The sequence below is a fragment of the Gilliamella sp. B3801 genome, from assembly GCF_026536645.1.
GTDB classification, from domain to species: Bacteria; Pseudomonadota; Gammaproteobacteria; order Enterobacterales; family Orbaceae; genus Gilliamella; species Gilliamella apicola_I.
The window spans coordinates 172,199-265,019 of the sequence record NZ_JAFNNR010000004.1 but is presented as its reverse complement, the minus strand read 5'-3'; the positions used below and the strand labels follow the sequence as shown (position 1 = coordinate 265,019).

80 protein-coding genes and 2 tRNA genes (1 of these 82 only partly in view) are annotated in these 92,821 nt (G+C 36.7%); 36 read left to right on the top strand and 46 right to left on the bottom strand.

All coding sequences use genetic code 11. The annotated features are described in order from the left end of the window. The 10 genes from J3U14_RS05350 to ispC form a co-directional block, all read left to right on the top strand. The coding region (locus J3U14_RS05350; protein WP_267369583.1) for a DUF2345 domain-containing protein at positions 1 to 1,142 on the top strand (1,142 nt) is incomplete at its 5' end. 11 nt (positions 1,143 to 1,153) lie between these two features. Then, entirely contained in the window at positions 1,154 to 3,682 is a 2,529-nt protein-coding gene (locus J3U14_RS05345; protein ID WP_267350171.1) for a YwqJ-related putative deaminase, read from the top strand. A 2-nt stretch (positions 3,683 to 3,684) separates the two neighbouring features. After that, positions 3,685 to 5,043 (top strand): hypothetical protein, encoded by a 1,359-nt coding sequence (locus J3U14_RS05340; protein ID WP_267350173.1) that lies wholly within the window; start codon positions 3,685 to 3,687, stop codon positions 5,041 to 5,043. Between the two features lie 487 nt (positions 5,044 to 5,530). After that, a complete protein-coding gene (gene rpsB, locus J3U14_RS05335) occupies positions 5,531 to 6,268 on the top strand; it encodes a 30S ribosomal protein S2 (protein ID WP_267350174.1) in 738 nt (245 codons plus the stop codon). 88 nt (positions 6,269 to 6,356) lie between these two features. Further along, positions 6,357 to 7,217 carry a translation elongation factor Ts gene (tsf, locus tag J3U14_RS05330; protein ID WP_267350175.1) on the top strand — a complete coding sequence of 287 codons (861 nt, stop codon included), beginning with the start codon at positions 6,357 to 6,359 and terminating at the stop codon, positions 7,215 to 7,217. Positions 7,218 to 7,337: 120 nt separating this feature from the next. Beyond that, positions 7,338 to 8,072, top strand: coding sequence for a UMP kinase (pyrH, locus tag J3U14_RS05325; RefSeq protein ID WP_065633747.1), 735 nt, complete (start codon positions 7,338 to 7,340; stop codon positions 8,070 to 8,072). A 29-nt stretch (positions 8,073 to 8,101) separates the two neighbouring features. Beyond that, positions 8,102 to 8,659, top strand: coding sequence for a ribosome recycling factor (frr, locus tag J3U14_RS05320; RefSeq protein WP_065558475.1), 558 nt, complete (start codon positions 8,102 to 8,104; stop codon positions 8,657 to 8,659). A gap of 651 nt (positions 8,660 to 9,310) precedes the next feature. Then, a complete protein-coding gene (gene deoC, locus J3U14_RS05315) occupies positions 9,311 to 9,976 on the top strand; it encodes a deoxyribose-phosphate aldolase (protein WP_220216240.1) in 666 nt (221 codons plus the stop codon). Between the two features lie 54 nt (positions 9,977 to 10,030). Further along, positions 10,031 to 10,792: a DNA-binding transcriptional repressor DeoR gene (gene deoR / locus J3U14_RS05310; RefSeq protein WP_267350177.1), complete on the top strand. Its 762-nt coding sequence runs from the start codon at positions 10,031 to 10,033 to the stop codon at positions 10,790 to 10,792. Between the two features lie 2 nt (positions 10,793 to 10,794). Continuing rightward, positions 10,795 to 11,976: a 1-deoxy-D-xylulose-5-phosphate reductoisomerase gene (ispC, locus tag J3U14_RS05305; protein ID WP_267350179.1), complete on the top strand. Its 1,182-nt coding sequence runs from the start codon at positions 10,795 to 10,797 to the stop codon at positions 11,974 to 11,976. Here the strand turns inward: ispC and J3U14_RS05300 are convergent. Both J3U14_RS05300 and J3U14_RS05295 read right to left on the bottom strand, forming a co-directional pair. Next, positions 11,973 to 12,524, bottom strand: coding sequence for a sugar O-acetyltransferase (locus J3U14_RS05300; protein WP_267350180.1), 552 nt, complete (start codon positions 12,522 to 12,524; stop codon positions 11,973 to 11,975). The two genes, ispC and J3U14_RS05300, sit on opposite strands and share 4 nt — an antisense overlap. Before the next feature lie 4 nt (positions 12,525 to 12,528). Continuing rightward, positions 12,529 to 13,488 carry an aminoimidazole riboside kinase gene (locus tag J3U14_RS05295; RefSeq protein WP_267350181.1) on the bottom strand — a complete coding sequence of 320 codons (960 nt, stop codon included), beginning with the start codon at positions 13,486 to 13,488 and terminating at the stop codon, positions 12,529 to 12,531. 284 nt (positions 13,489 to 13,772) lie between these two features. Here J3U14_RS05295 and J3U14_RS05290 point away from each other — a divergent pair, with 284 nt between their 5' ends. Further along, positions 13,773 to 15,245 carry a glycoside hydrolase family 32 protein gene (locus tag J3U14_RS05290; RefSeq protein ID WP_267350183.1) on the top strand — a complete coding sequence of 491 codons (1,473 nt, stop codon included), beginning with the start codon at positions 13,773 to 13,775 and terminating at the stop codon, positions 15,243 to 15,245. A 42-nt stretch (positions 15,246 to 15,287) separates the two neighbouring features. On the opposite strand, the gene J3U14_RS05285 is transcribed toward J3U14_RS05290, so the two are convergent. Continuing rightward, entirely contained in the window at positions 15,288 to 16,292 is a 1,005-nt protein-coding gene (locus J3U14_RS05285) for a LacI family DNA-binding transcriptional regulator (RefSeq protein WP_267350185.1), read from the bottom strand. A 200-nt stretch (positions 16,293 to 16,492) separates the two neighbouring features. On the opposite strand from J3U14_RS05285, the gene J3U14_RS05280 reads away from it, so the two are divergent. After that, entirely contained in the window at positions 16,493 to 17,761 is a 1,269-nt protein-coding gene (locus J3U14_RS05280) for an oligosaccharide MFS transporter (RefSeq protein WP_267350187.1), read from the top strand. Positions 17,762 to 17,929: 168 nt separating this feature from the next. Continuing rightward, on the top strand, positions 17,930 to 18,742 hold the full coding sequence (gene cysE / locus J3U14_RS05275) for a serine O-acetyltransferase (protein ID WP_416380132.1): 813 nt from the start codon (positions 17,930 to 17,932) through the stop codon (positions 18,740 to 18,742). Between the two features lie 18 nt (positions 18,743 to 18,760). Here cysE and J3U14_RS05270 read toward each other — a convergent pair whose 3' ends face one another. The 5 genes from J3U14_RS05270 to recN are packed head-to-tail and all read right to left on the bottom strand — an operon-like array spanning position 18,761 to position 23,624. Beyond that, positions 18,761 to 19,597, bottom strand: coding sequence for a mechanosensitive ion channel domain-containing protein (locus J3U14_RS05270; protein WP_267350191.1), 837 nt, complete (start codon positions 19,595 to 19,597; stop codon positions 18,761 to 18,763). Between the two features lie 54 nt (positions 19,598 to 19,651). Continuing rightward, entirely contained in the window at positions 19,652 to 20,245 is a 594-nt protein-coding gene (gene slmA / locus J3U14_RS05265) for a nucleoid occlusion factor SlmA (RefSeq protein WP_065558483.1), read from the bottom strand. Continuing rightward, positions 20,242 to 20,700, bottom strand: a complete 459-nt coding sequence (gene dut / locus J3U14_RS05260) for a dUTP diphosphatase (protein WP_065558484.1) — start codon at positions 20,698 to 20,700, stop codon at positions 20,242 to 20,244. Before dut ends, slmA begins: the two co-directional genes overlap by 4 nt. Beyond that, positions 20,684 to 21,913 carry a bifunctional phosphopantothenoylcysteine decarboxylase/phosphopantothenate--cysteine ligase CoaBC gene (coaBC, locus tag J3U14_RS05255; protein ID WP_416380133.1) on the bottom strand — a complete coding sequence of 410 codons (1,230 nt, stop codon included), beginning with the start codon at positions 21,911 to 21,913 and terminating at the stop codon, positions 20,684 to 20,686. The genes dut and coaBC overlap by 17 nt, the downstream gene beginning before the upstream one ends. A 49-nt stretch (positions 21,914 to 21,962) precedes the next feature. Further along, positions 21,963 to 23,624 carry a DNA repair protein RecN gene (gene recN / locus J3U14_RS05250; protein WP_267350196.1) on the bottom strand — a complete coding sequence of 554 codons (1,662 nt, stop codon included), beginning with the start codon at positions 23,622 to 23,624 and terminating at the stop codon, positions 21,963 to 21,965. A 345-nt stretch (positions 23,625 to 23,969) separates the two neighbouring features. Here recN and J3U14_RS05245 point away from each other — a divergent pair, with 345 nt between their 5' ends. The 3 genes from J3U14_RS05245 (at position 23,970) to metF (ending at position 27,962) form a co-directional block, all read left to right on the top strand. Further along, on the top strand, positions 23,970 to 24,521 hold the full coding sequence (locus J3U14_RS05245; protein ID WP_065558486.1) for a YagU family protein: 552 nt from the start codon (positions 23,970 to 23,972) through the stop codon (positions 24,519 to 24,521). A gap of 180 nt (positions 24,522 to 24,701) precedes the next feature. Next, a complete protein-coding gene (gene metE, locus J3U14_RS05240; RefSeq protein ID WP_220216252.1) occupies positions 24,702 to 26,975 on the top strand; it encodes a 5-methyltetrahydropteroyltriglutamate--homocysteine S-methyltransferase in 2,274 nt (757 codons plus the stop codon). A gap of 111 nt (positions 26,976 to 27,086) precedes the next feature. Then, the gene (metF, locus tag J3U14_RS05235; RefSeq protein ID WP_267350199.1) at positions 27,087 to 27,962 is read left to right on the top strand and encodes a methylenetetrahydrofolate reductase [NAD(P)H]; all 876 of its coding nucleotides are present in this window, start codon (positions 27,087 to 27,089) and stop codon (positions 27,960 to 27,962) included. 37 nt (positions 27,963 to 27,999) lie between these two features. Here the strand turns inward: metF and J3U14_RS05230 are convergent. The 3 genes from J3U14_RS05230 to carA form a co-directional block, all read right to left on the bottom strand. Continuing rightward, positions 28,000 to 28,076: transfer RNA gene (locus J3U14_RS05230), tRNA-Met, on the bottom strand. Between the two features lie 386 nt (positions 28,077 to 28,462). Continuing rightward, positions 28,463 to 31,678: a carbamoyl-phosphate synthase large subunit gene (gene carB, locus J3U14_RS05225; protein WP_267350201.1), complete on the bottom strand. Its 3,216-nt coding sequence runs from the start codon at positions 31,676 to 31,678 to the stop codon at positions 28,463 to 28,465. 1 nt (position 31,679) lies between these two features. Next, positions 31,680 to 32,840, bottom strand: coding sequence for a glutamine-hydrolyzing carbamoyl-phosphate synthase small subunit (gene carA / locus J3U14_RS05220; protein ID WP_267350203.1), 1,161 nt, complete (start codon positions 32,838 to 32,840; stop codon positions 31,680 to 31,682). A gap of 268 nt (positions 32,841 to 33,108) precedes the next feature. On the opposite strand from carA, the gene argF reads away from it, so the two are divergent. Both argF and J3U14_RS05210 read left to right on the top strand, forming a co-directional pair. Continuing rightward, the gene (argF, locus tag J3U14_RS05215) at positions 33,109 to 34,119 is read left to right on the top strand and encodes an ornithine carbamoyltransferase (protein ID WP_267350205.1); all 1,011 of its coding nucleotides are present in this window, start codon (positions 33,109 to 33,111) and stop codon (positions 34,117 to 34,119) included. Positions 34,120 to 34,216: 97 nt separating this feature from the next. Continuing rightward, positions 34,217 to 34,720: a phosphatidylglycerophosphatase A gene (locus J3U14_RS05210; protein WP_267350207.1), complete on the top strand. Its 504-nt coding sequence runs from the start codon at positions 34,217 to 34,219 to the stop codon at positions 34,718 to 34,720. 109 nt (positions 34,721 to 34,829) lie between these two features. Here J3U14_RS05210 and nadK read toward each other — a convergent pair whose 3' ends face one another. Then, positions 34,830 to 35,708, bottom strand: a complete 879-nt coding sequence (nadK, locus tag J3U14_RS05205) for an NAD(+) kinase (RefSeq protein ID WP_267350209.1) — start codon at positions 35,706 to 35,708, stop codon at positions 34,830 to 34,832. Positions 35,709 to 35,865: 157 nt separating this feature from the next. On the opposite strand from nadK, the gene grpE reads away from it, so the two are divergent. After that, positions 35,866 to 36,450, top strand: a complete 585-nt coding sequence (gene grpE / locus J3U14_RS05200) for a nucleotide exchange factor GrpE (RefSeq protein WP_267350211.1) — start codon at positions 35,866 to 35,868, stop codon at positions 36,448 to 36,450. Between the two features lie 93 nt (positions 36,451 to 36,543). Here the strand turns inward: grpE and mobB are convergent, their stop codons facing one another. Continuing rightward, complete coding sequence (gene mobB, locus J3U14_RS05195) at positions 36,544 to 37,050, bottom strand: molybdopterin-guanine dinucleotide biosynthesis protein B (RefSeq protein ID WP_267350213.1); 507 nt, start codon at positions 37,048 to 37,050, stop codon at positions 36,544 to 36,546. An 85-nt stretch (positions 37,051 to 37,135) separates the two neighbouring features. On the opposite strand from mobB, the gene J3U14_RS05190 reads away from it, so the two are divergent. Beyond that, positions 37,136 to 38,164 (top strand): threonine aldolase family protein, encoded by a 1,029-nt coding sequence (locus J3U14_RS05190; RefSeq protein ID WP_267350214.1) that lies wholly within the window; start codon positions 37,136 to 37,138, stop codon positions 38,162 to 38,164. Positions 38,165 to 38,188: 24 nt separating this feature from the next. Here the strand turns inward: J3U14_RS05190 and mobA are convergent, their stop codons facing one another. Beyond that, the gene (gene mobA, locus J3U14_RS05185; RefSeq protein ID WP_267350215.1) at positions 38,189 to 38,773 is read right to left on the bottom strand and encodes a molybdenum cofactor guanylyltransferase MobA; all 585 of its coding nucleotides are present in this window, start codon (positions 38,771 to 38,773) and stop codon (positions 38,189 to 38,191) included. 286 nt (positions 38,774 to 39,059) lie between these two features. Between mobA and J3U14_RS05180 the strand changes: the two genes are divergently transcribed. Beyond that, the gene (locus tag J3U14_RS05180) at positions 39,060 to 39,326 is read left to right on the top strand and encodes a YihD family protein (RefSeq protein ID WP_065558498.1); all 267 of its coding nucleotides are present in this window, start codon (positions 39,060 to 39,062) and stop codon (positions 39,324 to 39,326) included. Positions 39,327 to 39,342: 16 nt separating this feature from the next. After that, positions 39,343 to 40,044: a DsbA family protein gene (locus J3U14_RS05175; RefSeq protein ID WP_267350218.1), complete on the top strand. Its 702-nt coding sequence runs from the start codon at positions 39,343 to 39,345 to the stop codon at positions 40,042 to 40,044. Between the two features lie 156 nt (positions 40,045 to 40,200). On the opposite strand, the gene J3U14_RS05170 is transcribed toward J3U14_RS05175, so the two are convergent. Beyond that, the gene (locus J3U14_RS05170; protein ID WP_267350220.1) at positions 40,201 to 42,171 is read right to left on the bottom strand and encodes a MacB family efflux pump subunit; all 1,971 of its coding nucleotides are present in this window, start codon (positions 42,169 to 42,171) and stop codon (positions 40,201 to 40,203) included. A 1-nt stretch (position 42,172) separates the two neighbouring features. Next, a complete protein-coding gene (locus J3U14_RS05165) occupies positions 42,173 to 43,369 on the bottom strand; it encodes an efflux RND transporter periplasmic adaptor subunit (protein WP_220216263.1) in 1,197 nt (398 codons plus the stop codon). A 265-nt stretch (positions 43,370 to 43,634) separates the two neighbouring features. Here J3U14_RS05165 and J3U14_RS05160 point away from each other — a divergent pair, with 265 nt between their 5' ends. After that, positions 43,635 to 43,889, top strand: a complete 255-nt coding sequence (locus J3U14_RS05160) for a YfhL family 4Fe-4S dicluster ferredoxin (protein ID WP_220216264.1) — start codon at positions 43,635 to 43,637, stop codon at positions 43,887 to 43,889. A 4-nt stretch (positions 43,890 to 43,893) separates the two neighbouring features. On the opposite strand, the gene ispH is transcribed toward J3U14_RS05160, so the two are convergent. The 6 genes from ispH to folE all read right to left on the bottom strand — a co-directional run bounded on the left by ispH (position 43,894) and on the right by folE (position 50,589). Next, positions 43,894 to 44,841 carry a 4-hydroxy-3-methylbut-2-enyl diphosphate reductase gene (gene ispH / locus J3U14_RS05155; protein ID WP_065558502.1) on the bottom strand — a complete coding sequence of 316 codons (948 nt, stop codon included), beginning with the start codon at positions 44,839 to 44,841 and terminating at the stop codon, positions 43,894 to 43,896. A gap of 1 nt (position 44,842) precedes the next feature. Then, positions 44,843 to 45,313, bottom strand: coding sequence for a signal peptidase II (gene lspA, locus J3U14_RS05150; RefSeq protein WP_267350223.1), 471 nt, complete (start codon positions 45,311 to 45,313; stop codon positions 44,843 to 44,845). A 105-nt stretch (positions 45,314 to 45,418) separates the two neighbouring features. After that, a complete protein-coding gene (gene ileS, locus J3U14_RS05145; RefSeq protein ID WP_267350225.1) occupies positions 45,419 to 48,226 on the bottom strand; it encodes an isoleucine--tRNA ligase in 2,808 nt (935 codons plus the stop codon). A 38-nt stretch (positions 48,227 to 48,264) separates the two neighbouring features. Then, positions 48,265 to 49,203: a bifunctional riboflavin kinase/FAD synthetase gene (gene ribF, locus J3U14_RS05140; protein ID WP_267350226.1), complete on the bottom strand. Its 939-nt coding sequence runs from the start codon at positions 49,201 to 49,203 to the stop codon at positions 48,265 to 48,267. Positions 49,204 to 49,402: 199 nt separating this feature from the next. Further along, on the bottom strand, positions 49,403 to 49,915 hold the full coding sequence (locus J3U14_RS05135) for a hypothetical protein (RefSeq protein ID WP_267350228.1): 513 nt from the start codon (positions 49,913 to 49,915) through the stop codon (positions 49,403 to 49,405). Between the two features lie 14 nt (positions 49,916 to 49,929). Further along, a complete protein-coding gene (folE, locus tag J3U14_RS05130; protein WP_220216270.1) occupies positions 49,930 to 50,589 on the bottom strand; it encodes a GTP cyclohydrolase I FolE in 660 nt (219 codons plus the stop codon). 203 nt (positions 50,590 to 50,792) lie between these two features. Between folE and polA the strand changes: the two genes are divergently transcribed. From polA to asnB, 6 genes are all read left to right on the top strand, one after another. After that, the gene (gene polA, locus J3U14_RS05125; RefSeq protein ID WP_267350230.1) at positions 50,793 to 53,567 is read left to right on the top strand and encodes a DNA polymerase I; all 2,775 of its coding nucleotides are present in this window, start codon (positions 50,793 to 50,795) and stop codon (positions 53,565 to 53,567) included. 269 nt (positions 53,568 to 53,836) lie between these two features. Next, the gene (gltX, locus tag J3U14_RS05120) at positions 53,837 to 55,267 is read left to right on the top strand and encodes a glutamate--tRNA ligase (RefSeq protein WP_267350231.1); all 1,431 of its coding nucleotides are present in this window, start codon (positions 53,837 to 53,839) and stop codon (positions 55,265 to 55,267) included. A 59-nt stretch (positions 55,268 to 55,326) separates the two neighbouring features. Continuing rightward, complete coding sequence (locus J3U14_RS05115; RefSeq protein ID WP_267350233.1) at positions 55,327 to 56,937, top strand: intermembrane phospholipid transport protein YdbH family protein; 1,611 nt, start codon at positions 55,327 to 55,329, stop codon at positions 56,935 to 56,937. A gap of 14 nt (positions 56,938 to 56,951) precedes the next feature. Then, positions 56,952 to 57,137 (top strand): YnbE family lipoprotein, encoded by a 186-nt coding sequence (locus J3U14_RS05110; RefSeq protein ID WP_267369580.1) that lies wholly within the window; start codon positions 56,952 to 56,954, stop codon positions 57,135 to 57,137. A gap of 112 nt (positions 57,138 to 57,249) precedes the next feature. Further along, positions 57,250 to 57,594, top strand: a complete 345-nt coding sequence (locus tag J3U14_RS05105) for a YdbL family protein (protein ID WP_220216274.1) — start codon at positions 57,250 to 57,252, stop codon at positions 57,592 to 57,594. 233 nt (positions 57,595 to 57,827) lie between these two features. Next, complete coding sequence (gene asnB / locus J3U14_RS05100) at positions 57,828 to 59,501, top strand: asparagine synthase B (protein WP_220216275.1); 1,674 nt, start codon at positions 57,828 to 57,830, stop codon at positions 59,499 to 59,501. 91 nt (positions 59,502 to 59,592) lie between these two features. On the opposite strand, the gene satP is transcribed toward asnB, so the two are convergent. Beyond that, a complete protein-coding gene (gene satP / locus J3U14_RS05095) occupies positions 59,593 to 60,171 on the bottom strand; it encodes an acetate uptake transporter (RefSeq protein WP_065558513.1) in 579 nt (192 codons plus the stop codon). Between the two features lie 233 nt (positions 60,172 to 60,404). On the opposite strand from satP, the gene dnaK reads away from it, so the two are divergent. Together dnaK and dnaJ are read left to right on the top strand one after the other, a co-directional pair. Continuing rightward, on the top strand, positions 60,405 to 62,324 hold the full coding sequence (gene dnaK, locus J3U14_RS05090) for a molecular chaperone DnaK (protein ID WP_065558514.1): 1,920 nt from the start codon (positions 60,405 to 60,407) through the stop codon (positions 62,322 to 62,324). A gap of 123 nt (positions 62,325 to 62,447) precedes the next feature. Next, complete coding sequence (dnaJ, locus tag J3U14_RS05085) at positions 62,448 to 63,584, top strand: molecular chaperone DnaJ (RefSeq protein WP_220216276.1); 1,137 nt, start codon at positions 62,448 to 62,450, stop codon at positions 63,582 to 63,584. A gap of 521 nt (positions 63,585 to 64,105) precedes the next feature. Here the strand turns inward: dnaJ and grcA are convergent. Next, positions 64,106 to 64,489 carry an autonomous glycyl radical cofactor GrcA gene (gene grcA / locus J3U14_RS05080; RefSeq protein ID WP_220216278.1) on the bottom strand — a complete coding sequence of 128 codons (384 nt, stop codon included), beginning with the start codon at positions 64,487 to 64,489 and terminating at the stop codon, positions 64,106 to 64,108. A 203-nt stretch (positions 64,490 to 64,692) separates the two neighbouring features. Here grcA and ung point away from each other — a divergent pair, with 203 nt between their 5' ends. Continuing rightward, entirely contained in the window at positions 64,693 to 65,370 is a 678-nt protein-coding gene (gene ung / locus J3U14_RS05075; protein ID WP_267350237.1) for a uracil-DNA glycosylase, read from the top strand. A gap of 130 nt (positions 65,371 to 65,500) precedes the next feature. Here the strand turns inward: ung and J3U14_RS05070 are convergent, their stop codons facing one another. Then, complete coding sequence (locus tag J3U14_RS05070; RefSeq protein WP_267350239.1) at positions 65,501 to 65,860, bottom strand: DUF805 domain-containing protein; 360 nt, start codon at positions 65,858 to 65,860, stop codon at positions 65,501 to 65,503. Between the two features lie 260 nt (positions 65,861 to 66,120). Here J3U14_RS05070 and upp point away from each other — a divergent pair, with 260 nt between their 5' ends. Together upp and J3U14_RS05060 are read left to right on the top strand one after the other, a co-directional pair. After that, the gene (gene upp / locus J3U14_RS05065) at positions 66,121 to 66,747 is read left to right on the top strand and encodes a uracil phosphoribosyltransferase (RefSeq protein WP_065558519.1); all 627 of its coding nucleotides are present in this window, start codon (positions 66,121 to 66,123) and stop codon (positions 66,745 to 66,747) included. Positions 66,748 to 66,834: 87 nt separating this feature from the next. Continuing rightward, positions 66,835 to 68,103, top strand: a complete 1,269-nt coding sequence (locus tag J3U14_RS05060; RefSeq protein WP_267350241.1) for a uracil-xanthine permease family protein — start codon at positions 66,835 to 66,837, stop codon at positions 68,101 to 68,103. A gap of 621 nt (positions 68,104 to 68,724) precedes the next feature. On the opposite strand, the gene lysS is transcribed toward J3U14_RS05060, so the two are convergent. The 21 genes from lysS to tyrA all read right to left on the bottom strand — a co-directional run bounded on the left by lysS (position 68,725) and on the right by tyrA (position 90,976). After that, the gene (lysS, locus tag J3U14_RS05055) at positions 68,725 to 70,239 is read right to left on the bottom strand and encodes a lysine--tRNA ligase (RefSeq protein WP_267350243.1); all 1,515 of its coding nucleotides are present in this window, start codon (positions 70,237 to 70,239) and stop codon (positions 68,725 to 68,727) included. A 30-nt stretch (positions 70,240 to 70,269) separates the two neighbouring features. Further along, positions 70,270 to 71,368 (bottom strand): peptide chain release factor 2 gene (gene prfB / locus J3U14_RS05050; RefSeq protein WP_324169805.1). Its coding sequence is split into 2 segments (ribosomal slippage): positions 70,270 to 71,292 and positions 71,294 to 71,368, totalling 1,098 coding nucleotides; the frame shifts between segments, so codons are not numbered across the junction. A 168-nt stretch (positions 71,369 to 71,536) separates the two neighbouring features. Beyond that, a complete protein-coding gene (locus tag J3U14_RS05045; RefSeq protein WP_220216282.1) occupies positions 71,537 to 72,163 on the bottom strand; it encodes a Fe-Mn family superoxide dismutase in 627 nt (208 codons plus the stop codon). 355 nt (positions 72,164 to 72,518) lie between these two features. Beyond that, entirely contained in the window at positions 72,519 to 73,247 is a 729-nt protein-coding gene (locus J3U14_RS05040) for a type 1 glutamine amidotransferase (RefSeq protein WP_267350244.1), read from the bottom strand. A gap of 209 nt (positions 73,248 to 73,456) precedes the next feature. Continuing rightward, positions 73,457 to 73,532 (bottom strand) — tRNA-Asn (locus J3U14_RS05035). 95 nt (positions 73,533 to 73,627) lie between these two features. Continuing rightward, entirely contained in the window at positions 73,628 to 74,203 is a 576-nt protein-coding gene (locus J3U14_RS05030; RefSeq protein ID WP_267350246.1) for a YiiX/YebB-like N1pC/P60 family cysteine hydrolase, read from the bottom strand. Beyond that, positions 74,187 to 74,774 carry a biotin transporter BioY gene (locus J3U14_RS05025; protein ID WP_267350247.1) on the bottom strand — a complete coding sequence of 196 codons (588 nt, stop codon included), beginning with the start codon at positions 74,772 to 74,774 and terminating at the stop codon, positions 74,187 to 74,189. Before J3U14_RS05025 ends, J3U14_RS05030 begins: the two co-directional genes overlap by 17 nt. A 151-nt stretch (positions 74,775 to 74,925) precedes the next feature. Further along, the gene (locus J3U14_RS05020; RefSeq protein ID WP_267350248.1) at positions 74,926 to 75,558 is read right to left on the bottom strand and encodes an MBL fold metallo-hydrolase; all 633 of its coding nucleotides are present in this window, start codon (positions 75,556 to 75,558) and stop codon (positions 74,926 to 74,928) included. Positions 75,559 to 75,562: 4 nt separating this feature from the next. Further along, positions 75,563 to 76,966 carry an MFS transporter gene (locus J3U14_RS05015; protein WP_267350250.1) on the bottom strand — a complete coding sequence of 468 codons (1,404 nt, stop codon included), beginning with the start codon at positions 76,964 to 76,966 and terminating at the stop codon, positions 75,563 to 75,565. A gap of 371 nt (positions 76,967 to 77,337) precedes the next feature. Then, positions 77,338 to 78,123 carry a TatD family hydrolase gene (locus J3U14_RS05010; RefSeq protein WP_267350252.1) on the bottom strand — a complete coding sequence of 262 codons (786 nt, stop codon included), beginning with the start codon at positions 78,121 to 78,123 and terminating at the stop codon, positions 77,338 to 77,340. Positions 78,124 to 78,131: 8 nt separating this feature from the next. Further along, entirely contained in the window at positions 78,132 to 81,356 is a 3,225-nt protein-coding gene (gene recC, locus J3U14_RS05005) for an exodeoxyribonuclease V subunit gamma (protein WP_267369578.1), read from the bottom strand. 382 nt (positions 81,357 to 81,738) lie between these two features. Further along, complete coding sequence (locus J3U14_RS05000; protein ID WP_220216301.1) at positions 81,739 to 82,164, bottom strand: F0F1 ATP synthase subunit epsilon; 426 nt, start codon at positions 82,162 to 82,164, stop codon at positions 81,739 to 81,741. A gap of 26 nt (positions 82,165 to 82,190) precedes the next feature. Further along, the gene (gene atpD, locus J3U14_RS04995) at positions 82,191 to 83,573 is read right to left on the bottom strand and encodes a F0F1 ATP synthase subunit beta (protein WP_065558531.1); all 1,383 of its coding nucleotides are present in this window, start codon (positions 83,571 to 83,573) and stop codon (positions 82,191 to 82,193) included. 49 nt (positions 83,574 to 83,622) lie between these two features. Further along, entirely contained in the window at positions 83,623 to 84,492 is an 870-nt protein-coding gene (gene atpG / locus J3U14_RS04990; RefSeq protein ID WP_065558532.1) for a F0F1 ATP synthase subunit gamma, read from the bottom strand. 14 nt (positions 84,493 to 84,506) lie between these two features. Beyond that, positions 84,507 to 86,048 carry a F0F1 ATP synthase subunit alpha gene (gene atpA, locus J3U14_RS04985; RefSeq protein ID WP_220216303.1) on the bottom strand — a complete coding sequence of 514 codons (1,542 nt, stop codon included), beginning with the start codon at positions 86,046 to 86,048 and terminating at the stop codon, positions 84,507 to 84,509. Positions 86,049 to 86,059: 11 nt separating this feature from the next. Next, positions 86,060 to 86,593 carry a F0F1 ATP synthase subunit delta gene (gene atpH / locus J3U14_RS04980; protein WP_267350255.1) on the bottom strand — a complete coding sequence of 178 codons (534 nt, stop codon included), beginning with the start codon at positions 86,591 to 86,593 and terminating at the stop codon, positions 86,060 to 86,062. 13 nt (positions 86,594 to 86,606) lie between these two features. Continuing rightward, entirely contained in the window at positions 86,607 to 87,077 is a 471-nt protein-coding gene (gene atpF / locus J3U14_RS04975) for a F0F1 ATP synthase subunit B (protein WP_065558535.1), read from the bottom strand. Between the two features lie 24 nt (positions 87,078 to 87,101). Next, positions 87,102 to 87,329: a F0F1 ATP synthase subunit C gene (atpE, locus tag J3U14_RS04970; RefSeq protein WP_370632135.1), complete on the bottom strand. Its 228-nt coding sequence runs from the start codon at positions 87,327 to 87,329 to the stop codon at positions 87,102 to 87,104. Positions 87,330 to 87,363: 34 nt separating this feature from the next. After that, positions 87,364 to 88,146, bottom strand: a complete 783-nt coding sequence (gene atpB, locus J3U14_RS04965; RefSeq protein ID WP_065558537.1) for a F0F1 ATP synthase subunit A — start codon at positions 88,144 to 88,146, stop codon at positions 87,364 to 87,366. A gap of 258 nt (positions 88,147 to 88,404) precedes the next feature. After that, positions 88,405 to 89,736: a phosphoglucosamine mutase gene (gene glmM, locus J3U14_RS04960; protein WP_267350258.1), complete on the bottom strand. Its 1,332-nt coding sequence runs from the start codon at positions 89,734 to 89,736 to the stop codon at positions 88,405 to 88,407. Positions 89,737 to 89,854: 118 nt separating this feature from the next. Beyond that, entirely contained in the window at positions 89,855 to 90,976 is a 1,122-nt protein-coding gene (gene tyrA, locus J3U14_RS04955; protein WP_267350260.1) for a bifunctional chorismate mutase/prephenate dehydrogenase, read from the bottom strand. A gap of 115 nt (positions 90,977 to 91,091) precedes the next feature. Here tyrA and xthA point away from each other — a divergent pair, with 115 nt between their 5' ends. Together xthA and xseA are read left to right on the top strand one after the other, a co-directional pair. After that, a complete protein-coding gene (xthA, locus tag J3U14_RS04950; protein WP_411589697.1) occupies positions 91,092 to 91,898 on the top strand; it encodes an exodeoxyribonuclease III in 807 nt (268 codons plus the stop codon). 29 nt (positions 91,899 to 91,927) lie between these two features. Then, positions 91,928 to 92,821, top strand: partial view of an exodeoxyribonuclease VII large subunit gene (xseA, locus tag J3U14_RS04945; protein ID WP_267350264.1) — the 5' portion only. 438 nt of this gene lie beyond the right edge of the window; 894 of the gene's 1,332 nt are visible here — the first part of the coding sequence; the start codon lies at positions 91,928 to 91,930; its stop codon lies off the right edge, out of view.

Here is a 92,821-nt window from a genome sequence, read left to right as displayed (position 1 = left end):
GGTTTGAACTGCGCACTGATGAATGGGGGGCGATAGCGGCTGAAAAAGGCTTATACCTGACCAGCCAGACCGAGCCGAAAGCGCAAGGTAAACAGCTGGATATGCAAGATGCGATTGCGCAACTAGAAAACGCCTTATCGATTGCTAAATCACTGCAAAATGCCGCCAATCAAGCCGAAGCCCACGGTGCTGACACCGACAGCCAAGACCAGCTCAAGGCAAACTTAACCGGTCTGGCGCAAAGTGGCATATTAGCTTACGCTCAGCAAGGTATTGCGTTAACCAGTCCTGAAAACATCCAGCTATCAACCGGTAACAGCGTGAGTGTCACCGCTGAAAACCAGACCGACATCACGGCATTAAAAAACATCACACTAACATCGGGCGATGCGATAGGGTTATTTGCTCACAAATCGGGAATGAAGGTTTTTGCCAACCAAGGGGATATTGAAACACAAGCCCAAAATGCCAACCTGAATATGGCGGCTAAACAAGATGTCCACATTGACAGTGTAGACAGCAAAATGACATTAAGCGCAGACAAAACAATCGCTTTAATGTGTGGCGGTTCATACATTGAAATTAGCGAAAAAGGCATTGTACTGGGCACACCGGATAATGTGTACATGAAATGTAATGCGATGCAAAAAATGGGACCAAAAACATTAAATTACGAACCAATAAATGTACCTGCATTATTTACAGAACAAGACATGCAAGAAGGTTTAACGTTGATCTTAGAAACTGAAGATGGCTATCGAATCCCAATGACCAAGTATGTTGTACGGTTTAAAAATGGCGAATTAAGGCAAGGAAGATTAGACCGTGAAGGAAAAGTTGTATTAAAAAATGTGCCACAAGGAATGGAATATGCTTATGCCTATCCAGATCAAGACGATATTTTAGCTAAAGCAAATGCACAGCGATTACATAATGCAATAGAAGCCGGAAACGCAGAAAAAATGATTGATTATTTGTGTTTTGCGGAAGAAATTGTTGCAAAAACAATTGAAGTTTATAAACAAATCTATCATCAAGATCTGGTTAAAAATATAGAAAAATCAATTGGTCCTTACAATAACCACAAAGATCTCATTAATTTTCTATTAGCTAAAGCTAATTCAATCAATAAAAACAATTAGGATTTAAAACAATGGATACTGTAGAGGATTATATCATTGTTGCTAGCCCTTCTTTAAGGTATGTAACACCTAATAGGACAATGTCCTTTTATTTAAAAAAAGTCAACCCCAATGCTAAAGATATAAAAGACTTATCTATTCGTTGGGTATGTATTAATCATACAAATAGAGAAAAAAGTAAACAGAGTAATTTTTTTGGACCATTTGGTCCCGAATGGCTTAATGCAAAATGGAATCTGGTTGGTGTACATACTGTAATGTGTATCGTCAGGGAATTGTTGGGTGGTGAAGCCAAAATTTATCATTATGTACAACATGTGGTGAGTCAAGGTGATTGCTTGAGTTATGACCCAGCGACATTTGAAGAAACAGAAAACCCATTTGAATTTATCCACAACATTAAAAAACAAAATAATATAATTGAGACTTTAGAAAAATACAGTGAATTGGATGAAGAACAACAAGAAAAATATAATGAACGCAAAGAAAATAGGAAACAATTTTGCGATAAATTAGAAAATTTGTTAGAAAAAATACCATTAAGTCACAGAAATCATTTCAAAATGATGAGTGCCAGACATTATTCGTATGAATATCCTGATACCAACTCAATCCTACTACAAGTATGTTATTTTTATCATGAAAAAACAGTTTATTTATTAGATTGGACTAATCCCCTACAACAAGGGTGGTGTGGTGTATTTGAAGGTAAGGGAGATACAGAACAAGCTGCTCTGCTAGATGCCTTAGATGAATGGGAAAGTGATAATCGTTATCCAGAGGGCATATTAAAATGTCGATATTTAAGTGTTAGTCATCCAACACTTGAAATCCCTAAATATGATGGTGAAGGGTTACTTGTTTGGACTATAGAAGATCATAATTTTACTGAAGAATATCAATTTTCAACTGACGGCAAAACTTGGCTTGACAGTATTTCAACAGCCCTCACTTATCTTGCATTTGGTGCATTAATTGTTGCCGGCGCAATAACATTGTTTGTACCTTCGGGGCAAATAGCAACAGCAGCATTTTGGACTTATGGGGCAATAATATTATCGGCTACTGCAGGTATTAGCTCATCAGCTATCAATATAACGCAACGTTATAATAAAGGTTTTAGTAATTGGAAAGATGATGGTTTTGATGCATTAAATATTGTTGGCAATATGTTAGGCACTGGTGCGGGGCTAGCCTTGGCGAAATGGGGACCGCTTAAATTTTTATCCCAAGTAGGTACGAATACCATGAAAGTGAATGCCATTAAAGCGATGTTAATTGGTGAAGTAACGACAAATGGTGTGCAAGGTATTATGATTTCTACCGATATTGCGTCAGCTATTTACACTGTAATAAAAGATAAATCGCTTCCTCCTGATGAAAAACTATCAAAAATTATGACTTTAATTGGAGCAGGGGTGTTAACTGGCGCGTTAGTTTATCTCAATTTAAAAAACACTAAAGCAAATTTTGATTTTATAAAGAAAGATTCGAATTTAGTTCAAAAACTAAGTCGAGAAGAAATCGATGCCTTTATAAACGATCCAAATAGCATCATTATAGATCAACTAACAGAAATGGAAAAAAAATCAACAGGAGTTGCGCTACCAAAAGTTGAATTAGCCGATATGCCGCAAATGCGTGTATCTGTTAAACAGTTGCAAGAGCAGAATTTATTACCATTAACGAATAATACAACTATCTCAATTGCTAACAACAATCTACCGAATGCTGTCATTCCTCCTGCTAATTATTTTCGGATATTAAATAGCACAATTAACAGTGAATTTTTCTTATCTAATGAACTTAATAAGCATATTAATTTAACTGATCCCTTTGAGGCAACAAGAGTCGCATTATTAAATTCAAACCCAGAAGGCAAAATACAAATCTTAGCCAGAAATGGTGATCAAAAGATCAGTAAAACGGTCGTTAATACCCGTATATATGAAGATAAACGTAGTAATCTACAAAGTTTACAGGCAGACGTTAGGGAACGCATTTCTAAAGAAGATGGATGGAAAAGTAAGGTTGCTGCTTCAAAAGCAACTTGTACTATTCATGGCATGGACTTTGAAAGTGCTAAGGAATTTAATAATTTACCTTTTACGTTAAAGCATGCGCTAAAAGCAAAGGTTGTTGTACAAGGCGAATTTACGGGTCAATCGGCGCCAATTAAGGTAGTTGATATCAAAGGGTATATTGCGACTTTAAAACCGTATTATCCTGATAAAAAGATGGATGAAGCGACGGAAAAATTGATTGAACAATATCTTATAAAACATAAAGATAATTTGTCAAATTTTGATGGAATGCCTGGTGCGCATGCTGAAATATTGGCGGTAGATGATGTGTTTAAACAACTGCGTGCGAAAGATATAAAGCCAGAATTACATTTCAAGGATATTGACGTTTATACTGTCTATGTCAAAGACCCAAAAAATAAAGAACAATTTGGACAACCATTTGTAGCCTGTCGTAATTGTAGTGGTATATTAGATCCACTTATTAACGTGGTAACGAAGCGAAAAGGAGAGTAACCATGAGTAACAGAACCGATATTAAACCGTTTGATTTGCCGGTACGGGTCGAATTAAGCCATTTACAGCTTATTCAAGGCTTTTATTTTTTAAATGATGTGTTATTTAGTGGGTTGGCATATGACCATCGAGAACAAAAGTTGCATAAAGTGTACCAAATGACCGAAGGCAAAATCACGGGGGAACAAGCGTTTGGTTTTTATCAGCACAGCAGTGGGGTAAAAATCGATTTTGCGGTGATAGAAGATGATGAGTATTATGAATCTGATGATCCTGTCTATTATCAAGGTGAGTTGTTAAACGGGGTAACTTATAAATACTATGACGGTTTTGTGTGTGTCGAGTCATTGTGGATTGATGGTTATGACGTTGAATGGATTAATTGGTATGTCGATGGCTCAGGATTAGTGCGCGAATATCAGGCTAATTACGAAGAGTTCAGAAGTGTATTTAAGTGGGATTATAAACGGCTAATTAGCGTTGATTGTACTAAAGGAGATATTAACAACCGATCAAGTTTCTGTATAAGTGTAAATGAGCAAAATCAGATTAATTCTTTTGTTTTAGATACCAAAGATACAGCAAGCTTTGGAAAACTGGTTCAGTATGATGATCTTCCGTTACCGGCTAATAGTTTATCAGGATTACTGGCTTATTACCCTTTGGCGGAAAAAGTAAGTCTTAACATTTTTAGTGATGAAAACTTTGAATATTTTGCTGAGCTCACTGATTTTCAGCCCGTAAAACGATTAGAAATAGTAACAGAACATTTGTCATTAGCCTTGTTAACAAAATCGATGGATCTGCCGCAGTTAACCTGGTTATTTTTTGACGAACATGGTATTAGCGATTATAGCTTAGAAATCTTGCCAGAAGATGAGCGATTGATTAAACAAAAGGAGCGTGATACGCGTAACCATGCACTTATCACGTTGTTGTTAGCAATACAGGCTAAATATCATTGCGAAATTAAGTTAAATGCCAGTTCGGGTATTATGTTTCGCTATATTGATACTCAAGGTGAACTAATGATGGATGTGAATCAACATGATTTTAGTTATTTATTAGATCTGTTACCGAACGATAAAATAGTGGATTTGCGTTTACGTCAACGAAGATTTCCGGTTGCTTTATTGGACAAGCTGATTGGGCTGACGCATTTAAAAAAAATATGTCTTGAAGAAGATATTGCGAATATTTTTGATGAAAAGCCATCAGAAGTGGAACTGGCACAACAGTGTAACGCGCGTAATCAGACATTGTGGGCATGGTTAAATTCGCTACAGTTAAAATTGCATTGTGATATAAAGCTAGTCTCAGAAACATTAGACGTTTTTGAACAACGCTATCAAGGTGAATAGACAGAGTAAAACATGATTAATGTTGAGTTGAGTGATTTGCCGGTACGGGTCGAATTGAGCCACTTTAAAATAAAAAAACGATTCAATAAAATCATTTTTTAATAAAAATAGCGTAATAAAAAATATGGATTATGCATTATTAAATTATGAAATGAAATTGATGGTATTTAAAAATTATATTTAAGGCGTTAATCGATAACTTAATCCTCATTTATTATGACTGTAAATCTTTTTTTTGCCAATAAAAATCACATCGATATAAATAAAACTAGCAATATTTATCTAAATATGGTATAAAACGCGCGCTACTTTTCACATTCATTTTTCAAAAAAATCGTTGTGAGAGTCAGCACAAATTTTAAACTTTAATTAACGTTATAACACACACATATCATTACTCTTTTCCGGGGTGCCTTTTGTTTTATGCAATAAGGTCGGTTAAAGCGGATATGTGGAGGCATAACCCCAACGTCAAAATGAGGAAATCATGACTACAGTATCAATGCGCGATATGTTACAAGCAGGTGTACACTTTGGACACCAAACCCGTTATTGGAACCCAAAAATGAAACCATTTATTTTTGGTGCGCGTAACAAAGTTCACATTATCAACCTTGAAAAAACAGTACCAATGTTTAACGAAGCGTTAGCTGAATTAAACAAAGTGGCTGCACGTAAAGGTAAAATTTTATTTGTTGGTACAAAACGAGCAGCAAGCGAAGCGATTAAACAAGCCGCTGAAAGCTGTGGACAATACTACGTTAATCACCGTTGGTTAGGTGGTATGTTGACTAACTGGAAAACAGTACGTCAATCAATCAAACGTCTTAAAGATTTAGAAACACAAGCTAGTGATGGTACATTTGACAAATTAACCAAAAAAGAAGCACTGATGCGTGCTCGTGAAATGGCTAAATTAGAAAATAGCTTGGGTGGAATTAAAAATATGGGTGGCTTACCCGATGTGATTTTTGTTATTGGCGCAGACCATGAACATATCGCTATCAAAGAAGCTAACAATTTAGGTATTCCAGTCGTTGCTGTTGTTGATACCAACTCAGATCCAGATGGTATTGATTACATCGTTCCAGGTAATGATGACGCAATTCGTGCAATTCAATTATATGCAAATGCAGTTGCGGAAGCCGTTCGTGCTGGTCGTGAACAAAATCAATCTCTAGTATCTGAAGAAAGCTTTGTTGAAGAAGCTCCAGCAGCAGAGTAATAAACTCAAATATTTTCAGGGTCGATAATATAAATAATCGACCCATTCTAATGAAAATCATCACAATGGTTAAATAGAGGATTTAAAAATGGCTGAAGTTACCGCTTCTATGGTAAAAGAACTGCGTGAAAGAACTGGCGCAGGTATGATGGAATGTAAAAAAGCATTAGTTGAAGCAAATGGTGATATCGAAGTTGCTATCGACAATATGCGTAAATCAGGTCAAGCAAAAGCGGCTAAAAAAGCAGGTCGTGTAGCGGCTGAAGGTGTAATTATTTCTAAGATTTCTGCGGATAAAAAATCGGGTGTAATTTTAGAAATCAACTGCGAAACAGACTTTGTTGCTAAAGATGCAGGTTTCTTAGAGTTTAGCGAAAAAGTTGCTACAGCAGCATTGAACGATAACATTACTGATCTTGCTGCGTTACAAGCAAAATTTGAAGAAGAACGTACAGCACTAGTTGCAAAAATCGGCGAAAACATCGGTATTCGTCGTATTCAACAAATTTCAGGTGATGTAGTTGGTAGTTACCAACATGGTGCACGTATCGGTGTATTAGTTGCTGCAAACAGTGGTTGTGATGAAGAATTAGTTAAACATATTGCAATGCACATTGCTGCAAGCAAACCAGAATATGTTAGCCCAAGCGATGTTCCAGCTGATGTTGTTGAACATGAGCGCAATATTCAAATCGAAATTGCAATGCAATCAGGTAAACCACGTGAAATCGCTGAAAAAATGGTTGAAGGCCGTATGCGTAAATTTACTGGTGAAGTTTCACTTACTGGTCAACCATTTGTTATGGATCCAAGTAAGACTGTTGGTGATTTACTGGCTGAGAAAAAAGCGACTGTTGCTTCTTTCATCCGTTTTGAAGTGGGTGAAGGCATTGAAAAAGTGGAAGTTGATTTTGCAGCCGAAGTTGCTGCGATGTCGAAACAATCTTAATTGTTTCGTAAAAAACCGCCGTCAAGGCGGTTTTGTTTATCTACAAATTTTTTTAAATTATTGCTAGCTAGCCATTTTTAGCTTGTCAGGTAATTAAATAACGAAATAGTGAGACTTCATATGGTAACCCCTTTCTATAAACGTATTCTTCTTAAACTCAGTGGTGAAGCACTACAAGGCGATGAAGGTTTTGGTATTGATCCCACCGTTCTTGACCGCATGGCGCAAGAAATTAAAGAACTTATTGAAATGAATGTTCAAGTTGCTGTTGTTATTGGGGGCGGTAATCTATTTCGTGGAGCTGGTCTTGCAAAAGCCGGTATGAATCGTGTTGTTGGCGATCATATGGGGATGCTAGCAACAGTAATGAATGGTCTTGCAATGCGTGATGCGTTGCATCGAATTGAGGTTAATGCGCGTTTAATGTCAGCTATTCCACTTAATGGAGTATGTGACGATTATCGCTGGACAGAAGCAATTAGCTTGCTTCGTCATGGTAAAGTGGTTATTCTTTCAGCAGGAACAGGTAATCCTTTTTTTACAACTGACTCAGCAGCGTGTTTACGTGGTATCGAAATTGAAGCAGATGTGGTGTTAAAAGCAACAAAAGTTGATGGTGTTTATTCGGCCGATCCTGTTAAAGATCCAAATGCAACACTTTATAAAACATTAAATTATGAAAAAGTGCTTGATGATGAATTAAAAGTAATGGATTTAGCTGCGTTTACGTTAGCACGTGATCATAACCTGCCGATTTGTGTCTTTAACATGAATAAACCAGGTGCATTACGTCGAGTGATTTTAGGTGAACCCGAAGGGACATTAATTAATAATCAGGCAACAGTAAGCTGTTAGTCTTATTTATTCAATATAAGGTTTTTATTATGCTAAATGAGATTCAAAAAGAAGCGCAAGTGCGCATGGAAAAAAGTATAGATGCGTTTCAAACTCATATTTCTAAGATTAGAACAGGACGGGCATCGCCAAACTTATTAGACGGTATTATGGTTGAATACTATGGTAGCCCAACGCCGCTTCGTCAATTAGCAAATGTGGTGGCTGAAGATGCAAGAACATTGGCTATCACCGTATTTGATAAATCATTAACACCAATGATTGAAAAAGCAATTTTATCTTCTGATTTAGGGCTTAATCCAGCGTCGGCAGGTACGGTTATTCGAGTACCATTGCCACCACTAACAGAAGAACGTCGTCGTGATTTAACGAAAATTGTTCGTAACGAAGCAGAACAAGGTCGTGTGTCAATTCGTAATATTCGTCGTGATGCGAATGATCAAGTCAAAGCATTATTAAAAGATAAACAAATATCAGAAGATGATGAACGTAAATCACAAGATTTTATTCAAAAAGCAACTGACGCAGCCATTAAAAAATTAGATGCTGTACTTGTTGATAAAGAAAAAGAGTTAATGGAATTTTAATTCTTTGTTTGAAAAGCTTAGTTGATTTAACTAGGCTTTTTTTATTTTATTTATATCATTAGCTTTTAAAGTTTTGATTTGCATTTAGTGAATAATGCTTAAATATTCTAAATCAATGGGTATTGTTAGAGTGCGCATTACTTACCCAATTTCTTACCTATCCTATCAACTTGTTAAAAATTAGTGTTACTACGCCTGTTAAATTTTTTAGGCAATAAAATTGAATTAATTGTATTAGACGGCAATCGGGCAGTATCCAGATTTGTATTATGAGCAATTTGTTAATTATTTTTCTGGTCAGTTTGAAAACAAAGCAATTACTGCTGATGAACTTTACTTTAAGATTATTAACCTGTTGGAAACTACTGAAGTGTTAACCACTATATTTTAATTGCTAACAAAATATTGGAATGCATTTGAAAAAGACCTGTCAATATTGATATGGAGAAATCACGGTTCATTAAAGCTGGGTCTTTATTAAATAATTTTTCTGTTTAAATTGTCTGTAGTTAGCACAGAGTTTTGTTTTTAATTATCATAATTTAAGTATATAATGTTAGGATAATAACATCTATAGTCATATAATGTTATTATCCTAACATTACTAACAATATTTACTAGATATCATTAACAATAATTAAAGGACATTTTATGGGTTATGCAAAGTATATTGATCATACTTTACTCGCAATGAATGCGACTGAAGATCAAATACGTAAATTATGCGAAGAAGCTAAGCAGTACCATTTTTATTCTGTATGTGTTAATTCAGGTTATGTTCCTTTAGTCGCTAGCTTATTAAAAGGTAGTGATGTAAAGGTTTGTTCGGTTGTGGGTTTTCCGCTTGGTGCGATGTTAACATCGGCTAAAGCATTTGAAACCGAAATGGCTGTCAAATCAGGTGCTGAAGAAATCGATATGGTTATCAATGTCGGTTGGCTAAAAAGCAATGATTGGGAAGCAGTGAAAAAGGATATTGAAGCTGTTTTTAAAGCATGCGGTGCAGTTCCGTTAAAAGTCATTTTAGAAACTTGCTTGTTAACCAAAGAAGAAATTGTGAAAGTTTGTGCTATTTGCAAGGAAATTGGTGTTGCTTTTGTAAAAACATCGACTGGTTTTAGTGTATCTGGTGCGACGGTTGAAGATGTAAAATTGATGCGTGAAACAGTCGGTGATAAAATGGGTGTTAAAGCATCAGGTGGCATTAGAGATCGTCAAACGGCTGAAAAAATGGTTTATGCTGGTGCAAATCGATTAGGCGCTAGCGCGGGTATTGCGATTGTATCAGGCGATAAAACTTCCTCTAGCGGTTATTAATTCATCCTTCATAAGCTACTGATACAGTAGCTTATGGCTATAGATGGAATAGCAATGGAAACACAACCCAAAAAAAGAGTCAATGCACTTATTGAACATTTAAAAATAATCGATAAAATTCATTTAAAACAAGCAGCACAAATGCTTGGTGTTTCTGAAATGACAATTCGTCGTGATCTTAATAATCACTCCTCATGTTTGGCTGTTTTAGGCGGTTATGTGGTTAATCAGGCACGTCATACCATATCGCAATATTTTGTGTCTGATCAGCAAGATAAGCAAGTAATTGAAAAACGTTATATTGGTAAGTTGGTTAGTCAATTTGTTGATGAAAACGATACAATTTTTTTTGATTGTGGTACGACTATGCAATTTATCATTGATGAAATTAGTGATGATATTTCTTTCACTGCCATCTGCTACTCGCTCAATTCCTTTCTGGCATTACAAAAAAAACCAAAGTGTAAAATCATTTTATGTGGTGGGCATTATCAACTTAATAATGCAATTTTTACCAGTATTTGTTCAAATAATCAGCTCGATGTTATTTGTCCAAATAAAGCCTTTATTTCGGCAGCGGGTATCGATCTAACTCAAGGTACCACTTGTTACCATTTTGATGAGTTAAATATGAAACATAAAGCCATGAAAAAATCTAATCAAAATATATTAATTGTCGATCACACTAAGTTTAACCAAGTTAAGCCAGCTTTTATTTGTAACCTTGATGAATTTAATTTGGTAATGACAGACAAAGTACCTGATTTAGAATATGTTTCATATTTTAAAGAAAATAACATTGGTTTAATTTATTAATTATGAAAAACATCGCAATTTTAGGTTCAACAGGATCAATAGGCTGTAGCACTTTAGCGATCATTCGGCAAAATCCAACATTATTTAATGCTTATGTGCTAGTGGGTGGCAGTAATGTAAAAAAAATGACTGAACAATGCCAAGAATTTAAACCCCATTATGTGGCAATGGCAAGTGAACAAGCTGCACAACAGCTTAAAGCAAATCTTGTTGATCTAAAATTGGATATTGAAGTATTAAGTGGTGAACAAGCTATTTGTGATTTAGCACAGTTGCCCGAAGTTCACCAAGTCATGGCTGCCATTGTGGGCGCAGCAGGATTAAAACCGACGCTTGCTGCAATTGAAAAAGGAAAACGTATTTTACTGGCTAACAAAGAGTCTTTGGTTACTTGTGGACATCTGTTTATGCAAGCCGTAAAGCGATATGGCGCTGAACTGTTACCGGTTGATAGTGAACATAATGCGATTTTTCAAAGTCTGCCAACCGCCGTTCAGCATGATCTCGGGTTTGCTAATTTGGTTGATCATGGTGTGACCAAAATCGTGTTAACCGGCTCTGGGGGGCCTTTTCGAGATTGGGCTGTCAATCAATTATCTTCTGTGTCACCTTCACAAGCGATTGCTCATCCTAATTGGTCAATGGGAAAAAAGATTTCCGTTGATTCCGCTACGATGATGAATAAAGGTTTAGAATATATTGAAGCACGTTGGTTATTTAATGCCAGTGCCGAGCAAATGGAAATCATTGTCCATCCACAATCAATTATTCATTCAATGGTCCGTTATCAAGATGGCAGTGTTATTGCTCAATTAGGTGTGCCTGATATGCGGACACCTATCGCTTATTCTATATCTTATCCATTACGTATCACCTCTGGTGTTCCTGATTTAGATTTTACTCAGATGTCATCACTGACGTTTAATACACCTGATTTTAATCGTTATCCTTGCTTAAAATTAGCCATTGAGGCTTCTTGTCGAGGGCAAGCTGCAACCACGACCCTTAATGCGGCTAACGAAGTGGCGGTTGAAGCATTTTTGCAAAATAAAATTGGTTTTATGGATATTGCCAAACACGTATCGGCAACATTAGATAAACTTGTTTTACCTGAACCAACCACTATTGAGGACGTTGTGGCTATCGATACATGGGCTAGAGCACAGTCAGTTAAGGTGAATTAAAGCGTTTTATACTCTCGACAGGGTGCGCCCATGGCGACCACATTTGAAGGGATATCACGATCAACAATGCTTCCGGCTGCGATAACGGTATTATCACCGATAGTTACATTTGGCAGTATAATTACATTACCGCCAATCCAAACGTTGTGACCAATAGTAATTGGTTTTGCAAACTCAAGACCACGGCATCGTGTTTGGCTATCCAGTGGATGCCCTGAAGTGTAAAAGCCGCAATTAGGTGCAACAAGCACATTATCACCAAATGTAATTTTAGCCGCATCAAGCATGATGCAATTAAAATTGGCGAAAAAGTTTTCACCAATTTCAATATTATAACCGTAATCACATTGGAATCCCGGCATTATCGTAAACTGCTCTCCTGTTTTTCCCAGTAGCGTTTGAAACAGCTGATATCGCTGTTTTTCGGCAAGGGGGGATAATTGATTGAGTTGAAAGCAGAGATCTTGAGCGTAAAGCCGATCGTTAGCCAGTAAATGGATACCAGGATCATACAGTAACCCAGATAACATTTTTTCTTTTTCTGTCATTGAATTACGCCATTTGTTTAGCGGTTAATGCTGGATTATCGCTAATAAATGATTGTAAAAATGCGCTATCAGGTAGTGCCGTTAATGCTCCTTTTTGAGTTGTGGCTAAAGCACCACAGGCACTGGCAATGGTCATCATGCTTTCTAGCATGAGTTTATCTTCTGGCATTCCTGATGACGCTATGCTACTTAACAAACCTGCGACAAAAGCATCGCCAGCTCCGGTTGTGTCAACACTATTCACATGGTAGGAATCAAACGAAAAGGTTTTACCTTGCCATACGACAATACTGCCATCTCGACCTTTGGTCACCAATTTTAGTGGAGCATTATAGTGCTGCTGAAGTTTATTTAATGCTTCATGCCAATCTTGACTTTCTGTCAACCAAAACAGCTCTTCATCAGACAGTTTAAGAATATCTGCATCGTGACAAAACTGCGTAATAATGGTGCGCATTTCGTCTTTATCTTTCCACATTTGCTCCCGTAAATTAATGTCAAAACTAATTAACCCATTTTTAGCGGTCAGATCTTCAATAGCGGTTTTAAGTGTTTGTCGACAAGTTTGTCCAACTAATGCCAAAGAACAAAAATGTAAAATGTCTTGATTAAAATGGGGTATTGCTTGTTTTGAAAGGAATTGATCGGCTGACGGCGAGACTAAAAAAGTAAAGCTGCGTTCGCCGTTTTTACCTAAATCGACAACGACAGTACTGGTTCGATGAAGATCATCTTTTTCAAGGCTTTGGCAGTCAACATGATATTCTTTGAATGTTTTTTCCATAAAGTGACCAAACGGATCATTACCGACGCGGCCGATAAACGCCGAAGGAAGACCTAACTTAGCCACGCCAATAGCAACATTTGCAGGTGCACCCCCTGCACAAGCTTGATAATTCATTTCGCCAAATGGCAATAAATCAATAACCGCATCGCCAAGAGACCAGACTTTAGTATTATTCATTTCATTACTCGATATAATATTTGGTTAATAGGGTTTAAGGTGTGTGAATAGGTTGACGATATTTCTTATTGATATCGTCTGCTACATACAGATTAAACCAAGTTTAATAATTAGTCATTCGCCATAGACTAAATCATTTCAAAAAAAATTCATTGTTAACGTTAAAAATGTGTGACTTCCATCACATATTTTATCGCTTAATTTATCTATAGTTAACGTTAACAATTAAATTAATATACCATATAATCAGATAAATCTGATATCGGATGAACAAAGGGGATTTTATGTCTACTGCTATTGATAAAGCAAATCAAGCCGTTTTGCAATTAGAAACGACCATGAATAAACAGTATTACCCACATTTTCATTTAGCACCACAATCGGGATGGATGAACGATCCAAATGGTTTGATTTACTTTAAAGGACAGTATCATGCCTTTTATCAACATCATCCTTATGATGAAAACTGGGGACCGATGCATTGGGGGCACGCTGTTAGTGATGATTTAGTGACATGGCGAAGATTACCCATAGCCATTGCACCCGATCAAGAGTTTGATAAAAGTGGCTGTTTTTCCGGTTCGGCAGTCGAAAAAGATGGCGAATTATATTTAATTTATACGGGGCATATTTGGTTAAATGGTCAAGGTAACGATGAGCAAATTCGGCAAACCCAATGCCTTGCTATTAGTAAAGACGGTATTCATTTTGAAAAACAGGGAACGATTTTAACGCCAGAAGATGGCATCATGCATTTTCGCGATCCGAAGGTTTGGCAACAAGATGGGATATGGTGGATGGTTGTCGGCCAGCGAGATCGCAACGATGTGGGCAAAGTTTTACTGTATCGCTCACAAGATCTTAAAAAATGGCAATTTGATCATGTTGTGATAAGTGATATCGATCCTGATGTTTATATGCTTGAATGCCCTGATTTTTTTCCGTTAGGTGACAAATGGATTTTAATGTTTTCTCCGCAAGGTATGAAAGCTAAAGGTTACCAATATCGTAATCGGTTTCAATCAGGTTATATTGTTGGTGATTGGCAACCAGGACAAAAATTTTCTGTTATTAAACCTTTTCAAGAAATGGATTTTGGTCATGATTTTTATGCCCCTCAATCGTTTCTTGCAGCAGATGGACGTCGAATTATTTTTGCTTGGATGGATATGTGGGAATCAGTCATGCCGAGCAAAAAAGATAAATGGATGGGGGCATTTACCTTACCCCGTGAATTGATCTTAGATGCAGACAATAATGTTCGCAACAGACCGATTAAAGAACTTGAAGTATTACGTGAAAAACCTCAATCATTAACCAATATATTGCTGAGTAGTGAATTGAAAAATACGTCGATTGAATCAATTAGTTGTGAACTTAATGTCGAAATTGATCTCTCTGAAAGTAATGCAGAACGTTTTGGCTTGCAATTGGCAGCAACTGAAGATGGTAAACAAGCGACGTTGTTATTTATTGATTTACAATCTAATCGCATTGTACTTGATAGAAGTCTTTCTGGTTTAGAACTTAAAGGTTACCGTAGTGTACCATTACCAAAAACCGATAAGTTAAGCTTACATATTTATGTTGATGCATCATCCGTAGAAGTTTTTGTGAATAAGGATTTATATAGCTTGTCTAGTCGTATTTACCCTAAATTACCTGCGACAAGAAAGGTGAATTTATTTGCAGAAAATGGGCAGGCTAAAATCATTAAATTAGAAAGCTGGCAATTAAAATCAATCTATCAATCATGAGTCATTAACCCACCATCTCGTCTGGTGGGTTTGTCACTGTGTCTATAAAGATTGGCGTTGTAAAAATGCTGATTCAACTTGCGTTACCGTTTTTTGGGTTTGACCTGTGATGATATGTAAAGCTGCTTGTTCGCCTATTTCATAATGGGGAAGCTGTACCGTCGTTAAAGGAGGATAAAAAAGCTCGCCAGTACCCACCATATTATCATAGCCTAATATAGCAACATCGTTAGGAATATGGAAACCATTACTTAGTAAATATTGATAAGCAACAAAAGCGATCCGATCATTACCACAAATTAATACATCAAATTCAGGTTTTCTAGCACAGTGTTGTTTTAATATTTCAACTGTCATCATATATTCTTGCGCAAGATTACCTTGAGATGTAGATGTATGATAACTAATTAGGTCATCTAAATTTTTACCTGCATCAAGCCAAGCTTGTTCTGCTGCTTGACGTCTAATGCTACCGGCTAAAGTATGTTCGGATAAATAGATACAAAGCGGTTTTTGATAACCTTTATTAATGACTTGCTGCATTGCTTGGTATTGACCCGAGTAGTCATCAGGAATATAACAAGCTAATTGTTCAGAATCACTAATACAGTTGGCGAGCACCACATTTTTACCAAGTAATCTTTCAGGAAGCTCAACTTTTCTTAGTCCCATGGTGGTGTAAATAATGCCATTAGGGCGATAAGACAATAGCGTGTTAATGGCATGATTCGCGTCTTTATCGTCAAATAAATTGACAATAAACGTATTCCAGCCATGTTGCTGGGCTGTTCGTTCAATAGCTTGTAGCAGTTCAACTGAAAACGGTGTCGTGGCGGTTTCTAATGCTAAGACACCGATAGCATGTGGACCAGAATGATCACCACGTATTTTTCGTGCAGATAAATCGGGAACATAATTGAGTTGTTCAATTGCTTTTTTTACCCGTTTATATGTTTCTTTATTTAATTTTTCAGGATTATTGATTGCACGCGAAACAGTCATCAATGAAACCGATGCTAACTTTGCGACATCCTTAAGTGAAGCCATAGTTAAATCCTTTTGCTCAGCATTAAAAGGTTAATAATTAGTAATTACTTAATGTGATGATACCACAAATAAAAATGATAAAAAGTGTGAGGAATGTAACATTTATGATATCTGATTCTATCTATTTAGTTTCATTTATGACAATAATGTTAACATTAACATGTTAACGTTAAACTTCCATAATATAAGAGTACTAAAATATGAAAACGATAGAAACGGTAGAAAATAAAAATTATTGGTTCTCATCAGGTTATCTTATAACCTTTTATGCAGCATGGTCTCTTTGGTGGTCTTTTTACGCCATATGGCTTAAAAGTACAATTGGATTATCGGGCGAGCAGTTAGGAATTGTTTACGCAGCCAACTCTGCTGCCGCTATGTTTTTTATGATCTTTTATGGCATTATTCAAGATAAATTACAAATCGGTAAAGCAGTTATTACGTTTCAAAGTATTATGATGTTGCTGATTGGTCCATTTATGATTTATGTCTATGAACCATTATTAAAACACGATTTTATTCTTGGTGCTTGCATTGGTGCGCCGGTATTAAGCGCTGGGTTTATCTCTGGATGTGCTTTAGTTGATTCTTTTATTGAGCGAATAAGTCGATTATTTGGTTTTGAGTTTGGTCCTGCTCGTTTTTGGGGATCATTTGGTTATGCCGCAGCAACCTTTGTTGCCGGTATTTTATTTGGTATAAACCCGCATATTAACTTTTGGATGGCATCGGCTGTTGCAGCAATCTTTTTTACCATTAATATCCTATTTAAACCTAAACATTATTCGGAGTCCTCACCAGAAAGTGATAACCATCTTGTTGTTGAAAAAACATCAACTATTCCAACGATGAGTGAAATAGTGTCCTTATTTGGCATGAAAAAGTTTTGGTTATTTGTTTTCTTTATTATTGGAACCAATAGCTTTTATACCATTTACGATCAGCAATTATTTCCTAATTTCTATACCACTTTTTTTACTCAACAAGAATGGGGTTACAAAGTATATGGTTATTTGAACTCTTTCCAAGTTTTTTTAGAAGCTATCTGTATGATTTTAGCTCCATACATTATTTATAAAATTGGCGCTAAAAGAGCGTTATTAGTGGCGGCGTTAGTGATGATTTGCCGAATTGCATTATCAGCAACATTAGATAATGTGTATTTAATTTCATTAGTGAAACTTTTTCATGCTATTGAAACCCCGTTATTTATTTTAGCCGTATTTAAATATGTTGTTGCGAATTTTGATGAAAGATTGTCTTCGACATTATATTTAGTTGGCTTTAATATCTCATCAAATATTGGGGTTATTGTGCTTTCATGGTTAGTCGGAAAACTATTTGATACTACCGGATATTCAACCACATTTTATGCCCTTGCCGGTATTGTTCTATTGATTTTGGTCATTGCTATATTTACCTTGTGTGATGAAAAAAAAGCTAAGCTAGAATCTTCATTATCATCGTAAAAATCGTCAAAAATATGGAAACAGATTGTTTCCATTTTGCTATTTAAATGATGATAATAAAATACAACACTTGCTTACTTGATAAGTTTGCGAAACAATGTTGATTATTGTGATTAATATTTATAGGTCGTCATTGTGAACATTACGAAAAAAGTGGTTGAAGCAGATATGTTGTGGCATGCCATTCGGCAAGAAGCTTCTCAATTAGTTGAAAGTGAGCCAATGTTAGCGAGTTATTTCCATGCAACTTTACTCAATCATAAAAACTTGGGTAGTGCATTAAGTTATATTTTAGCGAATAAACTTGTTACCCAAGTAATGCCGGCAATTGAAATTCGTGAAATTGCAAGGCAAGCTTATGAGGCAGATACCACGATTATTCAATCAGCTGTGACAGATATCTTAGCGGTTTATGTACGCGATCCAGCAACAAACTACTATTCGACCCCGTTACTTTATTACAAAGGCTTTTTATCGTTACAGGCTTATCGAATTGCCCATTGGCTTTGGAAACAAGATCGTAAGTCGCTGGCTATTTTTTTACAAAGTCAAATCGCCATTGTTTTTGGTGTTGATATTCATCCAGCAGCCCAAATTGGCTGTGGTGTAATGTTTGACCATGCAACCGGTATTGTAATTGGTGAAACGGTCGTTATTGAAAATGATGTATCGATTTTGCAATCTGTGACCTTAGGTGGTACAGGTAAAGAAAACGGTGATCGGCATCCTAAAATTCGTGAAGGGGTAATGATTGGGGCTCACTCTACGATATTAGGCAATATTGAAATCGGAAAAGGGGCAAAAATTGGTGCTGGTTCGGTCGTGTTAGAGCCTGTTCCTGAGCATACAACGGTTGCCGGTGTGCCAGCGAAAGTGGTTGGATGCCCTGATTGTGACAAACCAGCCTTAAATATGAATCAAGATATTTTATATGAAAAAGAGGTTGTTTCAATTTCCGTCGACGTTGATCGACGGAAGTAAAAGAAAACAACTCACTCATTAGTGGTTGGTGGTGACATTGACATCCATTGTTGGATAAGGAATATTAATATTATTCTCAGTTAATGCGTTTTTAATATTTTCGAGTAACTCTGCTTTTAAAGCGCCATAATTTTCGTTTAGTGTCCAAACTAAAACATTAAAATTCATTGATGATGCATCAAGTACATCTAAACGAATAATTGGTTTTTTAGTGGTTAATATATTGCTGGTTTGATTAACCGCTTGATTAAGTACCTGATAAACTTTCTGGATATCGGAGTTATAACCAACATTAATCACTAGATCTAAACGTCTTTCAGGTAGACGACTATAATTAATAATATTGGCACTTACCACTTGCCCATTCGGGATGACAACCACTTCATTAGTCGGTGTGACAATTGAGGTTGAGAAAATTTGAATTGAATCAATTACTCCTCTTTGATTGTTAATCACCACTGTCTCGCCGACTTTAAACGGACGGAAAATGATCAAAATTACTCCGGCAGCGAAATTCGATAATGAACCTTGTAATGCTAAACCGACCGCTAAACCGGCAGCACCAATGACAGCAACAATTGATGCAGTTTGTACCCCTAATTGCCCTAATACGGCAACTAATGTCATTATGATAATGGCGTAATAAGATAAAGCACTAACAAATTTTACAACGGTAGGATCAACTTGGCGAATGGTTAATATGCGTTTTAGCTGACGGCTAATGAACTTGGCAATAATTCGACCAATGATAAAAATGATAATAGCAAAGCAGAAATGAAGAATATAACCAATTACTACGCCGTCATATTTATCAATAAGTGAGACTATCTGCTTTAAAATATTTTCAAAATCCATATATTATCCTCAATAAAGATTATAGAGCAGTTAGTTAAAGATTATTTTATATGTTTAAATTAATTGTTTCGCTAATAACGCCCAACGTGTATCAAAATTGGTGGTTGGTAAATATTTAAAGCCGGAACGAGAGTAGCGAACCATCATCCCTTCACAAAATGCTAATAATTGGCTGGATAAAATTCGTTCATCGGTGGTAAATGCAACGCCTTCACGAATTTTTCGTTCACGTAATACTTGCTTAATTTGAGTTTCAATTCGTTCAAACAGCTGACTAATACGTTCTTGAAGTTGCTCTTGTTCAAACATTAAGGCATGCCCAGTCATGATTCTGGTTAATCCGGGATTTTTTTCAGAAAAACCCAATATTAATGCGAGAATTAACTGTAAACGGACAAAGGTATTTAGCTCATCTTGCATAATGACATTAATGCGAGAAAGTAAAATATCTTCAATGTAGACAATTAAACTTTCAAACATTTTAGTTTTACTCGGAAAATGTCGATAAAGTGCAGCTTCTGATACACCAACACTTGCTGCTAACTTTGCTGTAGTAATGCGTTGGGTACCTTCATTAGATTCAAGCATGGTGGCTAAAGCTTGCAGTATATCTTCTTTCCTATTTTTATTTTTGCTGCTCACAATCATTTTTTACCCGAATGCCCAAATCCACCTTCGCCGCGTGCTGACGCTGTAAATTCATCAACAATATTAAATTCTGCTTGTATGACAGGAACAATAATTAACTGGGCAATGCGATCACCTGCTTCAATCACAAATGGAGTTTGACTACGGTTCCAAACCGGTACAAATAACTGACCTTGATAATCTGAATCAATGAGACCCACTAAATTACCAAGTACAATCCCATTTTTAGATCCTAACCCTGATCGAGGTAAAACTAATGCCGCTAAAGTCGGATCTGCAATATGCATGGATAAACCTGTTGGCGTTAAAATGGTTTCACCGGGTTTTATCTCGGTTGTTTTATCAAACATTGCTCGTAGATCAATGCCAGCCGAGCCTTCGGTTGCATAGGTTGGAAGCGGAAAATCATTACCTAAACGTTTATCTAATATTTTAATATCAATTTTTCTTTTCATCATGACTCGCTTTATATCGTGTTATAACAACTTCAAGTAACTGTGTTGCTAATTGTTGTTTACTACTTAATGGTAATGTTTGTTCACCATTTTGCCAATAAAGTGTTAATGCATTTTGCTCAGAATTAAAGCCAATTTTTTTATCAGAAACATCATTAGCGCAAATTAAATCTAGGTTTTTAGCCGTTAATTTTTTTAAGGCATAATTTTTAACATTTTCGGTTTCAGCCGCAAAACCAACCACAAAAGGGCGCTGTTCTTTTAACGCTGCAATATGCGCAATAATGTCAGGATTTTTGACTAACTTAATCATTAATTCATTACTATTATCTGTCTTTTTAATTTTATTTTCGGCGATAGTTTCAGCTCGATAGTCGGCAACGGCGGCACACCCAATAAAAATAGATGATTGTTTAGCAAATTTTAACGCTTCGTTATACATCTCATTTGCACTTTTTACATCAATTCGATTCACATTTTTGGGCGTATCTAAATTTACCGGACCACTTATTAGGGTTACCTTTGCACCCATTTCGGCGGCTACTTTAGCAATAGCAAATCCCATCTTTCCTGAACTATAGTTACTAATATATCGAACAGGATCTAACTCTTCAATCGTTGGGCCAGCCGTGATGGTTAGCGATATGCCTGATAATGCAGATGAAGTTGAAAAATAACCTTCAAATTGTTCGACAATTGCTTGAGGTTCAACCATTCGCCCTGGACCGTAATCACCGCAAGCTTGAAAGCCATCGTCGGGGCCTAAAATGAATGTATTTCGATTACTTAGTACAGATAGATTATGTTGGGTTGCTGCTGCTTTATACATCTGTTGATTCATGGCTGGTGCTAACGCAATATTTGCTGATGTTGCTAAACAAACCGTAGATAACAGGTCATCGGCAATGCCATTGGCTATTTTAGCAATAATATTCGCTGTTGCAGGGGCGATTAATACTAAATCCGCCCATTTTGCCAGTTCAATATGGCTCATAGAGAGTTCAGCAGAAGGATCAAATAATTCAGTTGAAACAGGATTACCTGAAACGGCTTGTAACGTCATTGTTGTGACAAAATGGCTAGCCGAGTCAGTGACGATTACTCTTACGTCCGCTCCCGCTTTTTTTAAATGGCGAACAAGATCCGGGCATTTATAAGCAGCTATGCCTCCTGTAATTCCTAATAAAATATGTTTACCAGAAAGATTCATGATCAAGTTTCCTTCACCTTCAAATCAAAATCACTATATTACCACAATTCATTTAGATAATAAGTAACTCTTTCGCATTGGCTAATGTTGCATCAGTAATTTTATCTCCGCCTAAAAGTCGGGCTAATTCATTTAAACGTCCATTATTGTCTAATTTTTGCATATCAGTTGATGTCTGTTTGCTGTTAGTTTGCTTACTGACAAAGTAGTGTTGATTAGCTTGTCCCGCAACTTGTGGTAAGTGGGTAACGGTAATAACTTGGGTAGATTGTCCAAGCTGTCTTAATAATTGCCCAACTTTAGAAGCAGTAGGGCCGCTAATGCCCACATCGATTTCATCAAATATCAGTGCCGGTGTATCCATTTTTTGAGCCGTCAAAACCTGTATTGCTAGCGCAATACGTGATAATTCACCGCCAGATGCCACTTTGGCAAGGGGCAAGGCATGCTGTCCGACATTGGTCGTAACTAAAAAAGTAACTTGGTCGGCGCCGTCTTCATTTAAACGCGTTTCATCAAAGGTTATATCAATGCTAAATTGTCCATTAGGCATAGATAATTCATGCATAATAGCCGTGACTTTTTTGGCGAGTGCTTTACTGCTCGTTAAGCGTTTTTGATGTAATTTTTGGGCAAGTTCAAGTGCAAATTGATGATATTTGGTGATATCTGCCTTTAGTTGTTCACTTTGTTCATCTTGTTGATTAATCTGTTTGAATTCGGTAAGCAAATTCTGATGCAATTCAGGAAGTGCCTCTGGTGCAACATGGTGTTTACGGGCAAGCGCTATTTGCTTTGATAGCCGTTGTTCAAGTTGCATGACACGCGCTGGATCAAGCTCTAAACTTTCGCTGTAATGGCGCAGTTCATAACTGGCTTCTTTGATCTGGATAGCGGCTTCTTCCAGCATGTTAAACACGTTACTTAAATTTGGATCGAGTTCGGATAACTCCTGCACACTGTTTTTAACACTACCAAGGAGATTACTGACATTATATTCATCCGCTTCATCTAAAAGCATCACCGATTGTTGGCTAAGCTGAATTAACTGTTCACTATTCGATAAACGTTTGTATTCTTCATCAATTTGTTGGTATTCCCCTTCAATAGGTGAAAATTCATTTAGCTCTTTAAGTTGATATTGTAATAACTGAACATGTGCTTCTCGTTCTTGTCGTGATGCTTGATATTGTTCATAAGTCTGGCGTGCTACTTTCCATTGCTTATAAGCTTGCTGCATTTGATTGAGCAGTGATGGCTCATTCATATAATGATTGAGTAATAACTGCTGATATTCACTTCGTAAAAGACGTTGGGGTTCATGTTGTCCATGAATTTGGATTAACATTTGTCCTAAATCTTTGAGTTGGGATATGGGCACAGCACGACCATTAATAAAGGCTTTTGAACGTCCATCTTGATTGATAACTCGTCGTAATATACATTCATTACCTTCGTCTAGTTGATTTTCGGTTAGCCAAGAAAAGGCGGCTGGTGTGTCATCAAGCACAAAGCAGGCTGAAATATCGACACGTTCAGCACCTAAACGGATAGATGAAGCATCGGAACGATTGCCTAAACAGAGCCCTAAAGCATCGATCGCGATCGATTTCCCTGCTCCGGTTTCACCGGTTATAGCAGTCATCCCGGTTGTAAAGTCAACTAACAGGTGATCGACGATAGCAAAATTATTGATAGTAAGTTGAGTTATCATAAAAAATTAATCAGTAAGGCTAGTGATAATATGAGCAGTATAGCAACAAAAATACTGTAAATAAATACAGTTTAATGGTGTTTTGTGAGAAAACTCGTGTTTATTGATGATTTGAATATCCACTGTCATTTGTTTTTTATAAAAGTTAAATAACGAAAATCCCGTGAATTTACGATGAAATATGAAAAAATTGAATATTTTTCTTTGTAAAGTGAGTTTTAGATCAAGTTTTACCAATTATTATAATAGATTTTCTTGTGAATTAATCTTATTATACCCTCTTTCAACCTAAATTATTATGCAATATAATTTGGAAAATTTTAACAATAATTAAGGACATTTAACATGTTTGGAAATAAAACAAATCGTCAAATTATTATTTGGACAACTCTGATTGGTGGATTCATTAGTGCGTTAGTTAAATGGGGCTCAGAAGTCAACATGCCTCCTCGTGTACCCGGTGAAGTTTCTCCTCCTGCAGCACATATTGATGCATGGCTTGGTTGGTTAGGTATTAATTCTCACTCGCTTGATTATGCTTATCAAACGGCTATCGTTTCAGGTGCAGTGACACTTTATCACTGGCTATTTAGTTTTGCATTTGCTTTTGTCTATGTGTTTATTGCCTACTTTTGGAATAAAATCCGATTATGGTATGGTGCATTTTACGGCATTATCATTACCGTCACCATGCATGGCTTTTTAATTCCACTACTTGGTTTCCGTCATCCTGCTTACGATCCAGAGGGTACAGTAGGTTGGTTATGGAATTTAAATGGTTATGAACTTTGGAGTGAATTTTTAGGACATATCTACTGGGGTGTGTCGATTGAAATTTGTATGATTGCCGTACTTGCTTATTTTTCAAGACCTATTCGTGGTGAATGGCGTAAATAGTCCATTTTTCTAAAAAATTAACTAAAATCCTTCTGACAATATAACGTTAGAGGGATTTTTTTTGATGTTTAGATATAGAAAAAAACTATATCAATCAATAAAAAACTAGAATTATTCAATAACAGTTTTTTTTGTTATCTTTTTTGCTACTTAAGAAATGTGATGAAAGGAAAACAAAAAATGAATACTGCTGTAATTGGATATCCTCGTGTTGGTAAGCTTCGTGAACTTAAATTTGCTACCGAAGCTTATTTTAAAGGCAATAAAAGCCAGACTGAATTATTAAATGACGCTAAAGCACTACGTGCTGAGCATTTGCAACAACAAGCATCACATAACATTGCTTTTATCTCCTCAAATGATTTTTCGTTTTATGATGCAGTATTAGATACCGCTTGTTTACTCAATGTTATTCCAAAACGTTACCAAGATTTAAGTTTACCGGAATTGGATCGTTATTTTGCAATGGCACGGGGTTATCAAGGTGAAAAAGGTGATGTTCGTGCATTGGCAATGAAAAAGTGGTTTAACACCAACTATCACTACTTAGTACCTGAAATTGAAGATTCAGTACAGATTAAATTAGCTGGCACAAAGCCTTTTGATGAATATCAAGAAGCGAAAGCACTTGGTATACAAACTAAACCAGTTGTTATTGGTGCGTTAACATTTTTCAAACTTGCACAGTATTTAGGAAATAAAAAACTGGTTGATTTTAAAGCTGATATTATTAAAGCTTATCAAGACATCATTCAAAAATTTACGACACTTGGCGCACAGTGGATTCAAATTGATGAACCAATTTTGGTGACTGATTTAAATAAAGATGATATTGCTTTATTTACTGAACTTTATCAGGCTATCTTATCGGTTAAAGGGACAACTAAAGTCGTGTTACAAACCTATTTTGGTGATGTTCGTGATTGCTACAAAGAATTAGTGGCGCTACCATTTGATGGTATTGGACTGGATTTTGTTGAAGGCAAGCAGTCATTAGCATTACTTGAAAATCATGGATTCCCGTCTGATAAAGTGTTATTTGCTGGTGTGGTTAATGGTAAAAATATTTGGAAAAATAATTATCAAAAAACATTGGCATTAGTGACTAAAATTAAACAAAAAGCGGGTAAAGTGGTGATCAATACGTCATGTTCTTTACTCCATGTGCCTTACACATTGCAAAATGAAACAAAGTTAACGATTCAACAACGTGCTTATTTTGCTTTTGCTCAAGAAAAACTTCAAGAACTTGCTGAACTGGGGCTTTTAGTTAACGAGTCCCAACCTGAAAATCATGCAGCGTTTAAAGCTAATCAAACGTTATTTACGCGTGAACGAGAAGGCGCCAATCAAGCAGTACGTCAGAAAGTCGCTGCATTAAAAGAATCCGATTTTACTCGTTTGCCAGCGTTTTCAGTCCGTGAAGCAGCACAGAAAAAAGCCTTTAATTTGCCACTTCTACCAACAACAACGATTGGTTCATTCCCACAAACTCCTGATGTTCGTTTAAATCGAGCAAAATTCAAAAAAGGTGAAATTTGTTTGAATGAATATACCGAGTTTAATAAGCAAAAAATTGCAGAATGCATTAAGCTCCAAGAAAAGATTGGTATTGATGTGTTAGTTCATGGTGAATTTGAACGTAATGATATGGTCGAGTATTTTGGCGAAAGTTTAAATGGTTTTGTCTTTACTGAAAAAGCATGGGTGCAATCATACGGTACTCGTTGTGTTAAACCACCTATTGTTTGGGGTGATATTTCACGCTCTAAACCCATTACTGTTGAGTATTCACAGTACGCACAAAGCCTCACTGATAAACCTGTTAAAGGCATGTTAACTGGCCCAGTCACGATCCTTAACTGGTCGTTCCCTCGTGAAGATATTTCACAAAAAGAATCGGTCTTCCAAATTGGTTTAGCAATCAGTGATGAAGTGTTAGATCTTGAAGCGGCGGGTATTAAAGTTATCCAAATTGATGAGGCGGCGCTAAAAGAGAAATTACCACTACGTAAAGCGGATTGGAATAGTGAATATTTAGATTGGGCTATTCCAGCATTTAGATTAGTTCACAGCAAAGTACAAGCTGATACACAAATTCATACGCATATGTGTTACAGCGAATTTGCTGACATCATCAAAGATATTGATGCAATGGATGCTGATGTGATTTCGTTTGAAGCTTCTCGTTCAAATCTGCAATTGATTGACGTACTTAAAGCTAATCACTTTAAAACAGAAGTTGGGCCAGGTGTTTATGATATCCATTCACCTCGTGTCCCACCGGTTGCCGAAATTAAAGCCACGATTGAGAAGTTACTGGCTAAAATTGAAAAGCAAAAATTATGGATTAATCCAGATTGTGGTTTAAAAACGCGTGGCGAAAAAGAAGTTGTTGAAAGCTTAGAACATTTAGTTCAAGCAACATTAGAAGTTCGAAAAACACTCAATTGATAAGCTTTTTTGACGCTAAATAACGTTGTTAAGCCTTATTATTCCGCCGCCGATTTTGAGCGGCGGAAATGTCAGTAAGGACAATCGTTGGCACACGAATGGATGAAACAAATGAAAACAAATTTACTTTTTAATAAAAAAACGGTGTTCTCTTTTGAAGTGTTTCCACCTAAAAAAACGTCGCCTTTAGAGACTATCTATAGCACATTACGCGAACTTGGCTATTTTAAGCCTGATTTTATCAGTGTAACTTATGGCGCTGGTGGCAGTTTGAACGGTCAAACCACTATTGATATTGCCCACTCGGTCAAACACACTTATGGCATTGAAAGTGTCGCTCATTTACCTGGTATTAATTTTGATAAAGCAGAAATGCAAAAAATTCTACATGATCTTAAATGTGCTGGTATTGATAATGTGCTTGCCTTACGAGGCGATATTAATCCTAATATTGCGCCTAAAGATGATTTTCGCTATGCCAGTGAATTGGTCTCATATATTAAAGAAAATGGGGATTTTAATGTAATAGGTGCTTGTTATCCGGAAGGGCATCTTGAAACCTCAACCCTAAAACAAGATTTGATACATTTAAAAGAAAAGGTGAATGCAGGTACCGATCAGTTAATCTCACAGCTCTTTTTTGATAATGACTATTTTTATACTTTTTTAGATAAAGCACATGATATGGGAATTAACGTACCGATAGAAGCAGGTATTATGCCGGTGACCAATAAAAACCAAATAGAGCGCATGGTATCGATGTGTGGGGTTAATCTTCCGAAGAAGTTTAAACAGATGATGGAAAAATATGAACATCATCCTGATGCATTCCGTGATGCAGGAATTGCTTATGCTATAGATCAGATTGTTGATCTTGTTTCACAAGATGTTGATGGTATCCATTTGTATACGATGAATAATAGCTATATTGCCAGAAGAATCAGTGAGGCAGTATCAACGTTACTTGCAGTACCTAAATCGGCATAATGTGTAACTAATAGAAAAAGCTGAAATATTGAAGAATTGGTTGCGGGGGCTGGATTTGAACCAACGACCTTCGGGTTATGAGCCCGACGAGCTACCAAGCTGCTCCACCCCGCGTCAAAGAGGTCGCTATATTATAGTATTAAAATAATAAAGCAATACCTTTTTGGCGCAACTGCCCCATTTTTGAACACATTATCTATAAATAGACACTTTCTTTACTAAAATGTATGCCTTTTCTTAAATTTTTTAGACAAAAATCACTTTGTTTTTTAATTAAAAGCTAGGCTGCTATTTATTGCATATTAGAGTAATTGTTATTTATTCAAGCAAGAAAAGAAAAAATGTCTAATCAATATCATGATTATGTTTGCGTGGAAAGGTTAAATTAACGCTACCATTTAAAAATATCCTTAATACTATATTTTAATAGTATTAAGGTTTTTGTTCTCAGCACTTCTGTTAGCCACTATTTTTTTACAGGCTTACTTTTTACCCAATATTTATGCGTAAAGTGTTTGCAGTGAAACAACATATTGTGCTGGATCGCAGTCTAATGCAACCGTTGTGGCATAAGCGGCGTTCATCGTTGTATCATAGTGAACTTTGTACTGTATTGCACTACGACGCAGAATTTTCGATGCTTCAATGGCTGCGCGTCCCGAAGTGGTATTAAGAATATAACTATATTCACCGTTTTTGATATGGTTATGAATATTCGGGCGTCCTTCGTTTTCTTTTTTGACCATTTGGCATGGTATGCCAGCTTGTTGTAATGCCTTAGCGGTGCCAAAAGTCGCATCAATACTAAACCCATGCGCAATTAATCGTTTAGCGATCGCTAACAAGCGAGTTTTATCTTGATCACGAACAGATAACAAGGCTTTCCCCGATTTTTTCATATTCGATAAACTACCTAATTGTGCTTTAGCAAAAGCTTCGGCAAAGGTTTTACCGATTCCCATTACTTCACCTGTGGAACGCATTTCTGGCCCTAAAATTGGGTCAACGCCACTAAATTTATTAAATGGTAAAACCACTTCTTTTACTGAGTAATAAGGTGGAATAAGCTCACGGGTCATGTTTTGTTTAGCAAGTGTTTGACCTGTCATGACTCTAGCGGCTATTTTGGCAAGTGGCAGTCCTGTTGCTTTCGACACGAATGGCACGGTGCGAGCAGCTCGAGGGTTGATTTCAATCAAATAAATTTGATTATCTTTGACGGCAAATTGCCCATTCATCAAACCTTTAACATTAAGTTCCAAAGCTAACTGTTTGGCTTGTTTGCGCAATTTGTCTAAAATGTCCGGACTTAATGTATAAGTGGGTAATGAACAAGCGGAATCGCCTGAATGAATACCCGCTTGCTCAATGTGCTCCATAATGCCGCCGATCATAATTTGTTCGCCGTCGGCAATCACATCAATATCAACTTCAATTGCGTCATCTAGAAAGTGATCAAGCAATACAGGCGCATTGTTAGATTCGCTGATAGCAGTTTTAAAATATCGCCTTAAATCGGATTCATTATAAACAATCTCCATTGCCCGACCGCCAAGCACGTAAGAGGGTCTGACCACTAATGGATAGCCAATCTGTTCGGCTTTAATGACGGCTTCTTCAATATCAGTCACGGTAGCATTAACCGGTTGTTTCAAATTTAGTTTTTCGACAATTGCTTGAAAGCGTTGACGATCTTCAGCCTGATCGATTGCATCAGGTGAAGTACCAATTATTGGTAATCCTGTTGCTTCCAGTGCTCGAGCCAATTTAAGCGGTGTTTGTCCACCGTATTGGACGATTACACCGTTTGGCTTTTCAACGCAGGCAATTTCTAGCACATCTTCCAATGTAACAGGCTCGAAATAGAGTCGATCTGAAATATCATAATCAGTTGATACCGTTTCAGGATTACAGTTAACCATAATGGTTTCATAACCATCTTCACGTAATGCTAGTGCTGCATGCACGCAACAGTAATCAAACTCAATACCTTGCCCAATCCGATTAGGTCCACCGCCTAATATCATAATTTTGGGGCGATGAAATTGTGGTTTGGCTTCGCACTCTTGTTCATAGGTTGAGTAAAGATAAGCCGTATCGGTTGAGAATTCTGCTGCACAAGTATCAACCCGTTTATAAACCGGATGAATATGGTATTGGTTTCGTCGATCACGAACGTCTTGCTCTTTAACATTCAGCAGTTTAGCGATTCGTAAATCTGAAAAACCTTTACGCTTAAGTTGCCATAATGATTCTGAATTAAGGCTAGCTAATGATTGCGATTTTAGTTGGTTTTCAAGGCTGATAAGTTCTTCAATCTGCACAAGAAACCAGCGATCAATATTGGTTAATGTGAAAACGTTGTCTAAACTGAAACCGGCTCGAAAAGCATCCGCAATATACCAAATTCGTTCAGCCCCAGCTTCTTGTAGTTCATAACGTATTTTGTTGAGGTTTTTTTCATCATCATAATTGTCAATTTTCGGATCAAAACCACACGCACCAACTTCAAGTCCTCGTAGCGCTTTTTGTAATGATTCTTGAAAAGTGCGCCCAATCGCCATGACTTCACCTACTGATTTCATTTGTGTTGTTAAGCGATCATTACAACCGGCAAATTTTTCAAAGTTAAAACGTGGAATCTTAGTGACGACATAGTCGATCGAAGGCTCAAATGATGCCGGTGTTCTACCGCCTGTAATATCATTGGCGAGTTCATCAAGAGTATAACCGACTGCCAGTTTGGCGGCGATTTTAGCGATAGGAAAACCAGTTGCTTTTGACGCTAATGCGGATGAGCGTGATACCCGTGGGTTCATTTCAATGACAATCAAGCGTCCAGTTTTGGGATCGACCGAAAATTGAACATTTGATCCGCCTGTTTCTACCCCAATTTCACGAAGTACCGCTATCGAGGCATTACGCATGATTTGATATTCTTTATCAGTCAAGGTTTGAGCTGGGGCAACAGTAATGGAATCGCCGGTATGAATGCCCATAGGGTCAACATTTTCAATTGAACAGACAATTATGCAGTTATCATTTTTATCTCGCACAACTTCCATTTCGTACTCTTTCCAACCGATCAATGACTCATCAATCAGTAGTTCTTTCGTTGGTGATAAATCTAATCCTCGAGTACAAATTTCATCAAATTCTTGAGTATTATAAGCAATTCCACCACCGGTACCGCCCATCGTAAATGAAGGACGAATAATGCAAGGAAAGCCCACTTGTTCAAGTACGGTATAAGCTTCTGTCAGTGAATGGGCAATACCCGAACGAGCCGTATCAAGACCAATTTTTTTCATGGCTTGATCAAAACGTTTGCGATCTTCGGCTTTATCAATGGCGTCAGCAGTGGCACCGATCATCTCAACATTAAATTGTTTTAAAATACCACGTTTTTCAAGTTCCAGAGCGCAGTTAAGGGCAGTTTGTCCTCCCATTGTGGGTAAAATCGCATTGGGTCTTTCTTGTTCGATAATTTTGCTCACCGTTGTCCAATGAATAGGTTCAACGTAGGTTGCATCTGCCAGTTCAGGATCGGTCATAATGGTGGCAGGATTAGAATTCACTAAAATAACCCGATAGCCTTCTTCACGTAGTGCTTTGCAGGCTTGTGCGCCTGAATAATCAAATTCACATGCTTGACCAATAACAATCGGGCCTGCGCCAATAATTAAAATAGTGTTGATGTCTGTTCGCTTAGCCATGTTATTGCTCCTGCTGGTAAAATTTAATTAACTCTATAAAGTGATCAAAAAGCGGGGCGGCATCATGTGGTCCAGGACTGGCTTCGGGATGTCCTTGAAAACTAAAAGCGGGTTTTTGATTATGATGAATACCTTGTAATGAGCCGTCGAATAGGGATTGATGCGTAACACGTAAGTGAGCCGGTAAACTGTGTTCATCAACGGCAAAACCATGATTTTGCGCGGTAATTATGACACGATCATGCTCAAGATCTTTAACCGGATGATTTCCACCATGGTGACCAAATTTCATTTTTATGGTTTTCGCACCACATGCTAGCGCTAACAGCTGATGTCCAAGACAGATGCCAAATATCGGAATATTGGTGGTTAAAAACTGTTTAATGGCATCTATGGCATACGTACACGGTGCTGGATCGCCAGGCCCATTAGATAAAAAGATACCATCAGGATGTAATGCTAAAACTTGTTCGGCACTCGTTTTAGCCGGCACAATGGTTAATTTGCAACCCCGTTCAACTAACATTCGTAAAATAGTTTGTTTAACACCAAAATCATAGGCAACAACATGATAGGGTAAAGCACTTTCAGGTTTTGGTGTTGGATGCTCATTTTGTCTTGTCCAAATGCCTTGCGTCCAACAATAACTTTTAGCACACGTTACTTCTTTAGCTAAATCAAGTCCGGTTAATCCTTTAAAATTGAGAGCTATTTGTTTGGTTGCTTCTGCATTTTCGAGTAAAGTCTGTTTATCTTTGCCCGTTACAATAACGCCATGTTGTGCGCCTTTTTCACGTAAAATACGGGTTAAACGGCGGGTATCAATATCGGCAATAGCAACAACATTGTGTTTTTTTAGATAACTGGAGAGATCTTTTTCACAGCGATAATTACTGGCTAATAGTGGCAAATCACGAATAATAAGTCCTTTTGCGTAAACTTGATTTGATTCAGCATCTGCATCATTAGTGCCCACATTACCAATATGTGGATAAGTTAAAGTAACTAATTGTTCACAGTAAGAGGGATCGGTCAATATTTCTTGATAGCCAGTCATTGAGGTATTAAAAACAACTTCGCCAACAGTTTGACCTTCAGCGCCGATAGATGTACCGATAAATTGTGAACCGTCTTGTAATATAAGGAGGGCATAAGTTTGCATGATTAAAAAGACCTTTAAGAATAAAAAATCATTATATATGAATAAAAATTCATTGCTATTAATCTTGAGAAGATAATATTTAGCCATTTTATTACACTTTTTTATACAAAAAAAGCAATATTATTAAAATTAATTGAATAATAATGTCTCATTTTTGAGACTTGTAACGAATCACATAAATTATCAAAGATATTATTATGTTTAGCTTGAAAGTGAATAATTATTCAAATAGAATGGCGTGAATAATAATCTCGATTAGGAGCTCGTCATGCACGGTTTTTATCAGCGCCACTTTTTACGTTTACTCGATTTCACCCCAAGCGAAATTAATCAATTAATCGATCTTTCTATTCAATTAAAGCACGCTAAGCAACAAGGCACTGAAAAAAAACATCTGATGGGTAAAAATATTGCCTTAATTTTTGAAAAAGACTCAACCCGTACGCGCTGTGCTTTTGAAGTGGGCGCATTTGATCAGGGTGCCCAAGTGACCTATTTAGGTCCAAGTGGGAGCCAAATAGGCCATAAAGAATCTATTGCAGATACTGCCCGTGTATTAGGACGGATGTATGACGGTATTGAGTATCGAGGTTATGGACAAGATATTGTCGAAACTTTAGCGAAGTATGCCGGTGTCCCAGTGTGGAATGGATTAACCACCGAAGCACACCCTACACAGATTTTAGCTGACTTTATGACCATGAAAGAACATATCGGCAATCGGGCATTAAGCAGTGTCAAATTCGCCTATCTAGGTGATGCGCATAATAATATGGGGAATTCGTTAATGGAAGGCGCAGCTTTAATGGGTATGGAGATTCGTTTAGTGGCGCCTAAAGCGTGCCAACCCGAATCGGAACTGGTCAAAAAGTGCCAAGATATAGCAAAAACGACAGGGGCTAAAATCATTTTAACAGATGATGTCGCTGACGGTGTAAATGGCGTTGATTTTCTCTATACCGATGTGTGGGTTTCCATGGGAGAACCTAAAGACGTTTGGGATGAACGGGTCAAACTGTTAGCACCTTATCAAATTAATAAAAATGTGATTAATCTTACTCATAATCCCGATGTGAAATTTATGCACTGTTTGCCCGCTTTTCACGATATGAATACCACCGTCGGCAAGCAAATGGCAGCGCAATATGGTTTAATAGATGGTTTAGAAGTGACTAACGATGTATTTGAATCTCGACACAGTATTGTTTTTGATGAAGCAGAAAATCGTTTACATACCATTAAAGCCGTAATGGTTGCAACGTTAACCAAAGACGAATAATATAATACTCATCAATAAAAATGCTAATTAACTATCAGCATTTTGCTATGTTTGCCGACGTTAAGTCGGCATCATTTTATCAAATTTAAAAGCAAACATGACAAAACAAGCACGTAATAAAGATTTTAAAAAACACTTAAAACTTACTAATCCGATCCATTTTTTAGCGGTGGGATTAGGAAGTGGCTTATCCCCAATTATGCCTGGCACAATGGGGTCATTAATGGCGATTCCGCTGTGGTTGTTATTTAACGAGTTACAACCGATTTTATATTGGATCTTTATTATTGTGACATTTATGTTTGGCTGTTTTCTTTGTCAAAAGACATCAGATGATACGCATACGCATGACTCAGGGCATATCGTTTGGGATGAATTTGTTGGTATGTGGATAACGCTATTTTTTATTCCACAATATTCACTACTATGGATTGCGATTGCTTTTGTTGCTTTTCGAGTATTTGATATGGCAAAACCTTGGCCTATTCGTTGGTTTGATAAGCGTGTGCCCGGTGGTTTTGGTATTATGGTGGATGATGTAATTGCAGCGATTTTTTCATCCCTGACTGTTTATGTGTTGGCTTATGTGATTCCCTGCTGATTTAAAACAACAGCATTTTTACCTTCTTGGTATGCTCGCAGATTAAAATGATTACCTGCGAGCCATAATCGATAATGATTTTCTGTCTAAAAGTGGTTAGCTAAATGATTTAATACATTTTTTGTGACCAACCCAATTTACTGGAAAGGTTATTAAAATAATCATAATCTTTAGAATGAATTAAATTAAATTCATATCCAGAACGGCGAATAATAACATCATGGCTTGGTTTGACCGGTAAAATAATTTGGCTATCGCAAGCAATATTCAAATCTAATGCAGTGGTTGGAAACTTAAGATGGATAGGGTTATCACTTTTGATGACTAATGGTCTTACCGCCAATGAGTGTGGAAACATTGGTGTAATAATGAGTGCATCTAAGTGAGGCGCTAAAATTGGTCCACCAGCAGACAAGGAGTAGGCGGTAGAGCCGGTTGGGGTTGCAATAATTAAACCATCCGCACGCTGTGAGAATGCATTGCGTTCATTGATATACACATCGTAATCAATCATATGCGCAACCGTGTTGGGCGTAACGACAATTTCATTAACAGCAAAACCGGAATTGATGAGATTGCCATTATCATAAATTGAAACTTCAAGTAAAAAGCGAGGGTCATCGTCATATTTTCCGGCAATAACTGGACTTAACTGTTCCACGACTTGCTCATGCGAAATGTCGGTTAAAAAGCCCAAATTACCCCGATTCACACCGATTACTCTAATTTTATAGTGTGATAAATAGCGAGCCGAACGCAACATATTGCCATCGCCACCAACAACAATGGCCAGATCAGCTTGTTCTCCAATCGTATCCAAATTGGCATAGACATTGGCTGGAAATTTAATAAATTCCGCTAATCGGTCTTCAACTAAAACACGAATACCTAATTTGATTAACCAATCATAAAGCACTCTGTGGGTTTCGATAGCGTCTAATTTGCGTGGAATGCCAACTAAACCAATACATTTAAATGGTGCACCCATAAAATATCCTTGTCATTTTTTTATTTAAGTATCATTGATTTTTTTAATTAAAAATAAAAAAATATATATTAACCTATAGAGATAACCTTGCAATAACAAAAATCGTCCCCATAATAACCTTAATTCACTAAGTTTTCGACTATATTTGGAGTACCTTATGACAGAGCAAGACAAGAACATGTCAGAAAATGAACCTAACATTGATGTAGCGGTAGAAGAACCAAAAGAATCAGAAGCGCCAGCTGAACCGAATTACGAGGAGCAATTAAAAGCGAAAAATGCACGTATTGCTGAATTAGAACAGGCATTACAAATTGCGAAAAAAAATGAGAGTGAGGCGATGATTCGTGCCCGTGCTGAGATTGATAATGTTCGTAAACGTGTTGAACAAGACGTTGATAAAGCACGAAAATTTGCGTTAGAAAAATTTTCGAATGAATTGTTGCCAGTTATCGATAATTTAGAGCGAGCTTTAGAATCTACCGATAAAAATAATCCTGAACATCAAGCAACTGTTGAAGGATTAGAGCTTACCTTAAAATCATTTTTAGATACCGTCAAAAAGTTTGGGATTGAGGTGATTAACACAGTAGATTCACAATTAAATCCTGATGTTCACCAAGCGATTAGCATGGTTGAATCGCCAGATCATCAATCTGGTCAAATCGTCAATACCATTCAAAAAGGTTATACCTTAAATGGTCGTTTAATTCGTCCGGCAATGGTGATTGTTGCGAAATAAATAAGCGATTATGCTGAGATAAAAGGGAAATCGAGTATTTCCCTTTTTTGTTTCGGTTTGCTTAAAAAGATAGGTTAATACACCCTTTATCTTTTATTTATGCTGTTTTGGCAATGATAAAAATCCTTTTATAAACTCAACGATTGGAGCGGCTTGATTGATATCAAATACAGGTAGCTGACTCTCTAATGGCTCATCACTGGCGATGGCTAAGGTATATTCGTCAATATATAGCTGAGGTTGATTTGTATGCCGATGACAAATAATTTTAGGTATTTTCTCTTCTTTAAATCCTTCAACCAAAACGATATCGACATGGCTAAATTGGTTAATAAGTGTCGATAAATCGACAGGATTGTTTGGGGTCTCTTCAATAAATGCATAGCGGTTATCACAAGCAATAATGGTTTGTAAAGAACCGGCTTTTCGCAGTTCATAACTATCTTTTCCGGGAATATCTAGTTCAATATTATGATGCGCATGCTTTAACGAGCCTATGCGAAAACCCTGTTCGACCAATAAAGGAATTATTTTTTTGAGTAGGGTCGTTTTACCACTGCCACTATAGCCACTAATTCCAATCATTTTTGTATTGTTCATAGACTCTCTGCTTTATCGTGTTATATTGAAGATGCGATTAATATAACATCATATTAAAAAATGAAGGCGGAATAAAGGTAATGATATGTATGATTTTTTGAATGATTATAACCAAACAGTGCATCCAAGCTTGTTAAAAAGCTTTGTTGAAACGACCAATAAAAAGTTAAGTGGCTATGGTTTAGATGAGTGCTGTCATCAAGCTAAAGAAAATATCAAAAAGCGTCTAAAATCGCCGAATGCAGATATACATTTTATGCCAGGCGGAACTATCACGAATTTAACGGTTATTTCGCATATTTTAAAACCTTATCAAGCGGTTATTGCGACCGAAAGTGGACATATTAATGTGCATGAAACAGGGGCGATTGAAGCAACAGGACATAAAGTATTAACGGTGAAAAGCCAAGATGGAAAATTGACGCCTGAATTGCTAAAACCCGTTTTGGCACATCATCGTGATGAACATATGGTACAACCTAAATTAGTGTATATTTCAAACACCACCGAACTTGGTACTATTTATAGTAAGCAAGAGCTTAAAAAGCTATATCAATTTTGTCAAAATAATCAACTTTATCTGTATTTAGATGGTGCACGTCTGGCAATGGCATTAGCCGCAAAAGATAATGATCTAACCTTTCCGGATTTAGCTAAATATACCGATGTTTTTTATATAGGTGGCACGAAAGTGGGGGCATTTGCGGGTGAAGCATTGGTGTTTAATAACCTGACGATTAACCAAGATTTTCGATTTAGTATGAAGCAAAAAGGCGCAATTTTAGCTAAAAGTTGGATTGTTGCCGTACAAATGAATGCGTTGATGCAAAACAACTTGTATATCAAACTGGGTAAGCATAGTAATTATATGGCAGATAAACTGCAAACACTGTTTGAAAATGCTGGATTTTCATTCTTAAGTAAACCACAAAGCAATCAATTATTTGTTAGTGTGCCAAAACGATTAGCCAAGAAAATCCTTGCATATTATTCGGTCGATAATCTTGGGGCAATTGATGAGGCGCATATCGGGTTACGTTTTTGTACTTCTTGGGCAACACAGGATGTTGAAATAGACGATTTTGCTAAACACCTAACAAAATGGAATAAATAGCAGTTTAATCTAGAAATAAGAGATTTATTTTTTTGATTGAGTGAGTTGCTCAAGTATCTCAGGGGTATTAATATTGGTAAAACATGATGGTTTATCACTAAAATCGACAGCATAAGCATTGATTTGTTGTAAAAATAACATCAATTTACGTTCACCTTGTGCCAAATAAGCTTTAAGTGGGGTAATTATGGTTTTATGAATCAATAAAATGGTTGGATGATGATACCGCCCGTCAAAGGGATAAATAGCGTAATGTGTCGTGGTGTGTTGGGTTAAACGAAAGATTAAATCGTCAGGTAAAAAAGGCGTATCACAACTGACAAATAAGTTCCAGTCGGTAGTGCTACGTAATAACCCACTGTAAATGCCGGAAAGGGGGCCATGATAACCCGCTAAATCATCAATGAAGGTAGGATAGCCTGCCTTTTGATATTGATTTAGATTGCGATTACAGTTAATCATGATGAAATCTGTTTGTGATTCAATACGATCAATTACATGTTGATAAAGTAGTTTACCATTTAGCTGTAATAATCCTTTATCGTTACCGTTCATTCGGGTACTTTTTCCGCCAGCTAAGATAATTGTTGTAATAGGTAGTTTGCCCATAAAATGTCTCTGTTTCACATTGCGAAAAATCTAAATAGCATTACTATATAGCAAAATTAATTTAAGTTATAAGGGAAAATAGACTTATCACAATTATTTCATTGACATTAAATGGTATTGAAAGATAAGTCGATACCCATGACTTTTAACGTGTCGTTTGTATTTAATAAAAAGAATCGCTACTATTGTTTATGTTTCTGTGACAGAATTTATAGCGTTAAATATTTAACATTAATTTTATCTCATCATCTTCAATTAATTTGAAGTATACAAAAAGGTATGAATTATGAAATGTCATCGTATTGATGAATTAATGGAGTTATTACAGGCAGCTTGGGAAAAAGACTCAGATCTGAATCTGTTACAATTTCTTGCACAATTAGGGCAAGAAGCAGGTTTTGAAGGCGACTTAAAAGAGTTAAGTGATGAGGTTCTGATTTATCATCTAAAAATGCGTGACGCTGATAAAAATGAAGCTATCCCCGGTCTGAAAAAAGATTATGAAGATGATTTTAAAAGTGCCTTGTTAAAAGCGCGTGGCATTATTAAATAATAAGGAGAATTGACTAATGAGAAAGACGTTTATTGCTTTGGGAGTATTACTTTTTTCGGTAAATAGTTTTGCAGAGCAAGCCCCCGCAAGTATTGACTCTAAGGAAGATCAAACACCGACTATTACGGCACCATTAGCACCGATTGAAAAAGGTGTTCAGTATGTTGTACTACCGACTAATCCATCACCAGACAAAGAAGTGATTGAGTTTTTTTCATTTAATTGTCCTAGTTGCTACCGATTTGAAACAAAATATCATGGTGCACAACTTATCAGCAAGGATTTACCAGAAGGGGTAAAATTTAAACGTTATCATTTAGAGGATTTTGGACCACTTGCCAAGGAACTTGCTCAAGCATGGGCGATAGCTAATGTACTTGGTATTCAAGATAAAGCTTCAGACGCTTTTTATCAGGCAATACAAGAAGAGCGTAGCATAAAAACTGCTGACGACATCAAAGCGGTATTTTTAACGTTAGGTGTGGATAGTAAAACGTTTGATGAAACGAAAGACAATTTTTTGGTTAAAGCTTTTATGGCACAACAAACCGATGCCATTAAAGAATTGAAACCAAACTCAATACCTTCTGTTATCGTTAATCGCAAGTTTTATGTCAATTCCAAAGGACTTAATATATCTGATGAACAAGCATTTATTAATGATTATTTAAGAGTGACTTCGTTCTTAGTCGGCTTAGATCCGAAAACCAAAAATTAAGCGAGTGTCATTGATTAAAACATCTGTTTTGAGTGCGATAAATTGTCATAGTATTTGAATGTAACATGATGACAATTTTTAAGGTTGTTATTTTAAATCCCTTTGCAATATCATGATTGCAGAGGGATTTTAATTTTAGGTGAGGTTTTAAAAACGTTATTCTCGTTCTAAAGCATAAATCGGATCAAGTTTGGCGGCTCGTTTAGCTGGAAAATAACCAAAAATTATGCCAATGACACTTGAACAACTAAAGGCAGCGATAATTGAAATGATAGAAAAACGCATCGCAAAGGATGTGACAACATAATTGAAAATCCCACCAACCACAAATGATAATAAGATGCCTAATGTACCACCGATAAGACATACTAATACCGCTTCGATTAAAAACTGTTGCAGTATATCACTTGAACGTGCACCAACTGCCATGCGTACGCCAATTTCTCGGGTTCTTTCAGTGACAGAGACCAGCATGATATTCATAACACCAATCCCCCCCACTAACAGTGAGATAAATGCAATGGTTGAAATTAATAATGTTAATACCCAAGCTGAGGAGTTAACGGTGTCACGAATGCTATCTGAATTAAAAATAAAAAAGTCTTTAACACCATGACGTTGTATCATGATTTTATTAATCGCTTGTTCAGCAATCGATAAATCAACATTATCATTGACCCTAACCGTAATACTTCTTAACGAGGTTTGTCCTACCATGCGATTAATGACTGTGGTGTAAGGAAGCCAGATGTTAAGGCTTTCATTATTACCAAAACCTTGTTGTTGTTTTGTGGCAACACCAATTATTCGTACCGGTAATTGACCCACCATCAGAATTTTGCCGATTGGATTTTCATTCTTAAATAGCTGTTTAACGGTATTTTCATCGATAACGGCATCTTGTGCTGACGAAGCAACACTGGCCTGATCAAACGCAATACCTTGGGTAATGTTATAGCCACGAACGGCAAAAAATTGCTCTCCCACACCATTTACTGTCCCCGTTACAGCCAAATTTTTAACCCGAAAATAGACTGATGTTGCCAGATTTGGGGTCGTGCTATGTACAAAACTTTGTTTTGCTAAAAAGTCGGCGTCGGATGAGCGTAAGGTGGTAATTTTATCTGCGTTGCGATCCCCAAATCCGCTTCCGGGATAAATTTCGAGTGTGCTTGTCCCTAACGAATTTATATTCGATAATATTTTTTGTTTTGTGCCTTCGCCTAAGGCAACCATTGAAACCACCGAGGCAATACCAATGATAATACCAAGCATGGTAAGAAAAGTTCGTAATCGTTGAGAAAGCATCGACAATATTGCCATATTAAAGGCATCTCGAAAACGATTATACTTAGCTTGAAAGTTGTCTTGGGTTTTAGTCGTTTCGATCTGTTTGACTTGGCGATGATCCTCTTCTTCTGCGTGATAGTTAGGATTGATTGAGTCAGAGATAATATCTCCGTCACTGATTTCAATAATCCGTTCTGCACTTTGGGCAATATTGCTATCATGTGTCACAATAATGACGGTATGCCCTTGTTTATGAAGTTCTCGCAAGATAGCCATGACTTCTAAGCCGCTTTTACGGTCAAGTGCGCCCGTCGGTTCATCTGCTAAAATAACTTGTCCGCCGTTTATTAAGGCTCGAGCAATACTGACACGCTGTTGTTGACCGCCAGATAATTGACTGGGTTTATTATTAATCTTATCTTCAAGCCCTAAACGGGTTAATATTTCAATAGCTCGTTTTTTCCGTTGTTCATTGGTGATTCCGGCATAAATAGCAGGGATTTCAACATTACCTTGTGCCGTTAAGGCGTTTAGCAAATGATAACGTTGAAAGATAAAACCAAAGTGTTCACGACGTAATTCAGCTAATTCATCAGGTGATAATTGATTGGTGGTTCGTCCTCCAATGGTATAGACACCAGAGCTTGGTTTATCTAAACAACCTAAAATATTCATTAATGTTGATTTGCCCGAACCAGACGCACCAATAATGGCAACCATTTCGCCAGCATTAATCGTTAGATTGATGCTTTTAAGCACTTGTATGGTTGAATCGCCAGCTGGAAATTCACGAACAATGTTTTCAAGTTTGATCAGCGGATTATTAGTGTTTGTCATATCAGAATCTTATCCTCGGCGTGCGTCCATTAGGATTGAATAATGCGCCATTGTCACTACCAATAATGACGACTTCCCCTTCTTTAAGTCCGGATTTGATTTCCACATTAATATTATTATTGATACCTAAACTGACTTCTCGTTCTTCAGCATTATTTTGTTGATTAAGTACATAGACAATTGCTTTATTATCTGCCAAATTTTTTTGGATTGCTTGAGATGGGATTGCCAATACATCTTTTGCTTCAGATAAAACAATATAAACTTGGGCTGTCATCGAAATTCGTAAAATATGATCAGGATTATCAACATCGAATAATCCATTATAGTAAATTGCTGTTTTGGTGGTGGATGAGGAAGAACTTAAACTTGATGAACTTTCCGTATTAATCGAATCTGGCGCAGGTTCAATGGCGCGTAATGTTAAACCGTCAAAACGTCTATTAGGTTCGCCTAATATGGTGAAATAGACGGGCATTCCTTTTTTTACATTAATGACATCCGCTTCTGAAATTTGTGCTTCAACGGTCATCTTATCCAATTGTGCAACTTTCACAATGGTTGGTGCACTTTGCACAGAGTTAACGGTTTGACCTTGATCAACGGGTATGGCGACAATCACGCCATCAATAGGTGATCGTATTTTGGTATAACCAAGATTCACTTTGGCTGTATCAACAGCGACTTGTGCACTGATGATATTTGCATCTAAGGCAGCGATATCGGCTTTGATTGCATCGAGATCGGCTTTGGCTGAATCTAAATCGGATTGAACGCCGACCCCTTTATTGACGAGTTTTAATTGGCGATTATAAGTCAGTTGGTAATTAATTAAGTTGGCTTGTTTTGATTTACGTTGTGCTTCAAGGCTACTAAGCGAAGCTTCGGCTTGTTTCAAATCATTGCTTTGTTTTAAGTCATCAATTTCAGCAATCATGTCTCCTTGTTTAACTTGATCACCTAATTCAACATATAACTTTTTGATCTGACCCGAAACCTGCGCACCCACGCTGACTTGCTTGAATGCGCTAATTGTTCCATCAGCCAGTACCGTTTTTTCAATATTAACTTTAGTCACAGGTGAGGTAATATAATTCACTGGCGATTGTGACGGAAAAACGATCAGCTTGATAATATAGAGAAGCACAAACAGAAAAATAGCAATCACTATATTTTTGAATTTAATTAACTTTAACAATATCTTTTCATCCTTTTATTCTATTCTTTAATCGTTTTAGCATTGTAGCGTAATAATATAAATGTTATTGATAACTATTCTTAATAAATTGTAATTATTATGAAAATAATACAGGCTAAATTATCTAATTTATATTGAAATATTTCAATAAATTCAAACTTATTTGGTCTATCACGAATATGATAGCTGTATTCTTTTTTAGAAATTAGGAAGGATTGCGCTATAATGGCGCAAATTTTTTGGAGATGATAAAGTTAATTGAGCAATGGCATTAAAAATAACCAGTAAATGTATTAATTGTGATATGTGTGAGCCTGAATGTCCTAACGAGGCTATCTCTATGGGGTTTGATACTTATGAAATCGATCCCAACAAATGTACTGAATGTGTCGGTTATTATGATCATTCAACTTGTCAGCGTGTTTGCCCCATTCAAAATGCTATTATTGCTGATCCTGAGCATATCGAGACCCATGATCAGCTATTGGCAAAATTTGAGCAACTAAAACACACAAATTAACCCGTTAGTTTGCTTTTACTTCAATACGCAATTCTTTAGGAATTTCAAAGGTAATATTTTCTAAAATTCCGTCTGTTTCGATCAGTGATGTGCAACCCAAACTTTTCAAATGTTCAATAACCTGTTGCACTAAAATATCGGGCGCAGATGCGCCTGCCGTTACGCCCACCGTGCGAGCATTAGTTAACCATTCTTGTTCAATATCGGTGGCATAATCGATCAAATAAGCATTTTTACTGTTGCGTCTGGCAAGTTCAGCTAATCGGTTGGAATTGGATGAATTTTTTGAACCGACGACAAGTATCACATCTGCTTGTGATGAAAGTTGTTTTACGGCTTGTTGTCGATTGGTTGTGGCATAACAAATATCATTTTTACGCGGGCTACGGATTTTAGGAAATCGTACTTTTAAGGCAGCAATGATTTCCGCCGTATCTTCCACTGATAAGGTTGTTTGGGTTGTAAAGCACAGGTGATCTTCGTTTTTGACTTGTAATGTTTGAACATCGTTTATCGATTCAATCAAATAAATACCACCATTAGGATTATTGTATTGACCTAATGTACCATCCACTTCAATATGCCCGGCATGACCGATTAAGACCACTTCTTCACCACGATAACTGGATCTTGCCACTTCCATATGAACTTTAGTTACTAACGGGCAAGTTGCATCAAAGATACGAAGTTTTCGTTTTTTTGCTTCTTCACGCACCGCTTTAGATACACCATGCGCAGAAAAGATAAGAATACTATCGTCAGGGACTTCGTCAATTTGTTCAATAAAAATTGCGCCTAGCTCTTTCAAGTTGTTAACCACATAGCGGTTATGCACCACTTCATGGCGAACATAAACAGGTGCGCCAAAGAGTTCAAGTGCGCGTTCAACGATCGTGATAGCTCGATCAACACCAGCACAAAAACCTCGAGGGTTAGCTAAAATAATTTGCATGTTATTCGGTCTTTTGGGGTTTTTTATAACTATTTAAAATAAATAATCCAATACCGATACAAATCGCACAATCAGCAATATTAAAGGTTGGGTAGTGCCAGCTACCGAAATTTACATCTAGAAAATCAACCACAAATCCATGATAAAGGCGGTCAAATAGGTTGCCTAAAGCACCACCTAATATAAGTGATAGTGAAAAATTTTCTAATTTTTGCTGTCGTTTGTTACGATAAAGCATATACACAATGGCACCACTAATGAGTAAAGCAACGGCTGCAAGCATCCAACGTTGACCTTCAAAAATACTAAATGCAGCGCCAATATTTTGTACATAAGTAATCGAGAAGAAAGGCAACACGTTGATTGATTCATAAAGGTTGAATTTAGTTAGGATCCAAAATTTACTAGCAATATCAACAAAGAACACAATTGTGCTAATAAGTAACCAGTAAAGTCCATTCTCTTTTTTCATAAAGTTCATGCTCATGATGATATTTCGCCGACTGTTGTCGGCGCTTAATGTAATAAGTGGCTATAAGCTATTGTCTTATAGCCGTGTTTATCTGTCATTCTATTGCTAGGCGAAATGTCTAACTTCACCCTTACCATGAATGTTTTCTTCACAGCGTTTACATAAATGTGTTGTTGGTTCATTATCAATGGTGTAATGCCAACAGCGAGGACACTTATCACCTTGCGCTTTAGTGAGCTCGATTTTAAGACCGGCTATATCACTTTGTACTGCCTGTTGTGGCGCACTGTCTAGTGGTTTCACGCTGGCTTGTGACGTGAGTAGTACAAAGCGTAATTCGTTCTCTAATTTAGCGAGTGCTGTGGCAATCTGATCGTCTGCATAAAGGGTAACAGCAGCTTCAAGAGAACCACCAATCACTTTATCGTTACGACCTTGTTCAAGCACTTTGTTTACTTCGCTACGAATTGCTAGAATTTGCGCCCAATACTCACTATTTAATGTTTCGTTATCGGATAAACTAAATAGTTCGTTATACCATTCATCTTCAAATACAAATTCTGATTTTTCGGCTGAAGGTAAATATTGCCAAATTTCATCAGCGGTAAAAGATAGTACCGGCGCTATCCAACGTACCATTGCTTGAGCAATATGATATAACGCAGTTTGGCAACTATGACGAGCAACGCTATCACTTTTGGCGGTGTACTGACGATCTTTAATAATATCTAAATAGAATGATCCCATTTCGATTGAACAGAATTGCATAATACGTTGTACGACTTTATGGAAATCATAACTTTCGTAAGCTTGGATAATTTGATCTTGTGCCTCTTTTGCCATGCTGACCGCCCAGCGATCTAGTACCACCATATCTTCAGGTTTGATCATGTCTTTAGCTGGATCAAAGCCGTTTAAGTTAGCCAGTAAAAAGCGAGCTGTATTACGAATACGACGGTAACTATCCGCTGCACGTTTGATGATTTCGTCAGAATAGCTCATTTCACCTGAATAATCAGTCGAAGCAATCCATAAACGTAGAATATCCGCTCCGAGTTTACCCATAACTTCTTGTGGGGTAACGATATTGCCTAACGATTTAGACATTTTTCGACCTTGACCGTCAACCACAAAACCATGCGTTAACACTTGCTTATAAGGGGCTTTGTTATCAATCGCTGTTGATAGCATTAATGATGACATAAACCAACCACGATGTTGATCTGAACCTTCTAAATACATGTCAGCTTCGTGCCCTTCAAACTCAGGGCGTACACCGACTACCGAAAAGAAAGTTGATCCTGAATCAAACCAGACATCAAGGGTATCTGGCACTTTGCGATAATCGTCTGCATCGGGGCCAAGCAAATCTTTGATATCTGCATCCCACCAAGCTTGGATACCGTGTTGTTCAACTAATTTAGCGACTTTTTCAACCAGTGCTAGGGTATCGGGGTGTAGCTCTTCGGTCTCTTTGTGGACAAATAACGTCATCGGTACGCCCCATGTGCGTTGACGAGAGATACACCAGTCAGGGCGATTAGCAACCATTGTCTCAATTCGTGCTTGTCCCCAATCCGGAATCCAGCGAACTTGTTTAATTTCTTGTAATGATTGGGCACGTAAACCTTGTTTATCCATGCTAATAAACCATTGCGGTGTTGCACGATAAATAACCGGTGTTTTGTGACGCCAACAACATGGATAGCTATGTTCAATATTTTCAAAATGAAGTAGCGCATTGTGGTCTTTTAATATGTCGATCACAACTTTATTCGCTTTAAATACAAATAAACCATCTAAGCCTGCACCTGTGCCCGGTAAATAGCACCCATTGCCACCAACAGGGTTAGCAACTTCAAGTCCATATTTTTGACCAACTAAAAAGTCTTCCGCACCATGGCCGGGCGCAGTGTGCACCGCACCGGTACCAGCATCAACCGTAACGTGTTCACCAAGTACAATGGGTTCATCAAAATCAAGGAAAGGGTGTTTAAAGCGTAATAGCTCAAGCGCATCACCTTTACAGCTGCCAAGAATTTTCCATTCTGAAATTTCGGCACGTTTCATGACGGATTCGACCAGATCAGTGGCTAAAATTAAGCATTCTTTATCATTTATTTGTACCAATTGATATTCAAACTCAGCATTTAAGGCAATACCTCGGCTAGCGGGTAATGTCCAAGGTGTTGTCGTCCAAATCACGGCATAAATAGTTAAATCGGTATGAACGCCAAATTTACTCGCAACAGCTTGGTTATCTACCGCTTTAAATTTTACATCTATAGCGGGTGAAGATTTATCATAATATTCTACTTCTGCTTCTGCTAACGAAGACATACAATCTGTACACCAGTAAACAGGTTTTGCCCCTTTGACTAAATGCCCGTTTTTGATGACTTTACCTAACGCTCGAATAATATTTGCTTCCGTATCGTAATTCATTGTGCGGTAGGGGTTTTGCCAATCACCCAATACACCCATACGTATAAAATCAGCTTTTTGTAGTTCAACTTGAGAAGCAGCATAGTCACGACAAATTTGACGAAACTCAGCCGGTGTCACTTTTACGCCTGGTTTGCCAACTTGTTCTTCAACTTTTTGTTCGATTGGCAGACCATGACAGTCCCACCCTGGAATATATGGGGAATCATAACCGCTTAAACCTTTTGATTTAATGATAATATCTTTGATAATTTTATTAACTGCATGACCAATATGAAGTTTGCCGTTTGCATAAGGAGGGCCATCATGCAAAATAAAGGCTTTTTTCCCTTTTTTTACTTGGCGGATTTTGCGATAAAGTTCTTTATCGTACCAGTTTTGCAACATCGCCGGTTCACGTTTGGCAAGATCACCTCGCATTGGGAAACCGGTTTCCGGTAAATTCAATGTATTTTTATAATCTGTCATGCTGATTTATTCCAGTTAATTTTGTTGATACTACTTTCTTAATTGGTTAATTGTGCACTGATCTTTTTCGCAGTGCAAACATCTTGTGTAATTTGTTCTTTTAACGCTGTTATAGAGTCAAATTTTTTCTCGTCTCGTAATTTTTCGAGGAAGGTTACGTCTAAATATTGTCCATAAATATCACCCGAAAAGTCAAATAGATTCACTTCTAAAATGGCTTTTTTTCCTTGAATAGTTGGTCTTATACCAATATTAGCAATGCCATAATAAGATTGTTGGCTACAACAATTTTTGACGTTAACTAAATAGACACCGTGTAAGGCTGGTTTTTTGCGGTGTAGTTGAATATTTGCCGTAGGAAAACCTAATTGCCTTGCTAATGCATTGCCATGAATAACACGCCCTTGAATGCTATATGGTCGACCTAATAGGCAACGGGCTAATTCAAAATCATTGTTGAGTAAAGCTTTACGCACCGCGGTACTACTAATTCGTAACTGATTCCAAACGTAGGTTGGCATGCTTTCGACAGTAAAATCATTTTTTTGTGCATAATGTTCAAGAAGATGAATATCCCCTTTACGTTCAAACCCAAACCGAAAATCATCACCAATAATAATATATTTGGCCCGTAACTGATTTATCAACCACGCTTGAATAAAGTCATCAGCAGACATTTTGGCAAAGGTTTGAGTAAACGGAACAGCAATAATATAGTCGATACCGAGTTTTTCAATAAAAATCACTTTTTCTTGAAATGAGGTTAATCGGGAAGGGGCATTTTCCGAACAAAAAAACTCTAACGGTTGCGGTTCAAATAGCATAACCACGGTTGGTAGATTTAATTTTTTACCTTGGGTGATTAAATGGTTAATTAATTGCTGATGTCCTAAATGTACGCCATCAAAATTGCCCAATGTCAGTACGCACTGGGAAAATTGATTTTTTAAATTAGCAATACCGCGAATGATCTTCATGAAAATGTGTTATTTAACTGTGTAATTTAACTCAAGTAGCCGAGAATTATACCAATCTTTCTTGAAGATGCACGTAATATAAAGCTGATTTTCGGTTGTTTTGTATTTGAGTTTTAGGTTTTGATTATTGTTAAATATTCAATTCCCATAAGATTGTTACAAAAATCCGCTGAATTTAGGTTTACGTCAATTTTGATTGTTACCAAAAAATCCGACAATAAGCCAGCTCATTTGCCCGTTTTTTATATTCAGCTTGTTGCGCTTTAGGAATAAAAAAACGGTTTTTTTCTATCTCTTCGCACTCTTTTACATCACGTTTAATTTGTTCTGCTTCTTCTTTTGAAATTCGAAAGAAAACTGTATTAAATATACCGATTTTTGAATAGTTATCACCATGGAAAGTCACTCTGTTTTCTAAACCAAAATTTCTTTCTGATGGATAAGCGAGTCCATCGAAATTGTCTTGGGGTTTTGTGACTTTTCGCATCGCAATGGTTTGATCATTACCATAAACATAGTTTTCATTGATAAAGTAATTATCCCCTTGTTTACTTATTTCAACAAGATTGGCATACGTTGCAGTATATTTAAAATCGGGACCACCTTCTACCCAAAAACCAATAAATTTATCGTTATTATTAGAATTATTAGATTCCTGTTCAGAGCATGCTGTTATCAATAATACCATAAAAATGAGTGATAAAAATTTCATTGAATATCCTTATATTAATAGTGATGTAATGCTCTTAAAAATTCTTGTCTGGTACTTGGATTGGTTTTAAATCCGCCACCCAGTGCGGTCGTGGTTGTCATACTGCTTGAATCTTTAATGCCTCTGGCTTTCACACAATAGTGAGTCGCATCGATTGAGACCGCCACATTTACCGTGCCAAGTAAGGTTTGAAGGGCAACAAGTATTTGTTGAGTTAATCTTTCTTGTACTTGTGGTCGCTGTGAAAAAAATTCAACAATTCGATTAATTTTGGATAAGCCAATAACTTTATCTTTAGGGATATAAGAGACGGTGGCTTTGCCGTCAATGGTGACAAAATGGTGTTCGCATACACTGGTTAAGGTAATATCACGAACGGTGATCATCTCGTCGACTTGCATTTTATTTTCAATGAGTGTGATTTTGGGAAAATTTTCATAATAGAGCCCAGAAAAAATCTCATCAACATACATTTTAGAGACACGATGTGGTGTTTCGGCAAGACTGTCATCAGTAAGATCCAACTCCATTAATTTCATGATCTCACGAAAATGTTCTTCGATTTTTGCCTTGCGCTCACTATTATCCATTGCTAAACGACAAGAAGGGGTTTCAAGATTTTTAGCTGCCAGTGCATCTTTAACTTTTTGTGCAGCAAGACTTAACTGTGTCATTAATCGTATACTCAGGTTAAAAAAGATACAGCATTATATAATACTCATTTTGCAATATACAGTTTTTTAAGTTAAAACTTTCTATTAAAACATTGTGTAAATATGAAAGATTTTTACATTTTATTGTTGTAGATAATAAGAATATTGTTGTTAATTGGGGTATACTGTTAACCATTATAGCGAATAACCTTTGGGTAATACTAATGCCAAATAAAACACCAATTATCCTGATTGATGGATCTTCTTATCTCTATCGTGCTTTTTTTGCATGTCCGCCGTTAACCAATGCCAAAGGTGAGCCAACAGGGGCTATTTTTGGTGTCATCAATATGATCCGTAGTCTGATTAATCAGTACAATCCGACACATATTGCTGTTGTTTTCGATGCTAAAGGCGGCTCTTTCCGTAACGAAATCTACAGCGAGTATAAAGCCACACGTGAGGCAATGCCGGAAAATCTTCGTCCGCAAATTGAACCAATTCACACTATCTTAAAAGCTATGGGGCTGCCTTTACTCTGTATTGAAGGTGTGGAAGCGGATGATGTAATTGGTACACTGGCAAGGCAGGCTGAAAAAGAGAATCTGGACGTTTTAATCAGTACCGGTGATAAAGATATGGCACAGCTTGTCAGTGATAAAATTACCCTGATTAATACCATGAATAATACGGTGCTTGATCCGAAAGGCGTGATGGAAAAATTTGGTGTGCCACCCGAAAAGATTATTGATTATTTAGCATTAAGAGGCGATTCGTCTGATAATATCCCAGGGGTTCCGGGAGTAGGTGAAAAGACGGCCCAAAGTTTATTAACTGAATTTAACAGTGTTAAAGATATCTATCAACGTTTAGATGATATTGAAAAATTATCAATCCGTGGCGCAAAATCGTTAAAACAAAAATTGATTGATAATCAGAAAGAAGCCGAATTGTCTTATTTGCTGGCAACGATTAAAACCGATGTGCAATTAGATTTTACTAATGAACAGCTCATGTCGAGCGATATGGATGTTAATGCATTAAACGAATTATTTGCTTATTATGGCTTTCATCGTTGGCAAAAAGAGTTGATATCGGGCAGTTTTTTAAAAAATCAAAAAGCATCAGCGGTCAATGTGAACCAGAATATGCCGTTATTGGCGCAAGAACATTCATCTGCCAAAAATAAGCAGACTGATTATCAATGCATTTTGACTGATAAACAATTAGAACAGTGGGTAACCAAATTATCCCAAAGTCAACAATTTGCCTTCGATACTGAAACGGATAATGTCGATCATGTGCATGCTAAATTAGTCGGGATTTCGCTCAGTATCACGCCGCATGAAGCTGCTTATATTCCACTTGCTCATCAATATCTTGGTGTTCCCGAGCAGTTACCGCTTGATAGCGTGTTGGCGAAATTAAAGCCAGTGCTAGAAAATCCGAAGATTAAAAAAATCGCGCAAAATGCTAAATTTGATTACAGCGTACTGGCTAACTATGGTATTAAAGTACAAGGTATTGCCTTTGATACCATGCTTGAATCGTATGTACTTAATAGTACAGAAAGACACGATATGGATAGTATGGCTAGTCGTTATTTGAATCATAAAACCATCACTTATAATGAGCTAACCAAGCAGGATAAAAAACAAGTAACTATTGATGCTATTGATGTTGAAAAAACGACACAATACGCAGCAGAAGATGCAGATATCACGTTACAATTACATGAAAAACTGTGGCCAGAGTTAGAAAAAGATTCAAAATTAACTAAACTGTTTACTGATATTGAAATGCCTTTAGCCATTGTGTTGGCTGAAATGGAAAGAACAGGGGTATTGGTTGATGCTAAACAGTTAAATGATTATTCCCATGAACTTGCCAAACAGTTAATGGCGACGGAAGCCGAACTTCAATCATTGGCCGGTGAAAAATTTAATCCTGCTTCGCCAAAGCAGATTCAAGCAATTTTATTTGATAAGCATCAATTGCCCGTATTGAAAAAGACGCCAAAAGGTGATCCGTCAACCAGTGAAGATGTGTTGAGTGAATTGGCTAATGAGTACGAATTACCGCGTATGATTCTATTTTATCGAGGACTGGCTAAGCTTAAAAATACCTATACAGATAAATTACCTTTAATGATTAGTCCAATCGATCATCGTATTCATACAAATTACAATCAAATTGGGACAGTAACAGGACGTTTATCTTCCAATGATCCAAATTTGCAAAATATTCCGGTACGCAATGAAGAAGGGCGTCGAATCCGCCAGGCATTTATTGCACCAGAAGGGTATAAGATTATTTCTGCTGACTATTCACAAATTGAATTACGCATCATGGCACATCTATCGCAAGATAAAAGTTTACTCAACGCGTTTGCCGATGACAAAGATATCCACCGAGTGACGGCGAGTGAAGTGTTAAGTAAACCTGAATCAGATGTGACGTCGGAAGAACGTAGACGCGCTAAAGCGGTCAATTTTGGTTTGATTTATGGAATGAGTGCTTTTGGTTTATCAAAACAAATCAATATTCCTCGAAAAGAGGCGCAATTTTATATCGATCGCTATTTTGAACGTTATCCGGGGGTACAAACTTACATGGAAGAGACGCGTCAATTGGCAGCACAGCAAGGTTATGTCGAAACCTTATCTGGTCGACGTTTATATCTGCCTAAAATCACCTCGACTAACGGCATTGAAAAACGAGGAGCCGAACGAGCAGCAATTAATGCGCCAATGCAAGGTACTGCGGCGGATATCATTAAAACTGCGATGATAAAAATGAGTGATTGGATTAACAACCAACCGTCTGGCAATATTAGAATGGTGATGCAAGTACACGATGAATTAGTGTTTGAAGTCAAACAAGAATTGGTTGATAAATACAGTGCGCAAATCAAATCCATTATGGAAAATTGTTATCAATTATCTGTGCCATTAAAAGTCGATGTTGGCGTCGGTGATAATTGGGATGAAGCACACTAATTTTTTATCAGCATTAGTAAATTATAAGATGTTTACGGTTTTAGATTTAAATGCAAGCTTAAGCTTAAACATCTTGAAAATTTGTGATCGATTTTAAGGCGTGAATAGGCTATTGCTCAAACCTTTTAGCGTGTTAGAATAAGTAACGAAACTGAATTTATATCAAAATGTTATTATTCTGGTTAGTTAGTTAACCGAATTGAATAAAAGAGCGCGGTTAACGCTTTTTTCGTTTACGTGCTCTTTTTTATTATTATTAGGATTATTTCATGAAAATTAAAACCCGTTTTGCACCAAGCCCAACCGGTTATTTACATGTTGGAGGAGCACGTACTGCGCTCTATTCTTGGCTTTATACCCGTCATGCACAAGGTGCATTTGTCTTGCGTATTGAAGATACTGATCTAGAGCGTTCAACGCCAGAAGCCATTGAAGCGATCATGGATGGAATGAATTGGTTAGAATTATCATGGGATGAAGGTCCTTATTTCCAAACTAAACGTTTTGATCGCTATAATCAAGTGATTGATGAAATGCTCGCTAAAGGAACAGCTTATCGTTGCTATTGCTCAAAAGAACGCTTAGAAAAACTGCGTGAAGAGCAGATGGCGAAAGGCGAAAAAGCCCGTTATGATGGTCATTGTCGTTGTGATGAAGTCCAAAAACAACATAACCATAGTGAACCGCATGTTGTCCGTTTTGCCAATCCGATTGACGGTGTTGTCGTATTTAACGATTTAATCCGTGGCCCTATTGAGATTGCCAATAAAGAGCTTGATGATTTAATTATTCGACGAACAGACGGTTCACCAACTTACAATTTTTGTGTTGTGGTGGATGATTGGGATATGGAAATTACGCATGTGATTCGTGGTGAAGATCATATCAATAATACACCTCGTCAGATTAATATTCTCAAAGCATTAGGCGCACCGCTTCCTGAATATGGTCATGTATCCATGATTTTAGGAGATGACGGGCAAAAATTATCTAAACGTCATGGTGCGGTGAGTGTTATGCAATACCGTGATGATGGCTACTTACCGGAAGCTTTACTCAATTATTTAGTACGCTTAGGCTGGTCACATGGTGATCAAGAGATATTCTCCGTGCCTGAAATGATTAGTTATTTTACATTAGATGCAGTAAGCAAATCTGCTAGTGCGTTTAATACTGAAAAATTATTGTGGTTAAATCATCATTATATTAATCATTTAGATGCTGATTATGTCGCTCAACATTTAGTTTGGCATATGAATCATCAAGGCTATGATTTAACACAAGGCCCGGATTTAATCACAATTATTAAATTGTTTGGTGAACGTTGTAAAACACTTAAAGAAATGGCGGAATCATGTCGTTATTGTTATCAAGATTTTGATGATTTTGATGCTGATGCCGCTAAAAAACATTTGCGCCCCGTAGCTAAAGAGCCGTTAGAACTCATCAAAGCTAAAATTGGTGCAATTGCTGATTTTGACTGGCAAATTGATAAAATTCATCATGCTATTGAAGCCACGGCGACTGAACTTGATGTTGGAATGGGTAAAGTGGGGATGCCATTGCGTGTTGCAGTAACAGGAATTGGGCAATCGCCATCCGTGGATGCAACGGTATTTGCCATTGGAAAAAAACGAACATTATCTAGAATTGATAAAGCATTAGCTTATATCGCACAGCGAGAACAGTCACCAGCGTAATATTATTGCATTGCCGAGCAACACTCGGCAATAAACCTTGCTAAGTAGAGAGTTTATTTATGGCTCGCTTGAAAAAACGCTATTGGTTTTCATTTATTTTTATGCTGATTATTTCATTGCTAGGTCTGTTTGGATGGCAATATTGGTTGTCTTTTAAGCAAAAAAATCAGTTAACCTTAGATTGGCATGGCTTCAATATTAGTTTGGATGGGCTATCATTTGATACTTTTACCGTTTCTCAGGAATCACAATTATCCTTAACAGCAAAAAATTTGCATGTTTCGTGGTCAAATCTATCAGCAGAAAATGTAGATATCTATTGGCAGCCCGTTAACGCTAAAGTAGAGAATATTAGCGATCATGGAGTTGATGGCGAGGCTGATCATCTTGATCGATCTGAATTTGATACCTCATCTTTTTCATCAATGTTGTATTGGTTACCTAAAGCTATTCATATTCATTCGTTGCGATTTTATCAAAACAAAGTGCCTTTGTTTGATATCAAGCTAGATATGAATAAACAGCCACAAGCTATACAGCTTGAGTTATCCACCAATACCCAATATGCTGCAAAGTTATCGACTGTTTTACAATTTAATAAAGCCGATTCGCGTATTGAGATTCAACATGGCATGTTAACGACCTCATTAGCTCAATTTGGCATACAAAATAGCGATTTATCCTTACCGTTTAAAGGATCGATAACTCAAAAACAGCTTACACTAACCAATTTGGATAATGCGTCATTTAGCTTAAAAAAAGCGAATGTTTCGGAAGATTTCATTGTTAATGATCTAAGAGGAAATATCCGCTTTCAAGTTCAGTCACCGCTTCCATTTCAATTGAATCAAACCTCAGCGACAGGTCAATTAACGATTAGTGAGTTTAATGGTCTTTATAAAAATAGTGAGATTAAATCGGCAACGGGTAATATTAATCTTTCGGTTAACAACAATAATTTTACGCTTTCCACATCTGATTTACATATCCAAGAAATCAATCTTGGCATCAATTTTGAAAAAGTTAATGTTGTTGGCGCTTATTCATCAACTTTAACTGCTCCGACAAGAGGCATCATTACGTGGAAAAAATTACAAGCGAGGCTATTTTCTGGTCAGCTGTCGGTTGATAAAGGAAAATTGAATTTAACCAGATTGCCTCAACAAATTAATGTCAGATTAAAACAAATACACTTAAAAGATGTGTTAGCCAAATATCCGGTTGAAGGGCTTGCCGGTAATGGGGCGATAGATGGCATCTTACCAATTACATTAAGCGAAGTTAAAAACAACAATGAGCTATCATATAAGTTGGTAATTAAAAATGGTCAACTAGTTTCAACTAATCAGGGTGAATTACAGTTTGAAAATTCAGCGCTAAAAGATTATGTAAAAAATAATCCAAATATGAAAATACTCACTGATATTCTTAAAAATTTTCATTATACTAAGCTATCGAGTAAAGTTGATTACGCTAATGATATTGCTAAGTTGGGTCTGACTATTCAAGGAAATAATTTAGAGGTGCAAAATGGTAAAGCGGTGAATTTAAATATCACGCTTGAAGAAAATATCGCTAAATTAATGACCAGTTTACTCTTATCAGACCAAATTAGTGAACCGATTCGTAAACGAATTGAAGCACGATTGAAAAAAAATCATGATAAATGAAAGAGGCTATTTTTATGATACGGAATGTGATTGCAGTCATGGTAGTGAGTAGCGTATTAATGGGATGCTCACCGACGGTTAAAGTTCAGGCTCCCAATGAACCAATAAACATAAATCTAAATGTTAAAATAGACCATGAAATCAACATAAAGGTTGATAAAGCGTTAGACAATGTAATTAATAAATCTGGTTTATATTAATTATTTATTAAAGATTCACGGTTATATTTTGGTTGGCGTTGTCAAAAGTGAATTAAAAGTGTAAATCACTTTGGCGTTAATGAAATATAAAGTATTTATTAAAGGGGTTATTATGACTATTTATAAAAAGTTAACGATTGCATTATTAACAGCAGCTTTATCTTTACCCGTGTTTGCATTAAATTTAGATCAAGCGATTAACGCATTAAGTCAAGCAAAAGCAAGTGGTTTAGTGGGCGAACAAGAGGATGGCTATTTAGGTGTAGTTAAAAACGAAAGCAATGCAAGTGAAATAGCGCAACTCATTAATCAAGCGCGTAAACAAGAATATCAAAAAGTTTCTGCTGAAAGTAACGTTCCTTTGAACGAAGTTGAAGTGAGAGCAGGAACAAAAGCTCAGGAAAAAACACCTGCTGGACAATTTATAAAACAACAAGGTCAATGGAAAAGAAAGTGATGATGTCATAAAGTCGTTAAGTTCTTTTTGCAACGATAGGAAAAGTATCACGACTTGGGACTTTAATTGTTTATAAATAGTGTGTATGCTGTCTACCTTTATTATTTGCGCTTTAAGCTGGGTAAGAATAAAGGGCAAAGTAATTTAAAATTAAAAAAAATTTTTCAAATTTTCATATAGTTATTTTTACGTACAAATAGTATCGCGTTTGCGATTTTAAGTGGAGAAAATCAATGTGTTCGATTTTAGGTATTCTTGATATTAAATCAGATCCGGAACAACTACGAACAAAAGCATTAGAACTATCAAGTCTACAGCGTCATCGTGGACCGGATTGGTCTGGTATTTTTGCTTCTGATAAAGCAATTCTTGCTCATGAACGTTTATCAATTGTAGATGTTAATACAGGATCTCAACCGCTTTATAATAAAGATAAAACTCTCGTTTTAGCGGTAAATGGCGAAATTTATAATCATCAAGAACTCCGAAATCAGTACAAAGATCGCTATGAATTCCAAACAGGTTCTGATTGTGAAGTCATCTTAGCGCTCTATCAAGAAAAAGGAATTGATTGTCTTGATGAACTACAAGGTATGTTTGCTTTTATTCTTTATGATATTAATAAAGGCACTTACTTTATTGGTCGTGATCACATTGGTATTATCCCGATGTATATGGGACACGACGAAAATGGTACATTCTATGTCGCCTCTGAGATGAAAGCGTTAGTACCCGTTTGTAAAACGATTGAAGCTTTTCCTCCTGGATGCTATTTATCGAGCACTGAAGGTGAAATTAAAACCTACTATAAACGTGATTGGATGGATTACGAAAATGTCAAAGATAATAAAACAGACATTAATGCGCTTCGTATAGCATTGGAAGAGTCTGTTAAAAGCCATCTTATGTCAGATGTGCCTTATGGCGTTTTATTATCTGGTGGGCTTGATTCTTCCGTTATTTCGGCAATCACTAAAAAATTCTCAGCGCGTCGTGTTGAAGATCATGAAAAATCTGAAGCTTGGTGGCCACAATTGCATTCATTTGCAGTGGGTTTAAAAGGTGCGCCAGATCTTAAAGCAGCACAAGCGGTTGCCGATCATCTTGGTACAGTTCACCACGAAATTAACTTTACTATTCAAGAAGGTATTGATGCCATTCGTGATGTCATTTATTTTATTGAAACTTATGATGTCACAACTATCCGTGCTTCTACGCCAATGTATTTAATGGCAAGAAAAATTAAAGCAATGGGTATTAAAATGGTGTTATCTGGTGAAGGTGCAGACGAAGTATTTGGTGGTTACCTCTATTTCCATAAAGCGCCAAATGCTAAAGAGTTCCATGAAGAAACGGTGCGAAAATTAGCCGCGTTACACATGTATGATTGTGCACGTGCTAATAAAGCGATGGCGGCATGGGGCGTTGAAGCTCGTGTTCCATTCCTTGATAAGAAATTCTTAGATGTGGCAATGCGCCTTAATCCGAAAGATAAAATGTGTGGTAGTAACGGAAAAATGGAAAAACACATTGTTCGTGAAGCATTTGAATCTTATTTACCTGCGTCTGTGGTTTGGCGTCAAAAAGAGCAATTCTCTGATGGTGTTGGTTATAGTTGGATCGATACTTTAAAAGAGATTGCAGAAAGCAAAATCACGGATCAACAATTGGAAAATGCAAAATTCCGTTTTCCTTATAATACACCAACGTCGAAAGAAGCTTACATGTACCGAGAAATTTTTGATGAGCTATTCCCCGTTGAAAGTGCAGCACATTGTGTGCCGGGTGGTCCAACTGTTGCTTGTTCTACGGCAAAAGCGATTGAATGGGATGAGTCATTCAAAAATCTTAATGATCCATCAGGTCGTGCGGCAGTAGGTGTGCATAATGATGCTTATAAAAAATAAGCGTTAAATGTTGTTATTCATTGATATAAAAAAACGGGGAAATTACCCCGTTTTTTTTTGCTCTCATCACTTGTTTTAATAACAGCGACAATTAGTGAGCAGCGCCTTTAGGTGCACCAATTGGTAAAATAGTGCGTCCGTATTGTTCGTTAAGTACTTCAGCCATTGCTAAATAAATCGCACTTGCACCACAAATAATCCCTTCAAAGCCTGCGATATGAATGATGCTGTGATTACCAGAAATATTACCAATTGCTAATAAAGCAAACAGGACAGTTAAACTAGCAAAAACAAATTGTAATACTCGATTACCTTTTAACGTACCGATAAACATGAATGCGGTGAAAATCCCCCATAATGCGAGGAAGATACCAACAAAGGTTGCATCGGTTGGTGCTGTTGCTGGTGAGGTTGGTAAATACCAAATGCCAACAAGCGCAATCCAAAAGAAACCATATGAAGTAAACGCTGTTGTCCCAAAAGTGTTACCTTTGCGAAATTCTAAAATTCCAGCGATCACTTGTGCTAGTCCACCATAAAAAATACCCATAGATACGATTGCTGTCATCACAGGGAAAAATCCCGCATTATGAATATTCAATAAAATGGTTGTCATACCAAATCCCATTAGTCCTAGTGGACCTGGATTTGCAAGTTTAGTTTGTTCCATAAGGATCCTATAAAATGTGTCTTAATAAAAAAAGAGCGGCAATAATAAGTGTAGAAAACTTTATAATCAAGATTTATGCAAAAATAATTTTTCATTCCCCCCCTTGATATTAATAATAATGTTCCCATCTATGTGGAAACACTAACATTTCTTTGACTAAATTAAAGACTTGAAAATCACAATTTCAGTCTTATATATAAGAAATAAAATACAGGTTTTGAGGAGAAAAGATTATGGGTAAAATTATTGGTATCGATTTAGGTACAACAAATTCATGTGTTGCAGTAATGGATAATGGTCAAGCTAAAGTTTTAGAAAATGCTGAAGGCGACCGTACAACCCCGTCGATTATTGCTTACACACAAGATGGTGAAATTTTAGTTGGTCAACCAGCAAAACGTCAGGCAGTAACCAATCCACAAAATACATTATTTGCCATTAAACGTTTAATTGGTCGTCGTTATGAAGATGCTGAAGTACAACGTGATGTGGGTATTATGCCATATAAAATTGTTAAAGCTGATAACGGCGATGCATGGGTAGATGTAAAAGGTCAAAAAATTGCGCCACCACAAATTTCTGCTGAAGTACTAAAGAAAATGAAGAAAACTGCAGAAGATTATCTTGGTGAGCCAGTAACAGAAGCGGTTATTACCGTTCCAGCTTATTTTAATGATGCTCAACGTCAAGCAACTAAAGATGCGGGTCGTATTGCTGGTCTAGATGTTAAACGTATTATTAACGAACCAACAGCCGCTGCACTTGCTTATGGTTTAGATAAAGATGTGGGTAACCGCACAATTGCAGTCTATGACCTTGGTGGTGGTACATTTGATATTTCAATTATCGAAATTGATGATGTCGATGGCGAAAAAACTTTCGAAGTATTAGCAACTAATGGTGATACTCACTTAGGGGGTGAAGATTTTGACTCTCGTTTAATTAACTATTTAGTTGATGAGTTTAAACGTGAACAAGGTTTCGATCTTAAAAATGATCCACTTGCAATGCAACGTTTAAAAGAAGCTGCAGAGAAAGCAAAAATCGAATTGTCATCAGCGCAACAAACGGATATCAACTTACCTTATATCACAGCTGATGCATCAGGCCCTAAACATTTAAATATCAAAGTGACACGCGCTAAACTTGAATCTTTAGTCGAAGATTTAGTTAAACGCTCTATGGAACCAGTGAAAACAGCATTAAAAGATGCAGGTCTTACTGTTTCTGATATTAAAGATGTGATTTTAGTTGGTGGTCAAACCCGTATGCCAATGGTACAAAAAGCGGTTGCAGACTTCTTTGGTAAAGAACCACGTAAAGACGTTAACCCTGACGAAGCAGTAGCAGTAGGTGCTGCGGTACAAGGTGGGGTATTAGGTGGTGATGTTAAAGATGTATTATTACTTGACGTTACACCATTGTCTTTAGGTATCGAAACGATGGGTGGTGTAATGACTACCTTAATTGAGAAAAATACGACTATTCCAACTAAACATAGTCAAGTGTTCTCAACGGCTGAAGACAACCAATCTGCGGTAACGATTCATGTATTACAAGGTGAGCGTAAACGTGCTGGTGATAATAAATCACTAGGTCAATTTAACCTTGATGGTATTCAAGCTGCACCACGTGGTATGCCACAAATTGAAGTGACCTTTGATATTGATGCCGATGGTATCTTACATGTATCAGCAAAAGATAAAAATACTGGTCGTGAACAAAACATTACCATTAAAGCTTCTTCAGGTTTAAGTGAAGAAGAAATCCAAAAAATGGTCAATGATGCGGAAGCGAATGCTGAAGCTGATCGTAAGTTTGAAGAGTTAGCACAAGTACGTAACCAAGCAGATCACCTTGTTCACTCAACTCGTAAACAAGTGACTGATGCAGGCGATCAATTATCTGCTGATGATAAAAAAGCGATTGAAGATGCGGTAACTGCATTAGAAAATGCTGCTCGTGGTGAAGATAAAGCTGAAATTGAAGCTAAAATCAATGCGTTAATGGAAGCATCAAAAAAATTACTTGAATTAGCTCAACAACAAGCTCAAGCAGATCAATCTGCAGGTCAAGCAAATAATGGTAGCGCTTCGGCACAAGATGATGTTGTTGATGCTGACTTCAAAGAAGTTGATGATGATAAAAAATAATTGTTAACTAAAATGTTTTTTAATGAGTTATTTCAACGAGTTTTAGACATGTAATACATTAAACGGGCGCGAGGTAACTCAAGCCCGTTTAGTTGTTTATGCAATAAAAAATAAAGGTTAATTATGGCGAAGAAAGATTATTATGAAACATTAGGCGTGAGTAAAAGTGCCAGTGAAGCTGAGATAAAAAAAGCCTATAAACGCCTAGCCATGAAATATCATCCTGACAAAAATCAGGATAATAAAGCTGAAGCAGAAGCGAAATTCAAAGAAGTTAAAGAAGCTTATGAAGTATTAACCGATTCGCAGAAGAAAGCGGCTTATGATCAATATGGTCATGCAGCCTTTGAACAAGGGCATGGCGGCGCAGGCGGCGGTGGTTTTGGTGGCTTCGGTGGTTTTGGCGGAGGTTCTGCATTTGATGATATCTTTAGTGATTTCTTTGGTGGTGGTCGTGGACGTAGTCAAACTTCCTCACGCGGTGCGGATCTGCAATATAATATCTCGTTAACACTGGAAGAAGCTGCTGCAGGCGTCAGCAAAGAGATAAAAGTACCGACTTGGGTAACTTGTGATGTTTGTCACGGACAAGGAACTGAAAAAGCTTCAGATGTAATGACGTGTGAAACCTGTCATGGTGCAGGTGTTGTACAAATGCGACAAGGCTTTTTTGCTGTGCAGCAAGAGTGTCCAACCTGTCATGGTCGGGGTAAAGTAGTAAAAAATCCATGTAAAAAATGTCATGGTGAAGGACGAGTTCAGAAAACTAAAACGCTTTCTGTAACGATTCCTGCCGGAGTTGATACCGGTAGTCGTATTCGACTTTCTGGAGAAGGTGAAGCAGGTTTAAATGGCGCACCAGCTGGTGATTTATATGTTCAAATGCAAATTAAACCACATGCTATTTTTGAACGTGATGGTACTAACTTACATTGTGAAATTCCAATTAACATTGCTTTAGCATCGCTAGGTGGAGAAGTAGAAGTACCAACACTTAATGGTAAAGTCAGCTTAACTATCCCTGCTGAAACACAAACAGGTAAAGTGTTCCGCTTACGAGGTAAAGGCGTTAAATCGTTACGTGGAAGTTCAATTGGTGATCTTTATTGCCATGTGGTTGTTGAAACACCAGTTAATTTAACCAGTAAACAGAAGGAATTGCTTAAAGAGTTAGGTGAAAGTTTTAAAGCCGATAAAAGCTCTAAGCACAGTCCAAAAGAGAAAAGCTTTTTTGATAAAGTGAAGAAGTTTTTTGGTTAAAAAGACGGATTTAGCTATAAACGAGATTAGTTTTGCTAATCTCGTTTTTTTATGCTTTTATCTTTGATTTTATTAGATGCTATTACCATAATGTTTAAACATACTCTTTATTATCTACTTTTCGCTGTTTTAAGCGATATATCTTCTCAAATTTAGTAGTACAGCTGTATAAATGCTATTAATAGGTATCCTTCAAAAAAGAATTAAATCTATTGAGATATCGATCGATCTGATTAAATAGAAGTTGCAATTAATGCAACTTTAGAAACTAATAAAAACAGAATTCATTGCCAGAATATAGTTAACAGTTGTTAGAAGTAGGTTGTTGCTTGGTAAAGATGAGGTATTAGCCATTTATCTTGCTTCAGTATATCGCAAGACAAAATAAGATGCTTTCTATATATTTAATGTGATTTCGTTCCAGTTTTATCACACGATTGAGGCCGGGTTGATTGAGCTGATAAATAACAGATAAAAATAAACCCAGTAAGTACTGGGTTTTATAATGTGTTATCAAAAAATTACATTTTAGTTGTAAATGTACGAGCGATAACGTCGCGTTGTTGTTCTGCTGTTAATGAGTTAAAACGTACAGCATAACCAGAAACACGAATAGTTAATTGTGGATATTTTTCTGGGTGTTGTACGGCATCTTCAAGTGTTTCACGACGAAGTACGTTAACATTTAAATGTTGTCCACCTTCAACTTTGATAGTTGGTGCAATATCTAAAGGAATTTCACGATATTCAAACTGACCAAGTTCAGCTGTTGGAATAACTTGATCTTCTTTATATACTGATTTAGCTGCGACACAACGCGCTTCATTAGTTGAGTCATCTAATAACCAAAAAGAATTAAGAAGTGCTGAGTTGTCAGCTTTAGTAATTTGGATACCTGTAATCATTTTAAAACCTCCTATGAGCGTTATTGCCCCTAAAATATTAAGGTTAATATAACACTTATATAATTTGATTAAAGTCAAAAAAAGCTATTAATACGATAAGCTGTACCTTTTATTTAACTTTTAGAGCACTATAGGTTATGATGAGTAAAAATGAGAATTTCTCAGCAAGATATATTCAGTAATTTTTACGGCGTGGACAAACTATGACAACACAATTAACATGGCATGATGTTATTGGTACTGAAAAAGACAAACCTTATTTTCAAAAAATCATGCAATTTGTTACCGCTGAGCGTAATAGCGGTAAAATCATTTATCCTCCTCAACACGATGTATTTAATGCATTTCGTTTTACTGCTTTTAATGACATCAAAGTTGTCATTTTAGGTCAAGATCCTTATCATGGACCGAATCAAGCACATGGACTTTCCTTTTCCGTGTTACCGGGAGTTAAACCTCCTCCTTCGTTACTAAATATTTATAAAGAGTTATCTACCGATATTCCTAGTTTTCAGATCCCTTCTCATGGTTATTTAGCATCTTGGGCGACTCAAGGGGTACTTTTGCTTAATACAGTATTAACGGTGGAAGCTGGTCAAGCTCATTCACATGCCAAAATAGGTTGGGAGACTTTTACCGATAATGTTATAGCGGCTATAGACAAACATCTTGAGGGAGTGGTGTTTTTATTATGGGGATCACCTGCGCAAAAAAAAGGGCAATTTATTAATCGGCAAAAGCATCATGTATTAACTTCTGTGCATCCTTCACCTTTATCAGCCCATCGTGGATTTTTAGGTTGTAAACATTTTTCCAAAGCTAATGATCTTATTGTGCAACAAGGTAAAGCAGCTATTGACTGGCAACCTAAATTACCTTGAAATTAGACATAATTATATAAATTATTGGGTTTTTTGAAAGCGATTTAGAAGTGAAGTTAAACTAAAAATAGTCAATACGATAATGTGTTGTTAATATTCTCATCAGGTTAGCTGATGAGAATAAAAAAACTTACTGAATCCCTTTAGGATTTTCGCCATATTGGTTGCTACCAGGTGTTGAATCTGTAGCTAAAAAGACGATTAAAATAATACCACCAACAAGAGGAATAAGAGCGATCAACATGAGCCAGCCTGATTTATTTGTATCGTGTAAACGACGAGCAGTTACAGCAAGATTAGGTAATAAGCTCCCAAATGCAACAATAAGATATAAGATAGCGCTTAAAGTTTCAGAAATAAAACCTATCACACTAAGATTCACAGCTTGTATAATTAATAAGAATAAAATAAACATCCAGTACTCTTGACGACGAGCACGGCCATTAAAATTAACATAATTTTTTGTAAAACAATTAATAAACCAATTCATCCTATTTCTTTCCTATAAAATTTAATAATTAACAATTAAAAACCACCTTATTAAGGCGGCTGGTTATTCTAATCAAAAAAATTACATAAAACAAATTTTTCATCAATTTTATACTTTTTACATATTATTATCTTTTTTAGTTTTATAAAACTTAGCAATTTAATTTGAGTTTTCTCTCGCTTCTATCTATGTTAAAATCACCCCTCAGTGGTTATTTAAAGTGACCAAAATCTTTCAGCAAAATAACACTGAGGCCCTCCATGAAAATAGTTGAAGTTAAACACCCTCTTGTACGTCATAAAATCGGTTTAATGCGCGAACATGATATTAGTACTAAAGACTTTCGTGCGCTTGCCAGCGAAGTTGGTAGTTTATTAACTTATGAAGCCACGGCTGACTTACCTACTGAAAAAGTGACCATTGAAGGTTGGTGTGGACCCGTTCAAATTGAGCAAATCAAAGGAAAAAAAATAACTGTAGTACCAATCCTTCGTGCCGGTTTAGGTATGATGGATGGTGTGCTTGAGCATGTGCCTAGTGCTCGTATTAGCGTCGTTGGGTTTTATCGTAATGAAGAGACCCTTGAGCCAGTGCCTTATTTCCAAAAATTAACGTCGGACATTGCGGAACGAATGGCTTTGGTTGTTGACCCTATGCTAGCAACGGGTGGTTCAATGGTGGCGACGATTGATTTATTAAAACAAGCAGGGTGTAAAAATATTAAAGTATTAGTTTTAGTGGCTGCACCTGAAGGTATCAAAACATTAGAAAAAGCCCATCCAGATGTTGAACTCTATACAGCATCCATTGATGAACGGTTAAATGAACAAGGTTACATTTTACCAGGACTTGGCGATGCTGGAGATAAGATATTCGGCACTAAATAAAATGTCATTTTTTTAAACCGGCTTAGCCGGTTTTTTTATGCATAAAAAATGAGGTTAAAAGATTAAGTTGAAGTGGAGATGATCAACATGTCAAATAAAATAAATGATAAACAAAAATATAAAGCGTCACAGGAGAAAGTTGCTTGGCAAGATATTTTTACTGGTGCACAAATGCTCTTTGTTGCTTTTGGTGCGTTAGTGTTAGTGCCACTATTAACGGGTTTAAATCCTAATGTCGCATTGTTTACAGCGGGCATAGGCACATTATTGTTTCAACTCACCACGAAAGGCAAAGTACCGGTATTTTTAGCTTCCTCATTTGCCTTTATTGCACCGATCTCATTTGGTGTAGCTCAATGGGGGATTCCTGCAACTCTGGGCGGATTGGTTGCAGCAGGATTTGTGTTTATGTTTTTTGCTTTATTAGTCAAACTAAATGGCAAACATGTTATCGATCGTATTTTACCGCCAGTGGTAACTGGCCCTATTATTATGGTCATTGGTTTATCTCTTGCGCCAGTCGCAGTGGGTATGGCAATGGGTAAAGATAGTGGTCTTAAGGTTAAGGATTATCAATTAATTATGATTTCAATGGCCTCATTATTGACTACGCTGATTGTGGCAATTTGGGCAAAAGGATTTTTTAAACTTGTTCCAATTATTGCAGGTATTGTCGTTGGTTATGTGATGTCTTGGATAATGGGTATTGTCAACTTTCAACCGGTTATTGATGCACCATGGTTTAAGATACCGGATTTCACTTTTCCTGAATTTCATTGGCAAGCTATTTTATATATGATACCTATTGTTATTGCACCAACGATTGAGCACGTTGGTGATATTATGGCGATTAGTTCTGTTACTGGCAAAGATTATACTCGTGAACCGGGATTACAACGCACACTTTTGGGGGATGGATTAGCAACTTCGACCGCAGGCTTTTTTGGTGGCCCGCCTTGTATCACCTATGCAGAAGTGATTGGGGCCGTCACCTTAACACGAAACTTCAAAACTCGTGTAATGACATGGGCAGCAATTTGGGCGATTTTAATGTCATTTATTGGTAAAATTGGCGCATTTTTGAGTACTATCCCAACTGTTGTCATGGGCGGAATTATGGTGCTTTTATTTGGTTCGATTGCATCCGTTGGCATTAATATATTAATCAAACATAAAGTTGATCTTTCTGTTTCGCGCAATATGTGTATTGTTTCATTAGTGTTGGTGTTTGGTATTGGTGGGATGATTTTTGATTTTGGTTCTTACGCATTGCAAGGAATAAGTTTATGTGGCATTTTAGCTATTTTATTAAATTTAATCTTACCTTATCCGAGCAAAACAGTAAAAACTGATTAAGATTAAGATATCACGGTTAACGAATTAATCGTTAACCGTGATAAATTAAACTAAAGAAAGGGTGTGGTATTTTCATAAAATATGTCATTCATTTATCGATAAAAAGTGAGTAGACACTCACTTTTTTTAGTCTCTGGTTAATGACTAATGACATGTTATTCGTCGTTTTTCTTAGTGGATAAGAAACTTATCCTATTTTTACATTGAATAAAGTTTAATTTTTAGTCCTAATTTTATCACGATGAATAACTATGTTGAGTCCCATTTCTGTGGTTGGTAAGCGATAACTTATTTAAGTTTGTAGATTTTAAGAAAATATCATTATTTCTCTGTATATTATTTATACTGATTCAATTTAAAAAATGTTGAATTGTTGAAATACGCTTGATTAAGATGAACTCACATTTTTAGTCGCTTGAAAAACATTATTCAGTTTGTATAGAAAAGTCAGTAATGGCTTACTTAATTGTTAACAAATTGATAAACATAAAATATTTTACGAATTTTTGGTATGGTGGAAAGCTAAACTAGAATTATTTTTAGTTGTATAAAAGATATTTGCATTACAATAAAAAACTCACTTATTTGTTGAGATAAGTGAGTTTTCAATAGTAGAGTATCTTATTTTATTGGACGCATGGTTGGGAATAAAATGACATCACGAATAGTATGACTATTCGTAAATAACATCACCGTTCGGTCAATACCAATGCCTAATCCAGCTGTCGGTGGTAATCCATGTTCTAAAGCCGTAATATAATCTTCATCATAGAACATTGCTTCATCATCACCGGCATCTTTTTGTGACACTTGATCAGCAAAACGTTGAGCTTGGTCTTCCGCATCGTTAAGTTCTGAGAAGCCATTGCCAATTTCACGCCCACCAATAAAGAACTCGAATCGGTCTGTAACAAATGGATTTTCATCATTTCGACGAGCCAGTGGTGATACTTCAGCAGGATATTCGGTAATAAATGTCGGTTGAATCAGATTGGCTTCAGCAACCTCTTCAAAAATTTCAGTCACAACTCGACCAAGTCCCCAACCTTTTTCAATTTTGATACCTACTGCGCTAGCAATGGCACATGCTTTATCAAAATCATCCAAATCAGCATTATTGGTTTCTGGACGATAATGGCATATAGCTTCACGCATAGTCATTTTAATAAAAGGTTTACCAAAATCGAAGGTATGTTCACCATATTGAACAACGGTATTACCCGTTACAGCGATTGCCAGACGGCGGAATAATGCTTCAGTTAGCACAATCAAATCTTTATAATCAGCATACGCCATATACATTTCCATCATGGTAAATTCTGGATTATGTCTTGGCGATACCCCTTCATTACGGAAGTTACGATTAATTTCAAAGACACGCTCAAAACCACCGACAACCAGACGTTTTAAGTAAAGTTCTGGTGCGATACGTAAGTACATATCTAAATCAAGGGCATTATGATGCGTAATAAAAGGTTTCGCTGACGCCCCACCAGGAATAACTTGCATCATCGGTGTTTCAACTTCCATAAAGTGATTTTCAAGCATGAAATTGCGAATTTCAGTTACCACTTTTGAACGAGCGATAAATGTATTTCTCGATTCTTCATTTGTGATGAGATCCAAGTAGCGTTGACGATAACGCATTTCTTGATCTGCAAGCCCATGGAATTTATCCGGTAATGGACGAAGTGCTTTAGTTAATAAGCGAATTTCTTCACAGTGAATAGAAAGTTCGCCAGTTTTAGTTTTAAATAAATAACCTTTAGCACCGACAATATCCCCTAAATCCCATTTTTTAAATTGCTCGTTGTAGTAATTTTCGGGAAGATCATCACGCGTTACATAAAGTTGAATTTGCCCAGCAACGTCTTGTAAAGAGACAAAAGAAGCTTTACCCATTATACGGCGCATCATCATTCGACCGGCAACAGTGACAGTAATTTTATTCTCAATTAATTCTTCGTTGGTTTTATCGTCATACAATTTATGAAGATCACTTGAAATAGCATCACGACGAAAGTCATTTGGGAAAGCAATGCCTTGCTCGCGAATATTTGCTAGTTTTTCACGACGTATAGTTAGCTCGTTATTTAACTCTTCAATATGGTTTTGTTGCTCTTGCTGTGTTGACATAATTTTACCTTTTATTTATCACCAAGCAGTTTATAAACCTGCTTTTAAGCTTTCTTCAATAAATTGATCTAAATCACCGTCTAAAACGGCCTGAGTGTTGCGTGTTTCAACGCCGGTACGCAAATCTTTGATTCTTGAATCATCAAGCACATAAGAACGGATTTGACTACCCCAACCGATATCCGATTTGTTCTCTTCCATCTGTTGCTTTTCAGCATTTTTCTTCTGCATTTCAAGCTCATACAGTTTCGCTTTTAACTGTTTCATTGCTTGATCTTTATTACTATGCTGAGAACGATTATTTTGACACTGGGTAACAATTCCCGTTGGTATATGCGTAATTCGAACAGCAGATTCGGTTTTATTGACATGCTGTCCACCAGCACCTGATGCCCGATAGACATCAATACGAAGATCGGCAGGATTGATATCGATATCAATATTATCATCAATTTCTGGATAGACAAAAACAGAAGCAAATGATGTATGACGGCGATTACCCGAATCAAAAGGACTTTTTCGTACTAAACGGTGGACGCCTGTTTCGGTACGTAACCAACCGTAAGCATAGTCGCCAGTTACTTTAATGGTCGCCGATTTAATTCCTGCAACATCGCCATCAGATACTTCCATGACTTCTGTTGTAAACCCTTTAGATTCTGCCCAGCGTAAATACATTCGCAGTAACATTTCAGCCCAATCTTGTGCTTCAGTCCCCCCAGAACCTGACTGAATATCTAAATAACAATCTGCGCTATCGTAATCGCCTGAAAACATTCGACGAAACTCTAGCCCAGCCAGTTTTTTTTCTAACTGTTCAAGCTCTAGATTTGCTTCATCAAACGTATCTTGATCGTCGGCTTCAATGGCAAGTTCAAGCAAACCTTCAACATCGTCAAGGCCTTGAGTTAAAGAATCTATTGTATTGATGATTTCATCAAGCGTTACCCGCTCTTTGCCTAACGCTTGTGCTTTTTCGGGATCTGCCCAGACTTCAGATTGTTCTAATTCGGCATTAACTTCTTCAAGTCGCTCTTTTTTTAAATCATAGTCAAAGATACCCCCGAATCACTTCAGTGCGCTCGGTAAGTTCGGCTATTTTGGATTTTATCGGATTAATTTCAAACATGTATTATTTAGTTCGGTTTTGCGATTTTCAATTAATCGCCCATTGTAGCGGATTTAAGTATAATTTAGCAATTGCCAATTTGCAGATACGATGATTGGTAAATAATACCAATAAATAAAAATGACGCATTAAGCGTCATTGATAATTGAGTAACTATACTAAAAACAGTTATTTTTTTGCTTGAGCGTATAACTCAGCAACTTTATCCCAGTTAATTACATTCCAAAATGCACCAATATAATCAACACGACGATTTTGGTATTTTAAGTAATATGCGTGTTCCCAGACATCTAATGTTAAAATAGGCGTACCTGAAACACCTGAGAATTTTTCGCCCATGACAGGAGAATCTTGGTTTGCGGTTGAAACTACTTCAAGTTTACCATTTTGTAACACTAACCAAGCCCAACCAGAACCAAAACGAGTGGCTGCTGCGTTTGAAAATTTTTCTTTGAATGCGTCTACAGAACCGAAATCTTTTTCAATAGCTGCTTTAAGTTCACCTTTAAGCTCGGTACCAACTTTAAGTAATTCCCAAAATAGGGTGTGATTAACGTGACCACCCACATTGTTTTTGATACCTGTTAGTTTATCAGCTGGCACTTTATCTAAATTTTTAAGTAAAGTTTCAGGACATAATTCTTTAAGTTCTGCCGGTAAAGTCTCTAAGAGCGCATTTGCATTATTGACATAAGTTTGATGATGTTTGTCATGATGAAGATGCATCGTTTCCGAGTCAATATACGGTTCTAATGCGTCATAAGCATAAGGTAGAGGTGCAAGAGTGTAAGCCATGAAGATACTCCTTTCAAAAATTAGATATTCGTTATTGCTATATTTTACAGAGTATACGGTCAAATTGCTTATCTCACAATCTATTATTTGAATAGTTCAGAACTATTTAATGATTGGATAATCAATAAATCAAATTGCCTAATTGACAAAGCCCTCCACCAATATCTTTCCCAATCTTACCTTTATGCAAAGAAAGACCTTCTAAAAAACTTACGATTTTCCATCAGTTAATTTTACGTTTTAAGATAAAATACTCTTTATCTAATTTTAACCTCAATTTACTTCATTTTTCGGGGTTGTCTACTTTTAATATTTTGCATAATTTCGAACAACCAACCATGAACGATAATAGAATTTAATTTGTAGAAGCAGACAGATAGTATTGACTTAGCTTATCCAAAAAAACAAAGAGTTTATAATTCATTTTACTATAATCATGTAGGCGTAATTTTTCCTCTGTATCAACAAAACGATATTTAGCCGCTTGACTAAGGTCATTTTGCGAATGGGCAATCAACTTTTCAACTACCTCATGGGTTAACTCCATATGACATTGGAAACCATAAACCAATTTGCTATAAGCAATAATTTGCCGAGGACAGCCTTCACTATAAGCAATAATTTGCGCATTTTGCGTTAAACCTGGCATATCATTGTGCCAGTGACCTACTGCTAGCGTATCGCCGAAATGAGAAAAAAGCGGATTTTTTTTGCCTGCTTCCGTTAAGGTAATGGGGAATTTACCGATCTCTTTTTCAGGACTATGCTCGAAATGTGCACCAAGTGCTTCGCCAATTAATTGGGATCCAAGACAAACGCCAATCACGATTTTATTCGCTTTAATTGCTGATAAAATGAAGGTTTGCTCTGCTAATGAATCAAAATGGGCACACTCTTGTTTCGTTGTGACAGGGGATTGTGGACCGCCCATAATAATAAGAAAATCAATATTATCTATCCTTTCAGGAAGTGGCTCGCCCAGATAAACTCTTGAATAGGTAACCGTATGAAGATGTAACTTAGCCCATTGTTCATAAGCACCTGGTGCTTCAAACTCTTCATGAAGAATAAAATGGATATGCATGGATAAAAATTTCCTTTCTTATTAATTTAACAATAACATTATAGATAAATTTTGAACATTTAAAGTGTTATCAAAAGTATTATGGGTAATAATTTTTTTAAAATATTATTAACCTTTTTACTTTAAACACAATATTAAAATTTGAAAAGGAGTGTAATTGTCGGAAATAAAAAAACCTGCTATAAGCAGGTTTTAATAATTCGGTAAGTTGGCTCCTCCAACTGGACTTGAACCAGTGACATACGGATTAACAGTCCGCCGTTCTACCGACTGAACTATGGAGGAACCGAAATGTAGCGCGCATATTATAGATTAAATGGCACTATGTCAATAGTTAAATTGTATTAAATGCTTTTTCGTTTTAATAACCTCCCTTTATTTTATTCAAGTGTTAGGATTGTCTTGAATAATTCCGTTTGCCTTAAGAGTTGTTGAGGATGAGATCCAAGCTGTTGTTCTGGGATCTTCTCTTTTAGCGAATGATAATAATCGATCCAATAAGGTAAAACTTGATGGGTCGTTAAATCTCTAAAATTCATCGGATATAAAGCAAAATAACTTTCATTGTGTTCATTTCGAAAAGCGTAGGTAATGAGTTCACTGCAATAAAGTCCAGCTGTATTTGGACGAAAGCTAGGGTTATAAGGTAGACCAATACATGATTTAGCTCGTTTAATAGCATTTTTAATCAACCCTAAATTATCAATTCGACCAATGATATTAAATTGTGCTGTATTGATAAAATGCGTCAGTGTTTGGTTAATGACCCCGTATTTTGGCGTTGCTTCAATAACGATATTATTTCCAATATATAATCCTACATGATTGATATTATTGGTTAACTCATCCACGTTACGTGTTGCACCAGAACAGGTGACAGCATCATTAAAGTCATTAACCTCGTTCAGACACTGGAAAATAATATCGCCTTTTTTTAAATCAGTGATTTTTAGCACGGTAACGCCATAAAAGGAACATGACTGAAGTTGCTATGATAAACTTAAGTGCATCAAATCCTGCAAAAGGGAGATATCCGAGTTTTATTGCTTCAATGAGGTTAATATGTAAATAACCAGCTAGATAAAAAACGCCAAATACAAAGATTAATAAATGTGCACAAGCGAATGCGATTAATCCTAAAATAAAATGGCGATCATAACCTTTTTCAGCGGCAAAGCCGGCTAAATAAGCACTAAATACCGCCCCATATAAATAACCGGCAGAAGGGGAATGTAAAGCTATCATGCCACTACTTCCGTTGGCAAACAATGGTAATCCTATTGCACCTAAAAAAAGATATTGAATTATCGCTAATGCACCTAATTTACGTCCTAAAAACGCACCAATAAGGAGTATTGCTAAAGACTGTAAAGTAAAAGGAACAGGATAAGTTGGAATGCTAATGTTAGCGGCTAGTCCTAATAATAATGCCGCACTTGTTGTTACAAAGAGTTTTCGTTGCCAAGAGGATAGCTTAAATAGCGTTGTAATAAAGGTTGGATAATATGGGGTAACTTGATGTTTCATAATAATGATACCTTGCTTTTATGTGTAAATATTTTGCTAATAATATAGCAAAGTTTTATTATGTAAACTTATTTTTTATAGAAAGGTTTACTTTTGAGAGGGTTATCACACTCTATGAAAAATGAATGTGATAACAACCGCAATATTTTGATTAAACTAAGAAAGGATTATTCATGCGCTCATGGCCAAAGCTAGACATAGGGCCATGTCCGGGAACAAAAACGAAATCATCACCAAGTGGTAATAATTTATGTTTAATTGAAGAAATCAAATCGGCATGATTGCCTCTCGGAAAATCTGTTCTTCCTATACTACCGTTAAATAACACATCACCAACAAAAGCGATTTTATCAGGATGATTAATAAAAACGATATGACCGGGTGTATGACCTGGGCAATAAAGTACATCGAGTGAAATATTGCCGACTTTGATTTTATCTCCTTCTTTTAACCAATGATCCGGTAAAAAGGGTTCAATATAAGGAAAACCAAATTGAATACATTGCTGAGGTAATCCACTAAATAAAAATTCATCTTCTTGATTTGAGCCGATGATTTTTACATCATAATGTTTTGCTAATTCTACAGCCGCGCCAACGTGATCCAAATGTCCATGCGTTAATAGGATTTGTTTAATATTCACGCCCAGTTTTTCCACGGTTTTTTTGAGTAATTCGGGTTCACCACCTGGATCGATAAAGGCTGCTTCCTTTGTTTCATCACACCAAATAATGCTACAATTTTCCTGAAAAGCAGTAACCGGAATGATTTGGTATTGAAACATATTGTTATCTCCTTGTTTCTTGATGATGAGCGGTTAAGTTTTGCCCATCTTGTTTTTTTAAAGCTGCAAACACAATGCTAGAAAGTATTGTGATAATTCCTAATATCATAAAAGTAATTTGGAAAGACTTAATGGTAGCGGTTTCCTCACCGACTAACCTAACAAGCACGGCACCTAAAGCGATACCGAAGCTAATAGCAAGTTGTTGGTTTACCGCCATTAAACTATTCCCACTACTGGTTGTTTCACCTTGTAAATCAGCTAAAGTGATACTGTTCATTGCCGTAAATTGTAATGAATTGGTACAACCAATGCAAAAAAGTAATAGACACATCAGGATGATCGGGGTGGATAAACTTAATTGCGACATTAATAAAATGAACGTCCCAGCCAATATAGTATTGCCAATCAAGACGTTTCGATACCCTAATTTAGCTAAAATTGTAGGAATAAACGATTTAATTGCCATTGAAGCCAACGCCATAGGAATTAATATCATTCCTGCTTCAATTGCTGAATAACCAAAGCCAACTTGTAATAATAATGGAATTAAAAAAGGAACCCCTGAAATACCTAATCGACTAATCAAATTACCGATAATACCGATTTTAAAAGTGCGAATACTAAATAAAGATAATGGGAATATAGGGGTAGTTGCTTTTTGAGCGTAGAATCGGTAACCAAACAGAAAGATTAAACTTATTATTGCTAAAAATAGTGAAATATAACTACTTTGTCCCTCACTTAGCAGCTCCAAACTTAACGTGGCACTAATAAATGTTATGGCAATAATAACAAAGCCCCAAAAATCAAAATAGATGCGTTCACCTTTAAGGTTTGGCATATATTTGCAAGCAATAATGATCCCAGCAATACCAACAGGGATATTAATTAAAAATACCCAATGCCAACTGATCATTTCAGCTAAATATCCGCCAAGAACAGGGCCAATTACAGGGCCTACCAGTCCTAAAATGGATGAGGTATTTAGCGCTGATAAAAATTCATTACGCCGATAAGATTTAATTAAGACTAATCTGGAAACAGGTACCATCATTGAACCGCCAATACCTTGTATAACCCTCGAAATATCCATAAAAATAAGGGTATTTGATAGGGCACAAGACAGCGATCCCGCTGTAAAAAGAAACACGGCAGTCACAAAAACATTTTTTGTTCCAAAGCGATCGGATAATAAACCACTAATCGGAATAAACAATGCTAAAGTTAATGCATAACAGATTACCGCAGATTGCATATTTAAGGGGGATTCATGGAGATCTTTAGCAATCGAGGGGAGTGCCGTATTTAAAATTGATGTATCGAGTGATTGCATTAAAAATGCGACTGCCGCAATCCACGGCAACATTCGATATACCATAGGGGATAATTGAATATCATTGCTCATTATAGTGATTACCTATTATTGTTGCGATGATAGTTTTAAGGCTATCAATAAGATGATAGAAGACAATTTATCTCATATTACCTCGAAACGACTTTGTCGTCGATGAAATAAACCAGAAAGCATAATTTATTTAAGTTTTCTTTACAGTGAGTTGGTGATGCTTGTCGGTTTGGATTTGATTGGTCTATCTTATCAATACTTGGCAAGTAATAGATAGCGATTACGCATTGTGTAATATTCATAATGAAATTAAGCGGGTAAGAGACACAATTGCAAAGTCTAAAAATCGATTTTAACCAGTCAAAAAAACTGCCTTGTATCGCTAATGTTTGACGGTGATAATGCACATATAATTATAAAGCTATTTATAATCAATGCTTCAATGCTTTTTGATTGATTCGACTAAATAGCGTTAAGGTATTAGATAAGATTGTACGAAGTATTTCTGGTTGGGGTTCTTTGCGTAACTGACTTAAAACATGAAATATTTCAATTAGATATTCTGGGCGATTGATTTGACCTTGTCGACCACTTAATGGCATATCGGGGGCGTCGGTTTCAAGTACAAGACTTTCTAAAGGCAGTTGGGCAATGGTTTGGCGAGTTTTATTAGCGCGTGCGTAACTTATTACTCCCCCGACACCAATATAATAACCGAGTTTCACAAATTGCATCGCTTGTTGATAACTGCCCGAAAATCCATGTATGACACCCCGACAAGGTAAATTTGCTTGATGAAGTTCGTGGTACATAATGTCATGCGTTTTACGTGAATGAATCAAAACGGGTAAATCATATTTTTTAGCCAAGGTAAGCTGTGAACGAAAATAAAATAGTTGTTGTTGCCAATCAACGGTAAGATTGTATTTATCCAGACCAATTTCGCCCATTGCTACTAATTTTTTTGGGTTTTTATTGATAATATCGGATAATTTTTCTAAATCTGATTCTGTGTGTTGATAAATGGGATGTAAACCAAGTGCTGCATAAACTTCATTATATTGTTCAGCAAGGTGTAATATTGTATGAAAATGATTCGCAGAGACAGCTGGCACAATGAGCGCATCAATTTTTGCTTGCTGTATTTTGTCGATAGAATCAGCGATATCTGCGGTAAAAATGGGAAAATCAAAATGACAATGTGTATCAATAAACATAATGCCTCCTATTTTACCTTTTCTTGATGTAATAAAATGGGTAATAAAAATTGTCGAGCCGAATAAATAATCTGCTCAATAAGTGGATTGGTTAATTCAGGATATAATCGGGCATAATAATTATCACATTCTGCTGAATTGAATCCCCCTCCTTGCCAGGTGTTTTTAAGTTGATTGATAGCTTTTTGACTGATTTCAATCTCATTTGTTTTAGAATTATACGCAGATACTAACCAATTCCACGCACTTTGAATTGGGAAGAGTAACGGTTGATTAATGCCTTGCAAATAGCCTTCGATTAAAGTTGTTAAAATAATTTGTGCTTGCTCAGGGTTTAAATATTCAAAACGCCATTCACTCTCTTCCCGACCATAGATGCGACTATAGCTATTCGTGTTTTCAGGATTGGAGATGCAATAAATAAGATGATCGATCCATAATGTCATGCCATCACGGATCGAAAGTTTCGATGGTCGCCATGTTAAAATTCCATCCTCTTGAACATGGGTTAACCAGCCTTGCAGTATGTAATGTTGTCCATTAGCAAAAAGGGTTAAATTGACCTCTTCGGCAGCTTGTATCAGGCGTTCTTGGCAAATTTTATTCGCTAACGATTGCATAGATTCATTTTGTTCATCATAAATAATCTGACCAAAGGCGCCGTCTGGTAACTCGCCGGTTAATGCTAATCGATGATACAAATCTGATTCTTGGATAGTGTGATCAATCAATTGATTTAAAATTTTTACATTAAGCTGGTATCGTTCAAAATTATCCAGATTAAAATTTTCAGCATCCGGTAAAGTATCATCAAGATAATTAATATAGAAATTGAATCGTTTTTGTAAAAAAAATCGTATGGAGTGTTGATAGAATCGTTTTAATTCATCAAGACTAATGTTATCAATCGTCATCGCCGAAATATCACTAATGAAGGATTGACTTTCACCTTGCTGTTGTGCTGCCGGTAGCCATTCATTGGCATAGCTTTTAGGCGGATTTAAATAATTTTGAGGATTAAATGGTGTGCGCGTATGGATGACACGTAAATTATCGAAACCGTTTGTACTATCTTTGGTATCATTATAGTATTGAATGATATAGTCCCATAGTTCATCAATTAATACTGACGGATAACGTTCAGTATTATCTTTAATTTCTCGCCCAATATAACTCATGTAGAGTTGTTTTTGAGCCGATAAAATTGCTTCTAAAAACAGATACCGATCATCTGTGCGACGACTTCGATCCCCTCGTCTTGGGTACTGAGCAATCAAATCAAAATCAAGCGGTAGCGAAGTTCTAGGATAATCACCATCGTTCATGCCTAATAAACATACCACTTTAAAGGGAATTGAACGCATTGGCATCATAGTACAAAAATTGATTTTGCCCACTAAAAAACGATGAGCTAAATGATTTTGTTCTAAACGTGATTGCATTGCATCATGTAAAATAGTCATCGATATGTTATCCGCAAAATTTGCTAACAATCCACTGTCAATCAGCTTTTGCCACTCATCTTGAATCATCAATAAAATAGATTCACGTTGTTCATTACTAATAAAAAAATCATTGAGTAATTCAAGGCAACAACTTTGCCATTCAACTAATGGTTTGGCTTGACTTAACAATGTTGACCATTTACGGACTATACTAATAAATTCAGCTAATTGACCAATAAGTTCAGCATCCAAACCAGTCGCGCCATCATACGGGAGTATTTGCTGCCAGCTTCCTTGCTCACTGCTCATCGTATAACCAAGCAACAAACGTTCAAGTCCAAATAACCAACTATGGGCATTTTCAAGACCAAAACGAATACCCGATTCAATGATCCATGTCCTTAAAAGCGTTAATTGTGATTCATTGATCGAAAATTTTTCCGAAATTGCTGGTATCTCCAGTAAATTAAACAACTCTTCTGCCGTAAATCGACTTTGAGGAAAATTTAAAATCGCAAAAAATGCTTGCACAATGGGATCAATATTTCGAGCTTTCTGATCGGAAATAGTGAAAGGTAGATAACGTTGACCTTCAGCATTACCAAAAACGGCACGAATATAAGGGATGTATTTATCAATATCTGAAACCATCACAATGCAATCACGTAACTCTATGGTTGGATCAGCATCAAAGACAGATAGTAAATAGTCATAGAGTACTTCGACCTCACGCTGTTCGCTATGGCATGCATGAAACGAAATTGATTTATCGGTTGAGTTAATGTGAAGTGCAGTTTTATCTGACGGATATAGCTCCAGTATATCTTGCTGAATAGCATGTAGTAAACAAGTGCGATCGTGATTAGCAAACGCATCAATATCTTGTTTGTTTTGGAATTCTTGTAATAAAAACAGACAATCCCGTCCTAGTTTTCCCCATGACGTTAAGAGTGGATTTGGGATTTTATCGGGTGTATTTTGTATGTCAGTTAGCTGTTTTTCGACAATATCTCCCCAATACCATTTGCAAGGATTGTTAAACATTAAATGTACATCGATATGTTTTCCAAGTGCTGAGAGTAGCGAAAGATAAATGGGTGGAAGGGAAGTAATACCAAAAATAAAAATACGGTCGGGTAACGTATTTAACCGTTTTTTATCAAAATGGTCATCCAGTAGGATATCAAGCATTTGCTGGTAGATATTTGCACGGTGATACGGCTGACTAATGGCTATTAATTGTCTCCACAACTCCGCTTGCCAAATTTCATCGGGATGATGATTTAATTCGACCACGGTTTTATTCGATTCCCATTTTGCTAGCCAGTCAGGGCGATAAACTAAGTACTGATCGTATAAACGAGCAATACGTGTTGCCAGTTGATATAACTTTCTTTCTGTTTTATCTATATTGAGATAATGTTTGAGTGCGATAAATTCCTGCTTATCAATGAGTTGAGGCAGCAAATAAAATAGACGCCAAGTCATGGCTTCAGGATTAAAACTGTTTTCAATAGGCGAATCGGGTAATAAAGCTTGATAAACTTGCCAGATAAACTGAGTTGGATAAGGAAAAGCAATGTTTGCCACAATACCGAGTGCATCTGCAAGCTCGATCTGCAACCATTGCGCCATGCCTTGGCTTTGCACGATCACCATATCGGGCATGAACACATTTTCTAATGGTTGTCTTTGCATCAATTCACTCACCAATGATTTGAGTAGATCGACTTGATTTGAATGATAAATGGTAAACATAGTCGCTTTAAATTCGAAAAGATTATTCAAAATTATCGCTGATAGTGAGTAATAAATCTAGTAGCCTATCTTCATAGAAAACAGATTTTGGGGCTGTATAATTTTAAACGTAATGGGGATCATCAAAGAAAAACACACACAAAACGTTCATAATTTATCTTACTCAAAGTAAATTTTGCAGTTTGCTTAGCAGTATTCACATTTTTAATTTTTTTTATTTACGATATAAAAATTTAACAATATAAAAAAAGATGAGTTAATTATTCAATTCAATTATAAAAGTAATAAACGGTTTTACTTCACAGTGTGAATATGAAGACTTGTCGTTATTGGGGTACTGAACAGGACTATTGGAAAAGCAGAAAAGATTACAAAATTAATTTTTGTAATCTTTTTGATTTTAATAACAAAACTATTGTCCAATACGGCGTGTTAATTCGATAACACGCATTTTAGCTAAAGCTTTTGACAATTCAGCAGAGGCTTGTGCAAATGACATATCATCACTTGGGTGATTAATATGTTCTTGGGCACGTCTGACTGCTTCTTGTGCTCTGGCTTCATCTAAATCTTCGCCTCGAATAGCCGTATCAGCTAAGATTGTTACTATATTAGGTTGAACTTCTAATATACCACCCGATAGGTAGATAAATTCTTCTTCACCATTGGGTTTCACAATACCCACCATACCTGGTTTAATGGTAGTAAGCAGTGGCGTATGACCCGGGTAAATACCGAGTTCACCTTCAATACCTGTGACTCTGATTCGCTGAACATCACCCGAAAATAGGTGAGATTCAGCACTAACAACTTCTAATTGATAGGAAGTTAGTGCCATAATACTATCTCCGTTCAATGAATCTCTTACAGAGATTTCGCTTTTTCAATCGCTTCATCGATTGAACCAACCATATAGAATGCTTGTTCAGGAATGTGATCATAATCACCGTTCATGATACCTTTAAAAGCACTGATTGTATCTTTTAATGGCACATATTTACCTGGTGAACCAGTGAACACTTCGGCAACGAAGAATGGTTGAGATAAGAAACGTTGAATTTTACGTGCACGAGCCACGGTCAATTTATCGTCTTCTGATAACTCATCCATACCAAGAATAGCGATAATATCTTTTAATTCTTGATAGCGTTGTAAAATTGATTGCACGCCTCGTGCACAATCATAGTGTTCTTGACCAACAACCAATGGATCTAATTGACGACTGGTTGAATCAAGTGGATCAACCGCAGGATAGATACCTAATGAAGCGATTTGACGACTTAATACGATTGTTGCATCTAAGTGAGCAAAGGTTGTCGCTGGTGATGGGTCTGTCAAGTCATCGGCTGGTACGTATACGGCTTGAATTGATGTAATTGAACCAGTTTTAGTCGATGTAATACGTTCTTGAAGGATACCCATTTCTTCGGCTAATGTTGGTTGATAACCTACTGCTGATGGCATACGACCCAATAGCGCCGATACTTCTGTTCCGGCTAAGGTATAACGATAAATATTATCGATAAATAAGAGTACGTCTTTACCTTCATCACGGAATTTTTCAGCCATCGTTAATCCTGTCAACGCTACGCGTAAACGGTTTCCAGGTGGCTCATTCATCTGACCATAAACAAGCGATACTTTATCAAGTACGTTTGATTCTTTCATTTCATGATAAAAGTCATTACCCTCACGAGTACGCTCACCAACACCTGTAAATACAGAGTATCCAGAATGTTCGATAGCGATGTTACGGATTAACTCCATCATGTTAACGGTTTTACCTACACCTGCACCACCGAAAAGACCGACTTTGCCCCCTTTTGCAAATGGACAAATTAAGTCGATAACTTTAATACCGGTTTCAAGTAACTCAGTTGAGTTAGCCAGTTCTTCATAGGTTGGCGCTGCACGGTGAATAGCCCAGCGCTCTTCTTCGCCAATTGGACCTGCTTTATCAACAGGATCACCAAGTACGTTCATAATACGACCTAGTGTTTTAGTACCTACCGGTACTTCAATGCCGTGCCCTGTGTTGACGACTTTAAGTCCACGTCTTAAACCATCAGATGATCCCATTGCGATACAACAAACAACGCCACCACCTAATTGTTGCTGAACTTCCAGAACTAATTTTTCGGCGCCAGTTTCCACTTCTAATGCATCATATACCTTTGGTACTGCATCTTCTGGGAATTCGACATCAACCACCGCACCGATGATCTGGACAATCTTTCCAGTAGCCATTTTTATTCCTCTACGTCTTTTTCTTAACTATAAGCCAATATATTTAGCATTAACCTGAAACAGCAGCTGCGCCCGATACAATATCAATCAATTCATTGGTAATCGCACCTTGACGTGCTTTGTTATACACAATCTGTAATTCATTGATTAAATTTGCACCATTATCGGTTGCTGCTTTCATGGCCACCATTCTTGCTGCTTGTTCACTCGCTAGATTTTCTACCACAGCTTGATAAACCTGTGATTCAATATAACGACGTAAAATCACATCTAAAAGCGATTTAGCATCAGGCTCATAAATATAATCCCATGTTGAAGCAGTGAGTTTTTTATCTTCTGAATGTGGTAATGGTAATAATTGCTGAATAGTCGGTTTTTGCGACATGGTATTAATAAATCTATTCGTTGCGATATATAATCTATCAATTTTCCCATTGTCATACGACTCAAGCATCGTTTTTACTGGACCTATCAAATCAGATAATTCTGGTTCATCACCTAAATTAGTCACTTGGGTTAAAATGTTTGTTTTTACTGATGAGAAAAACGAAACCCCTCGTGAACCAATTAATGCGACATCTGCTTCTACACCTTTTTCCTGCCATGCTGACATATCAGCAACGACAGTTTTAAAAAGATTGATATTTAAACCACCACATAAACCACGATCGGTTGAAATAATAAGATAACCAACTCGTTTTACATCCCTTTCTTCTAAATAAGGATGTTTGGCACCTATTTGAGCTAACGCTAAATGTCCAATTACTTCACGAATCATTTCTGCATATGGACGAGAAGATGCCATTCTATCTTGCGTTTTACGCATTTTGGAATTGGCAACCATTTCCATTGCTTTTGTGATCTTTTGCGTACTTTGGATACTGGCAATTTTCGTTCTGATCTCTTTTGCATTAGCCATTTGTTACCTCACCCTTACCAAGTTTGAGTTGATTTAAAGCTATCAAGCATTGCTTTTAACTTACTTTCAATCTCATCATTGTAATTGCCTGTCTCGTCAATCTGTTTAACAAAATCGGCATATTGACTATGCGCATAAGCTAGTAGTGCTGCTTCAAATGGTAAAACCTTAGCGAGTTCAACATCTTCAAGATAACCACGCTCTGCTGCATAAAGAACAATTGATTGTTCAGCAACTGTCATTGGTGAGTATTGCTTTTGCTTCAATAATTCAGTTACTTTTTCACCATGACTTAATTGGTTTCTTGTTGCTTCATCTAAATCAGATGCAAACTGAGAAAACGCAGCTAATTCACGATATTGTGCAAGGGCTGTACGAATACCACCAGATAATTTTTTCATTATCTTAGTTTGTGCAGCACCACCTACACGAGAAACCGAAATACCCGGGTTAACCGCAGGACGGATACCAGAGTTAAACAAGCTGGTTTCTAAGAATATCTGACCATCAGTAATTGAAATTACGTTAGTTGGTACGAACGCTGAAACGTCACCAGCTTGGGTTTCAATAATCGGTAAAGCCGTTAATGAACCTGTTTTACCTTTCACTTCACCTTTGGTGAACTCTTCAACATACGCTTCGTTAACACGTGCTGCACGTTCAAGTAAGCGAGAATGTAAATAGAATACATCACCCGGATAAGCTTCACGTCCAGGTGGACGACGAAGTAACAATGAAATTTGACGGTAAGCAACCGCTTGTTTAGATAAATCATCATAAACAATTAATGCATCTTGACCACGATCACGGAAGTACTCGCCCATTGCACAACCTGCGTACGGCGCTAAGTATTGTAATGCCGCTGATTCAGAAGCGGATGCAACAACAACAATGGTATTTTTTAGTGCACCATGTTCTTCAAGTTTACGTACAACATTGGCAATGGTTGATTGTTTTTGACCAATGGCAACATAGATACATTTAACACCTGAGTTGCGTTGGTTAATAATTGCGTCGATTGCTAATGCGGTTTTACCGGTTTGTCGGTCTCCGATGATAAGTTCACGTTGACCACGTCCGATAGGAATCATTGAGTCAACGGCTTTATAACCGGTTTGTAATGCTTGGTCAACCGATTGACGGTCGATAACACCAGGTGCGACGACTTCAACAGGAGAAAACCCATCATTTTGAATTGAACCTTTACCGTCGATTGGTTCACCAAGGGTATTAATAACCCGACCTAATAAACCATCGCCGACAGGTACTTCTAAAATACGACCAGTACATTGTACTTTCATCCCTTCGGATAGATCTTCGTATGGTCCCATAACGACTGCACCGACAGAATCTCTTTCAAGGTTTAACGCCATTGCGTAACGATTTCCGGGTAGTGAAATCATTTCACCTTGCATGACATCGGTTAATCCGTGGATTCGAAGGATACCATCACTTACCGATATGATCGTTCCTTCATTGTGAGCGTTACTCACAATATTGAACTGAGCAATACGCTCTTTAATTAGTTCACTTATTTCAGTTGAATTTAGCTGCATTATCAGTCCCCTTAAGACTGTAGAGCGTCATTTAATCTTGTTAAACGCCCTCTGATACTACTATCAATAACCATATCGCCCGTACGAATAATAAAACCAGAAATGAGCGATGGATCAATATGACATTTTAGTTTTACTTTTCGTGATAAACGTTTTTCAACAGCGATAGAAATCTTATCAAGTTGTTCGTTAGACAGTGCTTGTGCCGAAATGACATCGACATCAGCTTGCGCTTCTCTCTCTAAACAATATTGTTCAAACAGTGTAAGCACTTCGGGAAGAAGTGATAACCGTTTGTTTTCGGACATAATCTTAATAAAATTAGTACTAAACTCATCTAATACATCTTGACAGATATTGATGAGTAAGTTTGCAACCGAATCGGCTTTCATGTCAGATGTCAAAATACTACGTATTTGTTCGTTTTGACTAACTTGAGATGTTACCATTAGCATTTTATGCCATGATTCGATATTGTTTTTTTCTACCGCAAACTCGAAAGCAGCTTTAGCATAAGGGCGAGCAATTGTAATTAAGTCTGCCATTGCTCTAGTCTCCTTATAATTCAGCTACGAGTTTATCAATGATGTCGCTATTTGCGGCTTCATTAACAGAGCGTTCAATAATTTTTTCTGCACCAGCAATAGCAAGTGTAGCGACTTGTTGTTTAAGCTCTTCTTTAGCTCGTTTACGTTCAGCCTCTACTTCAGCAAATCCTTGCGCAACAATTCGTTCTTTTTCTCGAATTGCTTCTTGTTGTGCTTCTTCAAGAATAATTGCTTTGCGTTTATTGGCTTGCTCTATAATTGCATTAGCCTCAACCTTAGCCTGTTGCATTAAGTCAGATGTATTTGCTTTGGCTAGTTCCAAATCTTTTTTTGCTGTTTCTGCTGAAGCAAGACCATCAGCTATCTCTTTTTGACGTTTTTCAATCGCAGCGATAACAGGAGGCCAAACAAACTTCATACAGAACCAAACAAACAATACAAATGTAATTGCTTGGCCGAGGAGAGTTGCGTTCATATTCATGAGACGATTCCTCTTAGATTTTTATTAGCCGGCAACAGCAAAGATGATATAAAGCGCAATACCCACACAAATCATTGGGATCGCATCCACTAGCCCCATAACAATGAAAAATTGAGTTCGTAACATAGGGATTAATTCCGGTTGACGTGCTGCACCTTCTAAGAATTTACCACCTAGTATACCGATACCAATTGCGCCTCCTACAGCAGCTAATCCCATCATTATGCCTGCGGCTACATATAAAATTTCCATTATATACTCCAGTTTAATATAAAAAATATTGAAATTAATGTTCTTCCGTTGTCGATGCCATTGCTAAATAAACAATCGTCAACACCATAAAAATAAAAGCTTGTAACGTAATAATTAAAATATGGAAAATGGCCCACGGTAAAGATAATACCCATTGTGACCACCAAGGTATTAATGCCGCAATTAAGATGAAAATAAGTTCACCTGCATACATATTACCGAAAAGTCGTAGACCTAAAGATAGTGGTTTAGCTAATAGACCGACAAGTTCAAGTACTAAATTGATTGGTGCAAAAGCCCAGTGATTAAAAGGATGAAGGGTGTAATCTTTGATAAACCCTGAAATTCCTTTGTACTTGATAGAATAGAAAATAATTAAAATAAAGACGCCTAAAGCCATTGACATAGTAATGCTGACATCTGCTGTTGGCACTACTCTCAAATGAGATAAACCTAAATATTGTCCTGCGTAAGGGAGGAAATCAACCGGGATAAGATCCATGAGATTCATAAAAAAGACCCAAATAAATACCGTTAATGCTAACGGTGCAATGAGCTTGTTTTGACCAGTGAACATGTCTTTGACAGTATTATTAACAAATTCAAAGATCATCTCGACAGCACATTGTAATTTACCTGGTACCCCACTTGTTGCTTTTTTGGCAACACGATGAAAAATCCACAAGAAAATAACACCAAGAAAAATTGAAAAAAACAATGAATCAAGATTAAAGGTCCAAAAACCTGAACCTACTTGTAAGTTTTCAAGATGGTGCTTGATATAAGCCTGTGGCGAAGCCGGAGAGGAAACTGCCATATAACCTTCTTACTTATTCCTAAAAATAAAAAATATTACAATGTTTTATCTATATTAAAAGGTATAGACAATCGCTGTAATAACCCTAAGCTAGTATTTTAAACCCAATTACCTATATAAAGTCAACAAATTATTAACAAAATAAATAAATTCAACACTTTTTACTAAAAAATTGTAAATAAACAGAGCTTGCTTAATAAACTCATTAAACGTATTGACTTATTAAAAACTTATTATTACATATAAAAAATATTATTTTTAAGCTTTAACAGCTAGTGCAATACGTTCTGCCAATTTTTGTACTTCGGCTTCTTCACTGCCTTCAACCATTACTCTAATGAGAGGTTCTGTTCCAGATTTGCGAATTAATACCCGCCCGTTACCATCAAGTTCTTTTTCAACTTGCTCTATTGCTAGTTTTACTGCTGAATTTTTTAATGGATCACTTTTTTCGGTATAGTGAACATTAATTAATACTTGAGGTAACATTATCATGCCACTACATAAATCTGATAAAGACATATCGTTGCGAACCATAGCACTTAAAACTTGTAGACCAGCAATAATTCCATCGCCAGTTGTTGTTTTGTCTAATAACAAAACATGACCTGAGTTTTCAGCCCCTAAACGCCATTTCTTCTCAATAAGCTTTTCAAGAACATAACGGTCACCAACTTTAGCACGAGCAAAAGGTATGCCAAGGTTTTTAAGTGCTATTTCCAGTCCCATATTACTCATTAATGTACCGACAACGCCACCTTTTAGTTGACCTTGTCTGAGTGCTTCGCGAGCAATGATATAAATAATCTGATCGCCATCAATTTTTCGACCTTCATGGTCAACCATTATAATGCGATCACCATCCCCGTCTAATGCAAAACCTAAATCTGCTTGTTCATCAATAATTCGTTTTGACAATGCTCTAACATCAGTAGCACCACAATTTTCATTAATATTAACGCCGTCAGGTTCACAGCCAATTTTGATGACTTTTGCGCCGAGCTCACGCAATACTTTTGGCGCAATATGATAGGTTGCGCCATTCGCACAATCGACTACAATTTTCAGACCCGATAGACTTAGCTCATGATCAAAGGTGCTTTTACAAAATTCGATATAACGGCCTGCTGCATCAGTAATACGGCTAGCACGTCCTAATTGTTTGGATTCGACACAATCTATATCTTTTTCTAATTCTGCTTCAATTTCTAATTCAATCGAATCAGCAAGTTTTTTTCCTTCGGTAGAAAAAAATTTAATACCATTATCGTAAAAAGGATTATGTGAAGCAGAAATGACAATACCGGCATCAGCTCGAAAAGTACGAGTTAAATAAGCGATAGCAGGCGTTGGCATTGGTCCGGTAAAGGCAGTAGCAACACCGGCAGACGCAAAACCAGCTTCAAGTGCTGATTCAAGCATATAGCCTGATATACGCGTATCTTTTCCGATTAAGACTTTTTTCACACCATCTTTAGCTAATATGCGTCCAGCTGCCCAACCTAATTTAAGAGCAAAATCGGGAGTGATAGGATATTGTCCAACTTTACCTCGTATCCCATCAGTACCAAAATATTTTCGATTAGACATTTTATTTCCTCATACTAAATTTTATTTCTAATAATAATTTTATTGATAAATAATTACATAAGATTTTTGTGCTAATTATAATTAATGATGTCGGATGTTATATTTATGCATAATAAAATTATTCTCTATTATCATTAGCGAATTTTAATAAAACTTGGCTTTCTTTGATAAAACGTTGTGCATAGCTACCAAACCATTTGGTGACTTCATTAAAATTCTCAACAAATTTTGCCTTATCGCGTTGCTCAATCAATTCAACCATCTGTCCAAAGCGCTGATAATAGCGTTTAATTAATTCGATATTATCATCTGATGCCATAATGATATCGGCATAAAGTTCAGGATCTTGAGCAAATAATCTGCCAACCATCATCAGTTCAAGACGATATATAGGAGAAGAAAGGGCAATTAGTTTTTCTAAATCAACATGTTCTTGCTGTAAATTAACACCATAAGAAAAAGAGGTGAAATGGCGTAATGCTTGAATAAATGACATGCATTTATCATGCTCTTTGGCACTGATAGTACATAAATTTGCACCCCAAATGCGCATTTGATCAATAAACCATTGGTATTTTTCAGGCTCTCGTCCTTCACAATACACTATAATTTGTTTTGCTAAATTAGGTACATCAGGACCAAACATAGGGTGTAAGCCAACGACAGGGCCAGGATGTTTTTCTAACATGGCTTGAAGCGGTTTTACTTTGATAGAAGTGAAATCGGTTAGTATACAATTTTTAGGTAGAGTCGGTAATTGTCGAATGATTTCACAGGTTTTATTAATTGGTACGGTCACAATGACTGCAGCGGCATCAGCAACAACCTCTGCGGCTTGGTGCATAGTTTTGGAACCTAATGTTTTAACTTCATAGCCAGATAGGGTGAATAATTGTGCAAACAACCGCCCCATTTGACCATTACCACCGATAATGACAATTGATCCTTTACCTGTGTAAACTTTTTTAAAACCTTTGTCGTTTTCACTAATATAAGACTCTCGCATTAGTCGTCGTAATATATCTTCGATTAGCGCTGGAGAAATACCTAAATTTTCTGCTTCTTGCCGTCTTTTCGCTAACATTTCAGCTTCACGCTTAGGATCATAAATTGGAATACCATATTTGCTTTTTACTTCGCCAACTTCGGCGACTAAGGCTAATCGCTGAGTAATGAGTGACAAAATTGATTTATCGACCTCATCAATTTTATCGCGTAGTTCAAGTAATTCCGTGGACATATTCGGTGATTCCTTTATCACAAATGGTAGCTTTTACTGTAATAGCTTAACAGTATATCGTATTTTTGATAGCATGGTTAAATCTAAACATCAAATCGAATATAATAAATTTATCATGAAAGTTATCTCATTTAATATTAATAGTCTGCGTGCACGCATTCATCAGTTAGCCGCAATTATCGATAAACATCAGCCCGACATAATTGGTTTACAAGAAACCAAAGTTCATAATGATCAATTTCCTGTCGAAGAGTTAGCGCAATTTGGTTATCACTTACATTATCATGGTCAAAAAGGACATTATGGTGTTGCGTTATTAACCAAACAAAAACCAATATCAGTGCAGTGTGGCTTTCCAACCGATAGTGATGATGCTCAGTGCCGTTTAATTATGGCAGAGTTACCGACCAACCAAGGAAATTTAACCGTGATAAATGGCTATTTTCCGCAGGGTGAAAGTATGCATCATGAAGTTAAATATCCTGCCAAACGTAAGTTTTATCATGATTTGATTGATTATTTACGGCAACATCAATTGAGTAATCAGTTATCCTTGATAATGGGAGATATGAATATTTGCCCAACCGATTTAGATATTGGTATTTCTGATGATAGTCGTAAACGTTGGTTACGAACTGGTAAATGTTCATTTTTACCCGAAGAGCGGGAATGGATGGATAATTTAATGTCACTAGGCTTTATCGATACTTACCGTCATGCACATCCAACTGAACAAGACTATTCATGGTTTGATTATCGATCTAAAGGTTTTGATACCTTTACTGGACTGCGCATCGATTTAATTTTAGCTAGTCAAAAATTGTTATCCTATTGTCAACAAACTGGCATTGATTATGATATTCGAGCCATGGACAAACCGTCTGATCATGCGCCAATTTGGGCAGAATTCGATTTAACATAAATTTTAGTGTCATTAAGAAGGATGAGTACATGTTGAATAATTCGATTTTATCGGTAAAAGATCTTAATCAAATGGTCAAAGATCTACTTTCTGATGCGATTGGTCAAATTTGGTTAGTTGGCGAAATTTCGAATTTTTCTCGTCCATCTTCAGGGCATTGGTATTTTACGCTTAAAGATGATGCTGCCCAAGTGCGTTGTGCGATGTTTCGAAATAGTAATTTTCGAATAGGATTTACACCGCAAAATGGACAACAAGTTTTAGTTCGAGCGATGGTGACATTGTACGAAGCACGTGGAGAATATCAATTAGTCATTGATAAAATGCAACCGGCTGGTGCAGGATTACTGCAACAAAAATTTGAGCAATTAAAACAAAAACTATCTGATGAAGGGCTATTTGATCCTATCTATAAAAAAAGTTTACCGGAAAATATTCGTACTGTCGGTATCATCACCTCAGCTACTGGAGCAGCATTACATGATATTTGTCAGATTTTAAAACGCCGAGATCCCAGTTTACAGGTAATTATTTATCCGACCCAAGTTCAAGGTACAGAAGCTGCTGGTCAAATTGCCAAGATGATCCAAATAGCAAATGCACGTCAAGAGTGTGATGTGTTGATTGTCGGGCGAGGAGGTGGATCGCTTGAAGATCTTTGGTCATTCAATGAAGAAGTGGTTGCAAGAGCGATATTTGCTAGTCAACTACCTATTGTAAGTGCAGTTGGACATGAAATTGACTTCACAATAGCTGATTTTGTTGCTGATGTGAGAGCAGCGACGCCTTCCGCTGCCGCAGAGCTTGTTAGTCATGACAATAAAGAACAGATTCGGCGAATTTTGATACAAGAACAACATTTATCGATGGCGATGGATTATTACTTAACAAGACAACGCGAAATATTGAATACATGGTTTCAT

Bases quoted from the DNA above. Each gene is read 5' to 3' on its own strand.
- J3U14_RS05345 (WP_267350171.1), top strand. From the start codon at position 1,154: ATGGATACTGTAGAGGATTATATCATTGTTGCTAGCCCTTCTTTAAGG.
- J3U14_RS05340 (WP_267350173.1), top strand. From the start codon at position 3,685: ATGAGTAACAGAACCGATATTAAACCGTTTGATTTGCCGGTACGGGTC.
- rpsB (WP_267350174.1), top strand. From the start codon at position 5,531: ATGACTACAGTATCAATGCGCGATATGTTACAAGCAGGTGTACACTTT.
- tsf (WP_267350175.1), top strand. From the start codon at position 6,357: ATGGCTGAAGTTACCGCTTCTATGGTAAAAGAACTGCGTGAAAGAACT.
- pyrH (WP_065633747.1), top strand. From the start codon at position 7,338: ATGGTAACCCCTTTCTATAAACGTATTCTTCTTAAACTCAGTGGTGAA.
- frr (WP_065558475.1), top strand. From the start codon at position 8,102: ATGCTAAATGAGATTCAAAAAGAAGCGCAAGTGCGCATGGAAAAAAGT.
- deoC (WP_220216240.1), top strand. From the start codon at position 9,311: ATGGGTTATGCAAAGTATATTGATCATACTTTACTCGCAATGAATGCG.
- deoR (WP_267350177.1), top strand. From the start codon at position 10,031: ATGGAAACACAACCCAAAAAAAGAGTCAATGCACTTATTGAACATTTA.
- ispC (WP_267350179.1), top strand. From the start codon at position 10,795: ATGAAAAACATCGCAATTTTAGGTTCAACAGGATCAATAGGCTGTAGC.
- J3U14_RS05300 (WP_267350180.1), bottom strand. From the start codon at position 12,524: ATGACAGAAAAAGAAAAAATGTTATCTGGGTTACTGTATGATCCTGGT.
- J3U14_RS05295 (WP_267350181.1), bottom strand. From the start codon at position 13,488: ATGAATAATACTAAAGTCTGGTCTCTTGGCGATGCGGTTATTGATTTA.
- J3U14_RS05290 (WP_267350183.1), top strand. From the start codon at position 13,773: ATGTCTACTGCTATTGATAAAGCAAATCAAGCCGTTTTGCAATTAGAA.
- J3U14_RS05285 (WP_267350185.1), bottom strand. From the start codon at position 16,292: ATGGCTTCACTTAAGGATGTCGCAAAGTTAGCATCGGTTTCATTGATG.
- J3U14_RS05280 (WP_267350187.1), top strand. From the start codon at position 16,493: ATGAAAACGATAGAAACGGTAGAAAATAAAAATTATTGGTTCTCATCA.
- cysE (WP_416380132.1), top strand. From the start codon at position 17,930: ATGTTGTGGCATGCCATTCGGCAAGAAGCTTCTCAATTAGTTGAAAGT.
- J3U14_RS05270 (WP_267350191.1), bottom strand. From the start codon at position 19,597: ATGGATTTTGAAAATATTTTAAAGCAGATAGTCTCACTTATTGATAAA.
- slmA (WP_065558483.1), bottom strand. From the start codon at position 20,245: ATGATTGTGAGCAGCAAAAATAAAAATAGGAAAGAAGATATACTGCAA.
- dut (WP_065558484.1), bottom strand. From the start codon at position 20,700: ATGAAAAGAAAAATTGATATTAAAATATTAGATAAACGTTTAGGTAAT.
- recN (WP_267350196.1), bottom strand. From the start codon at position 23,624: ATGATAACTCAACTTACTATCAATAATTTTGCTATCGTCGATCACCTG.
- J3U14_RS05245 (WP_065558486.1), top strand. From the start codon at position 23,970: ATGTTTGGAAATAAAACAAATCGTCAAATTATTATTTGGACAACTCTG.
- metE (WP_220216252.1), top strand. From the start codon at position 24,702: ATGAATACTGCTGTAATTGGATATCCTCGTGTTGGTAAGCTTCGTGAA.
- metF (WP_267350199.1), top strand. From the start codon at position 27,087: ATGAAAACAAATTTACTTTTTAATAAAAAAACGGTGTTCTCTTTTGAA.
- carB (WP_267350201.1), bottom strand. From the start codon at position 31,678: ATGGCTAAGCGAACAGACATCAACACTATTTTAATTATTGGCGCAGGC.
- carA (WP_267350203.1), bottom strand. From the start codon at position 32,840: ATGCAAACTTATGCCCTCCTTATATTACAAGACGGTTCACAATTTATC.
- argF (WP_267350205.1), top strand. From the start codon at position 33,109: ATGCACGGTTTTTATCAGCGCCACTTTTTACGTTTACTCGATTTCACC.
- J3U14_RS05210 (WP_267350207.1), top strand. From the start codon at position 34,217: ATGACAAAACAAGCACGTAATAAAGATTTTAAAAAACACTTAAAACTT.
- nadK (WP_267350209.1), bottom strand. From the start codon at position 35,708: ATGGGTGCACCATTTAAATGTATTGGTTTAGTTGGCATTCCACGCAAA.
- grpE (WP_267350211.1), top strand. From the start codon at position 35,866: ATGACAGAGCAAGACAAGAACATGTCAGAAAATGAACCTAACATTGAT.
- mobB (WP_267350213.1), bottom strand. From the start codon at position 37,050: ATGAACAATACAAAAATGATTGGAATTAGTGGCTATAGTGGCAGTGGT.
- J3U14_RS05190 (WP_267350214.1), top strand. From the start codon at position 37,136: ATGTATGATTTTTTGAATGATTATAACCAAACAGTGCATCCAAGCTTG.
- mobA (WP_267350215.1), bottom strand. From the start codon at position 38,773: ATGGGCAAACTACCTATTACAACAATTATCTTAGCTGGCGGAAAAAGT.
- J3U14_RS05180 (WP_065558498.1), top strand. From the start codon at position 39,060: ATGAAATGTCATCGTATTGATGAATTAATGGAGTTATTACAGGCAGCT.
- J3U14_RS05175 (WP_267350218.1), top strand. From the start codon at position 39,343: ATGAGAAAGACGTTTATTGCTTTGGGAGTATTACTTTTTTCGGTAAAT.
- J3U14_RS05170 (WP_267350220.1), bottom strand. From the start codon at position 42,171: ATGACAAACACTAATAATCCGCTGATCAAACTTGAAAACATTGTTCGT.
- J3U14_RS05160 (WP_220216264.1), top strand. From the start codon at position 43,635: ATGGCATTAAAAATAACCAGTAAATGTATTAATTGTGATATGTGTGAG.
- ispH (WP_065558502.1), bottom strand. From the start codon at position 44,841: ATGCAAATTATTTTAGCTAACCCTCGAGGTTTTTGTGCTGGTGTTGAT.
- lspA (WP_267350223.1), bottom strand. From the start codon at position 45,313: ATGAAAAAAGAGAATGGACTTTACTGGTTACTTATTAGCACAATTGTG.
- ileS (WP_267350225.1), bottom strand. From the start codon at position 48,226: ATGACAGATTATAAAAATACATTGAATTTACCGGAAACCGGTTTCCCA.
- ribF (WP_267350226.1), bottom strand. From the start codon at position 49,203: ATGAAGATCATTCGCGGTATTGCTAATTTAAAAAATCAATTTTCCCAG.
- J3U14_RS05135 (WP_267350228.1), bottom strand. From the start codon at position 49,915: ATGAAATTTTTATCACTCATTTTTATGGTATTATTGATAACAGCATGC.
- folE (WP_220216270.1), bottom strand. From the start codon at position 50,589: ATGACACAGTTAAGTCTTGCTGCACAAAAAGTTAAAGATGCACTGGCA.
- polA (WP_267350230.1), top strand. From the start codon at position 50,793: ATGCCAAATAAAACACCAATTATCCTGATTGATGGATCTTCTTATCTC.
- gltX (WP_267350231.1), top strand. From the start codon at position 53,837: ATGAAAATTAAAACCCGTTTTGCACCAAGCCCAACCGGTTATTTACAT.
- J3U14_RS05115 (WP_267350233.1), top strand. From the start codon at position 55,327: ATGGCTCGCTTGAAAAAACGCTATTGGTTTTCATTTATTTTTATGCTG.
- J3U14_RS05110 (WP_267369580.1), top strand. From the start codon at position 56,952: ATGATACGGAATGTGATTGCAGTCATGGTAGTGAGTAGCGTATTAATG.
- J3U14_RS05105 (WP_220216274.1), top strand. From the start codon at position 57,250: ATGACTATTTATAAAAAGTTAACGATTGCATTATTAACAGCAGCTTTA.
- asnB (WP_220216275.1), top strand. From the start codon at position 57,828: ATGTGTTCGATTTTAGGTATTCTTGATATTAAATCAGATCCGGAACAA.
- satP (WP_065558513.1), bottom strand. From the start codon at position 60,171: ATGGAACAAACTAAACTTGCAAATCCAGGTCCACTAGGACTAATGGGA.
- dnaK (WP_065558514.1), top strand. From the start codon at position 60,405: ATGGGTAAAATTATTGGTATCGATTTAGGTACAACAAATTCATGTGTT.
- dnaJ (WP_220216276.1), top strand. From the start codon at position 62,448: ATGGCGAAGAAAGATTATTATGAAACATTAGGCGTGAGTAAAAGTGCC.
- grcA (WP_220216278.1), bottom strand. From the start codon at position 64,489: ATGATTACAGGTATCCAAATTACTAAAGCTGACAACTCAGCACTTCTT.
- ung (WP_267350237.1), top strand. From the start codon at position 64,693: ATGACAACACAATTAACATGGCATGATGTTATTGGTACTGAAAAAGAC.
- J3U14_RS05070 (WP_267350239.1), bottom strand. From the start codon at position 65,860: ATGAATTGGTTTATTAATTGTTTTACAAAAAATTATGTTAATTTTAAT.
- upp (WP_065558519.1), top strand. From the start codon at position 66,121: ATGAAAATAGTTGAAGTTAAACACCCTCTTGTACGTCATAAAATCGGT.
- J3U14_RS05060 (WP_267350241.1), top strand. From the start codon at position 66,835: ATGTCAAATAAAATAAATGATAAACAAAAATATAAAGCGTCACAGGAG.
- lysS (WP_267350243.1), bottom strand. From the start codon at position 70,239: ATGTCAACACAGCAAGAGCAACAAAACCATATTGAAGAGTTAAATAAC.
- J3U14_RS05045 (WP_220216282.1), bottom strand. From the start codon at position 72,163: ATGGCTTACACTCTTGCACCTCTACCTTATGCTTATGACGCATTAGAA.
- J3U14_RS05040 (WP_267350244.1), bottom strand. From the start codon at position 73,247: ATGCATATCCATTTTATTCTTCATGAAGAGTTTGAAGCACCAGGTGCT.
- J3U14_RS05025 (WP_267350247.1), bottom strand. From the start codon at position 74,774: ATGAAACATCAAGTTACCCCATATTATCCAACCTTTATTACAACGCTA.
- J3U14_RS05020 (WP_267350248.1), bottom strand. From the start codon at position 75,558: ATGTTTCAATACCAAATCATTCCGGTTACTGCTTTTCAGGAAAATTGT.
- J3U14_RS05015 (WP_267350250.1), bottom strand. From the start codon at position 76,966: ATGAGCAATGATATTCAATTATCCCCTATGGTATATCGAATGTTGCCG.
- J3U14_RS05010 (WP_267350252.1), bottom strand. From the start codon at position 78,123: ATGTTTATTGATACACATTGTCATTTTGATTTTCCCATTTTTACCGCA.
- J3U14_RS05000 (WP_220216301.1), bottom strand. From the start codon at position 82,164: ATGGCACTAACTTCCTATCAATTAGAAGTTGTTAGTGCTGAATCTCAC.
- atpD (WP_065558531.1), bottom strand. From the start codon at position 83,573: ATGGCTACTGGAAAGATTGTCCAGATCATCGGTGCGGTGGTTGATGTC.
- atpG (WP_065558532.1), bottom strand. From the start codon at position 84,492: ATGGCTAATGCAAAAGAGATCAGAACGAAAATTGCCAGTATCCAAAGT.
- atpA (WP_220216303.1), bottom strand. From the start codon at position 86,048: ATGCAGCTAAATTCAACTGAAATAAGTGAACTAATTAAAGAGCGTATT.
- atpH (WP_267350255.1), bottom strand. From the start codon at position 86,593: ATGGCAGACTTAATTACAATTGCTCGCCCTTATGCTAAAGCTGCTTTC.
- atpF (WP_065558535.1), bottom strand. From the start codon at position 87,077: ATGAATATGAACGCAACTCTCCTCGGCCAAGCAATTACATTTGTATTG.
- atpE (WP_370632135.1), bottom strand. From the start codon at position 87,329: ATGGAAATTTTATATGTAGCCGCAGGCATAATGATGGGATTAGCTGCT.
- atpB (WP_065558537.1), bottom strand. From the start codon at position 88,146: ATGGCAGTTTCCTCTCCGGCTTCGCCACAGGCTTATATCAAGCACCAT.
- glmM (WP_267350258.1), bottom strand. From the start codon at position 89,736: ATGTCTAATCGAAAATATTTTGGTACTGATGGGATACGAGGTAAAGTT.
- tyrA (WP_267350260.1), bottom strand. From the start codon at position 90,976: ATGTCCACGGAATTACTTGAACTACGCGATAAAATTGATGAGGTCGAT.
- xthA (WP_411589697.1), top strand. From the start codon at position 91,092: ATGAAAGTTATCTCATTTAATATTAATAGTCTGCGTGCACGCATTCAT.